At 63.2% G+C, this 115,343-nt stretch carries 92 protein-coding genes, 3 tRNA genes, 1 other RNA gene and 2 pseudogenes (1 of these 98 running past the window's edge); 76 read left to right on the top strand and 22 right to left on the bottom strand.

What is annotated here, in order from left to right; all coding sequences use genetic code 11:
• Positions 1-762 carry the 3' portion of an aldo/keto reductase gene (locus tag H3U89_RS00485; protein ID WP_198179156.1) on the top strand. The gene continues 78 nt to the left of window position 1, outside the view, so only the last 762 of its 840 coding nucleotides appear in the window; the start codon falls outside the window, past its left edge; it ends in the stop codon at positions 760-762.
• Positions 763-882: 120 nt separating this feature from the next.
• Here the strand turns inward: H3U89_RS00485 and H3U89_RS00480 are convergent, their stop codons facing one another.
• The gene (locus H3U89_RS00480) at positions 883-1,593 is read right to left on the bottom strand and encodes a GTP pyrophosphokinase (protein ID WP_045924161.1); all 711 of its coding nucleotides are present in this window, start codon (positions 1,591-1,593) and stop codon (positions 883-885) included.
• Positions 1,594-1,726: 133 nt separating this feature from the next.
• On the opposite strand from H3U89_RS00480, the gene miaB reads away from it, so the two are divergent.
• The 3 genes from miaB to H3U89_RS00465 are packed head-to-tail and all read left to right on the top strand — an operon-like array spanning position 1,727 to position 4,692.
• Positions 1,727-3,145, top strand: a complete 1,419-nt coding sequence (gene miaB, locus H3U89_RS00475; RefSeq protein ID WP_232345382.1) for a tRNA (N6-isopentenyl adenosine(37)-C2)-methylthiotransferase MiaB — start codon at positions 1,727-1,729, stop codon at positions 3,143-3,145.
• Positions 3,132-4,136, top strand: a complete 1,005-nt coding sequence (gene miaA / locus H3U89_RS00470; RefSeq protein ID WP_198179160.1) for a tRNA (adenosine(37)-N6)-dimethylallyltransferase MiaA — start codon at positions 3,132-3,134, stop codon at positions 4,134-4,136. Before miaB ends, miaA begins: the two co-directional genes overlap by 14 nt.
• 34 nt (positions 4,137-4,170) lie before the next feature.
• A complete protein-coding gene (locus H3U89_RS00465) occupies positions 4,171-4,692 on the top strand; it encodes a MerR family transcriptional regulator (protein WP_198179162.1) in 522 nt (173 codons plus the stop codon).
• A 24-nt stretch (positions 4,693-4,716) separates the two neighbouring features.
• On the opposite strand, the gene H3U89_RS00460 is transcribed toward H3U89_RS00465, so the two are convergent.
• On the bottom strand, positions 4,717-5,427 hold the full coding sequence (locus H3U89_RS00460; protein WP_198179176.1) for a Fic family protein: 711 nt from the start codon (positions 5,425-5,427) through the stop codon (positions 4,717-4,719).
• Between the two features lie 100 nt (positions 5,428-5,527).
• Between H3U89_RS00460 and H3U89_RS00455 the strand changes: the two genes are divergently transcribed.
• From H3U89_RS00455 to H3U89_RS00415, 9 genes are all read left to right on the top strand, one after another.
• Positions 5,528-8,251, top strand: a complete 2,724-nt coding sequence (locus tag H3U89_RS00455; RefSeq protein ID WP_198179178.1) for an FtsK/SpoIIIE family DNA translocase — start codon at positions 5,528-5,530, stop codon at positions 8,249-8,251.
• Positions 8,252-8,358: 107 nt separating this feature from the next.
• Positions 8,359-8,964: a CDP-diacylglycerol--glycerol-3-phosphate 3-phosphatidyltransferase gene (pgsA, locus tag H3U89_RS00450; protein ID WP_198176588.1), complete on the top strand. Its 606-nt coding sequence runs from the start codon at positions 8,359-8,361 to the stop codon at positions 8,962-8,964.
• Positions 8,961-9,530 carry a CinA family protein gene (locus tag H3U89_RS00445; RefSeq protein ID WP_198176587.1) on the top strand — a complete coding sequence of 190 codons (570 nt, stop codon included), beginning with the start codon at positions 8,961-8,963 and terminating at the stop codon, positions 9,528-9,530. The genes pgsA and H3U89_RS00445 overlap by 4 nt, the downstream gene beginning before the upstream one ends.
• A 165-nt stretch (positions 9,531-9,695) precedes the next feature.
• Positions 9,696-10,214 (top strand): helix-turn-helix domain-containing protein, encoded by a 519-nt coding sequence (locus H3U89_RS00440; RefSeq protein WP_372338668.1) that lies wholly within the window; start codon positions 9,696-9,698, stop codon positions 10,212-10,214.
• 145 nt (positions 10,215-10,359) lie between these two features.
• Positions 10,360-10,593 (top strand): DUF3046 domain-containing protein, encoded by a 234-nt coding sequence (locus H3U89_RS00435; protein WP_024627845.1) that lies wholly within the window; start codon positions 10,360-10,362, stop codon positions 10,591-10,593.
• A 228-nt stretch (positions 10,594-10,821) separates the two neighbouring features.
• Complete coding sequence (recA, locus tag H3U89_RS00430) at positions 10,822-11,976, top strand: recombinase RecA (RefSeq protein ID WP_198179180.1); 1,155 nt, start codon at positions 10,822-10,824, stop codon at positions 11,974-11,976.
• A gap of 304 nt (positions 11,977-12,280) precedes the next feature.
• The gene (locus H3U89_RS00425; protein ID WP_198179182.1) at positions 12,281-12,985 is read left to right on the top strand and encodes a regulatory protein RecX; all 705 of its coding nucleotides are present in this window, start codon (positions 12,281-12,283) and stop codon (positions 12,983-12,985) included.
• Between the two features lie 229 nt (positions 12,986-13,214).
• Positions 13,215-14,267: a DNA-processing protein DprA gene (locus tag H3U89_RS00420; RefSeq protein ID WP_198179184.1), complete on the top strand. Its 1,053-nt coding sequence runs from the start codon at positions 13,215-13,217 to the stop codon at positions 14,265-14,267.
• A gap of 5 nt (positions 14,268-14,272) precedes the next feature.
• A complete protein-coding gene (locus H3U89_RS00415; protein ID WP_198179186.1) occupies positions 14,273-15,088 on the top strand; it encodes a hypothetical protein in 816 nt (271 codons plus the stop codon).
• A gap of 91 nt (positions 15,089-15,179) precedes the next feature.
• Here H3U89_RS00415 and rnpB read toward each other — a convergent pair.
• An RNA gene (gene rnpB, locus H3U89_RS00410) (RNase P RNA component class A) lies at positions 15,180-15,557 on the bottom strand.
• Positions 15,558-15,734: 177 nt separating this feature from the next.
• Here rnpB and hpf point away from each other — a divergent pair.
• From hpf to trpD, 4 genes and pseudogenes are all read left to right on the top strand, one after another.
• Positions 15,735-16,409 carry a ribosome hibernation-promoting factor, HPF/YfiA family gene (gene hpf, locus H3U89_RS00405; protein WP_198179188.1) on the top strand — a complete coding sequence of 225 codons (675 nt, stop codon included), beginning with the start codon at positions 15,735-15,737 and terminating at the stop codon, positions 16,407-16,409.
• Between the two features lie 225 nt (positions 16,410-16,634).
• Positions 16,635-19,143: pseudogene (gene secA / locus H3U89_RS00400) on the top strand (preprotein translocase subunit SecA); the annotation flags it as partial.
• 230 nt (positions 19,144-19,373) lie between these two features.
• Positions 19,374-19,559 (top strand): annotated as a pseudogene (locus tag H3U89_RS08505) (SEC-C metal-binding domain-containing protein); the annotation flags it as partial.
• A 248-nt stretch (positions 19,560-19,807) separates the two neighbouring features.
• Positions 19,808-20,908 (top strand): anthranilate phosphoribosyltransferase, encoded by a 1,101-nt coding sequence (gene trpD, locus H3U89_RS00395; protein ID WP_198179197.1) that lies wholly within the window; start codon positions 19,808-19,810, stop codon positions 20,906-20,908.
• Between the two features lie 96 nt (positions 20,909-21,004).
• Here trpD and H3U89_RS00390 read toward each other — a convergent pair whose 3' ends face one another.
• Positions 21,005-21,550 (bottom strand): hypothetical protein, encoded by a 546-nt coding sequence (locus H3U89_RS00390; RefSeq protein WP_198179199.1) that lies wholly within the window; start codon positions 21,548-21,550, stop codon positions 21,005-21,007.
• A gap of 48 nt (positions 21,551-21,598) precedes the next feature.
• Here H3U89_RS00390 and H3U89_RS00385 point away from each other — a divergent pair, with 48 nt between their 5' ends.
• The gene (locus H3U89_RS00385) at positions 21,599-22,294 is read left to right on the top strand and encodes a lysophospholipid acyltransferase family protein (RefSeq protein ID WP_198179201.1); all 696 of its coding nucleotides are present in this window, start codon (positions 21,599-21,601) and stop codon (positions 22,292-22,294) included.
• 17 nt (positions 22,295-22,311) lie between these two features.
• Here H3U89_RS00385 and H3U89_RS00380 read toward each other — a convergent pair whose 3' ends face one another.
• Both H3U89_RS00380 and H3U89_RS00375 read right to left on the bottom strand, forming a co-directional pair.
• Entirely contained in the window at positions 22,312-24,543 is a 2,232-nt protein-coding gene (locus H3U89_RS00380; protein ID WP_198179203.1) for a Stk1 family PASTA domain-containing Ser/Thr kinase, read from the bottom strand.
• On the bottom strand, positions 24,536-25,771 hold the full coding sequence (locus H3U89_RS00375) for a polyprenyl synthetase family protein (RefSeq protein WP_198179205.1): 1,236 nt from the start codon (positions 25,769-25,771) through the stop codon (positions 24,536-24,538). Before H3U89_RS00375 ends, H3U89_RS00380 begins: the two co-directional genes overlap by 8 nt.
• 176 nt (positions 25,772-25,947) lie before the next feature.
• Between H3U89_RS00375 and H3U89_RS00370 the strand changes: the two genes are divergently transcribed.
• The 4 genes from H3U89_RS00370 (at position 25,948) to H3U89_RS00355 (ending at position 35,597) form a co-directional block, all read left to right on the top strand.
• The gene (locus tag H3U89_RS00370; protein ID WP_198179212.1) at positions 25,948-26,556 is read left to right on the top strand and encodes a DUF4192 family protein; all 609 of its coding nucleotides are present in this window, start codon (positions 25,948-25,950) and stop codon (positions 26,554-26,556) included.
• 113 nt (positions 26,557-26,669) lie between these two features.
• Entirely contained in the window at positions 26,670-28,124 is a 1,455-nt protein-coding gene (locus H3U89_RS00365) for an RNA polymerase sigma factor (RefSeq protein WP_415873545.1), read from the top strand.
• Positions 28,125-28,253: 129 nt separating this feature from the next.
• Complete coding sequence (locus H3U89_RS00360; RefSeq protein WP_198179229.1) at positions 28,254-30,611, top strand: DNA gyrase/topoisomerase IV subunit B; 2,358 nt, start codon at positions 28,254-28,256, stop codon at positions 30,609-30,611.
• A 48-nt stretch (positions 30,612-30,659) separates the two neighbouring features.
• Entirely contained in the window at positions 30,660-35,597 is a 4,938-nt protein-coding gene (locus H3U89_RS00355) for an ATP-dependent helicase (protein ID WP_198179231.1), read from the top strand.
• 19 nt (positions 35,598-35,616) lie between these two features.
• Here H3U89_RS00355 and H3U89_RS00350 read toward each other — a convergent pair whose 3' ends face one another.
• Positions 35,617-38,250: a DNA gyrase/topoisomerase IV subunit A gene (locus H3U89_RS00350; RefSeq protein ID WP_198179233.1), complete on the bottom strand. Its 2,634-nt coding sequence runs from the start codon at positions 38,248-38,250 to the stop codon at positions 35,617-35,619.
• 114 nt (positions 38,251-38,364) lie between these two features.
• Between H3U89_RS00350 and H3U89_RS00345 the strand changes: the two genes are divergently transcribed.
• Complete coding sequence (locus H3U89_RS00345; RefSeq protein ID WP_198179235.1) at positions 38,365-39,588, top strand: alkaline phosphatase family protein; 1,224 nt, start codon at positions 38,365-38,367, stop codon at positions 39,586-39,588.
• Here the strand turns inward: H3U89_RS00345 and sepH are convergent, their stop codons facing one another.
• A complete protein-coding gene (gene sepH, locus H3U89_RS00340) occupies positions 39,589-40,647 on the bottom strand; it encodes a septation protein SepH (protein WP_198179237.1) in 1,059 nt (352 codons plus the stop codon).
• Positions 40,648-40,814: 167 nt separating this feature from the next.
• On the opposite strand from sepH, the gene H3U89_RS00335 reads away from it, so the two are divergent.
• The 3 genes from H3U89_RS00335 (at position 40,815) to H3U89_RS00325 (ending at position 44,016) form a co-directional block, all read left to right on the top strand.
• A complete protein-coding gene (locus H3U89_RS00335) occupies positions 40,815-41,108 on the top strand; it encodes a DUF4193 domain-containing protein (RefSeq protein WP_198179239.1) in 294 nt (97 codons plus the stop codon).
• Positions 41,108-41,572, top strand: a complete 465-nt coding sequence (gene dut / locus H3U89_RS00330; protein WP_198179241.1) for a dUTP diphosphatase — start codon at positions 41,108-41,110, stop codon at positions 41,570-41,572. The genes H3U89_RS00335 and dut overlap by 1 nt, the downstream gene beginning before the upstream one ends.
• A gap of 83 nt (positions 41,573-41,655) precedes the next feature.
• Entirely contained in the window at positions 41,656-44,016 is a 2,361-nt protein-coding gene (locus H3U89_RS00325) for a RelA/SpoT family protein (protein ID WP_232340549.1), read from the top strand.
• Between the two features lie 178 nt (positions 44,017-44,194).
• Here H3U89_RS00325 and H3U89_RS00320 read toward each other — a convergent pair whose 3' ends face one another.
• A complete protein-coding gene (locus tag H3U89_RS00320) occupies positions 44,195-45,718 on the bottom strand; it encodes a DUF349 domain-containing protein (RefSeq protein ID WP_198179243.1) in 1,524 nt (507 codons plus the stop codon).
• 84 nt (positions 45,719-45,802) lie between these two features.
• Between H3U89_RS00320 and hisS the strand changes: the two genes are divergently transcribed.
• From hisS to H3U89_RS00285, 7 genes are all read left to right on the top strand, one after another.
• Positions 45,803-47,188, top strand: coding sequence for a histidine--tRNA ligase (hisS, locus tag H3U89_RS00315; RefSeq protein WP_198179245.1), 1,386 nt, complete (start codon positions 45,803-45,805; stop codon positions 47,186-47,188).
• 39 nt (positions 47,189-47,227) lie between these two features.
• Positions 47,228-49,030 (top strand): aspartate--tRNA ligase, encoded by a 1,803-nt coding sequence (gene aspS / locus H3U89_RS00310; RefSeq protein WP_198179519.1) that lies wholly within the window; start codon positions 47,228-47,230, stop codon positions 49,028-49,030.
• A gap of 185 nt (positions 49,031-49,215) precedes the next feature.
• A complete protein-coding gene (locus H3U89_RS00305; protein WP_269748679.1) occupies positions 49,216-50,031 on the top strand; it encodes an amino acid ABC transporter ATP-binding protein in 816 nt (271 codons plus the stop codon).
• A gap of 43 nt (positions 50,032-50,074) precedes the next feature.
• Positions 50,075-50,905, top strand: a complete 831-nt coding sequence (locus H3U89_RS00300; protein WP_198177547.1) for a glutamate ABC transporter substrate-binding protein — start codon at positions 50,075-50,077, stop codon at positions 50,903-50,905.
• Position 50,906: 1 nt separating this feature from the next.
• Positions 50,907-51,584 (top strand): amino acid ABC transporter permease, encoded by a 678-nt coding sequence (locus H3U89_RS00295; RefSeq protein WP_024627819.1) that lies wholly within the window; start codon positions 50,907-50,909, stop codon positions 51,582-51,584.
• 6 nt (positions 51,585-51,590) lie between these two features.
• Positions 51,591-52,781, top strand: a complete 1,191-nt coding sequence (locus H3U89_RS00290; RefSeq protein ID WP_198179247.1) for an amino acid ABC transporter permease — start codon at positions 51,591-51,593, stop codon at positions 52,779-52,781.
• A 118-nt stretch (positions 52,782-52,899) separates the two neighbouring features.
• Positions 52,900-55,503 (top strand): DEAD/DEAH box helicase, encoded by a 2,604-nt coding sequence (locus H3U89_RS00285; RefSeq protein WP_232345378.1) that lies wholly within the window; start codon positions 52,900-52,902, stop codon positions 55,501-55,503.
• A gap of 10 nt (positions 55,504-55,513) precedes the next feature.
• Here the strand turns inward: H3U89_RS00285 and H3U89_RS00280 are convergent, their stop codons facing one another.
• Both H3U89_RS00280 and H3U89_RS00275 read right to left on the bottom strand, forming a co-directional pair.
• Positions 55,514-56,239: an amino acid ABC transporter ATP-binding protein gene (locus tag H3U89_RS00280; protein ID WP_045936082.1), complete on the bottom strand. Its 726-nt coding sequence runs from the start codon at positions 56,237-56,239 to the stop codon at positions 55,514-55,516.
• 86 nt (positions 56,240-56,325) lie between these two features.
• A complete protein-coding gene (locus H3U89_RS00275) occupies positions 56,326-57,840 on the bottom strand; it encodes an amino acid ABC transporter substrate-binding protein/permease (RefSeq protein ID WP_176694642.1) in 1,515 nt (504 codons plus the stop codon).
• Between the two features lie 271 nt (positions 57,841-58,111).
• On the opposite strand from H3U89_RS00275, the gene H3U89_RS00270 reads away from it, so the two are divergent.
• Together H3U89_RS00270 and H3U89_RS00265 are read left to right on the top strand one after the other, a co-directional pair.
• Positions 58,112-59,506: a replication-associated recombination protein A gene (locus H3U89_RS00270; RefSeq protein WP_198179249.1), complete on the top strand. Its 1,395-nt coding sequence runs from the start codon at positions 58,112-58,114 to the stop codon at positions 59,504-59,506.
• 242 nt (positions 59,507-59,748) lie between these two features.
• Positions 59,749-61,089, top strand: a complete 1,341-nt coding sequence (locus tag H3U89_RS00265; RefSeq protein WP_232345376.1) for an MFS transporter — start codon at positions 59,749-59,751, stop codon at positions 61,087-61,089.
• 113 nt (positions 61,090-61,202) lie between these two features.
• Here H3U89_RS00265 and H3U89_RS00260 read toward each other — a convergent pair whose 3' ends face one another.
• On the bottom strand, positions 61,203-61,643 hold the full coding sequence (locus H3U89_RS00260) for a MarR family winged helix-turn-helix transcriptional regulator (protein WP_198179253.1): 441 nt from the start codon (positions 61,641-61,643) through the stop codon (positions 61,203-61,205).
• Positions 61,644-62,050: 407 nt separating this feature from the next.
• Here H3U89_RS00260 and H3U89_RS00255 point away from each other — a divergent pair, with 407 nt between their 5' ends.
• Complete coding sequence (locus H3U89_RS00255) at positions 62,051-62,629, top strand: haloacid dehalogenase-like hydrolase (protein ID WP_198179255.1); 579 nt, start codon at positions 62,051-62,053, stop codon at positions 62,627-62,629.
• 34 nt (positions 62,630-62,663) lie between these two features.
• Here the strand turns inward: H3U89_RS00255 and H3U89_RS00250 are convergent, their stop codons facing one another.
• Genes H3U89_RS00250 through H3U89_RS00230 form a run of 5 tightly spaced genes read right to left on the bottom strand, consistent with a single transcriptional unit; the run spans position 62,664 to position 65,814 of the window.
• Positions 62,664-63,722, bottom strand: a complete 1,059-nt coding sequence (locus H3U89_RS00250; RefSeq protein ID WP_045935275.1) for a Gfo/Idh/MocA family protein — start codon at positions 63,720-63,722, stop codon at positions 62,664-62,666.
• Positions 63,688-64,179 (bottom strand): very short patch repair endonuclease, encoded by a 492-nt coding sequence (locus H3U89_RS00245; RefSeq protein WP_198179257.1) that lies wholly within the window; start codon positions 64,177-64,179, stop codon positions 63,688-63,690. The genes H3U89_RS00250 and H3U89_RS00245 overlap by 35 nt, the downstream gene beginning before the upstream one ends.
• A gap of 12 nt (positions 64,180-64,191) precedes the next feature.
• Positions 64,192-64,731, bottom strand: coding sequence for a peptidylprolyl isomerase (locus H3U89_RS00240; RefSeq protein ID WP_198179259.1), 540 nt, complete (start codon positions 64,729-64,731; stop codon positions 64,192-64,194).
• A 13-nt stretch (positions 64,732-64,744) separates the two neighbouring features.
• On the bottom strand, positions 64,745-65,116 hold the full coding sequence (locus H3U89_RS00235; protein WP_045935278.1) for a YccF domain-containing protein: 372 nt from the start codon (positions 65,114-65,116) through the stop codon (positions 64,745-64,747).
• Positions 65,107-65,814, bottom strand: a complete 708-nt coding sequence (locus H3U89_RS00230; protein ID WP_198179261.1) for a TetR/AcrR family transcriptional regulator — start codon at positions 65,812-65,814, stop codon at positions 65,107-65,109. Before H3U89_RS00230 ends, H3U89_RS00235 begins: the two co-directional genes overlap by 10 nt.
• Positions 65,815-66,021: 207 nt before the next feature.
• On the opposite strand from H3U89_RS00230, the gene H3U89_RS00225 reads away from it, so the two are divergent.
• From H3U89_RS00225 to H3U89_RS00155, 15 genes are all read left to right on the top strand, one after another.
• Positions 66,022-67,716 carry an MFS transporter gene (locus tag H3U89_RS00225; protein WP_198179263.1) on the top strand — a complete coding sequence of 565 codons (1,695 nt, stop codon included), beginning with the start codon at positions 66,022-66,024 and terminating at the stop codon, positions 67,714-67,716.
• An 83-nt stretch (positions 67,717-67,799) separates the two neighbouring features.
• Positions 67,800-69,479 (top strand): NAD+ synthase, encoded by a 1,680-nt coding sequence (locus H3U89_RS00220; protein ID WP_415873546.1) that lies wholly within the window; start codon positions 67,800-67,802, stop codon positions 69,477-69,479.
• Between the two features lie 5 nt (positions 69,480-69,484).
• Positions 69,485-69,721 (top strand): hypothetical protein, encoded by a 237-nt coding sequence (locus H3U89_RS00215; RefSeq protein WP_198179266.1) that lies wholly within the window; start codon positions 69,485-69,487, stop codon positions 69,719-69,721.
• A 242-nt stretch (positions 69,722-69,963) separates the two neighbouring features.
• A complete protein-coding gene (gene pflB, locus H3U89_RS00210) occupies positions 69,964-72,339 on the top strand; it encodes a formate C-acetyltransferase (protein WP_198176556.1) in 2,376 nt (791 codons plus the stop codon).
• Positions 72,340-72,437: 98 nt separating this feature from the next.
• Complete coding sequence (pflA, locus tag H3U89_RS00205) at positions 72,438-73,319, top strand: pyruvate formate-lyase-activating protein (protein ID WP_198176555.1); 882 nt, start codon at positions 72,438-72,440, stop codon at positions 73,317-73,319.
• Between the two features lie 331 nt (positions 73,320-73,650).
• On the top strand, positions 73,651-74,937 hold the full coding sequence (locus tag H3U89_RS00200; protein WP_198179273.1) for an HRDC domain-containing protein: 1,287 nt from the start codon (positions 73,651-73,653) through the stop codon (positions 74,935-74,937).
• Between the two features lie 49 nt (positions 74,938-74,986).
• A complete protein-coding gene (tig, locus tag H3U89_RS00195) occupies positions 74,987-76,363 on the top strand; it encodes a trigger factor (protein WP_198179275.1) in 1,377 nt (458 codons plus the stop codon).
• A 181-nt stretch (positions 76,364-76,544) separates the two neighbouring features.
• Positions 76,545-77,132 (top strand): ATP-dependent Clp protease proteolytic subunit, encoded by a 588-nt coding sequence (locus tag H3U89_RS00190; protein WP_029678947.1) that lies wholly within the window; start codon positions 76,545-76,547, stop codon positions 77,130-77,132.
• A 9-nt stretch (positions 77,133-77,141) separates the two neighbouring features.
• Entirely contained in the window at positions 77,142-77,810 is a 669-nt protein-coding gene (locus H3U89_RS00185) for an ATP-dependent Clp protease proteolytic subunit (protein WP_198179277.1), read from the top strand.
• 144 nt (positions 77,811-77,954) lie between these two features.
• Complete coding sequence (clpX, locus tag H3U89_RS00180; protein ID WP_198179279.1) at positions 77,955-79,268, top strand: ATP-dependent Clp protease ATP-binding subunit ClpX; 1,314 nt, start codon at positions 77,955-77,957, stop codon at positions 79,266-79,268.
• Positions 79,269-79,338: 70 nt separating this feature from the next.
• On the top strand, positions 79,339-80,277 hold the full coding sequence (locus tag H3U89_RS00175; protein ID WP_198179281.1) for an NAD kinase: 939 nt from the start codon (positions 79,339-79,341) through the stop codon (positions 80,275-80,277).
• On the top strand, positions 80,277-82,049 hold the full coding sequence (locus tag H3U89_RS00170) for a DNA repair protein RecN (protein ID WP_198179283.1): 1,773 nt from the start codon (positions 80,277-80,279) through the stop codon (positions 82,047-82,049). Before H3U89_RS00175 ends, H3U89_RS00170 begins: the two co-directional genes overlap by 1 nt.
• 459 nt (positions 82,050-82,508) lie before the next feature.
• The gene (locus H3U89_RS00165) at positions 82,509-82,916 is read left to right on the top strand and encodes a GntR family transcriptional regulator (protein WP_198179285.1); all 408 of its coding nucleotides are present in this window, start codon (positions 82,509-82,511) and stop codon (positions 82,914-82,916) included.
• 22 nt (positions 82,917-82,938) lie between these two features.
• Positions 82,939-83,895, top strand: coding sequence for an ABC transporter ATP-binding protein (locus H3U89_RS00160; protein ID WP_415873557.1), 957 nt, complete (start codon positions 82,939-82,941; stop codon positions 83,893-83,895).
• Positions 83,892-84,608 (top strand): ABC-2 transporter permease, encoded by a 717-nt coding sequence (locus tag H3U89_RS00155; RefSeq protein WP_198179289.1) that lies wholly within the window; start codon positions 83,892-83,894, stop codon positions 84,606-84,608. The genes H3U89_RS00160 and H3U89_RS00155 overlap by 4 nt, the downstream gene beginning before the upstream one ends.
• A 17-nt stretch (positions 84,609-84,625) precedes the next feature.
• On the opposite strand, the gene thrC is transcribed toward H3U89_RS00155, so the two are convergent.
• Positions 84,626-86,107, bottom strand: coding sequence for a threonine synthase (thrC, locus tag H3U89_RS00150; RefSeq protein WP_198179291.1), 1,482 nt, complete (start codon positions 86,105-86,107; stop codon positions 84,626-84,628).
• Positions 86,108-86,310: 203 nt separating this feature from the next.
• On the opposite strand from thrC, the gene glyA reads away from it, so the two are divergent.
• The 12 genes from glyA to H3U89_RS00090 all read left to right on the top strand — a co-directional run bounded on the left by glyA (position 86,311) and on the right by H3U89_RS00090 (position 97,307).
• Complete coding sequence (gene glyA / locus H3U89_RS00145; protein ID WP_029678938.1) at positions 86,311-87,618, top strand: serine hydroxymethyltransferase; 1,308 nt, start codon at positions 86,311-86,313, stop codon at positions 87,616-87,618.
• Between the two features lie 128 nt (positions 87,619-87,746).
• Positions 87,747-89,051 (top strand): glutamate-5-semialdehyde dehydrogenase, encoded by a 1,305-nt coding sequence (locus tag H3U89_RS00140; protein WP_198179293.1) that lies wholly within the window; start codon positions 87,747-87,749, stop codon positions 89,049-89,051.
• A complete protein-coding gene (locus H3U89_RS00135; protein ID WP_034525012.1) occupies positions 89,048-89,605 on the top strand; it encodes a hypothetical protein in 558 nt (185 codons plus the stop codon). Before H3U89_RS00140 ends, H3U89_RS00135 begins: the two co-directional genes overlap by 4 nt.
• Positions 89,606-89,610: 5 nt before the next feature.
• A complete protein-coding gene (gene nadD / locus H3U89_RS00130; RefSeq protein WP_198179295.1) occupies positions 89,611-90,291 on the top strand; it encodes a nicotinate-nucleotide adenylyltransferase in 681 nt (226 codons plus the stop codon).
• 103 nt (positions 90,292-90,394) lie between these two features.
• Positions 90,395-91,411 carry a ribose-phosphate diphosphokinase gene (locus tag H3U89_RS00125; RefSeq protein WP_045935295.1) on the top strand — a complete coding sequence of 339 codons (1,017 nt, stop codon included), beginning with the start codon at positions 90,395-90,397 and terminating at the stop codon, positions 91,409-91,411.
• 82 nt (positions 91,412-91,493) lie between these two features.
• Positions 91,494-91,564 (top strand) — tRNA-Gln (locus H3U89_RS00120).
• A 67-nt stretch (positions 91,565-91,631) separates the two neighbouring features.
• Positions 91,632-92,429, top strand: coding sequence for an HAD-IIA family hydrolase (locus H3U89_RS00115; RefSeq protein WP_082069369.1), 798 nt, complete (start codon positions 91,632-91,634; stop codon positions 92,427-92,429).
• Positions 92,430-92,443: 14 nt separating this feature from the next.
• Positions 92,444-93,820, top strand: coding sequence for a bifunctional UDP-N-acetylglucosamine diphosphorylase/glucosamine-1-phosphate N-acetyltransferase GlmU (glmU, locus tag H3U89_RS00110; RefSeq protein WP_269748840.1), 1,377 nt, complete (start codon positions 92,444-92,446; stop codon positions 93,818-93,820).
• A 41-nt stretch (positions 93,821-93,861) separates the two neighbouring features.
• Entirely contained in the window at positions 93,862-94,338 is a 477-nt protein-coding gene (gene rsfS, locus H3U89_RS00105) for a ribosome silencing factor (RefSeq protein ID WP_198179305.1), read from the top strand.
• Positions 94,331-95,071: a histidine phosphatase family protein gene (locus tag H3U89_RS00100; protein ID WP_198179307.1), complete on the top strand. Its 741-nt coding sequence runs from the start codon at positions 94,331-94,333 to the stop codon at positions 95,069-95,071. Before rsfS ends, H3U89_RS00100 begins: the two co-directional genes overlap by 8 nt.
• A 95-nt stretch (positions 95,072-95,166) precedes the next feature.
• Positions 95,167-96,093 (top strand): hypothetical protein, encoded by a 927-nt coding sequence (locus H3U89_RS00095; protein ID WP_198179309.1) that lies wholly within the window; start codon positions 95,167-95,169, stop codon positions 96,091-96,093.
• Positions 96,094-96,221: 128 nt separating this feature from the next.
• A complete protein-coding gene (locus H3U89_RS00090) occupies positions 96,222-97,307 on the top strand; it encodes a glycerol dehydrogenase (protein ID WP_198179311.1) in 1,086 nt (361 codons plus the stop codon).
• Positions 97,308-97,395: 88 nt separating this feature from the next.
• Here H3U89_RS00090 and H3U89_RS00085 read toward each other — a convergent pair whose 3' ends face one another.
• The 4 genes from H3U89_RS00085 to H3U89_RS00070 all read right to left on the bottom strand — a co-directional run bounded on the left by H3U89_RS00085 (position 97,396) and on the right by H3U89_RS00070 (position 101,347).
• Positions 97,396-98,364, bottom strand: a complete 969-nt coding sequence (locus tag H3U89_RS00085) for a PfkB family carbohydrate kinase (RefSeq protein ID WP_198179313.1) — start codon at positions 98,362-98,364, stop codon at positions 97,396-97,398.
• The gene (locus H3U89_RS00080) at positions 98,357-99,823 is read right to left on the bottom strand and encodes a purine-cytosine permease family protein (protein WP_198179315.1); all 1,467 of its coding nucleotides are present in this window, start codon (positions 99,821-99,823) and stop codon (positions 98,357-98,359) included. The genes H3U89_RS00085 and H3U89_RS00080 overlap by 8 nt, the downstream gene beginning before the upstream one ends.
• A gap of 102 nt (positions 99,824-99,925) precedes the next feature.
• Positions 99,926-100,924, bottom strand: a complete 999-nt coding sequence (locus H3U89_RS00075; protein ID WP_198179317.1) for an ADP-ribosylglycohydrolase family protein — start codon at positions 100,922-100,924, stop codon at positions 99,926-99,928.
• Positions 100,925-101,274: 350 nt separating this feature from the next.
• Positions 101,275-101,347 (bottom strand) — tRNA-Ala (locus tag H3U89_RS00070).
• A gap of 213 nt (positions 101,348-101,560) precedes the next feature.
• Between H3U89_RS00070 and H3U89_RS00065 the strand changes: the two genes are divergently transcribed.
• The 13 genes from H3U89_RS00065 (at position 101,561) to H3U89_RS00005 (ending at position 115,116) form a co-directional block, all read left to right on the top strand.
• Positions 101,561-102,586, top strand: coding sequence for a D-2-hydroxyacid dehydrogenase (locus H3U89_RS00065; RefSeq protein ID WP_232345374.1), 1,026 nt, complete (start codon positions 101,561-101,563; stop codon positions 102,584-102,586).
• A gap of 5 nt (positions 102,587-102,591) precedes the next feature.
• Positions 102,592-103,404, top strand: a complete 813-nt coding sequence (locus H3U89_RS00060) for a DUF1287 domain-containing protein (protein ID WP_198179319.1) — start codon at positions 102,592-102,594, stop codon at positions 103,402-103,404.
• Positions 103,405-103,510: 106 nt separating this feature from the next.
• The gene (locus tag H3U89_RS00055; protein WP_024627661.1) at positions 103,511-104,461 is read left to right on the top strand and encodes a magnesium transporter CorA family protein; all 951 of its coding nucleotides are present in this window, start codon (positions 103,511-103,513) and stop codon (positions 104,459-104,461) included.
• A gap of 9 nt (positions 104,462-104,470) precedes the next feature.
• Positions 104,471-105,301, top strand: coding sequence for a glutamate ABC transporter substrate-binding protein (locus H3U89_RS00050; protein ID WP_198179321.1), 831 nt, complete (start codon positions 104,471-104,473; stop codon positions 105,299-105,301).
• Between the two features lie 75 nt (positions 105,302-105,376).
• Positions 105,377-108,346 (top strand): leucine--tRNA ligase, encoded by a 2,970-nt coding sequence (gene leuS, locus H3U89_RS00045; protein ID WP_198179330.1) that lies wholly within the window; start codon positions 105,377-105,379, stop codon positions 108,344-108,346.
• Between the two features lie 105 nt (positions 108,347-108,451).
• Positions 108,452-109,120, top strand: coding sequence for a ComEA family DNA-binding protein (locus H3U89_RS00040; RefSeq protein WP_198179332.1), 669 nt, complete (start codon positions 108,452-108,454; stop codon positions 109,118-109,120).
• On the top strand, positions 109,120-111,030 hold the full coding sequence (locus H3U89_RS00035) for a ComEC/Rec2 family competence protein (RefSeq protein ID WP_198179345.1): 1,911 nt from the start codon (positions 109,120-109,122) through the stop codon (positions 111,028-111,030). The genes H3U89_RS00040 and H3U89_RS00035 overlap by 1 nt, the downstream gene beginning before the upstream one ends.
• A 28-nt stretch (positions 111,031-111,058) precedes the next feature.
• Positions 111,059-112,036: a DNA polymerase III subunit delta gene (holA, locus tag H3U89_RS00030; protein ID WP_198179347.1), complete on the top strand. Its 978-nt coding sequence runs from the start codon at positions 111,059-111,061 to the stop codon at positions 112,034-112,036.
• Positions 112,033-112,635: a tRNA (adenosine(37)-N6)-threonylcarbamoyltransferase complex ATPase subunit type 1 TsaE gene (gene tsaE, locus H3U89_RS00025; protein ID WP_198179353.1), complete on the top strand. Its 603-nt coding sequence runs from the start codon at positions 112,033-112,035 to the stop codon at positions 112,633-112,635. The genes holA and tsaE overlap by 4 nt, the downstream gene beginning before the upstream one ends.
• On the top strand, positions 112,632-113,420 hold the full coding sequence (gene tsaB / locus H3U89_RS00020; protein ID WP_198179361.1) for a tRNA (adenosine(37)-N6)-threonylcarbamoyltransferase complex dimerization subunit type 1 TsaB: 789 nt from the start codon (positions 112,632-112,634) through the stop codon (positions 113,418-113,420). Before tsaE ends, tsaB begins: the two co-directional genes overlap by 4 nt.
• Complete coding sequence (gene rimI, locus H3U89_RS00015; RefSeq protein ID WP_198179368.1) at positions 113,417-113,929, top strand: ribosomal protein S18-alanine N-acetyltransferase; 513 nt, start codon at positions 113,417-113,419, stop codon at positions 113,927-113,929. Before tsaB ends, rimI begins: the two co-directional genes overlap by 4 nt.
• Positions 113,922-114,965 carry a tRNA (adenosine(37)-N6)-threonylcarbamoyltransferase complex transferase subunit TsaD gene (gene tsaD / locus H3U89_RS00010; RefSeq protein ID WP_198179371.1) on the top strand — a complete coding sequence of 348 codons (1,044 nt, stop codon included), beginning with the start codon at positions 113,922-113,924 and terminating at the stop codon, positions 114,963-114,965. Before rimI ends, tsaD begins: the two co-directional genes overlap by 8 nt.
• A 78-nt stretch (positions 114,966-115,043) precedes the next feature.
• Positions 115,044-115,116, top strand: a tRNA-Asn gene (locus tag H3U89_RS00005).
• Positions 115,117-115,343: the final 227 nt, after the last annotated feature.

Genomic DNA, 115,343 nt, shown 5'->3' with positions numbered 1-115,343 from the left:
CAAACACCTGATGGCGAGGCCACCAGCCAGGCCGTCACCTGGGCCCTGCAGGCGGGCTATCGCCATATCGACACCGCCATGATCTACGGCAACGAGCAGTCCGTGGGGGAGGGTCTGCGCCGCTCCGGGGTTGACCGGCGGGATGTTTTCCTGACCACCAAGCTCTGGAATGACGACATCCGTGCGGGGCGGACCAAGGAGGCCTTCAAGGAGAGCCTGGACCGGCTGGGCGTGGACTACCTGGACCTCTACCTGATCCACTGGCCCGCCCAGGGCTGGCAGCAGGCCTGGGAGGACATGGAGGAGCTCTACACCCAGCGACGGGTGCGGGCCATCGGGGTCTGCAACTTCCAGAAGCACCACCTGGACGAGCTGCACACCATCAGCGGCACCAAGCCGGCCGTTGACCAGATCGAGTCCTCGCCCCAGTTCGTCAACGACGACCTGATCGACTACTGCCACGGCACCCTGCGTGTGGACGTGGAGGCTTACAGCCCCTTGGGCGGCACCGGCGGCAACCTGCTGGCCGACCCCAGGCTCAAGGCCATGGCCGAGCATTATGACCGCTCCCCGGCGCAGATCGTGCTGCGCTGGCACCTGCAGCGCGGGGTCATCGTCATCCCCAAGTCCACCCACAAGGAGCGGATCGAGCAGAACGCGCAGGTCTTCGACTTCGAGCTGAGCGATGAGGATATGAAGGCCATCACCGCCATGAACAGGGACGAGCGCACCGGTGCGGATCCCGACAACTTCGACTTCTAAGGGATGGTGGTACAGGAGGAGACCCGACCTTGAAGGCGAAGCCTCCTCCTGGGACCCGGCGGAAGCCCCAACCCTTCCACCTGGCCTGGCTTCTATGGTAAAGGATTTGTGATGATTCAGCTAATCGGCATTGCCGCTGATGGCTTCGTCGTCGGCCTCCTGCTCCTGGGGCGAACCTGAGATGTCGCGGTGGATGGACTGCATCTGCACCTCGATGTTCTGCAGGGAGCGGGCGCAGTCCAGCAGGGTCTGCGAATGCTCGGCCAGGCGGGCGTCGGGCAGGTCGGACTTGTAGCGCAGCTGGTGCTCCAGGGAGGCCCAGTAGTCCATGGCGATGGTGCGGAACTGCACCTCGACCGGCGTGTAGTGGGGGCCCGAGGTCAGGAAGACCGGCACGGCGTAGATGACGTGCAGGCTGCGGTAGCCGTTCATCTTGGGGTTGCGGATGTAGTCCTTGACCCTCAGCACCTGGATGTCCGACTGGTCTGAGAGGTAGCGGGAGACCGAATAGACGTCGTCCCGGTAGTTGCAGATGACGCGCACGCCGGCCACGTCGAAGATGTGATCGCGCACCGAGGGAATGGTGACGGGCAGGTTCTTGCGGTGCAGCTTGCCGATCAGGGAGTCCACGCTCTTGAGCCGGCGCTCCATGTGGTGGATGGGGTTGTGGCTGAACCGGACCTGGAATTCCGTGTCCAGCACGTCCAGCTTGGTCGAAATCTCGTACATGGCCCCCTCGTAGGTCTGCATGAGATTGACGAATTCCGTTATCTCGTCGATGTCCAGCTTGGGACGGTCCTTTTCGTCCAGGTCGGACAGTCGCTGCTTCATTTCGGATGCGCTCATGGCACTGTTACGGTCGAGTATCACATGAACCTCCCATGCCGCCGTTCGTAACCATGACTCATGGTACGCACAGGCCCCGATGGCCGCGGGACCCGACCTGCGCATACAATCAGGGTTTATGGAAGCAGGCGAGGGCATGAGCGTGACCGCTCAGCGTAAGGACAGCAGGGGTGTCTACTATGTGCGGACCCTGGGCTGCCAGATGAACGAGCACGATTCCGAGCGGATCGCCGGGGTGCTCCGGGCCCAGGGCTACCAGCAGGCCACGCCCGAGCAGGTCCGCGCGCGCGAGGTGGACGTGATGGTGCTCAACACCTGCGCCGTGCGCGACAACGCCACCCAGCGCATGTACGGGACCATCGGGCGCTGGCACAGGTTCAAGCAGCACAAGCCCGACACGCGCATCGCCGTGGGCGGCTGCATGGCCCAGAAGGACCGGGAGTGGATCGTGAAGGCGGCACCCTGGGTGGATGCGGTCTTCGGCACCAGGGACATCGGCTCGCTGCCCGGGCTTTTGGACAAGGCCCGCAAGGACGGGCGGCCCCAGGTGGGGGTTACGCAGGAGCTTCGGGATCTGCCCGGGCGGCTGCCGGCGGTCAGGGCCTCGCGCTCGCAGGCCTGGGTATCCATATCGGTCGGCTGCAACAACACCTGCACCTTCTGCATCGTGCCCTCGGTGCGCGGGCGGGAGCGGGACCGGTCCATGGACGACATCCTGCAGGAGGTTGAGGACTGCGTGCGATCCGGGGCCCGCCAGGTGACCCTGCTGGGGCAGAACGTCAACTCCTACGGCTGGTCCACGGGTGACCGCTACGCCTTCGCCCGGCTCCTGCGCGCCTGCGGACGGGTGCCTGGGCTGGAGCGGATCCGCTTCACCTCGCCCCATCCGGCGGCCTTCACCGACGATGTGATCGCCGCCATGGCCGAGACGCCCACGGTCATGCACCAGCTGCACATGCCCCTGCAGTCGGGCTCCGACCGGATTCTGCGGGCCATGCGGCGCTCCTACCGGTCCCAGCGCTTTCTGCAGATCCTGGACAAGGTGCGGGTTGCCATGCCCGATGCCCTGATCACCACCGACATCATCGTGGGATTCCCCGGGGAGACCGAGGAGGACTTCCAGGCCACCATGGATGTGGTGCGTCGGGCGCGCTTCTCGTCGGCCTTCATCTTTGAGTATTCTCCCAGGCCCGGCACGCCGGCCGCCCGCATGCCCCAGCTGCCCAAGGCCGTGGTCCAGGACCGGTTCGAGCGGCTGCAGGCCCTGCAGGAGTCCATCACCATGGAGCATATGCAGGACTTCCTGGGCAAAGAGGTGGAGGTGCTGATCGGCGACGGGCACGGCCGGCACGACGGCAGCACCCACCGGGTGACCGGGCATGAGCGCACCGGTGTACTGGTCCACGTCGGGGTCCCCCAGGGAATGCCTGCGCCAAAGCCCGGGGACCTGGTCACCTGCACCGTCACCCAGGCCGGGCCCCACTATTTGATTGCCGATCCGGATCCCCGGGCGGGGCAGGTCTATGACATCCGCTGAACCCCGCATCGTCTCCATCGTGGGTCCCACAGCCTCGGGCAAGACCGCCCTGGGCGTGGCCCTGGCACAGGCGCTCCAGGCGCGCGGGCAGGAGGCTCATATCGTCAATGCCGATGCCTACCAGATGTACCGGGGGATGGATGTGGGCACGGCCAAGCCTTCGGCAGGGGAGCGGCAGGCGGTGGTCCACCACCTGATCGACATCATCGAGCCGGAGGAGGCCATGAGCGTGGCCCGCTTCCAGGCCATGGCCCGGTCCCTGATAGCCGACCTGCGGGCGCAGGGAATCCGGCCCATTCTCGTCGGCGGCTCCGGGCTCTATACCCGGGCGGTCATCGACGATCTGTCCTTCCCCGGCACCGACCCGGCGGTCAGGGCCAGGCTGGAGGAGCGGGCCCAAGAGGAAGGCCCCGGGCTGCTTTTCCGCCAGCTGCAGGAGCGGGACCCGGAGGCTGCGGCCCGGATGGATCCCCGGAATGTGCGGCGGACCGTGCGGGCTCTGGAGGTCATGGAGATCACCGGACGGCCCTATTCGGCCAGCCTGCCCCGATACCGCTACCTGCTGCCCGCCCTGCAGCTGGGGCTGGATCTGCCCCGGGAGGAGCTGGATCGCAGAATCGACCAGCGCACCCAGGCCATGCGCGACCAGGGGCTGGTCGATGAGGTGAGCGGGTTGCGCAACCGCCTGGGGACCACGGCCTCACGCGCCCTGGGCTATCAGCAGATTCTGGATTATCTGGACGGTCGCACCGACCTGGATGCCGCCTTCGAGCTGATAGCGCAGAAGACCAAGCGCCTGGCCCGCAAGCAGATGGGCTGGTTCGGCCGCGATCCGCGCATCCACTGGCTGAATGCCCTGGCCCCGGACCTGGCCCGGCAGGCCTTGGATCTGGTGGACCAGGCCGACCAAGGCTGCTTCAACCAGGCGGATGCCCAGGCCGACCAGTCGGACCAGGGGAGGGTGACCAGACACCATCTGGGCGCGCTTTGACTTCAAGTACTTGAAGTTCCTAGGCTGGACGGGTATGACCACCATCACGCAGCCCCAGGCTGAAACCCAGACCGCCCAAACCCAGCCCGACCAGGAATCAGGGCCCTGGTACACCATCCGCCAGGCCTCGCTCATGTCGGGGATGCCGGAGACCACCCTGCGCTATTACGAGACCATCGGCATCATTCCGCCCATCGCCAGGGATCCCTCGAGCGGCCACCGCTGCTACAACCAGGAGGATCTGGACCTGCTGGAGACCATCTCCTGCCTGAGCGCCACGGGCATGTCCCTGGAACACATGCGGGAGTATCTGAGCAACCGCGCTGGGGGAGCCGAGGCCGCCGGACGGCAGATCGAACTCCTGGACGAACAGGGGCGGCGGCTGGACCAGCGGATGGCCGACCTGCAGGCGCGGAAGCGCTACGTGCAGCTCAAAATACAATACTGGGGTCACGTCCGCGACCACGACCAGGCCGGGGCGACAGAACTGATCAACCAGAGTGCCCGGATCATCGAGGCCGCCAAGCGCAGCGGCAACGAGCGGCTGCCGGGCTGAGGCTGCCGGGCTGAGGGTGTCGACTCAGTGGGCTGGGCCCTGGTCCCATCCAGCGATCAGAAATATCCTGGTTGGGTTGACCGGGCGGACCATGCCCGCGATCAGGGTCTGCAGGCCGTCGGTGTTGCCCCGAAGCGCTTGCTGGAGGGCCCGGCGGTGGGCGGTCGGATCAGCCCGTCCCCAGTCCAGGTCCCAGCCGGCATCGTGGGACAGGCGTGAGAGGAAGATGCGCAGGGTCATGCCGTCGCAGTCGGCGAAGGGATGCAGGTAGGAGAGCTCATCATAGTAATGGGCCAGACGCTCCACGAAGACCGGACGGTCCAGGCTGGCCAGGTTGCGTTCGGCCGCCAGCTCCTGGCCGATGGCTGCCGCTCCCTGCTCCAGCATGGCCGCCGGGTACAGGTTGGTGTTGTCGTTTGGTTGAGGTCGGCGGAGCGCTCGCTCTTCCGGCAGGCCGGGCAGCAGCCGGCGGTGGATGGCCCGCAGCTCTGCAAGATCGCCCTCGGTCGCCCAAGGCCGCTGACAGACCAGGATGGTCCGCAGAAAGAGGGCATCCGTCAGGGCTTCCGCCTTGGCCTCCAAATGTCGGGCCTGGTCGGCCAGTGCCTCGGCCTGCCTTCTGCCTGTCATAAAGTCGCTGGCCGCCTGCAGGGCCGAAGGACTGGGCTGACGGTCATCCAGAAGCAGGTTGCGCAGGGCGAAGGCCACGGCGCTCTGACGTTCGGCTGGTGTCATGCCAACGATGCTAGCCCTGCCGGCCCCCGTCTGAAAGAGTTGTGCACACTGACCCGTCGGGCCTGATGCAGACCGGGGTTCTGGGTAGGCTGAAAGGGTTATGACACGTAAGCAGCAAGCAGACGCACGCGGTCGCGGCCGGACCACATCCAAGGAAAGCCAGGACCCGGAACCCTTCTGGCACAAGGCCTTGCTGGCCCTGCCCCGGGGCTTTGGATCCCTGGTACGTGCCGTGGCCGGCAAAAACGGTGACACTTCCGCCTACCGCAAGGACGGGCTCTGCTTCGTACTGGTCATTCTGGCCGTGCTTTTCTGCGCCAGTGAATGGTTCCGCGTGAACGGCTTCCTGGGACGGGGGCTGCACGCCCTGGCTGCGGGCGTTCTGGGGCTGTGCAGCATCATCCTGCCGGTGGTCCTGCTCTTCGCGGCCTTCCGGCTGGTCTGCTACACCGGGCGCGAGGCGGGCAACCTGCCTGTGGTGGGCGGCCTCATGGTGGTGCTCTGGTCGGTCTGCTCCATTCTTGACGTGCTCAAGGCCTCGGATTATCGCGGCTTCGACATGAGGGCCATCAGCGACTCTGGCGGGCTTCTGGGGTTCTTCCTGGGTTCGCCCCTGGCCTGGGGGCTGTCCAAGGTCTTCGCCGTCATCATCTTCGTCCTCGTGGCCATTTTCGGCCTCTTCATCACCTTCAGATTCCATATGAGCGACCTGGTTGCCTTGCTGCGCGGCAAGAGGACCCATGCCTCCGACTCGGCTCCGGAGCAGACCGCTCCCAACGAGGTCAGGCTGGGGGATGACACCCTGCCTCTGGAGCCCGGCGTGCCAACCCACCAGGAGACGGATCAGGAGGATGCCAAGGACTCCGGCAGGGGCGGCGTGGCCGGCTGGTTCAGTCGCTTGCTGCATGGCCGCATCGGCAAGGACACGGACACCCATCTTGAGCGTTACGAGGCTGACGAGCCCTTCTCCCAGGCGGCCTCCCTTGAAGGGGCTGACCAGGGTGGTCAGTCGACGCAGGGTCCCGAAACCGACCAGGTGTCCACGCAGAACATGCCTGCGGTGGAGGCCCCGGCCACGGCTGCCCTCCTGGATGCCAGGGAGCAGGCGCACCCCAAGGTGGATCCGGCCGCCCTGTCCGGCGTGGGGGCCTCGGATCCCTGGGCCGCTGCCGCCGCTGCGGCCGACACCGTGCAGATGGATGCCCAGCCCGCTCAGGCCTCAGGGAACCAGGCTGCCAGAACCCAGGGTGCGGGAGCTCAGGCTGCAGAAGCGTCAGGTTCCTCCGATGACCGCCAGGTGGACGAGAGCCGGCCCTATGTGCTGCCCAGCACGGACCTGCTGGTCAAGGGCAAGCCCCACGCGGTCAGGACCTCGGCCAACGACGCGGTCATCAAGGCCCTGCAATCGACCTTCCAGCAGTTCGACGTGGATGCCAAGGTGGTCGGCTTCCTGCGCGGCCCCTCCGTCACCCAATACGAGGTGGAGCTGGGACCGGGCGTCAAGGTGGAGAAGGTCACCAACCTTCAGCGCAACATCGCCTACGCGGTGGCCAGCTCGGACGTGCGCATCCTGTCGCCCATTCCCGGCAAGTCGGCCATCGGCATCGAGATTCCCAACGTGGACCGCGAGATCGTCCACCTGGGCGACGTACTGCGCTCCGACAAGGCCCAGCAGGACGACAACCCCATGATGACCGCCGTGGGCAAGGACGTGGAAGGCCACTATGTGACCGCCGACCTGACCAAGATGCCCCACCTGCTGGTGGCCGGCGCCACAGGTTCGGGCAAGTCCAGCTTCATCAACTCCATGCTGGTTTCGCTGATCATGCGGGCCACGCCGGAACAGGTCCGCCTGATCATGGTGGACCCCAAGCGTGTGGAGCTGAGCGCCTACGCCGGCATTCCCCACCTGCTCACGCCCATCATCACCGAACCCAAGAAGGCCGCCCAGGCCCTGGAATGGGTGGTCAAGGAGATGGACTCCCGCTACGACGACCTGCAGTTCTTCGGATTCCGGCACATCAAAGACTTCAACAAGGCTGTCCGCGAGGGCAAGGTCCACGCCCCCGCCGGCTCCAACCGCAAGGTGGCCCCGTACCCCTACCTGGTCGTGGTGGTCGACGAGATGGCCGACCTGATGATGGTGGCCAAGAACGACGTGGAGAGCTCCATTCAGCGGATCACCCAGCTGGCGCGTGCCGCCGGCGTCCACCTGGTCCTGGCCACCCAGCGACCCTCGGTGGATGTGGTCACCGGCCTGATCAAGGCCAATATTCCCTCCAGGCTGGCCTTCGCCACATCCTCCTCGACGGATTCCCGGGTCATTCTGGATGCCACCGGAGCCGAGACCCTGATCGGCCAGGGCGACGCCCTCTTCCTGCCCATGGGCCAGGCCAAACCCACCCGCGTCCAGGGCGCCTGGGTCTCCGAGTCCGAGATCCGCAAGGCCGTGGATTATGTGCGCACCCAGCGCAAGCCCCACTACCGTGAGGACATCGAGCAGATGGCCGACAAGGCCGACCACAAGAACGAGATCCAGGAGGAGATCGGCGACGACATGGACGAGCTGCTCCAGGCGGCCGAGCTGGTGGTGACCACCCAGTTCGGATCCACCTCCATGCTCCAGCGCAAGCTGCGTGTGGGCTTCGCCAGGGCAGGGAGGCTGATGGACCTGCTGGAGTCGAGGGGAATTGTGGGGCCGTCGGAGGGTTCCAAGGCCCGCGAGGTGCTCATCCAGCCGCCGCAGCTGCAGCAGGCCCTGGCCTTCATCCGAGGCGACGCCACCTCCATGGATCCCGCCCCGGATGAGCAAGCGCAGGGCTGAACATCGGCCCAAAAAGCTGGGCCTGGTCTACCGTTATGATGAAACTGCCGCCCGGCATCTCTTGTTGGACGGCCCGAGCGCACGAGTATCGCGTATAAGGAGTGGCAATGCAGGAGCATGCCGAGTCAGAGACCGGTCGTGAGAGGCGCAGACTTCTCGAAGGATGGAATTCACCCCCAAACCTGGTCACCTACACCCGTATCCTCCTGGTCCTGGTCTTCATCGCCCTGGATCTGATGGCCGGTCCCTGGGGCGAACGCAGGCCTGGCATGCGTTGGACCGCCGCCGTGCTCTTCGTCCTCGCCGCCTCGACCGATAAGCTGGACGGGTGGCTGGCCCGCCGGTACAACCAGGTGACCGAGCTGGGCAAACTCATGGACCCCATCGCCGACAAGCTGTTGATCTGTTCGGCGCTGATTGTGGCCTCCGTCTTCGGCGAGCTCTGGTGGTGGGTCACTGTGCTCTTCCTGGTGCGGGAACTTGGCATCACCCTGCTGCGGGTCCTGGTCATCAACAAGCAGGGCCGGGTCATCGCCGCCTCCCAGGCTGGCAAGTACAAGACCTTGTTTGAGTGCATCGGCCTGGGCATGCTCATGGTGCCTTTGTCGACGGTCTGGCCCTGGTACCTGGTGGCCACCCGCGTGGTCATCCTGGTGGCCCTGGCCCTCTGCCTCTACTCGGGAGCGGAATACGTGATGGGGATGCGGCGATGATCGGCAAGAGCGTGCAGGGCCGTTGCGACGACCTGGCTGGACGGATCATCGACACCTGCCGTGATTCGGGCCTGTTCCTGGCCGCCGCCGAATCGCTGACCGGGGGGCTGTTGGCCGATGCCTTCGTCAGGATCCCCGGGGCCTCAGACGTCTTTCTTGGATCGGCCGTCACCTACGACATCGCTGCCAAGGCCGCCATCCTCAAGGTGGACCAGGACCTGCTGGCCACCCAGGGCGCGGTCCATCCACGGGTCGCCCAGGAGATGGCCGAGGGCACGGCCAGGCTCTACACCAGGCCGGGGCACGAGGACACGGTCATCGGCATGGCCACTACCGGTGTGGCCGGTCCGGGCCCTGACGGGGACGATCCTGCCGGGCTGGTCTACATCGGTCTGGCCCTGCCTGTTCGTGTGCTGGGTCGACGTATAGAGACCGGCCTTCAGTCCCATGCCTACCGCACCTATGCCTATGAGCTGCATCTGGACGGCGATCGCGAACAGGTGCGCCGGGGTACGGTCATGCGGATTCTGGACCAGCTGGATCGGGCCCTGCACTCGCTCGGCTGACGGCCTGATGCGGTGAGTCGCTTCTACTAACCGCTGTCGGCCTTGCGCATACGTGACCTTGGTCACAAAGCAGGCCTTTCGGGTTCCTCCCCTGGAATAATCCAGCGGCCTGTCTGTTGGTCACTGTGTAAGAAGTTGAACACGATAATGGCGAAAGGGGCTGCTATGGCCAGCACCGAGACCGTGATGACTCGAACCAACGATACCTATGATGTCAAGCCGGCCGCACCCGGAGTGGAGCGCAACGCGCGGGTTCGTGATCTGACTCCCGCCCAGCGTCGTGCCGTCGTCTTCGCCCAGCAGCAGGTGATCCGTGCCAAGGCCGCCAAGAAGGCCAAGGAGGAGCGCCAGGCCAACCTGAACAAGATGTGGATGGAGGAGGACGGCATGGAAGCCAGCCGTCAGCGGGCAGCCTCCAACAACGACGGCCGGGCCGTCACCCATACCGTCTCCCTGCGCGAGGCCCTGGGCCACGTGCTGCGCGAGCTGAGGACCAACGATCACAAGACCCTGCGTGAGGTCAGCGAGAAGGCCGGTGTGTCCCTGGGCTACCTGTCCGAGGTGGAACGCGGCCAGAAGGAGGCCAGCTCCGAACTGCTGAGCTCCATCGCCGACGCGCTGGGCCTGGGTGTGCCGCAGACCCTGCGGATGGTGGCGGACTACCTGGAGTCCACTCAGGAGTAAGTATGTCAGGTTCCGCCGGTTGAATCGGCGGACCGTTCTTGAGGGCGTCCGGTTCTAAGGAACCAGGCGCCCTCTTCTGCTGACTGTCGGTTGCTACCGTAGAAGGGGTGTGACAGGGTGGGTCTTGGACGAAAGGTGATGTCGGGTGCGTGAACGGGAATTCTGGCAGCTGCTGGAGGAGGTCTTCGGCCGGGTCTACGGACGCAGTCTGGCCCGTGACCAGAGGCTGACCGCCCTGGATGCCATGACCGTAATAGAGGCCCTGGATGCGGGTGTGGAGCCGCGCGTGGTCTGGAATGTGCTCTGCGATCAGATGGAGATTCCCGACTCCCGGCGCTGGGGGAAGGACCACAATGCGCCGCCCCTGCCGGCAGCCTGATCGGCGGGTTTTATTCTCCGCGAATTTATTGCCCATTCCAGGTGATTTTCGAACATTTGTTCGCATAGTCGGGTATACTGATACCCATGGTCCGGTGACCATCGGCACGTTCGACCACATCGGGCGCCGAGACCGTAGACGGGTTCCGACGGCGGATAGGCTGTCAATCGTGAGGTCGTCAATCAGGATGTCGTCATCGTGAGGTCGGTTACTAAGAAGGAGAGCCATATGGCACGTCAGAGCAACAGTGGCAAGGCAAAGAAGGAAGAGGAGGGCGGGATCGACCCCCGTCGCCAGGCAGCCTTGAACACGGCCCTCGCGCAGGTGGAGAAGAGCTTCGGCAAGGGTTCGGCCATGCGTCTGGGTGACAAGCCCGCCCAGGACGTGGAGGTCATTCCCACCGGTTCCCTGGCCTTGGACATGGCCCTGGGCATCGGCGGACTGCCCCGCGGCCGCATCGTCGAGATCTACGGTCCCGAATCCTCGGGCAAGACCACCCTGGCCCTGCATGCGGTGGCCAATGCACAGGCCGGTGGTGGAGTGGCTGCCTTCATCGATGCTGAGCACGCTCTGGATCCCGAGTACGCCAAGAAACTGGGCGTGGACACGGACTCCCTGATCGTCTCCCAGCCGGACAACGGCGAGCAGGCGCTGGAGATCGCCGATATGCTGATCAGGTCGGGTGCCCTGGATGTCATCGTCATCGACTCGGTGGCCGCCCTGGTGCCCAAGGCCGAGATCGAGGGTGACATGGGCGACAGCCACGTGGGTCTGCAGGCCCGTCTGATGAGCCAGGCCCTGCGCAAGATGACCGGTGCCCTGTCCCAGGCCAACACTACGGCCATCTTCATCAACCAGCTCAGGGAGAAGATCGGCGTCTTCTTCGGCAGCCCGGAGACCACCACCGGCGGCAAGGCCCTGAAATTCTACGCCTCGGTCCGCTTGGACATCCGCCGTATCCAGACCCTGAAGAACGGCGACGAGGCGGTGGGCAATCGCACCAAGGTCAAGGTGGTCAAGAACAAGATGGCTCCGCCCTTTAAGGTGGCCGAATTCGACATTCTCTACGGGGAGGGCATCTCCAAGGAGGGTTCGGTTCTGGACATGGCTCTGCAGACCAACATCGTCAAGAAGTCGGGCTCCTGGTTCACCTACGAGGGCGATCAGCTGGGTCAGGGCAGGGAGAACGTCCGTCAGTTCCTCAAGGACAACCCCGGCCTGACCAAGGAGATCGAGGACAAGGTCAAGGTTGCCTTCGGCCTTATTCCTGCTCCCTCCGAGGACGACAAGGCCGATCAGGCTGAAGCTGGCCAAGACAGCAAGGAAGACGACTCGGCTCCTGTAGATATCGACAGCACTGTGCCCACGGCCCAGGCTGCATGACCCGATGATCTCGGCCGAGGACTTCCTCAAGGAAAATCCGGTCCGACTGGCGCAGACCGAGGATCCTGCCGACTCCATCACAGAATCGGTCGATTCCCGGTCGGACCGGTTCCAGGCAGAACCTGCTGGTGCGTCTGCTCCAGCCAACTCGAGAGGGTCAGTGAGTATTGGAACGGCTTTTGATTCCGCTACTGATTCGCGGTCTGCCTCAGACTCTCCGCATACCTTAACCTCTCTGCCAACTACGGATGTTCGCCCAGCTGCTATCCAGAAGGATGGCAGCTACAAGGAAGACAGCCGCCCGGTGCAGGCCGCTGCCCTGGGTCTGGGACATGGCGCTCGGTTCGGAGGCAGTCTGGAAGATATTGACAGTCATGCCAATGCTGATATGGGTGAGGATTCCCTGGCAGGTTGCCATTCCCATGGTCGCCGTTCTGCCCGGGGTTCCGACAGAAGGACCCGCCGCCGTGGCCGTCGTCCACGTGCTGGCGGCTTTGGCGGAGGTTCCGCGCCTGCAGCCCCTCGAGCGGATGCGGATGATGCGGATGCTTGCCGGGAGGCTGCCCTGACCTTGCTGGATGCAGCGGCCCGTTCGAGTGGAGCCCTGGCCCGTCGTCTGGTCGACAAGGGGTTTGACACGAACGTGGTCGATCAGGTGATCGATCGGTTGTCCAAGCTGGGCCTGGTAGATGACCAGGCCTATGCCCAGGATCTGCTGCGTTCCTGCCTGCATCGCACCATGGGGGAGCGCGGCGTGCTCTCAGAGATGACCCGTAAGGGACTGGATCCGGGACTGGCTGCACAGGTAGTGGCCCAAGCCTCTCGTGAGGGACTCTTTGTCGACTCCGCCTACGAGCTCGGTCGCAAGGTGGCCCGGAAGACAGCCGGACTTGATCTCAAGGTGCGCAAACGGCGATTCTGGAGTGCTGGATCCCGCAAAGGCCATAGTCCAGGCCTCCTCAACCAGGTGGCAGCAGACCTTTTCGTCTCTGACGACCCTCTCGATTGAGGTATCTCGTGGATGTATTGGTTTTCACGATGAAAAAAGCACGGCAATATGCGGCTATGGCCATGTTACCGAACTGCTCTAGCTGGAGGTACGCACTATTCGGAGCACTCCAGTCGGCATAGGCGAACCATGAATCAAGACCTTTGGTCCCGCTTTCACATAGAGCGGCTAGTCTGGATGTAACGGGCTGCCGCGGTTGTTTAAGTCTGTCAGAAGGTGGAGGTGTCGGATGCTCGATAAGAGTGAACTTCTGCAGGAGAATGCAGCACTTGTCGCCCTGCTGAGAACCGTCGACAAATCGCATGACACCTGGAGCTCCATCGCTGAAAAGGTTGTACGCCAGGGTAGCGCTATTCAAGTCTTTGAACATGAGCTTGACCCGCAGCATCATCGGCTGGATGACCCCGATGAGGATGATGAGTATGATGACCGCACTCAGATGATGTTGTTGGGAGAGGATGACGTACCGGTTACCACGCAACGTCGTGTGCAGCTCTTGCAGGCCCACGAAGAGGCTGAAACTCTGGTTCGGAACTGGGAAAAGCAGGGTTTGGATATGGTGTCGGTCCTTGACGAACGGTATCCGTTGAGTCTGCGCGAGGTTGTCGATATGCCTCCGTTCCTGTTTTCCAAGGGTCGTTTCCTCAGCCCCGATCAACAGGATATGGGTGTCAGCGTGGTGGGTTCGCGCAATGCAGGACCGGAGGCTTTGCATTTCGCTTCTGATGTGGCAACGATGCTGGTGAGCAAAGGCCTGACCGTTATCGCCGGCTTGGCTTTGGGAGTAGATGCTGAAGCCCATCATCGTGCCCTGCAGGAGCATGGCCGTACGGTAGCTTTCATCGGTACGGGCATAGGGAAGTACTACCCCGCAAAAAATCGTCATCTTCAGGAGCTCATCGAACATAACGGCCAAGTGTTTTCGCAGTTCTGGCCCTGGCAGGGGCCCACGAAGTGGACCTTTCCTGCACGTAATGCCACTATGAGCGGCTACGGTATCGCTACCGTCATCGTTGAAGCGCATGAATATTCCGGCACCCGTGTTCAGGCTCGGCAGGCCCAGCATCATGGCCGGCCGATCATAATTCGTGACGCCGTGGTTGACCATACTGAATGGGGCAAGCGTCTGGTCGACAAGCCCAACGTCTACGTCGTATCCAATGTGGATGAGGTGGCTAGCGCCATCAACTCGATACAAGAGGTCAATAGTGACCTGCAAGACGCGATAAACAGCATAGTTGCCCAAGCCAGCGCTTATGCCAATAGTGGCGGTGTGGGGTGATTAACATGGATAACCAGAAAATCAGACTTGATCAATTGCTGCGGGGGAAAGCTGGCAGCTATTTAAAGCCTGTCGTTTACCATTCAAAACATGATAACGTATGTGCAACCTGCGGTGGTTTCAAACAAAGTCAATACGATAAGTGCTGGTCCTGCAATCAGACCTTGCATGAAGCACAAAGGCGAGGATGTCAGACTCAGTTAGCCGACTGCATAGCCTGTGGTTTTTATGCTGTTGAAGAATGGGGACAGACTTACAAAGTCATCCACGATTACAAAGAGCAATTGCCCTCTGCCGAGGAGCACCGAACAATCGTCGCGTCCATACTTGCTCTGCATATCCTTGGGCACTTTTCTTGCATAGGTGAGCAGGTGAACTCGCCGGTAACAGCGTGGGCTGTGATTCCATCGACGAAGAATTCAAAACGATATGGCCAGGAGCACCCCCTCCATCAGTTGGTGGCAGGGTTGATTCCTTTCATGCCTGAAGTGACGTTGCGGGCCAACAAGGCCAAGACCCGTAGTCTGGATGGAAAAGCCTTCTCGATTGCCAGCTTTGTAGAAGCAAGCTGCTTACGCCACGTGCTTCTGATTGATGACTCATGGGTGACGGGAAGCACAGCGCAATCAGCCAGTATTTGCCTCAAAGAGGCAGGCGCTTCTCGCATATCAATCTACTGCGTGACTCGCATTGCCAAAGCATCCTTCATCAATTCGCTTGATCCTGGTTTGCTTAGAGACTTCAGTAATGGCGATCACTATACAAAGGGATGGTGTCCGTGGAAGAGATGCGTTGAGTATCGACTTTCAAGTGATGCTTGATTGAAGATACCGCCTGAATTTTAGCTTCAAAACGGAATACTCGATAGCCGCTTTCCAATGATTGCAAGCATCAAAGCAGCTGAGGGGAAGAAAATGAGACCTCTCATATACCCCGGGTTCTGTCATCGACCGGATGAAAATCCGGAAGACGGATGGCCATCCATCTCGACCTGACGTCGCCGCCAGGCTCTAGCGGCCTACCCGAAGGCGGGACGAGCAGCCCCTGAATGCCTTCTGCTTGGCCTTGCTCCCGATGAGGCTTGCCATGCGGTCGGCGTTACCGTCGACCCGGTGGTCTCTTACACCGCCGTTTCACCCTTGCCCGCCTTTACCAGGCGAGCGGTCTGTTCTCTGTTGCGCTATCTCTCAGGTCGCCCTGGGCGGACGTTATCCGCCATCGTGCTCTGTGGAGCCCGGAAGTTCCTCAGCCCTTCCCAGGAGGAGGGACCGCGGCCATCCGAGAGGTCTCGGGGATACAGCATAGCGGAACTGAACGACCGAACCAGCGGTCATGATCCCGCTCTGGCCGCAAGCTCAATCAGTGAGTCAGCCCTGCTCTTCGGATACAATCGGAAGCACAGTCGATGGTGACCAAGTCCGCCATCGCACAAGCGGTTCATCCGCTCACGAGTGCAAGGAGATTCCCATGGAGATCGTCATTACCGGTCGACATACCCAAATCAAGCAGCGGTTCCGCGACGTTGTGGACAGCAAGATGAACAGGGTGACGGCCATCGCCCCCGATGCCCAGCGCATCCAGGTCGTTCTGACACATGAAGGCAATCCCCGCCAGGCTGACAGTGCCAAGAGGGTGGAGCTCACGGTCCAGGCCGGCAAGACCGTAATCCGCGCCGAGGCTTCCAGCGCCGACGAGTTCAGTGCACTGGATATGGCCTTGGACAAGTTGACCCAGCGTCTGCGCCGGGTCCGCGACCGCCGCAAGGACCACCGCCGTGGACTGGAGCATCCGCCCCTGCCCGCCGATTTGCCCGTGGATGAGCAGGCAGGCGATGAGGGCGATCAGGGCCAGGAGTCCAACCCGGACAACAGCGCCCAGAGCGCCGTGGCTTCGGACCTGGCACCGGGTCAGTCGGTCGAAGTGCAGGTGGGAGACACCCCCATCGTCATCCGCCGCAAGCTGCACATCGCAGAGCCCATGAGCATCGACGAGGCACTCTACGAGATGGAGCTGATCGGCCACGACTTCTTCCTCTTCGTCAACAAGGAGACCCAGCGGCCGTCGGTGGTCTACCGTCGGCACGGTTGGAGCTACGGCGTCTTCGAGATCGATACGCCTGAGCATGTGGGCCAGAAGAAGTAACAGTAAAACGGATATTGAACTGCGGGGCGATTCCCCGGCGGCAGGTTGGCCTGGCCTCCGGAGGATTGCCCTCTTCAATGCCCGGTCCGGCTGCCAAGGCCGCAGCCGGGTTTGCGGAACCATCGGTTTCGAGAAAATCGGTGCATTCGCGTAAGATAATCAAGGTCTGGGCCTACGTCAGCTGAGGGCGTGCTAGGGCCATAAAAGAACGGTAGGGAGCGCAACGTGGTAGCAGTCTTGGACAAGGTCCTCCGTATGGGCGAGGGTCGTCAGATTCGCAAGCTTCAGGGGGTGGCCAAGGCGACCAACGCCTTCGAGGATCAGATCTCGGCCATGAGCGACGAGGAACTCAAGGGTCAGACGCCTAAGTTCAAGCAGCGACTTGAGAACGGCGAATCTCTCGATTCCCTGATGCCAGAGGCCTTTGCCACGGTTCGCGAGGTTTCCAAGCGCACCCTGGGCCAGCGGCACTTTGACGTCCAGCTGATGGGCGGCGCGGCCCTGCACTGGGGCAACATCGCCGAGATGAAGACCGGCGAGGGCAAGACCCTGGTGGCCACCCTGCCCAGCTATCTGAATGCCCTGGAGGGCAAGGGCGTGCATGTGGTCACGGTCAACGACTACCTGGCCTCCTACCAGAGCGAGCTCATGGGGCGCATCTTCCGCTTCCTGGGCATGAGCGTGGGCTGCATCATTACCGACCAGCGCCCCGCCGAGCGCCGCAAGCAGTACCAGGCGGACATCACCTACGGCACCAACAACGAATTCGGCTTCGACTACCTGCGCGACAACATGGCCTGGGACAAGGACGAGCTGGTCCAGCGTGGCCACCACTTCGCCATCGTGGACGAGGTGGACTCCATCCTGATCGACGAGGCACGAACTCCTCTGATCATCTCCGGACCCGCCGAGGGCGACGTGACCCGATGGTACCGGCAGTTCGCCAAGCTGGTCCCCAGGCTCACCAGGGATGAGGACTATGAGGTCGACGAGAAGAAGAAGGTCGTTGGCATCCTGGACCCCGGCATCACCAAGGTGGAGGACTACCTGGGCATCGACAACCTCTACGAGCCCGCCAACACCGCCCTGATCGGATATCTGAACAACGCCATCAAGGCCAAGGAGCTCTTCCTGCGCGACCGCGACTATGTGGTCCAGAACGGTGAGGTCCTGATCGTGGACGAGCATACCGGCCGTCTGCTCAAGGGCCGCCGCTACAACGAGGGCCTTCACCAGGCCATCGAGGCCAAGGAGGGCGTGGAGGTCAAGGCCGAGAACCAGACCTTCGCCACCATCACCCTGCAGAATTACTTCCGCATGTATGACAAGCTGGCGGGAATGACCGGAACGGCCGAGACCGAGGCCGCCGAGTTCATGAACACCTACAAGTTGGGCGTGCTGCCCATTCCCACCAACAAGCCCATGATCCGCAAGGATCAGCCGGATCTGATCTACCGCACCAAGAAGGAGAAGCTGACCGCCATCGTCCGTGATGTGGCCAAGCGGCATGCCAAGGGCCAGCCCATCCTGCTGGGCACCGCCTCGGTGGAGTCCTCCGAGGTGGTCTCCTCCCTGCTGGACGTGGCCGGCATCGACCACCAGGTCCTCAACGCCAAGCAGCATGCGCGCGAGGCAGCGGTCGTGGCCGTGGCAGGGCGCAAGGGGGCCGTGACCGTGGCCACCAACATGGCAGGGCGTGGCACCGACATCATGCTGGGCGGGAACGTGGAGTTCCTTGCCGATCAGAAGCTCAAGGAGCAGGGTTACTCCTCCGACGACACCCCTGAGGAGTATGAGAAGCGCTGGCCCGAGATGCTGGACTCAGTCAAGGAGCAGGTCAAGGACGAGCACGAGGAGGTCGTCAAGCTGGGAGGCCTGTACGTACTGGGCACCGAGCGGCACGAATCCCGCCGTATCGACAACCAGTTGCGCGGCCGTTCAGGCCGTCAGGGCGATCCCGGCGAGTCCAGGTTCTACCTGAGCCTGGAGGACGACCTGATGCGTCTGTTCAATTCTCAGCTGGTGGCTCGGATGATGTCCTCCAAGAGCATGCCGGAGGGGGAGCCCATCGAGTCCAAGACCGTCACCAAGGGCGTGCGCAACGCACAGAAGTCCGTCGAATCCCGCAACTATGAGATTCGCAAGAACGTGTTGAAGTACGACGACGTGATGAACAAGCAGCGTCAGGTCATCTACGGTGAGCGTCAGGCGGTGCTCAAGGGCGAGGACATCCACAAGGACATCCTCCGCTTCATCAGCGAGACCATCACCTCATACATCCGTGGTGCGCAGAAGGGCTCGGACAAGCCCGAGGACTGGGATGCCGACGAACTCTGGAAGGCGCTGGCCTCCGTCTACCCGGTCAGTCTCGACCAGGATGAGACCATGGACTCCCTGGAGGGCTTGAAGGGCGACAAGGCCGTCAAGGCTCTGGCGGACAAGTTGGTGGAGGATGCCGATTCCATCTACCAGCAGCGTGAGGACGAGCTGGGCGAGAAGGGCTCCAGGCAGCTGGAGCGCCAGGTGGTCCTCTCCGTCCTGGACAGCAAGTGGCGTGAGCACCTCTACGAGATGGACTACCTGAAGGACGGCATCGGCCTGCGCGGCATGGGTCAGCGTGACCCCCTGGTCGAGTACCAGCGCGAGGGCTACCAGATGTACAACTCCATGATCGACGCCATCAAGGAGCAGACCGTGCAGCTGCTCTTCAACGTGGACCTCAAGCAGATCGCGGCCAGCCAGGAGAACGAGCGGCGCGCTCGCGAGGAGCGTAAGGAGAACGAGGAGAGCCAGTCCGAGCCGGTCAACTACCAGGCGCCTGAAGAGCCTGATGCCGAGGACGAGACCACCGACATCGACGAGACTGCCGAGGAGCATGACGAGGGTGCTCCGGCTGGCAGCATCCAGGAGGATTCAGAGGAGGATGCCTCTGAGGATGCCGCTGACGAGGGTGCTCCGGCCCCGGTCGGGCCTGCCCCTATCAGCCATGCCGAGGGCAAGGTCCCTGCCAACAAGAGGCCCAAGGCCGTAGAGGATCACTCGCCTTGGTCTGATGGCCGCACCTTCCCGGGCACGCCCCGCAACGCCCCCTGCCCCTGTGGTTCCGGACGCAAGTACAAGATGTGCCACGGCCAGAACGAGAAGAAATGACAGGTTCGCATAATCACTAGCGGCTTCTGCAGATAAGGTTGCCGATACATTTAGGGTTGCCGATCTGACTGACGGCCATCGCTCACAAGGGCGGTGGCCGTTTCCATATATTGGATTGCCTACTTTCATATATTGGTAGCAAAGTGACCAGAATATGGGATTGTCTTGTGCAAGGGAGGGGCAGGGCAGTAAACCTAGAGCAAACAGCGGGGCATCCAGCCCCGCTTCTTCAAAGGAAAAGAGTCATCATGCGGCCACTTAGCTGGAAATCCGTCCTGAACTCCTTGGTGTCCGGTCGGCACCTGAGCGCGGATGAGGCCGAGTGGTGCATGAATGATTTGATGGACGGGCATGCCGACCCTGTCCAGGTGGGAGCCGCCCTGTCCATGCAGTCCGCCCTGGGACTGACCAGCCCGGAGGTCGAGGGGGCTGCCAAGGCCATGGTGGGCCATGCGGTGCCGCTGAAGGTCAGCGGCGACGTGACCGACATCGTCGGCACCGGCGGCGATGGGGCAGCGACGGTCAACCTGTCTACCATGGGTGCCATCGTGGCTGCGGCTGCGGGGGTCAGGATCGTCAAGCACGGCAACCGGGCCGCATCCAGCAAGAGCGGCACTGCCGACTGTCTGGAACAGCTGGGTCTTCCCCTGGATCTGCCGCCCAAGGAGGTGGCTGCCATGGAGGATCGCTACGGCATCACCTTCGTCTTCGCCAAGACCTTCCACCCCGCCATGCGGTTTGCAGGTCCTGTCCGCTCGTCGCTGGGCATTCCGACCGTCTTCAACCTGCTGGGACCTCTGACCAACCCGGTCAACCCGCGCTATGTGGCCATAGGATGCGCCCAGCGCCAACTGAGCCCCATGATGGCCCAGGTCTATGCCTCTCGCGGTCAGGAGGGCATGGTCTACACCTCGGTCGAAGGCCTTGACGAGATGGCCCCGACCGGCCCGGTCTCCATCTGGGAGATCCACCAGGGCAAGGTGGAGGAGCGAACCTTCGACCCGACTAGCGAACTGGGGCTCGACCCGGTCAATCCGGAAGACCTACGCGGTGGCGATCCCGCCTTCAACGCCAGCGTCGTCAGGGACTTCCTGGCCGGCAAGTCGGTTCCTTCGCGTTCCACGGCCCTGCTCAATGCGGCCTCGGCCATCGTGGCCGACGGCACACAGATCGATGCCGGTCCCGAGGCCGACCTGAGCGTGCGGTTTGCCCAGGCCTACCAACTGGCTACCCAGGTTGTGGACCAGGGGAGGGCGGCCGACCTGCTGGCAGCCTGGATCCACGGAGCCCAGGAAGCGCAGTCCCGCTGCCGGCAAGAGGAACGGACACGCCGTCCTGTCCTGGTCTAGGTTCGCGGCTGCACAACCTGTTCGGACCCCGCTGGCTGATGTTTCTGCCAGTGGGGTCCGAACGTATTGGCGGCCTGGATATGGCGGCACTCGGCATTATCGCCGGTAGTGCCGTTCGTCGTCATCGAAGAGCCCGCTTGAATCGTCGCGGAAGTTCTTCCGGTCGATGATCAGTCCTGCGATGCCTATCAGCAGGAGCAGTCCCGCCAGCAGGCCGGTCAAGCCGGACCAGCGGGGGATCAATATGGTCAGGAAGAAGCAGATCAGGCCCAGCACCGTCATGATCATGAAGGCCGCATGCCTTCTGCCCAGGTTGCTCAGATCGGGGTTGGGTGGCACAAAGTTCGACGACTGGTCCATGACCTCGTCGGTGTCCAGCCAGCTGCTGCCTTGGAAATCGCGTGGTCCGGAGCCGCCGACGAAGGAGTCGCGCTTCAGGTCCTCGGCCCTCAGCGCCGCCTTCTTCTCGGACTTTCGGGCCTTCTTTTCGAACTCCTTGGCCGTCCTGGACGATTCCAGGGAACCCAGCTCGTCAGCGTGCGAATTCAGGAAGTCCGCCCACTCCTCGTCCCCCTGTGAGGGCCCGGTTCCCGCCTCGCTGTTATACTGATTCCCGGCGTCGTTATGCTTGTGCTCGGTCATAGAACCATCGTAACCTCGGCCGCACGCATTCGCTACCAAGGAGTCTCTGTGCTGTACTGGTTCTTCGTCAAACTGCTCGGTCCGTTGGCGCGTACCTGGTTCAAACCGACCGTTGAAGGCACGGGGAACATTCCCAAGCAGGGGGCTGCCATCATCGCCTCCAACCATCTGGCCGTCATCGACGACGCCCTCCTGCCCATCACCTGCCCCAGGATGATCCACTTCATGGGCAAGGCCGAATACTTCAACGGCAAGGGGATAAAGGGCAAGTTCAAGAAGTGGTGGTTCAGCTCGGTCGGAGTCTTCCCCGTCGACAGGTCGGGCGGCTCCAAGTCGCTGGGAGCCATGGAAACGGCACGTTCCATCCTTGAACACGGGCATATCTTCGGCATCCATCCGGAGGGTACGCGCAGCCCGGACGGCAGACTTTACCGTGGACACACCGGGGCGGCGCGGCTGGCCTTCGAGACCGGAACGACAGTGGTGCCCACCGCCATCATCGGCACCCGGCAGCTTCAGGAGCCCGGCCATGTGCTTCCGCATAAGGGCAGGACCAAGGTCATCTTCGGCAAGCCCATCAACGTGCCCTACGTGCCGGTCAACAGCCTCACCCACGAGGAGATCCGCAACCTGACCGACCGCATCATGCAGGAGATTCAGGAGATGAGCGGACAGCGCTACGTGGATGTGTATGCCCAGGTCATCAAGGCGCATGAAAACAAGGAAGAGCTGGCTGACGACTGACCGCAGAGACAGGGTGGTCAGACCACAGTCAGGGTCACGACGGCCGGCGAACCGTCATCATTGACCACCTTGACCTGGGTGCCGGGGTTGGGGTCCTGGATTCGCACCGTGTGGGTCAGATTGCCCAGTGGCGCGGAGATGTTGACCTTGAGCCCGTATCCCTGCAGGATCTGTGTGGCCTCATCCTGGCTCTTGCCTTTCACGTCGGGCATGCTGATGAATTGCGGCCCCTTGGAGACCACCACGTTGACCGCATCGCCCCAGTGCAGCTGTTCCTGGGCCTGGTGGGAGGCGGAGATCACCTGGTTGCGGGGCACCGTGTCTGACCAGTCCTCGCTGTAGTTGACCTTGAGCCGGAGGGCTTCCAAGGCCGCCTTGGCATCATCCCTGGCCTTGCCGATGATGTCGGGCATGGCCACCGGCATCCGCCCCTTGGACAGGACCAGACTGACCTTGGTATCATGCCGGGTCCTGGTTCCCGGGGCCGGTTCCACCGAAATCGCCGCTCCCTCGGGAATATCCATGGAGTACTGGTCCTTGGAGGAGTCATGGTCGATCTTGTCGAACCCGGCCGCCTTCAGGGCTTGCAGGGGGTCCTTGCCGTTGGAGGTGTCCGGCATGAGGATGTCCTTGGGCACCGTGGCCTGGCGAATCCCCTTGGAGACGGTCAGGTTGAGACTGCCGCCCCGCTTGCTGATATGGGCTCCGACGGTATCGGGATCCGCGGCCATGATGGCCCCTTTGGGCACCTGGTCGCTGAAGTCGTAGTCGGTGTCGACATCGATGCCTGCGACCTTGAGTGTGCTGGCGTACCTGGCGTAGTCGGCGCCGATGACCTTGCACTCCTGATTCTCGGGGCAGGAGATGTCGTCCGGCTTGGGAAGGGCGACATAGCTGCCCGGACCCAGGTAGTACCACCAGGCGCCACCGCCGCCTCCTGCCAGGGCCAGCACCAGCAGAACCACCAGCGCGATGATCAGGCCCCTATGCCGGTGCTTGGGTTTGGCCGTTTCGGCACCTTGCTGCATGGTCTGGACGGAAGCCGGAACGAGGCCTGTATCGGCGGGGGATGCTGTCGGGTCCTGAGGCTGCAGGACGGTTGTGGTTTCTGCCCGTGAGGGGGTGTCCACGTCGTTGAGCCGATAGCGCCTGGTCGCTGCGTCCGCATCATCGGTTTCGGGCGGGGCGGGCACATTCAGGACCGTGTCCGAATCCTCCGGTTCGGTTGCTGCAGCGATGGTCTGTGTGGCTGCGTCTTCGGCATCGTCGCTGGGTGCCGTGGCTGCCTGCCTTGGCGGTTCGGTCATCTCAGGGTTGGCGGACCCGGGCTGTCCGCTGGCTGCGGCTGCCGCGGTCGCTGTGGCTGTTGCAGGCAGCACGTAGTCCATGGCCTGCCGGTCCAGTCCCCTGACCACCTTCCTCAGGCTCTCCAGGGCCTTGCCTGCGTCGTCCGGGCGGTTTTCCGGTGAGCGGTCGGTCAGCCCGGTGACCAATGCGGCCACGGATGGGTCGATTCCCGGGCAGGCCTGGGCCAGGGAGGGGACGTCCTCGTGGACGTGCTTGAAGACGATGGTCACCGGGTTGTCGCTGGCGAAGGGGACCGTGCCGGTCAGCATCTCGTAGGCGATGATGCCCACGGCATAGAGGTCGCTCTGGGGTGAGGCCTCATTGTTCTCGATGGTTTCGGGGGCCAGGTAGGCGGCCGTGCCCATAAGCATGCCCGTGGAGGACAGGGTGGCCTGGGCGGCGGCGCGGGCCAGGCCGAAGTCGGTTATCTCCACATGGCCGCGGTCGTTGATGAGGATGTTTTCCGGCTTGATGTCGCGGTGGATGACGCCGGCTCGGTGGGCGGAGGCCAGGCCGTCCAGTATTTCGCCCACGATCCGCAGGGTCTCCTTCAGGGGATAGACGCCCTGCCGGGCCATGTCCCGCCGCAGGCTGATGCCGTGGACATACTCCATGACCAGGTAGTCCAGCCCCTGATCGACGCCGGTGTCGTAGACCTGGACGATGTGGGGGTTGGCGATGGCGGCCGCCGACCTGGCCTCCCGGCGGAAACGCTCCTCGAACTGGGCCCTGTGCGGGCCCTGGGCCAGCATGGTGTGCATGATCTTGACCGCCACATGCCTGGACAGCCGCAGATCCAGAGCCTCGTAGACCGTGGCCATGCCACCTTGCGCAATCTCGCGCAGAATGCGGTAGCGCCCGTCTATGATCCGGTCGCTGGTCCTCTCGTCCGCTTCACTCATGCTCGTCTTGTCCGGCCCTCTGCACCTCGGAGGCCTGACCGGCCTCGGCATCAATGGAAGATACACGTTCATGATACCCGGCGGTGGTGGCAAGCGGCAGGAAGCGTCTGCAGGCCTTGAGGAAGATGGCTCGGCCCTCTGTCGACAGCTGCAGACCATCGGCCAGGGCCTGGGCTCGGGCCTGGGCTCGGGAGGACAGACCGGCAATGCGTCGACGACTGGCTTCCACGGCCCCGCAGGAGCGCATCAGGTCACGGACCATATCCACCTGGGCATCCTTGCGGCGTTCGGTCGGGGAACCGTAGAGTCGGCGGACCTCCTTGGCCTGACTAGGGCCGGCCATGGCCAGGGTGTCGGCCAGGAGGACGGTCCGCTTGCCCTCACGGATGTCGCCTCCCACAGGTTTGCCGGTGTGGCGGTCGTCGCCTGCCACATCCAGCAGATCGTCCTCCAGCTGGAAGGCCAGACCCAGATCCAGGCCCAGGGCGCGTACCGAATCTTTGTGCCCTTCCAGGTCCGTTCCGGCAGCCAGCAGGCCCAGGGCCAGGGGGGCCATGGTGGTGTAGGAGGCGGTCTTCCAGGCCATGGTGTGCAGGGCCTGACTGCGCAGGCGTTTCGGATCGTCCAGTGGAGCCTCTTCCATACCCATGTCCAGGATCTGGCCGGTGACCACGGCCGTCTGCATGGCTTGAAAGGCTCTGCCGATGGCCGATTCCTGAGGCAGGCCGGCAGCCGCCTGGAGGGCCATGGTTGTGCTCAGTGATGCCAGCAGGTCGCCAAGGAGGATGCCCAGGCCGGTGCCACGGGCATCGGGGCCTGCGGGGAGACGGTCGCTTGGATCGTTTCCGGCGGCCGACCGGCTCAGGGCCAGATGGGCGGCAGGACGGCCCCGACGACGGGGGGAGCCGTCGATGATGTCGTCGTGGACCAGGGCGCTGGTCTGATAGACCTCCAAGGCGCAGGCAAGGTCCACTGCCGCCTGTTCACGGTCCGGATTCTGCTCGGATTCCAGAGCCCGCCAGACATCGCAGAGCAGGAGGGCGCGCAGTCGTTTGCCGCCACGGCCTGCCTCGATTGCCTGGTGGATGACCTCCTGCAAAGCCCCCTGTGAGGGGTTCTGATCCAGGGGATGGTCAGGTCCGGGCTCTGGAGCAGTCAGGTGGTCGCATTGACTCCGGAGCAGTTCCTCCATGCGTTGTTCGACCCGTGCTGCAGTCACGCTCTTCATGTCTTAGAGCCTATCCGCATATCTGCCCAGCAGGCAGGCTGCAAGGCCCCTGGTGGATGGGTGACCCCACTTGACCACATGATCGGCTGTGGCCTTCCTAACGGTTCCAGCTGGTTCAGGATGGTGCCCAGGCTCCCCGGACCACAGACCGGGAGCGGATGGGAGGCGATGACGGCATGAACGATTCATATGAACACGGCATGACAAAACTGGTGGAGAACTATCGAGAGGGTCGACGACGATGGGGCGTGGAAGATGCTGACAGGCGATGGCTCCAGCAACCCTTGACAGACTGGACTGTCGGCTTGAGGGGTCGGCAGCAGGCTCACCCGCCTCTGGACTCCGACTCGGCGGACCGTCTGGCTGTGGCCATCAAGGAAACCCTGGCCATACGCGACGGGCTGATTCTGTCAATCCTGGCGCCTGAGCCTGGTCTGCACGCTGACCGGCTGCTGGACCTGTGTGTGCGTCCCAACGATGCGTCCAATGTGACGGTGCTCTGCAACATTCTGGATGCGGTCTTCAAGGACCCTGCCACGCGGCCGGACCATCCGCGTTGCCGGGCCGGGCTGGCCATGCTTGAAGCCATAGCTGATCAGGTTCCGCCGGGGTTTCGGTCCCAGCCCCTGGCGGTCGCGGCCTACGTCGACTGGTGGAGTGGGGGATCCCGGGCATCCGGGTTCGCCGAGGAAGCTCTTTCCGACGACCGCTCATGCAGTCTGGCCGCCATCGTCCTGGCTTTGATCGGCCGCGGCATCGAACCGGCCTGGAGGCAATCGGGCTGAATCGGGAATAATCGTCCCCCTGGGGTGGTTCACTTAGTGAGTCTAAGATTTGACCTTGCCATAGCTGTGCCTTGAAAGCAGTGTCGGCGGGTGGGATGATCCAGGAGGAGAATTTGGCCACGAAGGACACCAAGTCAGCCAAGACAGCCGCAGTGGATACCGGGAAGGGCCGGACCAGTTCAACCGCCGGCAAGACCAAGACCGCCACCAGGTCCAAGACCAGCAGCAGCAAGGCGTCCCGCAAGACCGCAGCCCGCAAGACCGCAGCCCGCAAGACCGCAGCCCGCAAGACCGCCACTGCCAGCACTTCGACGGCCAAGACCAACCGTCGCCCGGCCTCCAAGACCAAGAAGAAGGTCGAAGAGGAGCCCATCCTGCAGCCGGAGGAGCAGGAGCCCGACGAGGACCTGCTCAAGGACCAGGAGGACGACGACCAGCTGGACAAGAGCGAGGATCAGCTGGAGGACGAGCCCGACGAGGATGATCAGGAGGAGGACGAGGCCCACCAGGTCGAGGATGAGGCCGAGGAGGACCGCAAGGCCGCCCATGCCCTCGCCGCCAAGGTCAAGGGCGCCTTCGTCGTCGACGATTCCGATGACGATGAGAATGTCACTCCCTCAGGCAACCCCAAGCGTCGTGTGGTCACCGCCGGCGCCACTGCCGATCCCGTCAAGGACTACCTCAAGCAGATCGGCCGCGTCAGCCTGCTGAACGCCGAACAGGAGGTGGACCTCTCAGAGCGTATCGAGGCCGGCCTCTATGCCCAGCATCTGCTGGACACCGAAGGCGAGGGCATGGACTTCAAGCGCCGCCGCGAGCTCAAGTGGGCCGCCAACGACGGGAAGAAGGCCAAGGACCATCTGCTGGAGGCCAACCTGCGACTGGTGGTCTCCCTGGCCAAGCGATACACCGGCAGAGGCATGCTCTTCCTGGACCTGATCCAGGAAGGTAACCTGGGTCTGATCCGTGCGGTGGAGAAGTTCGACTACACCAAGGGCTACAAGTTCTCCACCTACGCCACCTGGTGGATTCGTCAGGCCATCACCCGTGCCATGGCCGACCAGGCCCGCACCATCCGTGTGCCCGTTCACATGGTCGAGGTCATCAACAAGCTCTCCCGCGTCCAGCGTCAGATGCTGCAGGACCTGGGTCGCGAGCCCACCCCCGACGAGCTGGCCCGTGAGCTGGACATGCCCGTCGAGAAGGTCCAGGAGGTCCAGAAGTACGGGCGCGAGCCCATTTCCCTGCATACCCCTCTGGGCGAGGACGGTGACTCGGAGTTCGGCGATCTGATCGAGGACACCGACGCCATCGCCCCCTCGGATGCTGTGGCCTTCTCCCTGCTGCAGGAGCAGTTCCAGCAGGTGCTTGAGACCCTGAGCCCCCGCGAGGCCGGCGTCATCAAGATGCGTTACGGCCTGGAGGATGGGCAGCCCAAGACCCTGGACGACATCGGCCGCGTATACGGGGTCACCCGTGAGCGCATCCGCCAGATCGAGTCCAAGACCATGTCCAAGCTGCGGCATCCTTCGCGCTCGCAGACCCTGCGTGACTTCCTGGATCAGTGACCTCTGCGCCCGGCGGGGAGGTCCGGATGCTGTCGAGGCCTCCTTGCTAGAAATGGTCATCGGTGCGTAAGCGACCGCCCATGCGAGGACCCGTGTCCCCTGGGCGCCAAGAGGTGAACGGCGAGGAAAATGGTGGCGAAAAAGCCTGAAAAGGGAAAGTCCTATGGTGCCGGCAGTCTGACGGTCCTGGATGGCCTGGACGCAGTGCGCAAACGTCCAGGCATGTACATCGGGACCACGGACAGCCAGGGGCTCATGCACTGCCTTTGGGAGATCATCGACAACGCCGTGGACGAGGCCCTAGCCGGCCAGTGCGACCACATCAAGGTCATTCTGCACAAGGACGGCTCCATCGAGGTGGACGACAACGGCCGAGGCATCCCCGTCGATATTGAGCCTCGAACCGGGCTGACCGGCGTGGAGGTGGTCCTGACCAAGCTTCACGCGGGCGCCAAGTTCGGCAACTCCTCCTACACGGCCGTGGGCGGCCTGCACGGCGTGGGCTCTTCGGTGGTCAACGCCTTGAGCTCCCGACTGGACGTGGAGGTGGACAGGGATGGCAAGACCCACCGGATGCGCTTCCACCAGGGTCATCCCGGCACCTACCAGGACCCAGATCCGGAGCGGCCCTCGCCTGACTCGCCCTTCAAGCGCACCAGGAAAAACCGGCCTACACCCCTGGAAGTAGTGGGCAGCGTGCCCAAGTCCCGGACCGGGACCAGGGTGCGCTACTGGGCCGACCCAGAAATCTTCAACCCCACGGCCCGGTTCAGCTACGCCCAGCTGATCGACCGGGTGCGCCAGACCAGTTTCCTGGTGCCCGGCCTCAAGATCACCGTGATTGACGACCGCATCCCCGCCACAGGAAGCGCCGAACAGGACCTGCGCCTGGAGGTTGACGGCGAATCCGCTGCGGAGCCGGACAACCAGAACGTTCAGGACGATCAGGAAAACCTTCATGGATCTTCCAACAGCGACGATCTCTCTGAAGAAGGCACCGAAGGCGAACGTGCCGAGGACGCGCAGCCGGATGATGCCGACCTTTCGGCCACCGAGCGGGCCGACCGGGCCATGCTGCAGCCGGAGGACGAGTCCGGCCATCAGCGCGTGGAGGAGTTCCTGCACACCGGCGGGGTGACGGACTTCGTGGACTTCCTGTCCAAGGGCGAGCCGGTCAGCGACATCTGGCGGATCAGCGGCCAGGACACCTACCAGGAGGAGACCCAGCGGGTGGGCTCGGACGGTGAGTTGCACGCCGAGCAGGTGGAACGCGTCTGCGGGGTGGATATCGCCCTGCGCTGGGTCAACGATTACGATTCAGTCGTTCGCAGCTTTGTCAATGTGGTGGAGACGCCCGGCGGAGGCATGCATGTGGACGGGTTCATGAACGCCATGACCCGCCAGGTGCGCAAGGCCGTGGAGGCCAACGCCCGCCGCCTCAAGGTCAACCTCAAGGATTCCCACACCAAGGTGGAGCGAGACGATGTCCTGGCCGGGCTGGTGGCCGTGGTCACCGTGCGTATCGCCGAGCCGCAGTTCCAGGGCCAGACCAAGGACGTGTTGGGTACGGCCCAGGTCAAGCCCATCGTCACCCGGATGACCGACGACCAGTTCGGCCAGATGATCAGCGGCTCCAAGCGTGGCTTCAAGGAGCAGTCCGGTCAGGTGCTGGAGAAGATTGTCGGCGAGATGCACGCCCGCGTCCAGGCACGCAAGACCAAGGAGGTCACCAGGCGCAAGAACGCCCTGGAGTCGGCCTCCATGCCCTCCAAGCTCTCGGATTCCATGCCCGGCAACGACGACATCGCCGAGCTGTTCATCGTCGAGGGCGACTCCGCCCTGGGTACGGCCAAGGCAGCCCGAAACTCCATGTTCCAGGCCCTGCTGCCCATCCGTGGCAAGATCCTCAACGTGCAGAAGGCTTCCCTGTCCCAGATGCTGACCAACAAGGAGTGCGCCTCCATCATCCAGGTGGTCGGCGCCGGCTCGGGGGCCAGCTTCGACATCGACCAGGCCCGCTACAACAAGGTCATCATGATGACCGATGCCGACGTGGACGGTGCCCACATCCGCATCCTGCTGCTGACCCTCTTCTACCGCTACATGCGGCCCTTGATCGAGAATGGGCGGGTCTACGCTGCCGTGCCGCCCCTGCATCGAATCGCGCTTGCAGGCAAGAACAAGGGGAAGTTCATCTACACCTATTCGGACGATGAGCTGGAGGGCAAGCTGGCCGACCTGCGGGCCAAGCACATCGACTACAATCCCGATGTGCAGCGCTACAAGGGTCTGGGCGAGATGGACGCCGACCAGCTGGCCGACACCACCATGGATCCCCGGACCCGCATGTTGCGCCGCATCCGCATGGAGGATGCCGCTCAGGCGGCCGGCATCTTCCCCCTGCTCATGGGCGACGACGTGCCGCCCCGCAAGCAGTTCATCGTGGACAATGCCGACGACTTCGACCGGAGCAAGATCGACACCTGATCGACCTTCAGCAAGGCCCAAAGGGACGGGGAGAGGAGTGTGACGCATATGGACGATCCCTTGGATAATTTCTCCCCGCAGACGGCCGGCTGGTTCCGCCAGGCCTTTCCCGACGGGCCCACGCCGACCCAGATGCAGGCCTGGCCGGCCATCCGCTCAGGCGGTGATGCACTGATCATTTCGCCCACCGGGTCAGGCAAGACCCTGGCTGCCTTTCTTTGGGCCATCGACGAGCTCATGACCATGCCTCGGCGCTCCCGGAAGCCTGGGGTCGCCGTGCTTTACATTTCGCCCATGAAGGCCCTGGGGACGGATGTGGCCCGCAACCTGCAGGCTCCGCTGGACGGTATGGCCGAGCGATTCGAACAGCAGGGACGCAAAGCGCCCAAGGTCAGGACGGGCATCCGCACCGGGGACACCGACGCCCGCGGCCGCAGGGCCCTGGCCGCCCATCCCCCGGATATTCTGGTCACCACCCCTGAATCCCTCTATCTGATGCTGACCTCCAAGGCAGCCAGCACGTTGAAGAATGTACAGACCGTTATTGTGGACGAAATCCACGTTCTGGCGGGCAACAAGCGCGGGGCTCATCTGGCCCTGAGCCTGGAGCGGCTGGACGATCTGGTTGGACAGCCCGTGCAGCGGATCGGCCTGTCGGCCACGGTACGGCCGCCCGAACAGGTGGCACGTTTTCTGGGCGGCAGCCGTCCGGTCAGTCTGATCCAGCCCAAGTCGTCCACGGCCATGGACCTGCGGCTGATCGAGCCCCTGGAGGACATGGGCGATCTGACAGTGCCACCCGGCGAATCCGGCGAAGAGGGTCAGGGGGGCGACCAAAGAAGCGGGTCCATCTGGCCTGCCGTCGAGCGGGCCATTCTGGACCAGGTCCTGTCCCACCAAACCACCCTGGTCTTCGTCAACTCACGAGGTCTTGCCGAGCGTCTGACCGCCCGGTTGAACGACCTGCACCAGTCCGATCTGCAAGCGTCCGACCACCGTGGCCGAGGCAGCAGTGGGCAGGACCGTCCAGGTTTACGCCCAGAAACAGACCAGCCCACGGGCAGGGTTTCGCAGGCCAGGGAGCCCGCCCACTACGATTCGGCCACCGGGTCCACCTCCGAGAGAACATCCGGCCAGCCTGTCGACCAACCCATTGCCATGGCCCACCATGGTTCGGTGTCCAAGGAGCGCCGCCGCCAGGTGGAGGACGACCTCAAGGCCGGCAGACTGCGGTGCGTGGTGGCCACCTCCAGCCTTGAGCTGGGCATCGATATGGGCTCGGTCGATCTGGTCATCCAGGTCAACGCCCCGCTGTCGACCGCCTCGGGGCTGCAGCGGGTGGGCCGGGCCGACCACCAAGTGGGCCGGGTATCGCAGGCCAGGCTTTTTCCCCTGACCCGCGAGCAGATCCTGGAATGCACCGCCAGCATGGAAAGCATGGTCCAGGGTGATATCGAACCCACCGTCATGCCCAGCAGTCCCTTGGATGTTCTGGCCCAGCAGACTGTGGCCGCGGCCGCCATGGGACCGCTCAAGGAGCAGGATTGGCTGGCCACGGTCAGACGGGCCGCGCCCTTCGCCCACCTGGACCAGCAGGTCTACCGGGCGGTGCTGGGCATGCTCAGCGGCGCCTACACCTCGCAGGACTTCACCGCCTTCCGCCCCATCCTGGTCTGGGACCAACAGACAGGCACGCTGACGGCCCGCCCCGGCGCGCAGCGACTTGCGGTGACCTCCGGAGGCACCATTCCCGACCGTGGCTCCTATAGTGTGGTTATGCCCTCCGAGGCCGCCGGCGGCAAGCCCCGCCGAGTGGGGGAGCTGGACGAGGAGATGGTCTACGAGTCCCGCAAGGGGGATGTGATCACCCTGGGCACCACCTCCTGGAGGATTCAGCAGATCACCCGCGACCGTGTGGTGGTGGTGCCCGCTCCGGGACGCTCAGCCAGACTGCCCTTCTGGCACGGGGAGGGCACCGGCCGTGACCCCGCCTTCGGCCGTCGTCTGGGCAGGCTTGCCAGGGAGTTGTCACAGGGCCTGATACCGGCGGTCCAAACTGCCTCCGGTCGGCCGGGCTTCACTCAATCCGTCTGTTCTCGTCTGTTGGAGGACGGCCTGGACCGTCCTGCCATCAACAATCTGGCCGCCTTTCTGGCCGAGCAGCAGGCCTCCACCGGCCGGGTGCCCGACGATCGACACCTGGTGGTCGAGCGTTGTCCCAACGAGGAGGGCGACCTGAGACTGATCCTCCATTCGCCATACGGCCGCAGGGTCAACGAGCCCTGGGCCCTGGCCATCGCCGCCCGGCTCTCCCGCGAGCGCGGCTATGACGGTTCCGTCTGGGCTGGGGAGGATGGCATCGTCGTGCAGATCCCGGGCACCGATGCCTTCCTGGATGATCAGCGAATATTCGGATTCAGCCCCGATCAGGTGGAGCGCGAGGTCCGACGGCATCTGGTTGGCTCTGCGCTCTTCCAGGCCCGCTTCCGCCAGTGCGCAGCCCGCTCGCTCTATATGCCCAGGATGGAGCCGGGCCGCAGGGTTCCGCTTTGGCAGCAGCGTCTGCGGGCCTCCCGTCTGCTGGACGCGGCCCTGAAGGAGAATGACTTCCCCCTGGTTCTGGAGACCATGCGTGAGTGCCTGCAGGACGTCTACGACATGCCTGCCCTGTGCGAGCTCATGGCCGACCTGGAGCAGGGGAGCGTCCGTCTGGTCCCGGCCTCCACCAAGACTCCCTCGCCCATGGCCTCAGGGATGCTCTTCGGCTACCTGGGGACCTTCATGTACCAGTACGACATGCCCAAGGCCGAGCGCGACGCCGCCATGCTGGCCATCGATTCCGACCTGCTGGAGCAGATGGTCGGGCAGGTGGACATGGCTGACCTTCTGGATCAGGAGACCGTCGACCAGGTGACCGCTGACCTGCAGCGGCTTTCGCCCAGGACCCGGGCCAAGGGGGCCGAAGGACTGGCCGACCTGCTGCGCACCCTGGGCCCCATGGATCTGGCCGGGATTCTTCGGCGCATGCGCGGTCAGGAGGACCAGCCGGTGACCCAGGCACAGGTCAGGGCCATGCTCAAGCAGCTGCAGGCCCAGTCCAGGGTGGTCCAGGTCAGACTGGGCACCCGCGACTGCTGGGTATGGGCCGGTCAGGCGGGGCGGCTGACGGCGGTCCTGGGGCCCGGCATCATCCATCCATCCTCCCGGCCGACAAAGCAATCGGAATCGGACAGCGAGGCCTTCGACCAGCTGGTCAGGCAATACGCCGCAGTCCATGGGCCGTTCACCACCGAGGACCTGGCCGGTCACCTGGGCCTGGGCAGTGCTCTCTTGGAGGACAGGCTGCGTTCCCTGGTCGCACGCGAGCTGCTCATGACCGGGGTCTTCCCCCGTCCCGACCTGACAGTCTATGACGAGCCCGGATGGGAGGGAGGCGAACCCCGCCGAGGATGGCTGGATCCCGAGGTCTTCCGTCGGCTGCGCTCGCGGTCCCTGGCCAAGGCCAGCAAGGCCGCCAGGCCGGTCCCCGGTCATGTCTACAGTGACTTTCTTCTTCACCGGCAGGGTCTGGCACCCCTGGGCCAGGAGCCTTTGATGGGCACCGAGGGACTGCTGGAGGTCGTTGCGCAGCTGGAAGGGCTGGCTCTGCCGTCCGAACTCTGGGAGTCGGCTATCTTCCCGGCCAGGGTGCGTGATTACGGTCCGGCATTGATGGACGATCTGCTGGCCTCGGGTCAGGTGGTCTGGGTGGGGTCCGACCAGGGGGAGGGCCCGCTGGGCGCCATGACTTTTTATCTGGCAGAGGATTTGGATCAGGAGCTTCCAGCACGGTCCGCCGATTCCCCGTCGGCCACGGATGAGATCGGCAAGTCGGGCAACCTGGACAACCCGGGCGATAGGGAAGAGGCCCTGCTGGATGTTTTGGCCGATGGGGGAGCCTACCGCTTCGATCGGCTTCTGCGCGCCTGTGCCGGCCGGAGTGGGGATGACCTTGAGCCCCCTGTTTCTGAGGCCCCCGACCAGGAGGCCATGGCCCGGTCGCTCTGGGGCCTGGTCAGGCGTGGACTGGTCACCAACGCCTCCCTAGCTCCGGTTCGGCGCCTGGTCCGAGGATCAGGCTCACAGACTTCGGGTAGGACGCGCCGTTTGCCCCATGGTCTGCGTGGACGCGGCAGGCCCTTGGGTCGCGCGGCCTTGACACGGACGGCCGGCTCATCAGCGCTGTCAGCGGCGACGGAGGGATTCTGGACCCTGGTTGCGGATGAGCGCGGAGCATCGGGGATTGGCATGGCCGATTCAAGCGACAAGCTCAGAAGCAGCCAGGACGATGACCGGCAGCGGACCGTCCGCCTGGTCCACCAGGGGCAGGCCATCCTGGACCGTTATGGGCTTCTGGCCCCGGTCCTGCCCGAAGTGCGATCCCTGCCCGGCGGATTCTCGGCCCTCTATCAGGTTTGCAGACGCATGGAGGAGGCCGGCCAGTTCACGCGTGGGGTCATCGTGGACGGTTTCGGCGGTGCCCAGTTCGCCCCCCGGGAGGTGATCGACCAGCTCAGGGACTTCCAAGAAGGTGAGCGCAATGATGATGGTGAAGGTGGATCGAAGCAGCGGCCGCCCGAACCCGTGGTCATGGATGTGACCGATCCCGCCAACCTCTATGGCACGGCCCTTGCCTGGCCGACCACATCAGGGGATGCCGGCGGTCGTCCCATTCGGCGGATGGGGAACCTCCTGGTGCAGAATCGAGGCCGCGCCCTGGTTTATGCGGCGCCCAAGGGGCATCATCTGCTGGTCTTCGGTGAGCCCGAGCGTGGATTGCTGGAGGCCGCCTTCGCCCAGCTGGCCTCATGGCTGAGGCGGGGCGGGCAGGGGCGCATCCTCTTCAGTAATGCCAATGGCCGGCCCCTGACCATGCGCGAACCGGTGGGCATGGCCCTGGCCGCCGCCGGATTCACGGCCGGGCCGGGCGGCATGGCCCTCTACTGAGTCTTTTTGCTGAGCGCCCTCAGGCCACGAAGGCGATGGGCGCTGCCAGCTCCTGGCCGGAGGCATCCCGACGCATGTCCACATCAGGCAGTTCGACCGGGGAACCGGCAGCGGTGCTGGCGTGCAGGGGCCAGGCGCCCACCCGGGCCAGCAGCAGGGTGTCCTGTCCCTTCAGGAAGCGTTGGGAGCGCACGCCTTTCGTTCCGCGGCCCTTGACCGGATACATCTCCAGCGGGGTCAGCTTGGCCGAGCCGTTCTCGGTGCCTGGAAGGGCCTCGGAGTCGCCGGCCACGGTCAGGACCACGGCCCCGGCCTGGGTGCTCATACCATCCTCGCCGGTCTCCTGGTAGGTCCAACCGATCTCCCCGGCCGGCACGACCGCGAAGGTGGCGACCTGGCAGCCCTGGGCCAGACGGATGCCCGCCATGCCGGCGGCATTGCGGCCCTGAGGGCGAACCTTGTCCCCGGTGAAGGTCAATAGGCTGGAATCCGAGGAGATGAGCACCATGCGGTCCCCGTCCTGGCAGGGGGCCGCGAAGACCACCTGGTCGCCGTCCTTCAGGTCGATGACCGACCAGGAGTCCATGGTGGTCGGCGACTCGCGGTTCCAGCGCTTGACCGTGCCCAGGCGTGTGCCCAGGGCCAGAGGTCGGGAGTCGGCCATGTCGATGACGGTGACGGCGTGCTCGTCGGCCTGGGGTTCGGTGCTGGCGGTTCCGCCAAGGAGCTCGTCAGCCACGATGCCCCCGCCCAGGTTGGGGTTGGCGGTGGCCGGGATCAGCGGCAGGTCGGCCACAGGTGCGGTGATCAGCCGTCCAGCCGTGGTGACCAGGCCGTAGGTGGCCAGGGTGGTGGTGGCGAATATGGCGATGATCTGGTCGTCGTGCCCACGGTCCTGGTTGCGCGGGCGGGACCGCCAGGCATCCAGGGCGCCCGGGGTGCTGCGTGCCAGCAGGCCGGTGGCGCTCATCATGACCGTGCAGGGCTTGTCCTCCATGTGCAGGTCGCCGCCGTCGCCACCGCTGCCGCTTCCTCCGCCGGCCAGCAGCGCAGCCTGGGAGCCAGCACCCACTTTGCCTGAGGTTTGCTGAGTGGTCTGTTGATCGCCGGCCGCCGACTGCACGGGGGCCAGGTCACCGGAGGGCTCCTTGTCCAGGATGACCGTGCGCCTGGGCGTGCCCCACTGGGCCACCGCCTGATCCATCTCCTGGATGACCACCCGGTCCAGCTCGGACGAGGAGCCCAGAATCCGCTCCAGTTCCTCCAGCTGCTTGTTCAGGTCGTCGCGCTCGCCCTCCAGCTCGATCCGGCTCATCTTGGTCAGCCGCCGCAGCCGCAGGTCAAGAATGTACTGGGCCTGGGTCTGATCCAGGTCGAAGACCGCCATCAGCCTGGTCTTGGCCGCATCCGCGTCGTCCGAGCTGCGGATGACCTGGATGACCTCGTCGATGTCGACCAGGGCCAGCAGGAGCCCCTCGACCAGGTGCAAACGCTCCAGGGCCTTCTTGCGGCGGAACTCGCTGCGCCGATGGATGACCGTGCGCCGGTGCTCCACCCAGACCTCCAGCAGCTCCTTGAGCCCCATGGTTCTGGGCCGTCCGTGGACCAGGGCCACGTTGTTGATGGTGAAGGAGTCCTCCAGGGGCGTGTACTTGAAGAGCTTGCCCAGGACCTTAGCCGGGTCGAATCCCGTCTTGATCTCGATGACCAGGCGGGTCCCGTTGTGCCGATCGGTCAGGTCGATGGCGCTGGAGATGCCCTCCAGCTTGTGGTTGCGCACCCCATCCGAGATGCGTTCCAGAACCCGCTCTGGGCCCACCATGAAGGGCAGCTCGGTGACCACGATGGCCTTCTTGCGGGCGGTCACGTTCTCCAGGTGGGTGACGGACCTGGTCACGAAGGCACCCCGGCCGTGCTCGTAGGCCTTGCGGATGCCGTCCCGTCCCACTATGATTCCGCCGCCGGGCAGATCCGGACCGGGTACGTAGCGCATGAGCTCGTCCAGGCTTGCGTCCGGGTGGGCCATCAGATACTTGGCGGCGGCCACCACTTCGCCCAGGTTGTGGGTGATCATGTTGGTGGCCATGCCAACGGCGATGCCCGAGGCCCCGTTGACCAGCAGGTTGGGGATGGCCGAGGGCAGGACCTGGGGCTCCTTGAGCTTGTTGTCGTAGTTGGGGGAGAAGTCCACCGTGTCCTGGTCGATGTCGGCGTTCATGCCCAGAGCGGCCGGGGCCAGCCTGGCCTCGGTGTAGCGGGAGGCCGCCGGTCCGTCGTCCAGGGATCCGAAGTTGCCGTGGCCGTCGACCAGGGGCAGGCGCATGGCGAAGGGCTGGGCCAGGCGGACCATGGCCTCGTAGATGGATGAGTCGCCATGGGGGTGCAGCTTGCCCATGACCTCGCCCACGGCCCTGGCGGACTTCATGTAGGGGCGGTCGGGGTTGAGGTTCATCTGACCCATCTGGTAGATGATCCGCCGCTGGACCGGCTTGAGTCCGTCACGGGCGTCGGGCAGGGCCCTGGCGTAGATGACCGAGTAGGCGTATTCCAGGAAGGACTTGCTCATCTCCTCGTTCAGAGGGGTTTCGACGATGTGCTCCTTGACCTGCCTGGGGTCGTACCCCGCCGCCTTGCTCCTGCGATGAGTTGCCATGCTCCAGCTCCTGCTCCTTCACGTTCCGCCTTATGATAACCGGACGGTCCGCCAAAGCATTCACAGCAGGGATGCAGTGTCGGCCTGGGGTCTGACCGTGCTTGAATGGAAGGCATGGGTCTGGATACACCTGACATGAAGGAACTGCTGCAGCCGAGTCCGCCTATCCGATACGGGGACCGGGCGGGGGACAGGCAGGTTGGCGGGGCCAGGCATCTGTCCGCCGTCCTGCCCGCTCTGAGCGCCTGTCTGGGAACGCCCGTGTCCACTGACATCCATCCGTCTGCCAAGACCCTCCAGGAGGCTCTGGGACTGCCGGAAGCCCGGTCGGTGGTCGTCGTCCTGGTGGACGGCCTGGGATTCTGGAACCTGGTCAGCCGCCAGGGCCATGTGCCCTACCTGCGCTCGCTGCTGTCCGAGCCCATCAACCAGCGTCCCCTCTACACCAGCCTGCCCTCGACGACCGTGGCGGCCATGGGGGTCTTCGGCACCGGAACCAGCCCTGGACTGACCGGCATGACCGGCTACACCCAGCTCAATCCGGACACCGGCCAGCTGGGTCAGATGATCCAGTTCAGGGGGGCTCAGGATCCCGAGCGTCTGCAGCGCCGCCCCACGGTCTTCGAGACCCTCCAGGCGCAGGGTGTCCGGGTGACCTCGTCGGGTATGCCGCGTTTTCGTAACTCCGCCCTGACACGGGCTGCTCTGCGCGGCGGGGAGTATCTGGCCCACAACCACTCCCGTCAGCGTCTCCTGGCCGCCTGCGAGGCTGCCCGCAAGCCGGGGCTGACTTACCTCTATATCCGCGATGTGGACAAGGTGGGCCACCACAGCGGTTGGGAGGGCGAGGAATGGGTGGCCGCCCTCGAAGTGACCGATGCACAGCTGGCCGAGCTTCATCACCGCCTGCCCGCCGGGACGCTGACGGTGATCGTGGCCGATCACGGCATGGTCGAGGCTGATCCGGACCAGCGCATCGACATCGCCCAGGACCCTGAGCTGAACCGGGATGTGCGACTGGTGGGCGGTGAGCCCAGGGCGGTCATGCTCTATCTGGACCAGGGGGCGGATCCCCAGGTGGTGGCTGCACGCTGGCACCAGCGTCTGGGGGAGCGGGCCTGGGTGCTGACCCGGGATCAAGCCATCCAAGGGGGCATCTTCGGCCCTGTGGACACCCGGGTTCGACCCATGATCGGCGACCTTCTGGTTCTGGCCGGCGACCGGGTCACCCTGGTGAATTCTGCAGATCAGACTGATGCCGCGACCAGACTACCTGGTGTGCATGGCTCATGGACCCGTCTGGAGACGCAGATCCCCTGCCTGATCGATCTGGTCTGACTACTTGCCGAAGAGGATCTCGTCCCAGCTGGGTACGGCCGACCGCCCGGAGTGCTTTTTGGCCCGCTTGCTGCGGCGGCCCTCCCTGGGCTCGTCCTCCTGCTCGTCCTGACCGGCATCATCGTCTTGTTCCGGCTGCTGGCTCTGCCCATGGTTCTGTACGGGCAGGACCATGGTGGATTCATTGTCTCGGATGGGAGGATGCTCGGCCGTGTCGGGGTCCTCGGTCAGTTCCGCACTGGGGTGGCTGGGCTTTCGCTCGGCTGTCCGCTCCTGGCCTTCCTTGGGCTTGCCATAGAGCCAGGCTGTGAGTGCCGCTTGGCGCTCGCCGTCCTCCTGGTCGTCCGAGCTACGGTCCTCTTCCTCGATTCGGGCAAGGGCATCCTCCTGGTTTGGAGGTCGCCTGTCGGTCTGGTCGTCGATCTCTTCGGCGGGACCCTGGTCCCAGCCGGGACGCTCCTGGCCATGGTCGTCTTCGGAATCGTCCAGCAGCATCCTGGCCGCCCCGTTCATGCAGGTCACGGTGTTGTCATGCATGTTCCAGGCCCAGCGGGCGTTGAAGATCCGCTTGTCCAGCGTAAACACGCCGTTGATGTTCCAGGGTTCGTACCCTCGTCTGGTGGCCTGCCAGGAAACCTGTGACAGGCTGACCCCGGCACGGGCCAGCACCTTGCCGATCAGTTCCTGGTAGTTTCGCCCGCCCGACCCCTTGGGCGCCGGCATGGTCAGGAACTGCTCGATGGCGTACTTCTTTTCGGTCTCCACAGGGGCCGCGAAACGCCGTACCAGCGCTTCGTTGACAGCGTATTGCTGAGCCACCTGCTCTGGGCGGGCGCCGGCGCGCACAGCAGCCTGAATGGCTGATACAGGCAGTGGCTTGGACTTGCCGGTCTGGGGGTCCACGTCCTCTTCCTCCTTGACCTGCTTGGCCTCAAGAATGGCGCGATCAAGCGCATCGTCGACCCTTACGGCGAAGTGCCGGTGGTCACAGACGAAGACCAGATCGCCCCTGTCGTCGACATGGTCAAAGCTGGCCACCCTGGTCCCATTCTCAGACATGCACGCCCCTATCCTCTTACGGTTCCTTTACACGGCCTTAGGTATTTCCATTGTGCCCTACGGTTGGTATTTTACGTGCTTTTGAAATCGTGTATCCTATGCGCAGTACATATCGTGTGAAATGACCGGCATACGAGGTGGCTGGTCGAACAAGGAAAGGGTACACGATGGCACAGGATTACGATACCCCGCGCGACAAGGACGAAGACGAGGAATCCCTGCAGGAGCTTGGCAAAAACGGCCAGGATTCCGGGGCTGACCTTGACGACGACGAGAACGCCATCGCCGAGGACTACGAGCTGCCTGGCGCCGACCTGAGCAATGAGGACTCTTCGGTGACCGTCATCCCCATGCAGGGCGATGAATTCATCTGCTCCAACTGCTTCCTGGTCAAGCACCGGAGCCAGCTGGCCTACACCACCCCCGACGGCAAGCCCGTCTGCAAGGAGTGCGCCGCCTGATGGCCTATGACGAGTCCTACAACGAGCCTGAAACGGTCGAGGTCCTGTTCCAGTCCCTGGATGGGGCCGAGGTGCCGGAATACGCCATGCCCGGCGATGCGGGGGCCGATCTGCGAGCCAGTGTGGCTGTGGATCTGGCCCCCTTCCAGCGGGCCTTGGTGCCCACGGGAGTGGCACTGGCCCTGCCCAACGGCTACGTCGGCCTGGTTCATCCACGCTCGGGGCTGGCGGTCAAAATGGGGGTGACCGTGCTCAACGCGCCCGGGACCATTGATGCCGGCTACCGGGGCGAAATCAAGGTGCCGCTGATCAACCTGGATCCGCATGAGTCGGTCCACTTCGAGCCCGGGGAGCGCATCGCACAGCTGGTCATCCAGCGCTACGTGCAGGCCCGTTTCGTGTCTGCCGAACGCCTGCCCGGCTCGGTGCGTTCGGATGGCGGATTCGGCTCGACCGGCCGCTGAGGCACCCTTCGGACACGGGCGGCCTGAATGGGCCAGACGCAAGTGTAGGATTGGTGCATTATATCAGGACATTGGAGGCTTGAATGGTCACTCAGGAGGGCAGCGTCTGTAGCAATGATGTCGGCGATCAGGCCCCTTCCGGCCTGTCCTCCAGAGCCTTGGGCTGCGAGGTCAGCGACGACCCGCTCAACCCCCTGATGCCCATCTGGGAGATTTGCTCCGCTCATCATCCCGATGAAGATCTGTCCATGCTTCAGCGCGCCTATGACCGGGCCGTGGTTCAGCATGCCGACCAGAGGCGCAAGTCCGGCGAGCCCTACATCATCCATCCACTGGCTGTGGCCCAGATTCTGGCAGACCTGGGCATGGGGCCCACAGTGGTTTCGGCCGGTCTGTTGCACGACACCGTGGAGGACACCGACTACACCCTGGAGCAGTGCAGGGACGAGTTCGGCGACACGGTGGCCGGTCTGGTGGACGGGGTCACCAAAATATCCAAGATGGACTACGGCGATTCGGCTCAGGCCGAGACCATCCGCAAGATGATCGTGGCCATGAGCCGGGATGTGCGCGTTCTGGTGGTCAAGCTGGCCGACCGGGTCCACAACGCACGCACCTGGCGCTATGTCAAGGCTTCATCGGCACAGCGCAAGGCCCGCGAGACCCTGGATGTCTATGCGCCCCTTGCCAACCGGCTGGGTATGAACGCCATCAAGACCGAGCTGGAAGAGCTCAGCTTCAAGACCCTCTATCCCAAGATCTACAACGAGATCGTGGTCCTGGTCTCCCGCAGGGCCGGCCAGCGCGAGGTCTACCTGAAGCAGATCCTGGACGAGATTCACGAGGATCTGGACGCCCAGGGCATCAAGGCCCAGGTGACGGGTCGGCCCAAAGACTACTTCAGCATCTACCAGAAGATGATTGTGCGCGGGCACGATTTCGCCAACATCTACGACCTGGTCGGCGTGCGCATCATCGTGGACACCATCCGCGACTGCTATGCGGCCCTGGGCGCCGTCCATGCCCGCTGGAGCCCGGTGCCGGGGCGGTTCAAGGACTACATAGCCATGCCCAAGACCAACCGCTACCAGTCCCTGCACACCACGGTGGTGGGTCCGGGCGGCAAGCCGGTGGAGATTCAGATCCGCACCTGGCAGATGCACCGTCGCGCCGAGTTCGGCATCGCCGCCCACTGGAAGTACAAGGAGAATGGTTCCGCTGGCCGCGAGCTCTCCCAGCCTGACAAGTCCGATGTCAAGCGTGAGCGCCAGGAGGGGGAGCTGAGCCAGGAGGACAACCTGACCTGGATCCAGCAGCTGGCCGACTGGACCAGCGAGACCCCGGACTCCAATGAATTCCTGGGCTCCTTGAAGGACGATCTGGGCTCGGCCGAGGTCTACGTGTTCACGCCCAAGGGCAAGATCATCTCCCTGCCCGCCGATTCCACGCCGGTAGACTTCGCCTATGCCGTCCACACCGAGGTCGGCCACAGAACCATGGGTGCGCGTGTCAACGGCCGTCTGGTCCCCCTGGATACCAAGCTGCGCAACGGGGACACGGTTGAGATTCTGACCAGCAAGTCGGATACCGATGGGCCCTCGCGCGACTGGCTCAGCTTTGCCAAGAGCCCCCGTGCCCGCAGCAAGATCCGTCAGTGGTTCAGTAAGGAGCGCCGTTCGGAGACCATCGAGGAGGGCAAGGACGAGCTGATCCGCGCCATGCGCAAGCGGAACCTGCCCGTGGCCACCCTGCTGACTCCCGAAGCCATGGTGGGGGCCGCCGACGAGCTCAACTATCCCAATGAGAATGCCGTCTACGCCGCCATCGGCGACGGACAGGTCTCCACCCAGAACGTGATCTCCCGGCTGGTCCATGACGCAGGCCGGTCAGCCCTTGAGGACGAGGTGGAGCAGGAGGCCATTCCCCTGCAACGGGTCGCCAAGTCCAGTCGGCCGGAGACCTCCCAGGGGATCTCGGTCAAGGGTGTGGACGATGTCTGGGTCAAGCTGGCACGCTGCTGCACCCCAGTGCCGGGAGACCCCATCACCGGATTCATCACACGCAACCAGGGTGTCTCGGTCCACCGGTCCGACTGCCAGAACCTCTTGGACCTGCGCAAGAAGCAGCCCGAACGGATCATCGAGGTCTCCTGGACGGGCAAGCAGGGCACCTTCATGGTCCAGATTCAGGTGGAGGCCCTGGACCGGCCCCATCTGCTCTCGGACATCACCCAGGTGCTGTCCGACCATGGCGTCAATATCCTGTCGGGCAGCCAGTCCACAGGCCGGGACCGGGTGGCGGTCAGCCAGTTCGTCTTCGAGATGGGCGACCCCCAGCATCTGAACACCCTCCTGTCGGCTGTCAGGAAGATTGACGGGGTCTTCGATGCCTACCGGCTGACCGGAGCCAAGGGTTCGGCCAGCCCCCATATGCGGGCCATCTGACCTTCCCCTGCAGCCAACCACAGCTATATACTGCTTTCCTCTACACTCTTGCGACAGCATCCTTGGTAGCTCGGAAATTTGTCTGGCCAAAGTCCGAAAGATGGTTATCAACGGAGGTTACAGAAGGACCCCCGGTGGTCAATGACCAGGCCGGGGGTCCTAGCGGAAACGGCTGTGGTCAGCGCACGGCGTTCATCCACTGCTCCTTGGTGGCCTTCTCGGCCTCCAGCTCCTGCTTCTTGGCCGGATCCTGCTCGGCGGCGATGCGACGATCCAGATCCTCAAGCTGGGCGGCCAGCTGCTGCTCGAAGCTGGAAACTCGGGCATCGGCCTCTGGGTCGGACTGGTTCCAAGCCGCATCCTCCACGGCCTTGATCTGCCGGTCGACGGCATCCATCCTGCCCTCGATCCTGCGCACGTCGTCACGGGGGACGAAACCGATGGCGTCCCATTCCTCCTGGATCTTGGCCAGTTCCTGCCGGGCCTGTTTGGCGGCCTTGGTGTCCTTGACGGGTAGCAGGGCCTCGGCCTTGGCCACCAGGGCCTCCTTCTTGGTCAGGTTCTCGCGCTCGTTGACGGAGGTCTTGTCACGGTCGGCCTGACGGGCGTTGAAGAAGACATCCGCGGCCTGACGGAACCGAGCCCAGAGGGCATCGTCATCCTGACGGCCCGCCCGTCCGGCCTGCTTCCAACGGTCCATGAGCTCGTTGAACTGGCGGGAGGTGGGTCCCCAGTCGGTGGAGTCCTTGATCTGGTCGGCCTCAGCGATGATCTCCTCCTTGATCCGCTTGGTCTCGGACCGCTGGGCGTCACGCTGCTGGGCCCACTTGCGGCGGGCCTGGTTGAAGGTGGTGCGGGCGGAGGAGAAGCGCTTCCAGAGCGCGTCCGCGTCGGCCTTGTCGATGCGGATGGTGGTGCGCTGGTGGTGCTGCCACTGCTCGAAAAGTGAACCGAACTTGTCCGCTGTGGAACGCCAGTTGGTGGAGTCGCCCAGGGAGGCGGCCAGTCCCTCGGCCTTCTCCACGATGGCGGTCCGCTCCTTGATGGCCTTGGCCATGGCGTCCTTGCGGGCCTGCGCCAGCTCGGCCTTACGGGCCTGGCCCTGTTCGGCCAGCTGGTCCAGCTGCGTGCGCAGGGCGGCCAAGTCGCCGACGGCCTCGGGCTGGCTGGTCTCCTCCTTGAGCGAGGCTATGGACTCGTCGATTTCGTGGGCCTTGATCTTGGGGCTGCGCAGCCGGGATGCGAAGAGGTTGAGCTTCTCCTTGAGGTCCAGGTATCGGCGGGCGTAGAGGTTCAGGGCCTCCTTGGCATCGGCGTTGGGGAACTGACCCACCTGGCGCTCCTGGTCGCCCTCGCGGACGAAGACGTTGCCCTGCTCGTCCACCCGGCCGAAGGATTCAGCCTTGTCGATCTCCTCCTGGCTGTATGTGGGGGCGGCTGGAGCGGCTTTGACGTGAGGGGCCTTGTGGGCCAGAGCAGCAGGGGAGGGAACCGCCTTGGGCTTGGGTGCAGCAGGCGCTTCGGCAGTTGCAGGCTTCGTCTCAGCCGGAACCGGTGCGCTCTGGGTCGCCGCATCCTCAGTAGAAGCGGTCTGTCCGGCTTCGGGCGTCGTCGCAGCGGCGACCTGGCCCTCCGCGTCCGCGGTGTGCTCCTCCTGCGGTGTCGAGGTGTTCTCGGGTGTGATGGCGGTGTTGTCGGCCATGGCCAGCTCCTTAGGCTTGTGTGTTGGAGAGATCGCAAAATATGGCAATACCATTTTCCTTGACCTCCTATAGTATAGGTTCTTATGGCAAAAGGCACATCTCTATCCGGTTTCCCTGAATGGCTTCCTTCACAAAGAGTGGTGGAGCAGCGCATCATTGACACGCTTCGCAAGGTCTTTGAATTGAACGGCTACATCGGCATTGAGACCAGGGCTGTGGAAGAGGGCTCCAGCCTGCTCAAGAAGGGGGAGACCAGCAAGGAGATCTACCTGCTCTCCCGACTGCAGGACCTGGGTCAGGAGAAGGATGTACCGGTGGAGCGCAGGCTGGGCCTGCATTTTGATCTGACCGTGCCGCTGAGCCGCTATGTGGTGGAGAATAGCAACGACTTGACCTTCCCCTTCAAGCGCTGGCAGATTCAGAAGGTCTGGCGGGGGGAGCGCCCCCAGGAGGGACGGTTCAGGGAGTTCGTCCAGGCCGATATTGATGTGATCGGCAACGGGGAACTGCCCGACCACTACGAGGTCGAGGTGCCCCTGGTCATGCTGAGCGCCCTGGAGGAGCTGCGGGCCTTCGGACTGCCCAAGCCCACCGTGCACGCCAACAACCGCAAGCTCTCCGAGGGATTCTACCGGGGTTTGGGTTTGGAGGATGTCGAGGGCGTTCTGCGCGAGATCGACAAGCTGGACAAGATCGGCCCTGACGAAGTGGCCAACCTGTTGGTCAGTGAGTGCGGCGCCAACCAGGACCAGGCCAGGGCCTGCCTGGATCTGGCCGAGCTGACCGCCGATGATGGCAAGCAGCTGCGCCAGCGGTTCGATGCCCTGGTCGACAAGGTCGGCATCGACAAGCAGTCTCCTTCTTATTCTCTGGCCATTGAGGGGCTGGAGACGCTGGCTATGATCATCGACGAGGCAGCCCGCATCCGGCCGGGCTCGGTCATCGCCGATCTGAAGATCGCCCGTGGTCTGGACTACTACACCGGTTCGGTCTACGAGACCTTCCTGGAGGGGGCGCAGTCCCTGGGTTCCATCTGCTCCGGCGGTCGTTACGACAACCTGGCCAGCCAGGGCAACCGCACCTACCCGGGTGTGGGGCTGTCCATCGGGCTTTCACGGCTGCTCTCCTACCTGCTGGCCCAGGGGGTCCAGGCCTCCCGTGTCTCCCCGGCTGCGGTCATGGTCGCTGTCTGGGACGAGGAGGATCGCACCGCCAGCAACCACATCGCCCAGGACCTGAGGGCCAGGGGGATCGCTGCCGATGTGGCTCCCACCGCAGCCAAGATCGGCAAGCAGATTCGCTATGCCGACCACCTGGGCATCCCCTATGTCTGGTTCCCGGCCAAGGAGGGCCAGCAGGAGGGCGACCAGGTCAAGAACATCATTACCGGCGAACAGGTTCCGGCTGACCTGGTGTCGTGGACGCCGGATAGCCTGTATGCCCGGCAGAGTGTGGAATACCAGGTCTGACGCAGGGGCAGGCCGAGCATTATGGAGGTACAGGAAAGCATGGGCCAGTCGGCTTACAGAACGAGCTACGCCACGGATGTCACGCAGGATATGGTCGGTCGCCAGGTGACGGTGGCCGGATGGGTGGATCGCCGCCGGGATCACGGAGGCGTGGCCTTCATTGATTTGCGTGACCGCTCCGGTCTGGTCCAGATTGTCATCTACGACGAGGAAGAGGCCCGCCCCCTGCGCAGCGAGTACGTGATTCAGGTCACCGGCAAGGTTCGCGAACGGCCCGAGGGCAATGACAACGAGCATCTGTCCACCGGGCACATCGAGATCGTGGCCGACAAGATCGAGGTGCTGGCCAAGTCGGCAGCCCTGCCCTTCCAGGTGTCCACTGCCCTGGAGAACGAAGCCGAGAACAAGCTGCCCGGCGAGGATGTGCGGCTGCGCTACCGTTATCTGGACCTGCGTCGCCCCTCCATGCAGCACAACATCCGTCTGAGGGCCGCCATGAATCGGGCCGCCCGTGCCGCCCTGGACAAGATGGACTTCTGCGAGATCGAGACACCGACCCTGATCAAGTCCACCCCCGAGGGTGCCCGCGACTTCCTGGTGCCGGCCCGCCTGGTGCCTGGGTCCTGGTATGCCCTGCCGCAGTCCCCCCAGCTGCTCAAGCAGCTGCTGATGGTGGGCGGCTTCGAGCGTTACTACCAGATCGCCCGCTGCTACCGCGACGAGGACTTCCGTGCCGACAGGCAGCCCGAGTTCACCCAGCTGGACATCGAGATGAGCTTCGCCTCCCAGGAGGATGTCATGGCCATGGCCGAGCAGGTCATCGCCGAGGTCTGGAAGGCTGCGGGATTCGAGGTCAGCCTGCCCATCCCCAGGATCAGCTGGCAGGAGGCCATGGACAAGTACGGCTCCGACAAGCCCGACCTGCGCTTCGGCAACCCCATCGTCGAGCTGACCGAGTACTTCAAGGACACCCCCTTCCGGGTCTTCCAGGCCCCCTACGTGGGTGCCGTGGTCTACCAAGGCGCGGCCAACCTGCCCCGCCGGCAGTTCGATGCCTGGCAGGAGTGGGCCCGCCAGCGGGGTGCCAAGGGTCTGGCATACGTCCAGTTCACCGGCGACGGCACCCTCAAGGGACCCGTGGCCAAGAACCTGTCCGATGCCGAGCGCCAGGGCCTCAAGGAGGCCGTGGGTGCCTCGGACGGGGATGCCGTCTTCTTCGCAGCCGGACCCCGCGAGGCCTCGCAGACCCTGCTGGGTGCGGCCCGTGTGGAGATAGCCCGCCGCCAGGGGCTGCTCAAACCCGACGAATTCGCCCTGACCTGGGTGGTGGACTTCCCCCTCTTCAAGCCCACCGACGACCCGGATGACGACGATGTGGCCGTGGGCCATTCCAAGTGGACCTCCATGCACCACCCCTTCACCATGCCCTCGGCCGACTGGATCGACCGCTTCGACAAGGATCCCGAGCACGCCATGAGCGACTCCTACGACATCGTCTGCAACGGCGAGGAGATGGGCGGCGGCTCGGTGCGTATCCACCGTGACGACATCCAGGACCGGATCTTCAAGGTGCTGGGCATCGGCCCCGAGGAGGCCCAGGAGAAGTTCGGCTTCCTGCTGGATGCCTTCAAGTACGGCGCTCCGCCCCACGCGGGCATCGCCTTCGGCTGGGACAGGACCGCACAGATTTTGACGGGGGCGGACTCCATCCGCGATGTCATCGCCTTCCCCAAGTCCGGCGGCGGCCAGGATCCCATGACCGGAGCCCCGGCTCCCATCTCCGACCAGCAACGCGCCGAGACCGGTGTGGATTGGGAGCCGGATCAGGAGGATGCCGACTGAGCGCATTCCGTCACTGAGGGACGAGAGACCACAAGGGCTGGAATCCTGCGGGGTTCCGGCCTTTATTGTTTGTGCCCTCTGATGTGCTGCAGACCGGCCGGCCGGGGGGTTGGCCATTGCATCCGCTTTCCAGGAGAACCGTTTCTATGGCCGTTCCGCAACAAAGGATGAGTAAACTGCCCAATATGAGCGAAACAACCAAACATCCGTCGGAGCGGATTCTGCCGGAGAAACCGGCCTCGGATCGCCCCGTCAAGGACAAGTCCGGGCCGCTGGTCGAACTGGCCCACGTCGAGAAGCATTTTGGCAGCCTGCACGTCCTCAAGGACATCAACCTGCAGGTCGACACCGGTGAGGTGCTGGTGGTGGTCGGACCCTCCGGCTCGGGCAAGTCCACCATGTGCCGGACCATCAATCGTTTGGAGTCCATCGACTCGGGTGTCATCAGGATCGAGGGGGAGCCCCTGCCCCAGGAGGGACGCGACCTTGCTCGACTCAGGGCCGAGGTGGGCATGGTCTTCCAGTCCTTCAACCTGTTCGCCAACAAGACCATCCTGGAGAACATGACCCTGGCGCCCATCAAGGTGCGCCACATGCCCAAGAAGGATGCCGAGGACCTGGCCATGGACCTCCTGGCCCGGGTGGGCGTGGAATCCCAGGCCTCCAAGATGCCGTCCCAGCTCTCAGGCGGCCAGCAGCAGCGTGTGGCCATCGCCCGAGCCTTGGCCATGCAGCCCAAGGTCATGCTCTTCGACGAGCCCACATCAGCCCTGGACCCGGAGATGGTCAACGAGGTGCTGGATGTCATGATCGAGCTGGCCCAGGAGGGCATGACCATGATCTGCGTGACCCATGAGATGGGCTTTGCCCGTCAGGCCGCCGATCATATCGTCTTCATGGCCGATGGGCGCATCCTGGAGAAGGACAACCCCGACGACTTCTTCGACCACCCCCAGACCCAGCGGGCCGCCGACTTCCTGTCCAAGATTCTGACACACTGAAGCAGGAGGGAAGCATATCCGCATGAATGCAAGCATGCATGGCATGGGCCGGCCGCTGAAACGGCTGGTCAGGAATCTGACCGCAATCCTGTGCGCTCTGGGTTGCCTGGTCTCCCTGGCGGCCTGCGGCTCCGACAAGGAGGCAGGCAAGATCCGGGTGGGCATCAAGTTCGACCAGCCCGGCCTGGGCTTCAAGAAGGCCGGGACCTATGTGGGCTTCGACGTGGACGTGGCCACATACATCGCCGGCAAGCTGGGCTACAGCGCCGACGACATCGTCTGGAAGGAGGCCCCCTCCAAACAGCGTGAGGCCATGCTCCAGAACGGCGACGTGGACATGATCCTGGCCTCATACTCAATAACTGACGAGCGCAAGCGGGCAGTCTCCTTCGCCGGACCCTACATCGTGGCCGGCCAGGACCTGCTGGTGCGCAAGGAGGACCATCATATCCGAGGCCCCGAGGACCTCAACGGCAAGCGGCTGTGCTCGGTGACCGGATCAACCTCGGCCGTCACCGTCAAGAAACGGTTCGCCAAGGAGGTCCAGCTGATGGAGCAGCCGGGCTACGCCGAATGCGCCACCGCCCTTTTCTCCGGCATCGTCGATGCGGTCACCACTGATGACATCATCCTGGCAGGTCTGGCCTCCGCCTCCCGTGGAAGGTTGCGGCTGGTGGGCAAGCCCTTCACCCAGGAGTATTACGGCGTGGGCATCAAGAAGGGCAATACCGAGCTGGCCCACAAGATCAACGCGGCCCTGGCCGACATGGAGGCCAACGGCTCCTGGCAGCGGGCACTGGAGAACAACACCCGGGGCACCCACTACAAACCCGACCCGCGCTACAACCCGCCCAAGCCCGTGGAAGGGGAGTGAGATGTCAACCATCATCGAACTGTTTTCCGACTACGACATTCCGGCGGCCTTCTGGGTCAACATCCAGCTGACCCTCTGGTCGGCCCTCTTCTCGCTGATCCTGGGAATCATCCTGGTCATCATGCGCATCTCGCCCATCTCCTCCCTGCGGGCCGTCGGTCGGGGGTACGTGGAGTTCTTCCAGAACATGCCTTTGACCATCATCATGGTCTTCATGGTCCTGGGGGCCTTTGCTCAGCTCAAGATCAGCTTCTCGCCGGAATTCTCCGTCAACTTCTTCTGGCTGGCGGTGACGGGCCTGTCCCTGTATACGGCGGCCTTCGTCTGCGAGTCCCTGCGCTCTGGCATCAACACGGTGCCTCTGGGCCAGGCCGAGGCGGCCCGTGCCCTGGGGTTGAGCTTCTTCCAGTCGGCCTCGCAGATCATTCTGCCCCAGGCCTTCCGTGGGTCGGTGGCGCCCTTGGGCAACACCTTCATCGCCCTGCTGAAGAACTCCACCGTGGCTGCAGCGGCCTCCGTGGCCTCGGAGAGCTCCTCCCTGATGAGCGAGATGATCGAGTTCCACGCCAACGCCATCGTGGCCATCTTCCTGATCTTCGCCCTGGGCTACGTGATCCTGGTGCTGCCCATTGGGGCGCTGACCACGTACCTGTCCAACAAGCTGGCAGTGAGGAGGTGAGCGGCCATGGCACAGGACAATGAGAGCTCGCTGCTCTTCGATCAGCCCGGTCCCAAGGGCCGGCGCACCATACGAATCGTCAACTGGATAGCCGCTGTCGTCTTCGCCATAGTGGTCATCCTGGTGCTGATGCGACTGCACAACCCCCCGGACGGTGAGAACCAGCTGAGCTGGGAGCTCTGGCGCCCGGCCCTGGACTATGAAGCCTGGTCGGACTTCTACCTGCCCGGGCTGTGGCTGACCATCAAGGCATCTGTGGTTGCTGTGATCGGCTCGGTCGTCTTTGGGTTCATCTTCGGCATAGGCCGTCTGTTGCCCAACGGGCTGGTCAGGGCGGTCTCAGGCGTCATCGTGGAGTTCTGCCGGGCCGTCCCGGTGCTGATGATGATGATCTTCTTCTGGCGCTGGTTCGCCTTTGCCGGAGTCAGTCAGGCCTCCTACTGGGCCGTCGTGCTGGGCCTGATCCTCTACAACGGCTCCGTGGTGGCCGAGCTGATACGTTCGGGCGTGGGCAACCTGCCCAACGGCCAGCGCGAGGCCTCCCTGGCCCTGGGACTGACCAGGACCCAATCGCTGATGCAGATCGAGGTTCCCCAGGCCGTCTACGCCATGTTGCCGGCGGCCGTGACCCAGCTGGTCGTGGTCCTCAAGGACACGGCCCTGGGCTCCATCATCATGTACACGGATCTGCTGCAGGAGTCCCGTCGTCTGGGCTCCATGTACTTCAACATCCTGCAGACCCTGGTGGTGGCCTCGGTGGTCTACTTCTTCGTCTGCTTCCTGCTGTCCCACTTCGCCCGCTGGCTGCCCAAGAAGATGCAGGAGCGCACCGCCGCCCCCGCCGACTTCGTGGAGCCGGCTGCGCCCGTGGCCATCATGGATCCCTCCAATGTCAACCAGATAGCCGTGGCCAAGGAGGTGGACGAGGACCGGTACGGCGGCGCGCCATTGCAGTACCACGCCCACCATCGTGGATCCAACGCCTCCATCCAACACTGGAGGAAGACCCGCTACATCCAGGGCTATGACCGGACCCAGCCCGACACGCTGGTCGATCCGCACAAGGCGAGCCTGGAGATTCCGGACTTCCTCAAGCCCGGCCGTGGCAGCCGCTCCGCTGGCGATCAGAAGGCCGAGGGCAAGACCAGGAAGGATAAGAAAGGCGGCAGCGACAAAGACGGCAAGAACAGGAGCTGACAAAGATCTCCCGGTTGCTTTGTTGCCTGGTCGCTTGTCCGTTTTATGGACTTAGGCGTCAGGTGACGGAGCCGGCCTCCGGCCGGACTTGTGTGCCTGGCCGGATAGACTGGTGGACATGGTCCAAGAACATGCTGATTCCTCAACCGCCTCAACCGACCGGCCTCCCTCCCTGGGCGACTTGGTCCCCGAGGCGGGAGGCCCCCGCAACCTGACCGAGGATCAGATTTACGACCGCTTCTTCTCTTGGGTGGCTTCCCGGGGCATCACCCCCTGGCCGCACCAGGAGGAGGCTGTCCTCTCCCTGGTTTCAGGCGACCATGTGATCCTGTCGACCCCGACCGGTTCGGGCAAGTCCATGGTGGCCCTGGCCATGCATTTCATCGCCCTGTGCACAGGGCGGCGCTCCTATTACACGGCTCCCATCAAGGCCCTGGTCTCCGAGAAGTTCTTCGACCTGGTTTCGGTTCTGGGTCGCGACCGTGTTGGCATGATCACCGGCGACACCCACATCAACACGGATGCCCCGGTCATCTGTTGCACGGCCGAGATCCTGGCCAACCAGGCGCTCAGGGAGGGTCGCCATGCCGACATCGGCTGCGTGGCCATGGATGAGTTCCACTATTACGGGGATCCGGACCGCGGCTGGGCCTGGCAGGTGCCCCTGCTGACCCTGCCCGATGTGCAGTTCCTGCTCATGTCGGCCACCCTGGGCGACGTGGATCAGATCGCCCAGGACCTGGAGCGCAAAACCGGGGTGGGTGTGGACATCGTCGCCGACGCCCCACGACCGGTGCCTCTGGACTACCGTTATGTGGACACCCCCTTGCCCAACACCGTGGAGTCCTTGCTGGCCGATGGGGATTCGCCGGTCTACATCGTCCACTTCTCCCAGGATGCCGCCCTGGAGACGGCCCAGGCCCTGTCCAGCACGGGGGTCTCCGACCGGGGCCAGCGGGACCGGATCAAGGAGGCCATGGCCGGCACCCGCTTCACCACGGCCTTCGGCAGGATTCTGCAGCGGCTGCTGCGCACCGGGGTCGGGGTCCACCATGCGGGCATGCTGCCCCGGTACCGGCGTCTGGTGGAGCAGCTGGCCCAGGATGGTCTTCTGCCGGTCATCTGTGGCACGGACACCCTGGGGGTCGGCATCAATGTGCCCATCCACACGGTCCTGCTGACCGGACTGACCAAGTTCGACGGCTACAGGATGCGTCGCCTGCGGGCCCGGGAATTCCACCAGATCGCAGGCAGGGCCGGGCGCATGGGTTTCGATACCAGCGGGCTGGTCGTGGCCGAGGCCCCCGAATACGAGATAGAGAACGCCAGGGCCGTGGCCAAGGCCGGCAACGACCCCAAGAAGCTCAAGCGGATCAAACGCAAGAAGCCCCAGGAGGGGTTCGTCACCTGGGGCAAGGGAACCTTCGACAAACTGATCGAGGCCCGTCCCGAGACCCTGACGCCGCACCTGAAGATCTCCCATGCCATGGTGCTCAACGAGGTCGACCAGGGCGGGGATGCCAGGAGACGGGTCGAGGACCTGATCGAGGACTCCCGTCAGACCCCGCAGCAGAAGGAGCATCTGCAGGACCGGGCCGACGAGATCTTCCAGACCCTGACCGACACGGGGGTCATCGAGACCGAACGGAACCCCGACGGCGGCCTGGACTACTTCACGACCGTGGACCTGCCCGAGGATTTCGCCCTGGACCAGCCCCTCTCGCCCTTCCTGCTGGCCGCCCTGGAGCTGCTGGATCCCGAGGACCCTGACTACGACATGAATCTGCTCTCCATGGTCGAGGCCACCCTGGAGGATCCCCGGCAGATTCTCAAGGCCCAGCAGCGGCAGGCCCGTGACGCGGCCATCCAGCAGATGAAGGAGGATGGCCTGGAGTACGAGGAACGGATGGAACGTCTGCAGGAGGTGACCTGGCCCAAGCCCCTGGAGGAGCTGCTGGGGGAGGCCTTCGACCGCTACCGTCGGGATGTTCCCTGGGCCAACGACTATGAGATCCGCCCCAAGTCCGTTCTGCGGGACATGATCGAGACGGCCTCGGACTTCAACGGCTACATCGCCCGCTACGGAATATCCCGGTCTGAGGGGACCCTGCTGCGATACCTGTCCGATGCCTATCGGGCGCTCAGCAGGACGGTCCCCGAAGAGTTCATGGATGAGCGGCTGGAGGACATCCTGGCCTGGTTGGGACTGATTGTGCGCTCGGTGGACTCCAGCCTGGTGGATGAGTGGGAGGCTGCGGGCAGGGCTGAAAATGGCGAAGTCGCAAGCGGCCTGGATGCTGCCCCGCCCAAGGTGGAGAACCAGGTGGTGACGGACCGGCGGGGACTGACCCTGCTGGTGCGCAACGCCATGTTCCAGCGGGTGGAGCTGGTGGCCGCCGACCGTCCGGAGGCCCTGGCCGACCTGGATGCGGACTGGGGCTATGGCCTGCGGGCCTGGAGCGACGCGCTGGATGACCTCTACGAGGACCATGAGCGGATTCTGACCGATGCCCAGGCCAGGTCCTCGGACTTCTTCAGCCTGGATGACCGTGACGAGCGCCAGGGGCACACCTGGCGGGTCCGGCAGATCTTCGACGATGTGGAGGGGGAGCGCGACTGGGGCATCGCCGGCATCGTGGACCTGGATGCCACCCAGGAGAGCGGTCAGGTGGTCTTCAAGGAATACCGGGTGGGTCCCATCGAGGAGCTGATGGACCTCTAGACCCGGGGCATTACAGGACCTTGGAGAGGAAGGACTGCAGACGAGGGCTCTGCGGATGGCCGAAGATCTGCTCGGGCGTGCCCTCCTCCTCGATGATCCCGGCGTCGGTGAAGATCACCCTGGAGGAGACCTCCCGGGCGAAGGCCATCTCGTGGGTGACCAGAATCATGGTCATGCCGCCCTCTGCCAGGGAGCGGATGACTTCAAGCACGTCGCCCACCATCTCCGGATCCAGGGCCGAGGTGGCCTCGTCGAAGAGCATGATGTCCGGGTGCATGGCCAGTGCGCGGGCGATGGCCACACGCTGCTGCTGCCCGCCTGACAGGTCCGTGGGCCGTGCGTCAGCCTTCTCCTGAAGCCCTACGGTCTCCAGCAGGTCCAGGGCCTGTTGACGTGCATCCTCCTTGGGTGTCTTGTGCAACATGTGGGGGGCCAGCATGATGTTGTCGGCCACGCTCATGTTGGGGAAGAGGTTGAAGTGCTGGAAGACCATGCCCACATGCTCGCGGAGCTTGTCGATGTTGGTCTTCGGGTCGGAGATGTCGATTCCATAGACGCTGATGGTGCCCGAGGTCGGCATCTCCAGGGCGTTGATGCAGCGCAGCAGGGTGGACTTGCCCGCGCCGGAGGGGCCGATGATGGAGATGACCTCGCCCGGCTTGACCTCCATGTCGATCCCCTTGAGGACCTCGGTGTCGCCGTAGCGCTTGTGCAGGTCGCGGATGGATACGGCCATCTGGGACTCTCCCTGGTTGCGGCGACTTTGGTTCTGGCGGATGCGACGGGTCAGTCGTCCGGTGTCCATGTCCGGGTCCTCGAAGTTCATCGATGCAGCCTCCTATCGAGCATATTGGCCATCCAGGTCAGGGCGCTGATGGCGACGAAGTAGATGACGCCCACCATGAACAGGGTTTCGGTCACGCGGAAGTTGGCCGCGTAGATCTGCTGTGCCTGGTAGAGCAGTTCGCCGAAGCCGATGGCCAGCAGCAGGGAGGAATCCTTGAGCATGATGACCAGCTGGTTGATGATGGAGGGCGTGGCGAACCTGACGGCCTGGGGCAGGATGACCCGGCGCAGGGCCATGCGACGTGTCAGGCCCAGACTGCGGGCTCCCTCCATCTGCCCGACGTCCACCGAGTCGATGGCCCCGCGCACGATTTCGACCAGGTAGGCTCCGGAGTTCAGGGACAGTGTCAGCGCGCCGGCCAGCCAGATGCTGATGCGGTGGCCGATCAGCTGGGGGACACCCAGGTAGAAGAAGAAGGCCCAGACCAGAACGGGTGTGCCTCTGAAGACCGCCACGTAGATGCGGGCGATCCAGGACAGGATCCGGTTGGGGCTGATCCTCCACAGTCCCAGGATGACACCGATGGCCAGGGCGATGACGAAGGATATTGCCGTGATGGCCAGGGTGTTGCGCAGGCCCAGCATCAGGGAGGGGAAGGCCTGGCGGACCAGTTCGAAGAATCCGGGCCGTGATGCGGGCGCGCTCTTGCTGGAGTGGCCGCTGCCTACGTAGGAATCGACCAGCTTCTTATAGCTGCCGTCAGCCTTCATCCTGGCCAGACCCTCATTGAAGGCGGCCACGAACTCCTTGTTCTCGCCCTTGCGGACGGCTGCCCCGTAGGAGGCGCCAGGCTCCTTCTTGGTCACGGTCTTCAGCCCGTTGCCCTGGGCGATGCCGTAAGCCAGGACCGGGTAGTCGTCGATGACCGCCTGGGCATTGCCGGACTTGACCATCTCATACATGGTGGAGGACTGGTCCACCGCCTTGACCGTGAAACCGTACTGGGCCGCACGCTGCTTGGCGAAGGCCTCGCCCTCGCTGCCCGTCTTGACGGCCACCACGCTGCCTTGCAGATCCTTGTAGCTGTGGATCTGGTCGTTGTCCTTGGCGATGGCCATCTGCACGCCGGAGTCGAAATAGGGGTCGGTGAAGTCGTAGACCTGCTTGCGCTGGTCGGTGATGGTCATACCGGCTATGACCACATCGGCCTGCTGGGAGTTCAAGGCTTGAAGGGCGGCGTTGAAGCCCAGGGACTGGATCTGCACCGAGAACCCCTCGATGTCGGCGATCTTGCGGATCAGATCCATATCGATGCCGACCAGCTTGCCGGAGGAGTCCCTGAATTCAAAGGGGGCGAAGGTGGTGTCGGTGGCGACACGGAAGGTGCGTCCTTGGACCGCTTGGGCGGCGGGAGAGTCCTCGGCCGCCTGCGCCGGCGTGGCCAGGGGGGCGACGATCAGGGCTGAGAGCCCCAGGACCAGGGCGAGCAGGCCGATGGCCCACCTGCCTGGACCCGATGTCCATCCCTGGCGAACATGCTTGGCGATCACTGGCGATTCTCCTTATTGTTCCGACTGTGCCGGTCCCGGGTTTTTCAGGCGGCAGGCCTTGCTGCCGTCCATGGGCCAACCTGAAGATATATTCAGGCGGATGACCAGTAAACTGTACACACACCGTGTTTCCGGGACCCAACTACGCGCTGGGCGATACGGCCATATAGGTTCCCAGTCTAGCGCGTTCGTCCTGCTGTTTGTGGCAGGCACAGGCCTATGCTGGTGAGGGCGGGGAGCCACAGGGGCCCCGAGGAATGAGGTAGTGCATATGGTTGATGATCTCTTCCAGGCGGCGGATCCCCCCGAGGAGCACACCCTGCCTCTGGCGGTCAGGATGCGGCCCAGGAGCCTGGACGAGGTGGTCGGCCAGGACAAGGTCACGGCTGCTGGAACCCCCTTGGAGCGGCTGGCCCGCTCGGATCCGAACAACCGTCTGACCGCTCCCAGTTCGGTCATTCTTTTCGGTCCTCCCGGGGTGGGCAAGACCACCCTGGCCTATATTGTGGCCCGACAGTCCGGGCGGCATTTCGAGGAGCTTTCGGCCGTCACCTCGGGGGTCAAGGAGGTGCGGCAGGTCCTCGCCCAGGCCCGGGAGCGGCTGGTCAGCCAGGGGCGGGAGACGGTCCTCTTTATCGATGAGGTCCACCGCTTCTCCAAGTCCCAGCAGGATGCCCTGTTGCCCAGCGTGGAGAACCGGGATGTGACGTTTATCGCAGCCACCACGGAGAATCCCAGCTTTTCGGTCATCTCGCCCCTGCTTTCGCGCTCGGTGGTGGTCAAGCTGGAGGCCCTGGACGACCAGGACCTGGCCAAGCTGGTCCGCAGGGCCGTCAAGGACCAGCGTGGGCTCAAGGACCAGGTGCGGCTGGCTCCAGAGGCCCTGGAACAAATTGTGCGCTTTGCCGGAGGTGACGCCCGTCGGGCCCTGACCATTCTGGAGGCTGCGGCCGGGGCGGTTACCGAGGACGGGTCTCGCGCCAAGGGTGCGCGTCGCCCGCTGATCAACGCCAAGGTGGTCTCCTCGGTCATGGACGTGGCCACCGTCCGCTATGACAAGAAGGGCGACGATCACTATGATGTGGCATCGGCCTTCATCAAATCCATGCGGGGGTCCGACGTGGATGCGGCCCTGCACTACCTGGCTCGGATGATCCGGGCCGGCGAGGATCCGCGCTTCATCGCCCGACGCATCATGATCGCCTCCGCCGAGGAGGTGGGCATGGCCTCTCCTGAGGTGCTGGAGATCACGGTCGCGGCTGCCCAGGCCGTGGCCATGGTGGGCATGCCTGAGGCCCGTCTGATTCTGGCCGAGGCGGTGATTGCCGTGGCCACCGCACCCAAGTCCAACGCGTCTTACCTGGCCATCAACCAGGCCCTGGAGGACGTGGACGCCGGGCATATCGGCCAGGTTCCCCTTCATCTACGCAACGCTCCCACCAAGCTGATGAAGGCCTGGGGCAACCACGAGGGCTATCAGTATGCCCACGATGCGCCGGATGCAGTGGCGCCCCAGCAGTACATGCCGGACGAACTGGTCGGACGGCGCTACTATCACCCCAATGATCGGGGCTATGAGCGTCAGCTGGGCCCACGTCTGGAGGCGATCAGGGCCATCCTGGACAGGGCCGTCGGGCCGGAGGGAAACGCCGGGTCTGGGCAATGACCGTCCGGACTCCTATACTGGTCACCCAATAGACGTTGAGTAGCCACACAATGACCGAAACGCCGCAGGGTCCAGGCCTTCCATATTGACGGTCGCCATGCTCCCAGAAGGAGCCTGTCGCCGTCGGCAGGTCTGGCATGGACGCATGGGGCATGCCTGCCTCATGCACGGGCGCGAGGGTGACGATGTCGACAGCGGTCATTGACAATGCAGACATATCCGAACAATCCAAGAATCTCGGCATGGCCGAGGACGACTTGGCGGTCCGCGAGATTACCCGGCGAGTAGATAATGCTCGTGAATCGGCTACTTTTTATAAGATCGTGGCCCTGGTGGCCGCGGGAATGCTCATGGACAGCATCGATGTCTATGTAGGCAGCGCAGTAGCCAGTTCGGCATTGAGCACGGGATGGTCCACGGTCGCCCAGAATTCCCTCTTCCTGTCGGCCGGTTTCCTGGGGCTCCTGGTGGGCTCGCTGCTGGCCGGTTTCATCGGAGACCTGCGGGGGCGCAAGACCGCCTATCAGATCAACCTGCTGCTCTTCGGAGGCTTTACCCTGCTGGGCGCTCTGGCGCCGAACATGGCTGTCCTTTCAGTCTGCCGGCTGGGGGCCGGCCTGGGGCTGGGCGCCGAGATTGTCACCGGATTCTCCATGGTCAACGAATTCGCTCCCATCAGGCACCGCGGCCGCTGGAGCGCCATCGTCTCACTGGTGGCCAACACCGGAGTGCCTCTGGCCATGCTCCTGTGCGCCTGGATCATTCCGCGCTGGTCCTGGCGGCCGCTCTTTGTCGGCATTGGCCTGGCGGCGGCGCTGATCTGGTATCTGCGGCGTGACATCCCCGAGTCCCCTCGCTGGCTGGCCCTGCATGGGCGGATGGACGAGGCCATCCAGGTGGTTGAGCTTCTGGAGGCCGGCAATGGTCGAGGAGGGTCAAGCTCCGATTCTGTCAGCGGTTCCGCACTTGCTGGCAAGGATGAGGGCCTTGAGGCACCCGCCAAGGCATCGGGTAGCGTGGTTCGCGGACTGATTGTGGCCACCGTGGCGGTCTCGGCCACCAACGTCTGCTCCTACGCCTTCACCTCCTGGGTGCCCACCATCCTGCTCAAGCGGGGCATAAATCTGAGCGGATCCCTGTGGATCAGCACCCTGATGATGCTGGGCGCCCCACTGGGCTGCCTGATCGGATCCTTGCTCCTGGACCGGATCGGCCGCAAGCGGATCATCGTCACGGCCTTCCTACTGACGGCGGTCTTCGGCCTGCTCTACGCTGCGCAGACCAGCCAGGTCACGGCCATTCTGGTGGGCATCCTGCTCATGGCCAGCCTCTATGTCCTCATGTCTTCGGTGGTGGCCGTCTACGCCCCCGAGCTCTTCCCGACCACGGTCCGCTTCCGCTGCGTGGGCATCGCCAATGCCGTCGCCAAGCTCTGCAACGTGCTCATGCCAGTGTTGATTGGTGCCATGCTCAGCGTATGGGGGAGCACTTCGATCTTCGTCACCATCAGCCTGGTGGCCCTGGCCTCCATGCTGGTCGTGGGCCTGATGGGCTGGGAGACCTCCGGTCGTTCGGTGGGCTGATAGAGGCCGGTCCAAGGTCGCAAGGAATCTGAAGATCAAGGGGGCTGGCCTGAGCCTGGAGCCGTCCAAGGGCGGCGAAAGGTTCGGCCAGGCCACTTGATCTGTAAGAGATATCAGAGCTGGTTGGCCAGCAGTCGGTTGTAGACGCAGCGCAGTTCGCTCTGGAAGGTCTCGGGGTCAATATCGGGATTCTGCTTGAACAGATCGATCCACCAGTTGTTGACCGACCTGATTCTCCTGCGGGCTATGTCCGCGCCCGGCCTGGTCAGGGCGATGATGTTGACCCGGTGATCGGCGGGGTTCTGTTCACGGCTGACCAGACCCTGGGCCTTCAAAGCCTTGAGATCCCGGGCCAGCAGACTGGGGTCTACGCATAGGTCCCGGGCTATCTGGCGCTGGCTGAGGCCGGGATGGTCATAGAGGTATATAATCAGATCACCCTGGGTGCCTCGTAAGGTGGTTTCGCCTATGTACCGGCTGGCATCGTTGCGTGCATGCCGGTAGATTCCGGCTATACAGCTGCTCAGGTTGTGGTAGTGGCTCTTCTTCAACATCGCTGCTGCCCCCTAGCTGGTAAGGAAGATCAAAGAGTTCGGCGGGCATGATTGACCGCATGGACCCCTTCGGCGCCGTTCCCCTTCCAGGCCTGTTTCCGGCAACTCCCTAGCCTTGGCCCGGCACGGACGACGCATTTTTCATCATATCAATACCGTCGACACCATGGGTATCGTCCACGATCCAGACATGGGCCGGGCAAGCCATGATTTCTGGTGCCGATTCGGCTCGAAGCCTTTCATCGTCGATTGTGCAGGGATTTTCTGCCTACTTCAGGCCTGTGCTCAGGCTTATGGGCTTAAGGGAATTGCCTTGTTGTCCTGCCAAGGTCGCGGACTATCACCGTCATTGCTCCACGGTATGCTAAGATGTTCCCTTTTCGTGACGGGACCTGGAAAGGATTGGCATGCGGGTACTGGACTTCGACGGCACCATCTACGATGGCGAGAGCCTGCTTGACTTCTACCTGTTCACTGTCCGCAAGGATCCGCGGGTGCTGCACTACCTGCCGGTTGCCCTCTTCTATGCCGTTCGCTACCGTCTGGGCCGGGTCACCCTGGAGCAGCTGGATTCGGCCATGCGTCGGGTGGGCTCGCGCTACCTGCGTCGACTGACCTCGCGTCCCGGCTTTGACATGGATCGTCTGGTCAGCCAATTCTGGGATGCCAACATGCACAAGATCATGGATTGGTACACCCCCCAGGCCGACGACGTGGTGGTGACCGCCTCCTTCGATCTGGTGGCGGGGGAGGCCTGCCGACGACTGGGCATCACCCGCTGCATCGGCTCCACCCTGGATTTGGAGTCCCTGACTGTGGGCTACCTCAACTTCGGACCCGACAAGCCCCTGCATTTTCAGCGGATCCTGGGCCGGGAGACGGCCATCGACGCCTTCTACACCGATTCGGCCTTCGACCTGCCCATGATCGATCTTGCCCGGCGGGCCTACCTGGTCGAGCATGGCAGGGTCCGCCGCATCAAATAGGCAGGGCGGTCACCATGGCTTTTATCTACAGCTTTTATCTGCTGGTTCTCGATTCGAAGGGAAAGACCAACCCCCACTGGCGGCGCAGGGAGTCCATGAGCTCCATGATGCGCATGGTGTCCTTGTGGGGCATCTGGGCGCACTCGGTCTTGCCGTCCAGGATGGCCTGTGCGGCGCTGGCCACCTCGTACTCATAACCGGTCAGCTGGTCGGGGATGGGGTAGCTCTTCCTCAATTTATGGTCCCCGTCGTACAGGTCTATGGACTCCACGTTGTTGATATTGATGCACTGCAGGTAACCCTGGTCTCCCCAGATGCTGCCGGTCCGGTCGCTGTCCGAAACCATGGAGCTGGTCGCTTCCCCCACGGATCCATCCTTGTAGAAAATGGCTGTGGAGTTCTGGCTGTCCACGCCCTCCGGGCTACGGACCCAATCCGTGCAGACCCGTTCAATGGGCTTGGGTCCCATGACCATGTCGATGAAGTTGAGAGGGTAGACGCCCACGTCGAGCAGGGCGCCGCCGGCCAGGGCCGGGTCGGTCATCCTGGCCTTGCCCACGGTTACATATCCCAGGTTGGCGGTCACGGTCCTGACGGTGCCGATTGCCCCCGAGGAGATGATGCCGTCGATGATGGAACGCGAGGGCATGTACCTGGTCCAGATGGCCTCGGTGCAGAGCAGGCCGGTGTTCTCGGATGTCTCCATGACCTGCCTGGCCTGATCGGCGTTGGCGGCGAAGGACTTCTCGACCAGCACGTTCTTTCCGGCCTTCATGCAGGCGATGGCCTGCTCGGCGTGGAGGCTGTGAGGCGTGGCGATGTAGACCAGATCCACTTGCGGATCATCCAGGAGCTCCTGGTAGGAGCCATAGGAATGTGCGAACCCATATTTTTCGGCGAAGGCGGCTGCACGTTCCCCGTCCCTGGCGGCCACGGCGTAGGGGGCAATCAGATGGCTGTACTGCGGGTCCTGGGCCATCATGACCACCGTCTTGGCCAGGGCGTTGGCTATCCTTCCGGCACCGAGAATGGCGAAGTTGACCCGCATGCCCTTCTGCTCAGCCTCTTGTCGTTTGCCGTTCAATCTGCTCATCCTTGACTCCTCTGTTCGAATCGCCATCTGCTGTGATGGCCTCATACAATTTCTGCAGGGTTTCCTGGGCGTGGCGGGCATCCAGCTGACACTCCCAGACTGTGAAGACCCGCCAGCCCATGGCTTTCAGCTTTTCCCCCTGCTCCTGATCCCGCAGACGGTTCCTTGTCAGCTTTGTGGTCCAAAACTCCACATTGGATTTGGGAAGGGAGAATTTGGCACAGCCCTGATGCATGTGCCAGAAACAGCCGTTGACGAATACCATGGCCCGCCACTTGGGCAGAACCACATCAGGATGGCCCGGATACCTCTTGTCATTTTTGCGAAAACGCAGACCTCGCGAAAAGAGGTAGGACCGGACCTGGCGTTCTATTGATGTTTCCGTGCCCCTGATCCGGGACATGGTGTAGCTGCGTGTGCCGGGCTGGAATCTGCTGGATGTCTTTTTCGAAACCATCCCCGGCACGGCTCAGAGGACTTCGATGCTGTTGATGAAGACCGGCTCAAGGGGACGGTCGCCCGAGTCGGTGGCCACGGCATCCAGCTTGTCGACCACCTTCCGGGAATCCTCATCGGCAACTTGGCCGAAGATGGTGTGGTGCCCGTTCAACCAAGGGGTGGGCACAGCGGTGATGAAGAACTGTGATCCGTTGGTGCCGTGGGTCTTCCCGGTGGCGGGGTCGCGGCGCAGCCCTGCATTGGCCATGGCCAGCTTGTAGGGTTCCTCGAAGGTCAGGGAGGGGTCGATCTCATCATCGAACTCGTAGCCGGGGCCGCCTGTGCCGGTGCCCAGCGGGCAGCCGCCCTGGATCATGAAGTCCTTGATGATCCGGTGGAAGGTCAGCCCGTCATAGAAAGGATCCTGTCGCTTCTGGCCCGTCTCGGGATCGGTCCAGTCCTTGCGGCCGGCGGCCAGGTCCAGGAAGTTGGCCACGGTTTCGGGGGCCTTGTCGTCAAAGAGGTCCAGGCGAATGTCGCCTTCTGAGGTATGCATGATGACTGTGCTCATGTCCCCAATCCTTTCATAAGACGGCGACGCGCACCGAGGATCCGAAGGGCATCAGGGCCAGGCGGGCCATCTTGAAGGCCTGCAGACCGAAGGGTATGCCCACCACGGTCAGCATGGTGACCAGTCCGGCCGCCAGATAGGCCAGAGCCAGCCACCAGCCGCCCAGGATGATCCAGAGCAGGTTGGCCAGCCAGGAACCCAGTCCGCCTCCGTAGATGACCTGCCTGCCGAAGGGGGTCAGGGTCAGTCTTGCCATCTTGAGGGCCTGGACGCCCAGGGGTATGCCCACCACGGTCAGGCAGAGCACGATGCCCACCAGGGTCCAGGCCAGGGCGATGGCCAGTCCCCCCAGCAGCAGCCAGCAGATGTTGCCAATCAGGCGCATGTGGGTCCTTCCGTCAGTGTGGCGGTGACGGCCTTGGCACAGGCGGTCACTTTCTCGATGATGATGGTCAGTCGTTGCTGTCGTTGTTCGGGGGCAAGCCCCTGGTCCAGGGCATCGATCAGTCGCATGCCGGATTGGACGATGCCCCGCGTCACCTCCACGCCCATGGCCGGATCTGCTGGCCGCAGGGCTGTCCAGGCCTGGATCAGCGGTTGGTTGACCTGCCGGTGGAAGTCCAGCAGGGCTTGGATCTGCCGGTCTGTGGACCGATCGCTCCCTGGGGCGGGCTCGTGGGGATTCGAAGGACTGCCGTAGATCAGGGCCTGGCGTAACTGCTCGTCGTGCTGCTTGGCGTAGAGGTTCATCAGCCAGCCGTGTCCGTGCAGTCCGGCCTGCTCCAGATTGGTGCGGGTCCAGACCTCGATCGTCCGGCTCGGGTCGTCTGTCGTACCCAGGGCCTGGGCCAGGGCCTGACCCCAGTCGGGCAGGTGTCGCTCCATGACCATATCGCAGAGCTGGTCGGCATCCCGGGCGTAGCGGTAGAGGGAGTTCCGGGCCAGATTGGTGCGTCGGGCCACCTCGGCCATGGTCAGCTGGTTGCGTCCGCCGGTGCGCAGGATGGCCTCGGCGGCGGCGATGATCTGGTCCAGGGTTTTGGCGCGGTGCTCCTGGAGCGTGGATTCGCGGATCCTGGGCATGGTCCTCCTTGGTCCGGCCGCCTAAGTGCAGCCCTGGTGAATCGAGCCCGACCGGTCATGGGGCATATGATATGGCCTATTCGCAGCAGAGCCAAGCCGCGAGGGCCTCTTCAGCCCGCGGCTTGTCCGCGCAGAGTGAACTTGCCTGACGGGTTTTCGCGACGTATAGTCGCAAAAAATTCGCAGACCAGGGTGAGGGGGAATCCGATGACCGGATCGACAAGTATGGATGTGAAGAAGGGCAGCCAGACAGGCAGCCAGGGGTCTCAGGAGGCTGCGCCGCCCTGGCGTGCCCTCTGGGTGCTGGCCCTGGGTCTGGCCATGATTGTGCTGGATTCGTCCATCGTCAACGTCTCCATACCCTCCATCATCGCTGCCATCCATATCAACCTGGCTCAAGCCCAGTGGGTGACCGCCCTCTACAGCATCGTCCTGGCGGCTCTGCTCCTGCCCTCCGGCCGTCTGGGGGACATGATCGGACGCAAGCGGATTCTGCAGGTGGGCACGGTCATCTTTGTGCTGGGTTCCGTCTTTGCCGCATCGGCCTCCTCCGGCACACTGCTGCTTCTGGCCCGGCTTGTTCAGGGAATCGGCGGCTCCCTGGTCATGCCATCCACCCTGTCCACCGTGTCCGCCACCTTCCGGGGCCGTCACCGGGCCACTGCATTCGGCATCTGGGGGGCCGTCATGTCGTCCGCTGCGGCGGTCGGCCCCTTCCTGGGCGGGGTTTTCACCAGCACCATCGGATGGCGCTGGATCTTCCTGGTCAATCTGCCCCTGGGATTGATCGTCCTTGTGGCCAGTGCGGTCTTTGTGCCCGAGACCAAGTCAGCGCCCCGGCAGACAGGTGATAGGTGGGGGATGCTTGCCGACTGGAAGGGCATACTCCTTTCGGCCCTGGGTTCGGCCCTGGTGGTCTTTGCGCTGATCGAGGGGCAGACCTACGGCTGGTGGCATCCCCGCGCCACACTTGAACTAGGCCCACTGCACTGGTCTGCATCGGCGCCCCTGTCACCGGTCCCGGTCAGTCTGATTCTGGGACTGGCCCTGCTGGCCGTCTTTGCGCTGACCGAGCTGGTCAGGGCGCGCAGGGGCAGGATGGTCATCCTGGACGTGTCCATGTTCGCCATCGGCACCTTCGGATGGGGCAACCTCACGGCCGCCATCGTCAACGCCGGTCAGTTCGCGGTCATGTTCATCCTGCCTCTCTATCTGATCAACGCCAGAGGCCTGAGTCCCCTTGGGGCCGGATCCATCCTGGGCGTCATGGCACTGGGATCGGTCGTGTCCGGCGGTTTGGCCCGGGTGGTTTCAGCCCGTCTGGGGGCCGGCGGCACGGTGCAGACGGGTCTCTTGATGGAGATTGTCGGCGTGGCCCTGTCCATTCTGCTCATGCGTGGGTCGGTGCCGGTCTGGCCCATGACCCTGACTCTGATTATTTACGGTGCTGGTCTGGGCTTTGCCTCGGCACAGCTGACCAGTCTGGTGCTCTCCGGTGTCCCGGTGGCACAGTCCGGCCAGGCTTCGGCCACCCAGTCCACCATCCGTCAGTGGGGGACCGCCCTGGGCGCCGCAGTCTCCGGTTCCGTCCTCTCCCTTGCTCTGAGCCTGGTGCTGCCAAGACATCTGACGGCCCTCAAGGGGATCTCGGCGCGGATGGCCGATGGCCTGGTCAGATCGGTTCAGTCCTCTGCCGGAAACGCCATAGTCGGTCTGCGTGCTGAGGGTACCCGAGGTCGGCTGGGAGCACTGGGTCCTCAGGTGACCAAGGCCCTGACTGCGGGATTCACCCAAGGCGCCCAGTGGGCCATGGGTTTCGCGGTTCTGCTACTCCTCCTGGGTCTGGTCGCCTCGGTGCTGGTACGCCGGGCCGCCCGCAAGGCTGGTGCTGATAAGGTCTGAGGCATCCGCAATCCAGTCTTCTCTGTAGCGGTCCCCGCTCGGGACTGTCTGCCCGTCGGACGACCCTGGCACGGTTTAGAATCATGGGTATGGGCATACAAGAGGAACAGCCGCGGCGGGATGGCGATCTGCTGGTGGCTCTGGCTCAGATCGACACCTGTGTGGGCGATCTTGACGGCAACGCCGACATCATTATGGACTACTCCCGAAAGGCGGCTGAGCAGGGGGCGACCCTGGTGGTCTTTCCCGAGATGAGCCTGACCGGTTACCCAATCGAGGACCTGGCATTTCGTGCCAGCTTCCGTCGGGCCGCCTGGTCTCGGGCCGACAGTCTGGCCGGGGAGCTTGAGGAGCAGGGTCTGGGCCATCTCTATGTAATCGTGGGGACCGTTGGCACCGATACGGATCAGGACCGGCCCCGCAACCGGCTGGTGGTCCTGCACCAGGGTCGGGTCGAGGCCGGCTACGACAAGCACTTCCTGCCCAACTACGGTGTCTTTGACGAGTACAGGATTTTCACCCCGGGCGATAGGACCGTGGTCCTGGAGGTGCAGGGGCACCGGATTGGGCTGGCCATCTGCGAGGACATCTGGCAGGAGGGCGATCCCATCAGCGACCTGGCTGGACGGGACATCGACCTCCTGGTGACCATCAATGGCTCACCCTTCGAGGAGGGCAAGGGGCATGTCCGTTACGAGCTGGCGGCTCGCCGGGCCAAGCAGGTCGGCGCGCCTCTGCTCTATCTGAACCAGGTGGGCGGTCAAGACGATCTGGTCTTTGACGGAGGCAGTTTCGTGGTGGACCAGGATGGCACCCTGCTGGAGCGCTCGCCAAGGTTTGTCCAAGATCTGTCCACTTGGACCCTGCCTGCACGAGGGGAGCGCCCACTGCCCAGCCAGTCCTGCATGGCGGAAGAGATGCCTGGGGATGAGGAGGTCTATCGGGCCTGTGTGCTGGGTCTAAAGGACTATATGGCCAAGAATCATTTCACCGGCGTCTGCCTGGGGCTCTCAGGCGGAATCGACTCGGCCCTGGTGGCGACCATGGCCGCCGATGCCTGCGGAGGGGAGCATGTGCGGGGCATCTCCATGCCCAGTCGCTACTCCTCGGAGGGCTCCCGGGACGATGCCGCCGATCTGGCCCAGCGTCTGGGCGTGCGTTACGTGGTGCAAGCCATAGGCCCCGAATTCGACGCCTTCCAAGGGCAGTTGCATCTGGAAGGGGTGGCTGAAGAGAATCTGCAGGCCCGAATCCGCGGCGTCATCGTTATGGCCTACGCCAATGCCGAGGGGCTTCTGGCCCTGGCCACAGGCAACAAGTCCGAGCTGGCCTGCGGTTATTCAACTATCTATGGCGATGCGGTTGGCGGCTATGCGCCCATCAAGGATCTGCTTAAGACCCGGGTCTGGCAACTGGCCCGCTGGCGCAATGCCCAGGCCCAGGCACGGGGTGAACGTGAGCCCATCCCGGTCAATTCCATTGTCAAGCCACCCTCGGCCGAGCTCCGTGAAGGGCAGAAGGACTCCGATTCCCTGCCAGACTACAGCCTGCTCGACAAGGTCCTTGAGGCATACATCGAGCATGCCCACGGTCGGGCCGACCTCCTGGACGACGGTTTCGATCCCGACACGGTCGACACGGTCATGCGGCTGGTGGATAGGGCCGAGTGGAAGCGGCGTCAGTATCCGTTGGGGCCCAAGGTCACCTCCCTGGCCTTCGGCCGGGATCGCCGGCTGCCCGTCACCAACGCCTTCAGGGAGTGATCGCCATGGGTGCCGAACAGGAGCGGACGGCCTGGTACTTCAACACGGTCACCGGCAGACCCGAGCAGGGCAAGCTGTCTCCCCAGGACAGGCGGATGGGCCCCTACCGCAGCAGGCAGGAAGCCCTCGATGCCTGGAAGATCGCCAAGCGCAGGAACAAGGAATGGGATGAGGAAGACCGTCGTTGGCGGCAGGCCTGGGAGGGAGATCCTGAGCAGGGACAGTCGTCAGCTGACAGATGAAGCTCGCGCTGGATCGTCCGCCGGCGTTGGCGACCAGTCGGCCAGGCAATCAGAACGGATCAGGACACAGGCGGTGTGCCAGGCGAGCTCGCAAGATATGGGCGTGGCGCCCATTGCGAGTCTTCGTGCAGTGTGATATAGCTCACGTCGCGATTCGGTTTCCCGTGGTAACGCGCCCCCTATACTTGAAAGTGACAGTGGTGTGAGGAAGCGCCATTGACCATATCAACAAGGAGTTGACTATGACAGCAGTTGAGACCAATACCGTCTCTCCCGCAGAGCTGCAAGCCAAGGCTTGGAAGGGCTTCAAGGGCGAGGACTGGAAGAAAGACATCGACGTTCGCGACTTCATTCAAAAGAACTACACTCCCTACACTGGTGACGAATCCTTCCTGGCACCGGCCACGGAGAAGACCAAGTTCCTGTGGAACTACCTGGACGATAATTTCCTTGCCGTAGAGCGTAAGCAGCGCGTCTACGACGTGGATACCCACACTCCGGCGGGCATTGACGCCTTCCCGGCCGGATACATCGACGGCAAGCCTGCCGGCGAAACCCAAGATGACGTGATTGTCGGCATTCAGACCGATGTGCCCTGCAAGCGCGCGATGATGCCCTACGGCGGCTGGCGCATGGTTGAGCAGGCCCTCAAGGAGGCAGGCAAGGAGCCCGATCCCGAGGTCAAGAAGATCTTCACCCGGTATCGCAAGACCCACAACGATGGGGTCTTCGACGTCTACACCAAGAGGATCAAGCTGGCCCGCCACAACAAGATTCTGACCGGTCTGCCCGATGCTTACGGCCGCGGCCGCATCATTGGCGACTATCGTCGTGTGGCCCTGTACGGCATCGACGAGCTGATTGCCCGCAAGAAGGCCGACAAGGATTCGATTCCTTACCGCAACGATTTCACCGAGGAAGAGATCGAGCACTGGATTCGCTTCCGCGAGGAGCACGCCGAGCAGATCAAGGCTCTGAAGCAGCTGTTGAACCTGGGCAAGGAGTACGGCCTGGATCTGAGCCGTCCTGCCATGAACGCCAAGGAAGCCGTCCAGTGGACCTACATGGCCTACCTGGCCTCGGTCAAGAGCCAGGACGGCGCCGCCATGTCCATCGGCCGTCTGTCCGCCTTCTTCGACGTCTACTTCGAGCGTGATTTGGCCGCTGGCCTGATCGACGAGACCGACGCCCAGGAGATCATCGACAACATCGTGATGAAGCTGCGCATCGTGCGCTTCCTGCGGACCAAGGACTACGACAACATCTTCTCGGGCGACCCCTACTGGGCCACCTGGTCCGACGCCGGCTTCGGCGACGACGGCAGGCCCATGGTCACCAAGACCTCCTTCCGTCTGCTGGCAACCCTGACCCTGGAGCACCTTGGACCCGGCCCCGAGCCCAACATCACCATTTTCTGGGATCCAAAGCTGCCCGAGGGCTACAAGCGCTTCTGCGCCCGTATCTCCATCGACACCTCCGCCATCCAGTACGAGTCCGACAAGGACATTCGCGCCCACTGGGGCGATGACGCCGCCATCGCATGCTGCGTGTCCCCCATGAGGGTCGGCAAGCAGATGCAGTTCTTCGGCGCTCGTGTCAACTCCGCCAAGGCCCTGCTCTACGCCATGAACGGCGGCCGTGACGAGATGACCGGCATGCAGGTCATCGACAAGGACGTAATCAAGCCTGTCACCCCCAAGGAAGACGGTTCTCTGGACTTCCAGGAGGTCAAGGACAACTACGAGAAGGCCCTGCAGTGGCTGAGCGAGACCTACGTCGAGGCTCTGAACATCATCCACTACATGCACGATAAGTACGACTACGAGTCCATCGAGATGGCCCTGCACGACAAGGAGGTCTACCGCACCCTGGGTTGCGGCATGTCCGGCCTGTCCATCGCCGCTGACTCCCTGTCGGCTATCAAGTACGCCAAGGTCTACCCGATCTACAACAAGGATGCCAAGGGCACCCCTGAGTATGTCGAGGGCGCTGACGACGACCTGATCGTCAACTACAAGACCGTCGGTGAGTTCCCGATCTACGGCAACGACGATGATCGCGCCGACGATCTGGCCAAGTGGACCGTGTCCACCGTCATGGGCCAGATCAAGCGCCTGCCTGTCTACCGTGGCGCTGTGCCGACCCAGTCCATTCTGACCATCACCTCCAACGTGGAGTATGGCAAGAACACCGGGTCCTTCCCCTCCGGCCACAAGAAGGGCACCCCGTACGCTCCCGGCGCCAACCCCGAGAACGGCATGGATTCGCACGGCATGCTGCCCTCCATGTTCTCCGTGGGCAAGATTGATTACAACGACGCCCTGGATGGCATCTCGCTGACCAACACAATCACCCCTGACGGCCTGGGCCGCGACGAGGATGAGCGTATCAACAACCTGGTGGGCATCCTGGATGCCGGCAACGGCCACGGGCTCTACCACGCCAACATCAACGTCCTGCGCAAGGAGCAACTGGAGGATGCTGTCGAGCACCCCGAGAAGTACCCGCACCTGACCGTGCGCGTCTCGGGCTACGCCGTCAACTTCGTCAAGCTGACCCGCGAGCAGCAGCTCGACGTTATCTCCCGCACCTTCCACCAGGGCGCGGTGACCGACTGATCGCCCTTGTGCGATAGTCAACCGTTGATGAGACGGTGAATCATGGGGCGGGGCGCACCAAGGCCCTGCCCCCTTTTCGTCTTTTTCAGGAGGATCCGATGACGGAGACCACCACCTTCCATACCACACACCCGCACATGCTCAAGGAATCCAAGGTCTACCAGAGCCAGACGCTGATGGGCGGCCTTTCGGGGTTTGAATCGCCCATTGGACTGGACCGGCACGACCGCATGAATGCCCTGCGCACGGGCGACATCGGATTTGTTCACTCCTGGGACATCAACACTTCGGTGGACGGGCCGGGTACAAGGATGACCGTCTTCATGAGCGGATGCCCCCTGCGTTGCCAGTACTGCCAGAATCCTGACACCTGGAAGATGCGCGATGGCCAGCCCGTATACCTGCAGGCCATGATCGACAAGGTGGCCCGCTACCAGGACCTCTTCAAGAGTACGGGCGGAGGAATCACTTTCAGCGGCGGCGAGTCCATGATGCAGGCAGCCTTTGTCTCACGTGTCTTTCGAGCCGCCAAGGAAATGGGCGTCCACACCTGCCTGGACACCTCGGGCTTCCTCAATCGCAACTACACCGATGCCATGATTGACGATATCGACCTGTGCCTGCTGGATGTCAAGTCCGGCGACGAGGCCACCTACAAGAAGGTGACCGGCGGCACGCTGGCCCCCACAATCGAATTCGGCAAGCGTCTGGCTGCCCGTGGCAGCAAGATCTGGGTTCGCTTTGTGCTGGTGCCAGGGCTGACCGACTCCGAGGAGAACGTCGAGAATGTCGCTCGGGTATGCGAACAGTTCAAGGATGCCATCGAGCACATTGATGTGCTGCCCTTCCATCAGCTTGGACGGCCCAAGTGGCATGAGCTGCGCATTCCTTACCCGCTGGAGGATGCCAAAGGCCCCTCTGCGGCTCTGAAGGATCGTGTCAAGAAGCAACTGGAGGCCCATGGCTTCGTGGTCTACTGAGCCTCGGAATCCAATCCGGTTCTGGGCGGACCTAGGAGAAATCCGAATATCTTGTGTCACTCCCCATGGCGGATGTCCTGGGGAGTTTTGTTTGCTCGGGCGAAGGCCAGCAGCCCAATCAGCAAATGATCCACTTACTGAATGACCGGCACGCTGAATGACCGGCTTCGTGAATGGCAGATCCTGTGAATCAATAAACTGTCGACGAAGCCTGCTCAGTAAGAATTATCAGCGGGTTGAGGCCATGGACTATGCTTTCAGGCGTGTGTTTTCCGGGCCGGTCGGTCCGGTGGCGTGATGGAATACAAACTAAAAAAGAGGTTGAGCGCAGGTGACCACGGAACCTAAGACGCAGCTGCTTTCAGAGCCCGCCCAGGGTGTGCCGTCGGTCATCGACGATATGGCCGGATATCGCCGGGCCTGTCGAATGCTGTCCCGGGGGAGCGGTGCGTTGGCCGCCGACGCTGAACGGGCCTCTGGTTTCCGCTATGGCCACGACGACTACCTGGTCCAGTTCAAGCGCCAGGGGGCGGGGATATTCCTGCTGGATCCACCGGCTTTGACGCAGGCGGGCTGTGACTGGTCGGAATTCAATAAGGCTGTTGATGGGGCCCAGTGGATCATTCATGACTCCCCTCAGGATCTGCCTGGCTTCCATGCATTGGGCATGAGGCCCTCATCGCTCTTCGATACTGAGCTTGCAGCCAGGATGCTCAACCTGGGCCATTACGGCCTGTCTGCAGTGACCGCGCATTACCTGGGGCTGACGCTGGCCAAGGAGCACTCTGCCGCAGACTGGTCCTACCGCCCACTGCCGCGTGATTGGCGCAATTACGCCGCCTTGGACGTGGAGCTGCTGGATCAGGTGCGGTCGCGCGAGCTGGAGGACCTGCGCCGTCACGGCAAGGATGAATGGGCCAGGCAGGAATTCGCCTGGCTGCTGGAGCAGGGCAAAATCCCCAAGCCGGAGCCTGAACAGCCCTGGCGGCATATCTCGCATATCAACGCCCTGCACAATGACCGTCGAGGCCTGGCTGTGGCCCGCTCGCTGTGGACCGCTCGAGACCAGCTGGCCCGCCGCAATGACATCGCTCCGACGCTCCTCCTGCCTGACAAGGCCATCATTGAGGCCGGCAGGCTCAAGCCGCACAACAACGCTCAGTTCCGGGCCATCCGGTCCTTGAACGAGCGGGTCAGGATTCACACCGGCGGCGAGCAGGACCGCATGTTCGAGCGCTACGCGCCCATTCAGCGCCGGGTGAGGCCCTCGGTCTGGAAACAGGCCATTCTGGAGGCACTGAGTCTGCCTGCCGAAGAGTTGCCGGTGCCTCCCAAGCCGCGGTGTGAGGAGACCAACGCCCCCAAGTCCATGCAGGTCTGGCGGCACCGCCACCCGGACCGGTTCGCAAGGCTGGAGGCAGCACGCAAGGCGGTGGCCGAAGTGGGACGCCGGACCAACACCCCCGACGAGATTCTGATCAAGCCCCGTTACCTGCGCAACCTGTGCTGGACCGACGAACCGGAGAAGCGGGATGTGGCCGACTTCCTGCGTCAGGAGGGCGCCCGCCCCTGGCAGGTTTCACTCCTGTCAGAGTCCCTGACTCGCGCTATCATGTAACGGTTGCCTTACTGGCAGATCAAACGGTTTGGATGAATTGGAGCGCAGCGTGAAAATCAGCGTCAGAAACCTCGAGCCCACCAAGGTCAGGCTCACCATCACCGTCGATCCCGATGAGCTGAACCCCTACCTGGATCAGGCCCGTAAGGAGATCGGCAAGCAGGTGACCATCCCCGGCTTCCGCAAGGGCCATGTCCCTGGACCCATCATCGATCAGCGCGTGGGCTTTGCCAGCGTGGCGGGCGAGGCCGTCAACGCCGGCGTGCCCGAGCTCTACTCCAAGGCCCTGGAGGAGAAGCAGCTGCACGCCATGGCGCAGCCGCAGATCGATGTCAAGGACATTCCTTCCTCGGCCAAGGACGAAACCAAGCTCAAGTTCACCGCAGAGGTGGAGATTCGTCCCAAGTTCGAGCTGCCCGACATCGAGGGCATGGAAATCGAGGTCCCCAAGCCCGCCGTCACCGACGAGGACGTGGACAAGCGTCTGGACAACCTGCGTCAGCGTTTTGGCACCCTGGTCAGCGTGGATCGCCCCGCATCCAAGGGTGACTATGCCAACATCGACCTGGATGCCGTCATCGACGGCGAGTCCGTGGACTCCCAGCAGGGGGTCAGCTACGAGCTGGGCTCCAACACCATGCTGGACGGCCTGGATGAGGCCCTTGACGGGCTGTCCGCCGGGGAAGAGACCACCTTCGAGGGCACCCTGGAGGCCGGCGAGCACCAGGGCGAGAAGGCCCAGATCAAGGTCAAGGTGAACTCGGTCAAGGCCGAGGAGCTGCCTGACCTGGACGACGAGTTCGCCAAGGAGGCCTCGGAGTTCGAGACCCTGAAGGAGCTGCGCGAGGACGTGCGCAAGCAGTGCCAGGTGGATGCCGAGGGTCGGCAGGCCACTGACGCCCGCGACGCCTTCATCGCCAAGCTCCAGGACGGCCTGGACATCCCGGTGCCCAAGGGCATCAAGCAGTCCATGGTGACCGATCAACTTAAGAACACCGGCAAGGACCCGGACAAGGCCAGCAAGGACGAGAAGGCCGAGGCCGAGGAGAGCGTGGAGAAGGAACTGCGCGACCAGATGACCCTGGACGCCCTGGCTGAGAAGCTGGGCATCACGGTCAGCCAGGCCGATGTGACCAACTTCCTGGCCTCCATCGCCCAGCAGTACGGCATGGATCCCAGCGCCTTCATCAACGGTATCGTTCGCAACGGCCAGCTGGGTTCGGCTGTGCAGGAGGTTGGCCGCTCCAAGGGCATGCTGGCCGGCATGCGGGCCGTCACCTTCAAGGATCCCGATGGCCAGGAGGTGGACCTGAGCCGCTTCCTGGGCGAGGATGAGCCCGAGGCCCAGGAGGAGCAGGACGAGAGCGTCCAGGCTGCCTCCGCCGCTGCTGAAGTGGCCGACCAGCTCTCCCAGGATCAGGAGTAGCTCACAAGTCGCAACGAACAGGGCCGCACCCAGTGGCGAAACAGCCTGGGTGCGGCCCTGTCGTAGCGGTTGCGCAAAGAGCGGAAAGACCACGGCCGCGTCGATTGCGGGGGCTACTCTCAATACAGATACGTTTATCGAAGGAGACAGGGTGAACAACTCATTGGCAACCAGTCCTGTGATGGAGGAGGGGGAGGCCCCTACGCCGACCGATCCCATCTTCAACCGACTGCTCAAGGACAGGATCATCTGGCTGGGGGACGAGGTCAAGGACGCCAACGCCAACGTCATCTGCGCACAGATGCTGATGCTGGCGGCCGAGGATCCCAAGAAGGATATCTGGCTCTACATCAATTCGCCTGGTGGCTCCATCACGGCGGGCATGGCAATCTACGACACCATGCAGCTGATCGAGCCCGACGTGGCTACGGTCGCAGTCGGTATGGCTGCCTCCATGGGCCAGTTCCTGCTCTCCAGCGGGGCCAAGGGCAAGCGCTTCGTCACCTCCCATGCTCGGGTGCTCATGCATCAGCCCTCGGGTGGCGTCGGAGGCACGGCCACTGATGTCAGGATCAACGCCGAACTGATCATGGACATGAAGCGCACGCTCTCCCAGCTGACGGCCGAGCAGACCGGCCACACCTTGGAAGAGATCTACCGGGACAACGAATACGATCATTGGTTCACGGCCCAGCAGGCCCTGGAGTACGGCTTTGTCGACCGGATCGTGACCACCCACGGCACTATGACCGCGGATCAAGGGAAGTGAGCACTCCACATGGCATCTGAAGAAGCGCAATTTGTAGCACGGGCCCGTCGACTGGCCGGCCCTCGCGGTTTGGCCGCCATGCCCGCCGATCGCTATGTGCTGCCGCAGTTCGAGGAGCGCACCCCCTACGGCTACAAGCGCCAGGACCCTTACACCAGGCTCTTCGACGACAGGATCATCTTCATGGGCGTCCAGGTGGATGACACCTCCTCGGATGACATCATGGCCCAGCTCCTGGTTCTGGAGAGCCAGGATCCCAACCGCGACGTGATCATCTACATCAACTCGCCGGGGGGATCCATGACGGCCATGACCGCCATCTACGACACCATGCAGTACATCAAGCCCGATGTGCAGACTGTCTGCCTGGGCCAGGCTGCCTCGGCTGCTGCCGTTCTGCTGGCCGCCGGCACCAAGGGCAAGCGCCTGATCCTGCCCAATGCCCGTGTGCTCATTCACCAGCCGGCCATGGAGCAGGACTTCGGCAAGGCCACCGAGATCGAGATCCAGGCCAGGGAGATGCTGCGCATGCGCACCTGGCTGGAGGAGACACTGGCCAAGCACACCGGCCAGGATGTGGAAAAGATCCGCAAGGATATCGAGGTGGACACCATTCTGACCGCCCAGCAGGCCAAGGGTTACGGGATGGTGGACGAGGTCCTGGAGCACCGCGATTAGCTCCGGTGACTGCGCACATGATTGATCGTCCGGATGGCGGCGGGCCCCTGGGGTCCACGGCCTCCGGACGTTTTTGGCATCATGGACGATGCCGCTCACATATGATTTCGGCGATTCTTGCGGATTCTCCGGGAAGGGAGAGCCATGGGCCGTGTGGTCAGCTACAATGACGGACTGAATCGCTGCGAGTTCTGCGGCAAGGACGAGCATCAGGTGCGTCGTCTGGTCAAGGGACCTTCCTGCGCAATCTGCGATGAATGCATACGCCTATGCGCACAGATCATCCAGGAGGATATGGCCAAGGATGCCGCCGATCAGCGGGTGTCCCTGCCTGCGCCCTCGAAGATATTCGCCTATCTAAACCGGTACGTCATCGGCCAGGAGGCCGCCAAGCGCACACTGTCGGTGGCTGTCTACAACCACTACAAGCGCGTAAACATGGATCTGGGCGACCGTGGCCGTGTTGCTGACACTGCGTTAGAGAGAAAGAATGCTGCCCCACGCGTCCAGGTGGACAAGTCCAACATCCTGCTCATGGGTCCCACCGGCGTAGGCAAGACCTACCTGGCACGAACCTTGGCAACCATCATGAACGTCCCTTTCGTCATTGTGGATGCCACCAGCCTGACCGAGGCGGGTTATGTGGGCGAGGACGTGGAGTCCGTCCTGCAGGGGCTGCTCCAGGCCGCCGACGGCAATATGGACCTGGCCCAGCGTGGGATCATCTACATCGACGAGATCGACAAGATCGCCAGAAAATCCGGGGAGAACACCTCCATCACCCGTGACGTGTCCGGCGAGGGGGTCCAGCAGGCCCTGCTCAAGATCATCGAGGGCACCCAGGCCCGTGTGCCGGTACAGGGTTCGCGGCGGCACGGCGATGTCCGCACGGTCGTCATGGACACGGCCAACATCCTCTTCATCTGCGGCGGCGCCTTCGTCGGTCTGGAGGAGATCGTCCGTCGGCGGCTGGGCCTGCGGGAGAGCGGATTCTCGGCTACTCAGGGCAGCGATAGGGTGCCCGACGACCGGGTCATGAGTCAGGTCAGGTCCGAGGACCTGGAACAGTTTGGCCTGCTTCCCGAGTTCGTGGGGCGGTTGCCGGTCATCTCAACCCTGGAGCCGCTGGGCGCCGATGAGTTGCGGCGGGTGCTGACCGAACCAGACAATGCCCTGGTCGACCAGTACCGGCGCATGTTCCTGGATGACGGGGCCGATCTGGTCTTCACCGATGCCGCCCTGGACCGTGTTGCCGCCATCGCCCTGGAGCGCAAGGTCGGCGCCCGAGGGCTGCGTGGAATCATCGAGCACACCTTGGAGGCGACCATGTTCGAGCTGCCCGACAGGACGGATGTCTCCCGTGTTGTGGTTGATGCCGATGCCGTGGAAGGGACCGGATCGCCCCGGTATGAGACCGGGCGAGGCATGTCAGAGGCTGCTGGTCGTCGTTTGGCCTGACCCCGCCGCGATGAGCGCCGCTGTTGGCCGGGCCCGATAGGATGATCATTGTTGCCGGAAGGGAGGCCCCATGGGTGCTCGTAGCGCTGTCGTGGTCACGCACAGCCGGGTCCGGGCAAGCGGCCACCTGGTTGACGAGGTTGAGGAGCAGCTGCGCCGGGACGGATTTCGCGTCTCGATTGTCGACAACATCGCCGCCCCGGAATTCGGCAGTCCCAGCCAGAAGGTGGCTGACGACACCGAGATCGTCATCGTCCTGGGCGGCGACGGGACCATTCTGCGGGCTGCAGAGCTGGTCAAGGGCACCCAGGTGCCCATCCTGGGGGTCAATCTGGGTCACGTGGGGTTCCTGGCCGAGTTCGAGAGCTTCCAGATAGGGGAGGCCATCCGCCGGGTGGCCGATCATGACTATTCCATCGACGAGCGGATGGTGGCCCATGTGGACCTGTGGATACCCGGAGCCGATCGACCACTGAGCGACTGGGCCCTTAATGACATGACCCTGGAACGATATGATCGGGGCAAGATGATCGAGGTATCGGTCCGAGTGGACGATGTGGAGATGAGCTCCTTCGGTTGCGACGGCATGATCGTGGCCACCCCGACCGGATCGACGGCCTATGCCTTTTCGGTGGGCGGGCCCATCGTCTGGCCGGATGCACAGTCGCTGCAGATGGTGCCCATAGCTGCCCACGCCCTCTTTGCCAGGTCCCTGATCATCGGCCCCAAGTCGCAGTTCACCCTGGATATTCTGGGTGATTCCCAATCGGCCGGCTGGATCTGCAACGATGGGCGCCGTCAACGGCCTGTGCCCAAGCGGTCCCGCATTGTGGTGCGACAGTCACACGACATCCTGCGTTTGGCCAGGCTGTCGGGAGTGCCCTTCACCAGACGGCTGGTCTCCAAGTTCGACCTGCCGGTGGTCGGCTGGAGGGAGCAGCATCGTCCCTCGGCGGCTGCGAACGGGCAGGACCAGGGGGAGCCGCCGGAGTCGAACAAGGAGCACTGATGCTGGAAGAGCTGGAAGTACGAGACCTGGGTCCCATCCACCATGCCCTGCTGTGCCCTGCTGCTGGCATGACGGCCATCACCGGGGAGACCGGGGCTGGCAAGTCCATGCTGCTCAACGCCATCAGGCTGATTTCAGGGTCCACCGCCCGTCCGCAACTCGTGTCGCCTGGAGCACACGAGTCCTGGGTCCAGGGGATTTTCGACGCCGGAAGGGCAGGAGCCGAGAATCCAGTGACCGCTGCCATAAGTGAGGCTGGCCTGCCCTCGGAGGATGAGGGGCAGATCTTCCTGGCGAGGACCATGCCTGTCAAGGGGCGTTCCCGTGCCGCCCTGAACGGCAGGACAGCACCTCGGGGCCTGCTGGAGGAGGTGGCTGGGATGCTGGTCACCGTCCATGGACAGGCGGATCAGATGCGTATGGCCAGTCCGGCCCGGCAGCGTGAATTTCTGGATGCCTATGCCGGTGACGGTCCGCAGCTGGAGGCTTTTTCCAAGGCCTTCAGGCAGTACCGACAGGCCCAGGACCATCTTGAGGAGCTGCGCAACCAGCAGTCCGGCGCTATGGCCCAGGCTGATTATCTCCGTGAATCCATCGCACGGATAGACCGGGTCGATCCCCATTCCGGCGAGGATCGTGAGCTCAAGGCCCAGCGGGACAGGATCGAGCACGCAGCTCAGATCAGTCAGGGAGTCATGGCCGCATTGTCCGCCCTGGACTCCGGCCAGATCGACCCGGATGCCGATGCACCTTCGGCTACGGCCTTGGTGGAACGGGCCATTGCCGCCCTGGAGGGCATCGGTGTGGAGGGGGTCTTTCAGGAGTCGGCCCAGCGGTTGCGGTCGCTGAATGCTGACCTGTCCGATCTGGTTTTCACCCTGAGCAGCCAGCTGGACGACGAGGGCCAGGAGGGCGACCTGGACAAGATCAACGCCCGCATTCACGATCTGGATGAGCTGACCCGACGCTGGGGGCCGGACATCGACGACGTTCTGGCCTGGCGCAAGAAGGCTGCATTTGAACTTGAGGACATGGATGCCTCACCCGAGAAGCTTGAGGAGCTTGAAGGTCAGGTTGAGCAACTTCGCGGAAGCGCTTTGAAGGCCGCTCGGAATCTGTCTGTGTCACGGGGCAAGGCTGCACGAAGGCTGAGCGAACTTGTCGACGGTGAATTGCGCTCCCTGGCCATGGCGGGTGCCGGGCTGGAGATCCGCGTCAGACCACGCCAGGACCAGGACATGGACGGGCATGGTCTGGATCAGATCGACTTTCTCTTCAGGCCGTATCCGGGTTCGGACCTGCTGCCCATGGGCAAGAGCGCCTCTGGCGGCGAACTCAGCCGACTCATGCTGGCCCTGGAGCTTGTGGCCGCCGAAGGCCGGACATCATCGCGGCCTGACGGGTCTGGCCATGGACATGCTGGCCGTGATTCCCAGGTCGGCGACCCGACGATGACCTTCATCTTCGACGAGGTGGATGCGGGCGTCGGCGGTCGGGCAGCTGTAGAACTAGGTCGGCGTCTGGCCCGGCTGGCGGTCACCGCCCAGGTGATCGTGGTCACCCACCTGCCGCAGGTGGCTTCCTGGGCCGATAGACAGTTCGTCGTGGCCAAAGGGCGTGAAGGCGGCGATGCCGTAGAGACCCTGGTTCGCCAGGTGGAGGGCGAGGACAGGGAGCGGGAGATCGCCCGGATGCTGGCCGGCAGCGAGTCCACGACCTCCCTGAAGCATGCCCGAGAGCTTCTGTCCTCCAGCAGGCTCCAGGTCCGATAGGTCTGGTTGTAGCCTCAACCTTGCCATGCCAAAGTTCCTCGATTCAGCGACTTTGAGAAGGTTTGCCGACTTTGTTGCGGGCGACTTTGCTGCCTTTGTGGCCGTGCCGCTGCTTGATTGACATCTGTCATTCTGTTGCTTTTTCATTCTGTTGCCTTGACAGCAGGCAATCGGCTGTAGATGACCGTGTGGTAACACCCGTGCTTGATTTTCGTTGATGACACCGTATCCGCCCTTGGCATGTGCAATGCGGCAACGACCTGGTCAACATGGATTTTGTCCGAAGCCCTGATTGGTCGGGATTTCAGCACTGCAGCGCCGTTTCTATGGAATCTGTGAATCACGTCCTGAGAAGATCGGCGGCAAAGTTTGTCTTCATGATCAAACTGTTATAGTGTATACATGAACACCGGTACAGCTCAGCCAGGGTCGTGCCGACCATCAATGAAAGGGGCTTGGATGAAACTGATCATCTCATCCCTGTCCGGACAGCCGATTTATCGGCAGATCGAGGACCAGATACGTTCGGCTATCCTGACCGGAGACCTGAAAGCAGGGGAGGGGCTGCCTTCCCTGCGACATCTCTCGCGAGAGCTCAGGGTCTCCGTGCTGACCGTGACCCGCGCCTATACCGAACTCGCCCAAGAGGGCTTGGTGGAGAACATCCAGGGCAAGGGGACCTTCGTGGCCGACAGTGGCGACCAGGTCATGCGGCGGCATCTGGAGGACCGCGTGCAGTCCCTGCTGGGCGAGGCGGTCGATACGGCTCGTCGGGCTGGCATGGAGCCGGATCGGATTCGCGGCCTGCTCGACGGCCTGCTGGGGGACAAGGGTTCCGCGCCCGCGTCCGAAGAAGGAAAGGAATAGCAGCATGTGTGCATCACCGCCGATGACGACTTCTGTTGAAGGGATCGACTATGCCCTGCGCGTCAGTGACCTTGGGAAAAGCTACGTCAAGGCTGACGGTACGGGTTTCCGTCTGCACCAGGTCACCATGGACCTGCCCATGGGCTACATCATGGGATTGATAGGCCCCAACGGCGCAGGCAAATCCACCCTGATTCGGCTCTTGCTGAATATGACCCGTCGAGACAGCGGAGAAATCAGCATTCTGGGCCGTGATCCCCTGAAACAGGAGGAGGAGGTCAAAGCAGACCTGGGTGTGGTCTTCGATTCCATTTATTTCCTGGAGACATGGAGGGTCAAGGCTGTCGAGCCAGTGATGGCACCCATGTATCCCTCTTGGAACAGTGATTGCTATCAGGACTATCTGCGTCGGTTCGGTCTGCAGGAAAACCGCAAAATCGGCAAACTCTCCCGCGGCATGCAGATGAAACTGATGCTGGCCGTCGCCCTCAGCCACGATGCAAGGCTCTTGATTCTGGATGAGCCCACCAGTGGTCTGGATGTCCTGGCCAGGGACGAGCTCATGGATATTCTGCTGGACTACATCGGGGACGGTCGTCACTCAGTGCTTTTCTCCACGCACATCACTGCGGATCTTGAACGGGTGGCTGACTTCGTCACCTACATCAATCGAGGATCTGTCTTCTACACCGGCCCCAAGGACGAGTTGATGGAGGCTTTTCAGATAGTGAGAGGAGGACCGGACGATCTGGCTAGAGCACAAATGCCGCATCTGATGGGCTTGCAGCGTTCCGCCACAGGTTTCGAGGCTTTGGTGCCCACTGAACACTTGAAGGATTTTCTGGCATCGGCTTCCCCTGCCGCCGTGGAGCCTTCGGATGGCCGCTACCTGGTGGAGCGGGCCGACTTTGACAACATCATCAGACTGACCGCGGGCTCACCTGCCGCGACCGACAGGAATAAGGAGGTGGAGTCATGAAGGCGATAGCCAAGCAGATCAGGTTGGACATGCAACGTTTCTCAGGAGCAGGGAGAACCTGGGTCGGTGTGATAATTTTCATGTCCGTTCCTCTCATCGGAATCCTGCTGAACCTGGTCATGGCCCTGACAGGCAATGACGGGGAAGATGCACGGACTGCGTTGACGGGAGCAGTAACCAGCATGGGAATCGGACTGCTTGTAGGCCTGGTATTCGGTATGTTCGTCGATTTCAGCAATACGGCAATTCGTTTGAACGGTCTGCTGCCCATAACACGTGATCACCAGGTATTCGGACGCTATGCTGCTGTGATTCTGCTGGTTCTGGTTCAGTCTTGCGGCTATGCAATATTCTTCTTCTACGCTACTGATTCATTTTTGCATGGTCAGGACCATTGGCGCGACACTGTCTTGTTTGCTTCGGGGTTGTTCCTGTTGGAGTCTTTGCTCTTTGCGGTAGCTACACCCTTGTTTTATTGGCTGGAGCCAGTTAAGGCAATGATAGTCTTCCTGGCGCTTCTTGGTTTGGTGCCAATCGCGGCCCTCATCGGCAGTTTGCTGCCCTTGGACTGGGGGACCTTCTGGAATTCAATCATGCGATTTTTGACTTCCGACCTGTGGCGGCCGATGTTCCTCGGGCTGGCGGTGATTCTGGCGGCTGATATGGTTTCGATAGCCATATCTCGCAAGGTCTATGCCAGGAAGGAGATCTGAGTCAATTCGCTCAGGCTTCAGGACTGCATGACCGCGTGGCGGACGTAGTCGGACATGTCCCCTGGATCGATGCAGTCCTGGAAGCGTACAGGTGCGTTTTCCAGGGTGCGCAGAGCCTTGGGGGGCCTGGTGTTGGTGGACTCGGCCAGGATGTCCATGCAGTCGAAGTCGCTGTCCGGGGTCTCCAGGCCCAGGGATTGGCAGACCACCCGGGGGAACTTGTAGGGGCTGGCTGTGGACAGCAGCACCCGGGGCACGGCAGGATCCCTGTCGGTCTGCCCGGTCATGACCTGGTAACCGCAGGCCGTGTGCGGATCGATCAGGTATCCACGGTCCTCCCAGCAGCCGCTGATGGCTGAGGCCACCTGGTCCTCGTCGGCCCAGCCGCAGGAGAAGAGCCCGCGGATTCTGGTCAGCAGGGCCTCAGGCACCTGGTAGCGTCCTGTGGACTCCAGGTCGGCCATAAGCGAGGCGATCAGTTCGGTGTCGCCGCCGGCCATGTAGTAGAGCATCCGCTCCAGGTTGGAGGAGATCAGGATGTCCATGCTGGGGGAGGTGGTGGTGTAGAAGGGGCGGTTGCGATCATAGACGCCGCTGGTCAGGAAGTCGTTGAGGACCCGGTTGCGGTCCGAGGCCACGGTCAGGCGGGCCACCGGAAGGCCCATCATCTTGGCATAGTATCCGGCCAACACATCGCCGAAGTTGCCGGTGGGCACGCAGAATTCGACCGGATCCCCGGGTCTGATCACCCCCCGTTCCATCAGGGACCCGTAGGCCCGGAAGTAGTAGACGACCTGCGGAGCCAGGCGGCCCACGTTGATGGAGTTGGCCGATGAGAGAACGGTCGAGGCTTTCTCCTCCAGTTCACCAGCCAGATCGGTGTCGGCAAAGATGGACTTGACTGCGGACTGGGCATCGTCGAAATTGCCCCGAACCGCACAGACCTGGAGATTGCCGCCCTCCTGGGTGACCATCTGCAGGCGCTGGATCTGGCTGACCTTGCCCTGCGGGTAGAAGACGGTGATGCCCGTGCCCGGCGCGTCTGCGAATCCGGCCAGTGCCGCCTTGCCCGTGTCTCCGGAGGTGGCCGTAAGCACCATGATCCGTTCGCCATCCTCCCCGGCCAGGGCCATCAGTCTCGGCAGAAGCTGCAAGGCCACATCCTTGAAGGCCGAGGTGGGCCCGCGGAAGAGCTCCAGTACGAAGTCGTTGCCGCCCAGGTCCACCAGAGGGGTTATTGCCGGATCGGACCACTGTTCTCCGTAGGCTGCGTCCAGGCAGGAGTCCAGCTGAGCGGAAGAGTAATCGCTCAGCAGTCCCGAAAGGACCAGTTTGGCCGTGCCCTTGTAGTCCAGGCCGGCAACCGTGGCAGGGTCGATGGTCAGTGCGTCCAGTCCATCGCTGACGTAGAGTCCGCCGTCAGGGGCCAGGCCTCGTCTGATGGCCTGCTTGGACTGCAGCTGCTCCTTGCCGCCTCGGGTGCTGTGGTATGTGCTCATGGTTGCCTGCCCCTCCGCCATGTCGCCGAACTGATCATTACCAGGGCATTCTACCCCGTGCAGGGGTCCGAACCATGGCCTTGCTCGGCTCGCGGAGGAAACTGTCTGTGGACGCCAGGGCCTGCCAGGGGTCGGCATGGCGTACAGTGTTGCCCACCAGCCCCTGTATCCGAGGCTGTACGTTACAGACAAAGGAGCGACCCATGGTCGAAGAGAACCCGGTACAGCAATCCTACGATGTCCTGAACTCTTCGATCTCGCAGGTGGATCCGGAGATCGCTGCATTGTTGGATGGCGAGTTGGAGCGTCAGCGGGGCGGTCTGGAGATGATCGCCTCGGAGAACTTCGTGCCCAAGGCCGTCCTGCAGGCCCAGGGATCCGTGCTGACCAACAAGTACGCCGAGGGCTATCCCGGCAGACGCTACTACGGCGGATGCGAGTGGGTGGACCAGGTCGAGAACCTGGCCCGGGACCGTGCCAAGGCCCTGTTCGGCGCCGAATATGCCAACGTCCAGCCGCATTCGGGTGCCCAGGCCAACGCCGCCGTCTACCAGGCCCTGATCAAGCCCGGCGACACCGTGCTGGGCCTGGCCCTGGACCACGGTGGCCACCTGACCCACGGTATGAAGATCAACTTCTCCGGACGTTTTTACCACGCTGAGTCCTACGGGGTCGATCCGGACACCTTCCGCATCGAGCCCGAGATCATCCGTCAGCGGGCCCTGGAAACTCATCCGGCTTTGATCATCGGCGGATGGAGCGCCTACCCGCGCATTGAGGACTTTGCAGCCATGAAGGAGATCGCCGACGAGGTGGGAGCCAAGTTCTGGGTGGATATGGCCCACTTCGCGGGTATGGTGGCAGCCGGTCTGCATCCCAGTCCGGTGCCCTATGCCGATGTGGTCTCCTCCACGGCCCACAAGACCCTGGGCGGACCCCGCTCCGGGTTCATCCTGGCCCGTCAGGAGTATGCCAAGAAGCTCAACTCCTCGGTCTTCCCCGGCAACCAGGGCGGCCCGCTCATGCATGTGATCGCCGCCAAGGCTGTGGCCTTCAAGCTGGCCGGTACGCCTGAATTCAAGGAGCGGATGGAGCGCACCCTGGAGGGCGCCAAGATTCTTGCTGAGCGTCTGATGGCCAAGGATGTGGCTGACAACGGCATCACCGTGCTCACTGGAGGGACGGACGTCCACCTGGTCATGGTGGATCTGCGCAACAGCGAGATGGACGGCCGTCAGGGGGAGGACCTGCTGGCCAAGATCGGCATCACCGTCAACCGCAATACGGTGCCCTTCGATCCGCGCCCGGCATCTGTGGCCTCTGGTCTGCGCATCGGAACCTCCGCCCTGGCCACACGCGGCTTCGGCCCGGCCCAGTACGAGGAGGTGGCCGACGTGATCGGCACTGCGCTGGCCCAGGGTCCCCAGGCGGATCTGGATGCCCTCAAGGCCCGGGTGGATCGGCTGGTCGAGGCCTTCCCGCTCTATCCTGAGCTGGATCAGACCCACTGATCGGCCCTTGAAGGAGGGAGGCGCAGCAATGCCCTCCCTCCTCCTGTCGTCATTGCCCTCGCTGAGGGTTACAATCGGTACAGAATATGGGTCTGGCGGACCCGCGATGGCGAAAGGATCTGACGAACATGAGTGAAAACGAGAACTCCGATCGTCAGGATGTGTTCGATCGGGTTTGCGCCATGGCCGATGCGGCGGCCGCTGCACAGGCAGGTCTGGCGGGCATGACCGGCCAGGCCAGGAACGCTCTGCTGCTGGCCTTGGCTGATGCGCTGATCGATCAGGCCGATCAGATTACCGCAGTCAATGAGCAGGATTGCACCCAGGCTTTTGAAGAAGGAATGAGCGCCGGTCTGATCGACCGTCTGCGCCTGGACAAGGTTCGTATCGCGGACGCCGCCCGGGGCGTGCGCATGGTGGCGGGGCTGACCGATCCCCTGGGCGAGGTGGTTCGCGGCCATGACATGCCCAACGGCATGCGGCTCAATCAGGTGCGTGTCCCCCTGGGCGTGGTGGCCATGATCTACGAGGCCCGGCCCAATGTGACCATCGATGTGGTGGCCCTCTGCCTCAAGTCCGGCAATGCGGCCCTCCTGCGAGGGGGTCACGCGGCCCAGCGCACCAACCGCGCCCTGGTGGAACTGATAGGCGGGGTGCTTCGTGAGCAGGGGTTGGATCCGGCTCTGGTGGCTTCCGTGGACCGATACGGTCGCGATGGGGCCCAGGCCCTGATGAAGGCACGCGGTCATATCGATTTGCTGGTGCCCAGGGGTGGCCGAGGGCTGATCCGCAGCGTAATTGAGCAGGCCACCGTGCCCACCATCGAGACCGGGGCTGGCAATGTCCATATTTACGTGGACCGATCGGTGGACATAGATCAGGCCATCCCCATCATCGTCAACGCCAAGACCCAGCGGGTGGGCGTCTGCAACGCCGCTGAGAAGCTGATCGTCCACAGGGATGTGGCCGCTGAATTCCTGCCCCGCGTGGCCCAAGCGCTGACGCAGGCCCAAGTTGAGCTGCACCTGGATGCGGTCTCCATGGACATCCTCGCCGGGCATGGTTTGCCTGAAGAACTGCTGGTTCGCGCTGAGGAAGCCGACTGGGACCGTGAGTATCTGGATCTGAAGATGGGGGTGCGTGTGGTCGACTCCCTGGATCAAGCCATCGATCACATCAACCGTCACTCCACCGGTCACACCGAGGCCATCCTGGCTCGGGACTACGAGGCCGTGGAGGAGTTCTCCCGTCGGGTGGATTCGGCCGTGATCATGGTCAATGCTTCGACCAGATTCACCGACGGCGGCATGTTCGGCATGGGCGCTGAGCTGGGCATCTCCACCCAGAAGCTGCATGCTCGAGGACCCATGGGCTTGCAGGAGCTGACCACTACCAAATGGATCGGTTACGGCAGGGGGCAGGTGCGGCCGTGAACGAGAAGATCGAAGAGCTCTTCCAGCGCGAGCATGACAATCCGCGCATCTGGCTGAGGGTGGCTTCAGAGCGGCTGAGCCTGCTGCGGTACGTCTTTCTGGTGCAAATCGAGGATGGCATCCCGGATGCAGACCAGCGCTCCTGCCTTGAGTACGCCGACGCTGTCCTGATTGGCTGGCCTGACGAGCATGCCGATGATGTGTACGACCTTGACCAGGACCAGCTCAATCAGGTCAGGCACAACATCACCGTCATGGAGGAGCGGGTGCCGGTCTTCCGCAAGCAGGAGCAGGAGGGGCGCATCGCTGACCTGTCCGATTCATTGGTAGCTGTCACCGGATGCGTGGCTCAGGTTCGTCGGGCCTACCAGCCGGGCTTCCCCCTGCCCACCTACTCCGAGATCCGCCGCGTGGTTCAGGAGGAGTGGAATGCCGACATGGAGCGGATCGATCCTGACCGGGTCAACCCCAGCGCCGAGCAGATGCGCCAGGAGGCCAAGTCAGAGAACGAGGAGAACGCCTCGGAAGCCAGACGGGAGGGCGAGCAGGGGTGAACCGGATGATGTCTGAACTGTCCAAGGAGGAGGAATCCGGGCAGGAGCCATCAGATATTGACGGATCCTGTAGGCCTTCTCACCATAACCGCCGACCCCGGGTGGGGATCATGGGCGGCACCTTCGACCCCATTCACAACGGCCACTTGGTGGCTGCCTCGGAGGTGGCATGGGTCTACGACCTGGATGAGGTCATTTTTGTGCCCACCGGCCGTCCGGCCTTCAAGCTGAACAAGACGGTGACCAATGCTGAGGACCGCTATCTGATGACCGTGATCGCCACGGCCTCCAACCCCAAGTTCACCGTCTCCCGGGTGGACATTGAGCGTCCTGGCATCACCTACACCGTGGACACCTTGCGCGACATCAAGCGGATGCGTCCCGACAGCGACCTCTTCTTCATCACCGGGGCGGACGCTGTGGCCGAGATCATGCGTTGGAAGGATGCCAACCGGATGTGGGATCTGGCCAAGTTCGTCGCCGTCTCCAGGCCCGGCTACTCCTCCAGCCTGGACGACCTTCAGGTGCCTGCCCAGCGGGTGGATACCCTGGAGATTCCGGCCCTGTCCATCTCGTCCACAGATGTGCGCCGTCGTTCGGCCAGGGGCATGCCGGTCTGGTACCTGGTTCCGGACGGGGTGGTGCAGTACATCAACAAACACGGGCTCTACCGCTCGGCTTCCTGAGCTTCGCATGCTGTCGGACTTGCCAACACGGACAGCCCGGCTGTGTCAGCGCGCGCCATTATTATGGAGGCTGTCCGCTTCAGCGAAAACAACGTTTGGAGATATGGTGAGCGCGATACTCAAAGGCAGACCAGGAAAAAATCTCATACTTGTCACAGGCCGGGCCCATCCCAGACTCGCGGCGGACGTGGCCGATCAACTCGGCATCGACGTCCTGGAGACGACAGCCTACGACTTTGCCAACGGCGAGATGTATGTGCGTTATACGGAGTCGGTGCGCGGTGCGGATGTCTTCGTCCTACAGACCCACTCAGACCCGGTCAACAAGTCCATCATGGAACAGCTGATCATGATCGACGCCCTCAAGAGGGCCTCGGCGCGATCCATCACCGCAGTCTGCCCGCTCCTGGGCTACTCCCGTCAGGACAAGAAGCACCTGGGGCGCGAGCCCATCTCCTGCCGGCTCATGTTCGACCTGCTCAAGACGGCTGGCGCGGACCGGATCATGTCGGTTGACCTGCACGCCGCCCAGTCCCAGGGCTTCTTCGATGGGCCAGTGGACCATCTGATCGCCATGCCTGTGTTGGTGGATTATGTGCGCGACCGTATGGACCTGTCCAAGGTGGCCGTGGTCTCGCCAGATGCCGGCCGCATCCGGGTGGCCGAACAGTGGGCCCAGCGCCTGGGAGGCGTGCCGCTGGCCTTCATCCACAAGACCCGTGACATCACCCAGCCCAACAAGGCCGTGGCCCACCGGGTGGTGGGCGACGTGCGCGGCCTGGACTGCGTACTGGTGGACGACCTGATCGACACCGGCGGCACCATTGCCGAGGCCTGCAATGTGCTGGATGAGGCCGGCGCCAACTCCATCACTATCGTGGCCACCCATGGCGTCATGTCCGGGCCTGCCGTGGAACGGCTCAAGTCCTGCAAGGCCAAGGAGGTCATCCTGACCGACACGGTCCCCATCCCCCAGGAGAAGCGTTGGGATGGCCTGACCGTGCTATCCATCGCACCCCTGCTGGCCTCGGCCATCAAGGCGGTCTTCGAGGACGGCTCGGTGGCCCGGCTCTTCGACACCTATCCTGCCCATCACGGCCAGGGCTTCCTCTTCGCTTGACGCCCTGCCTGCGCGGCATGGCGTGGCGTAATCGTCCGGCTGTGGCATAATGAACCTGGCGGTGCCTGAAGGGTTCCGCCTTTCCCCCATGGTGTAAAGGCAGCACACGGGTCTTTGGAACCCTTAGTCTTGGTTCGAATCCAGGTGGGGGAGCTTACGCTCGCCGATTCCGGTCGGAGACGGCCTCCTTGGGGTCGGTGACCAACCGAAAGGAACTGTCTTGGCAGTCAAGAAGATCGAAACCTGGCTCACCGACATGGACGGCGTGCTGGTGCACGAGAACACGGCCCTGCCCGGAGCTGCCGAATTCATCGACACCCTCAAGCGCAACAACCGCCAGTATCTGGTACTGACCAACAATCCGATCTACACCCCTCGTGACCTTTCGGCCCGCCTTGGCCGTTCGGGCATCGACGTGCCCGAGGATCGGATCTGGACCTCTGCGCTGGCCACTGCCGACTTCGTATCCCGGACCATGCCCCGGGGATCGGCCTATGTGATCGGCGAGGCCGGACTGACCACGGCCCTGCACGAGGCCGGCTTCATTCTTTCCGACATCAAACCGGACTATGTGATCCTGGGCGAGACCCGGACCTACTCCTTTGAGTCCATCACCACAGCCATCCGCCTGATTCTGGGCGGCGCCCGCTTCATCTGCACCAACCCGGACGCCACAGGCCCCAGCGAGAACGGCGTCCTGCCGGCAGCCGGCGCTGTGGCGGCCCTGGTGACCAAGGCCACCAACCGGGAGCCCTACTTTGTGGGCAAGCCCAATCCGATCATGTTCCGCACGGCCCTGAACAGGGTGGGCGGCCACTCCGAGACCACGGCCATGATCGGCGACCGGATGGACACCGACGTGGTGGCCGGAGTCGAGGCCGGCCTGAACACTTTCCTGGTGCTGACCGGCATCACCACACGATCCGAGGTGGAGACCTTCCCCTACCGCCCGGACCAGGTGGTGAACTCCATTCAGGATCTGATCGACATCGCCGAGAGCGGGGTGGTGGAGTTTTGAGCGGCGGGCAGACACTGACCGCTGGCATCATCCTGGCCGCAGGCGAGGGTACCCGCATGCACTCTGCCCATCCCAAGGTTCTGCACACCCTGGCCGGCAAGACCTTCCTGCAGAGGGTCATGACTTCGGTGACCGCCCTCAATCCCGAGCTGACGGCCGTGGTGGTTCACCATCAGGCCGACCTGGTGGCGCAGGCTGCCCGCTCCTACGATTCCCAGGTGCGCATCGTGCGTCAGGACAGCCGACCGGGAACGGGGCGTGCGGTCCAGTGCGCCGTGGACCAGCTGGATGGTGAGCTCCGGCATGACGGCCAGGTGCTGATCGTCGCTTCGGACATGCCCCTGCTTGACGCGGACACGCTGCACAGCCTGCTCGACTACCATGTCAGTTCCGGCGACGGGGCCACCGTGCTGACCGTCAATTTGGACGACCCCACCGGATATGGCCGCATCATTCGCGACCAGGATGGACGGGTACTGCGCATCGTCGAACAGCGGGACGCCACCGGTACCGAGTTGGCCGTCAAGGAGGTCAACACCTCCGTCTACGTCTTCGAGACTGATCTGCTGCGACAGGCGGTCCGCGGTCTGGACGACAGCAACGCCCAGGGGGAGTTCTATCTGACCGATGCCCTGGAGACGGCCCGCCGTCTGGGTAGGGTGGGGGCCTTCGCCGCGCCTGATCCGCTCAAGGTCGAAGGCATCAACGACAGGATTCAGTTGGCTGATCTGGCCAAGGCCCACAACCTGAGGGTCTGCCAGGAGTTCATGCGCCAGGGCGTGACCATCCTGGACCCGGCCACCACCTGGATCGAGGACGACGTGGTCATCCAGCAGGATGCCGTCATTCTGCCCGGATGCTTCCTGCAGGGTCATACCGAGATCGCCTCGGACGCGGTCATCGGCCCCTATACCACCCTGATTGACGCCATCGTCGAGCCGCAGGCCAAGGTGGAGCGTTCCCGCGTGCAGGAGACCCGAATCGGGGCCAGGGCCAACATCGGTCCCTGGACCTACCTGAGGGCTGGCAACATCCTTGCCGAGGACACCAAGGCCGGGGCCTTCGTGGAGATGAAGAAGGCCACCATCGACCATGGGACCAAGGTGCCCCATCTTTCCTATGTGGGGGATGCCCATATAGGCCACGACAGCAACGTGGGAGGCGGGTCCATCACGGCCAACTATGACGGCGTGCACAAGAACCGCACCGAGATCGGCTCGGAAGTGCATGTGGGCGCAGGGAACCTCTTCGTGGCACCCGTCCAGGTGGGCGACGGGGTTACGACCGGAGCAGGATCGGTCATCCGCCATCCGGTCGAGGACGGGGCCATGGTCTATTCCACCAACGACCAGCATGAGGTTCCGGACTGGAAGCCCGCCTGGGAGCGGTAACCTTGACAGCATCTGCTTCACAACAAGGAAAGGCGTGACAAGTGCCAGCATTGCAGGAATCCATCGACGCGGTCCGGGTGGCCGCTCGGGCCGCCAACGATGTCAAGGCCATGGACGTAGTGGCCTTCGACGTCTCCCAGCCCATTGCCATCACCGACATCTTCATGGTGGCCACGGGCAGCAACGAACGCCAGGTCCTGGCCATAGCCGAGGAGGTGGAGAAGCAGCTCCATCTGCAGAAAAACCTGGATCCGCGCTCGCGGGAGGGCGTCCAGGAGGCCCAGTGGGTTCTGCTGGACTACGGTGACTTCGTCATCCACATCATGCACAAGCAGGCCCGGGCCTACTACGACCTGGAACGGCTTTGGAAGGACTGCCCCCAGATCGACCTGCAGCTGGAGCACCCCTTCACCCTTAAGGATGATGACCCGGACGGCCAGCTGGCCTCCAAGGCGGACGATCTGAATGGGGATGATCTGCGCAGCCGTTTCGTTGACCCACAGGAAAACCATGACTGACTCGGATACAGCCGTGCAGGATGGACGGCATGTGCGCTCCATGACCGTGGTCCGCCATGGGCAGACCTCATACAACGCAGGGCACCGGATGCAGGGTCAGATCGACATCCCCCTGAACAGCGTTGGCCGCTGGCAGGTGGAGAGGACAGCCGAAGAGCTCCGCGCTGAGTATGTGGACGGCGCACCCCAAGACCGTCACCTGCTGGTGGTCTCCTCCGACCTGGGCCGGGCCGCAGCTACCGCTCATGCCTTCGCCGACCCCTTGGGCCAGACGGTCCATCTTGATCCCGGGCTGCGTGAACGCGGCTTCGGCGAGTGGGAGGGAGCCAGCGCCGAGGAGGTTCGTCAACGTTGGCCTGAGGATTACGAATCCTGGTCCCGGGGCGCCGGGGGAGAGCTGCTCCACGGTGCCGAGACCAAGGCCCAGGTGGGCAAACGAGGCCTGGAAGCCCTGAACCGGTGGATCCACCGTGCTGGCCCGGACACGGATCTCATGGTCTTCACCCATGGGTCCTTCATTGCTGAGGCTCTCCAGGCCTTGCTGGGCATGGCCAACGCATATCCTGAATATCTGGGCCTGGTCACCATGCGCAACGCCCACTGGGCGCGATTGATGCCACGGGATCTGCCGGACGGCGGTCTGCGCTGGTCCATGATTGATTACAATCGCGGTCCGGCCATCGCCATGCGGGGGGACTGGAACAATCCCCGGGGGCTGGTCCAGACCGACTGAGGTCCTTGGGCGGTCGGACGACCATCACAGTATCGCCATGACCACCAGCTACCATAAGAGCGCAGCAACCAGCCGTTGGATCAAAAGGGGTCGGAGTGAAGCAGTTCTTTCATGACATTTCCTGGGCGCAGATCATCGCCGGCGCTCTTGCAGCCATGACCTCCTTCTGGCTTGCCGCCAAGATCGGCGTGGCGGGATCCATCATCGGCGTGGCCATCGGTTCCATCGTCTCTGCCGTGGCCTCGCAGATCTACAAGAATGTTCTGGAAGCCTCTGGCCAGAAGCTGCAGGAGTCCGTGGTCGGCGGTGCTGACCAGGACGATGACGACTCCAGGGCTGACTCGGATGCCGATTCGGGCGCCGATGGGCAGACCACCACCTTGCCTGCCCAGGGTAAGGGTCATTCGGACAAATCCAGCGATGCTGCCGACGGATCCACCCAGGTCATGGCCCCGGTGGATGGGTCCACCCAGGTCATGCCCCCTGTCAATGACGAAAAGTCGGCAGCCAAGACCGGCAGGACCGTTTCGTCCAGCAATGGTCCACGGACGCATGCGGCCTCCATGACGGCAAACAGCAGGAAGAAGCTGGATCAGCGCCGACGCAATGTCATCATTGTCTCCGTGGTCAGCGCCCTGGTGGCCGTACTGCTTTCCGCTCTGGCCATCAATGCCCTGACCAAGGGCGAAGGCACCGACAAGGTGGTTCGCAACGTGGTCAGCCCGCCGACCAGCCAGACGGTAACCCCCAGCGAGGAGGAGACCCCCTCCAAGCCAGCGCGGCGCACAGAGGAGCCTGAATATCAGACGACCCCGAGTGCCCCTCAGAACCAGCCCTCTGGCTCGAATCAGAACCAAGGCAGCGAACAGGGATCCGGGCAGAGTCAACCGCAGGGAGGGAACCCCACGAGCTCGCCTTCGCCGTCTGCCGACGCGACCAGCTCCACGCCAAGTCCCTCAAGCACGGCTCCTACGCCACAGTCGTCACCGACGAGCACGACCAGTCCATCTCCTCGTAACTGACCTGTCAGTCGGCGCGGCACACCCATCCCACCATGTAATGTGACTAGGGTCACTTTCGGGCGGTCCAAGAGGCCCGTCCCTAAGGATCTGGTCCCGAAGGCGGGATCAGCGATGAGAAAGGTGTGTATATGCGTAAGGTTCTGTGCTCTCCAGGCTCCTATGTTCAGCAGGAGGGCGCCATGGGAAAGCTGGCCGGAGAATACGCGGCTCTGGGCACCAAGGGCGCCCATCTGATCGTCGATCCGGTCATCGACGGGCTCTACCACGACGACATCGTCGCCTCCTTTGAGCACGATGGGATCCCCTACGAACTGATGAAATTCGGCGGCGAGTGCTCCATGGAGGAGATCGACCGTCATCGTGACCATTTGGGCGGCAGTGACGCGGTTATCGGCATCGGCGGCGGCAAGACCCTGGATACCGCCAAGGCCGTGGCCCACTTCGCCCACCTGCCGGTTATGATTGTGCCCACGGCGGCCTCCTCGGATGCGCCTTGCTCAAGGCTGTCCGTACTCTACACGCCTGAGGGTGTCTTCGACCGTTACCTGCCCCTGCCCGCCAATCCCAACGTGGTCCTTATGGATACCGACGTGATCGCCAAGGCTCCGGTGCGCTTCCTGGTATCAGGGCTGGGCGATGCCTTCGCCACCTACTACGAGGCAGCCGCCTGCGTCCAGTCGAACGCGGTGACCATGACCGGGGGGCACGCCACCATGGCCGCCTTCGCCCTGGCCCGTCTCTGCCGCGACACCCTGCTGGAGGATGGGGTCAAGGCCGTGGCCGCTGCCAAGGCCGGTGTGCGCACAGCCGCCCTGGAGAAGATCATCGAGGCCAACACACTGCTGAGCGGTCTGGGCTTCGAGAGCTCCGGCCTGGCTGCAGCCCACGCCATTCATGACGGAATGACCGCCCTGGAGGGCACTCACTCCATGTTGCACGGCGAAAAGGTGGCCTTCGGTACCCTGGCCCAGCTGGTCCTTGAGGATCGGCCCCTGGAGGAGACCCGCAAGGTCTACGACTTCTTCCGGAGCGTGGGTCTGCCCACCTCCCTGGAGCAGATCGGCATCGGACAGGCCAGCGAGGAGGATTTGCTCAAGGTCGGCGAGCACGCCTGCGGCCCTGACGAGACCATGGGCAATATGCCCTTCGAGGTGACCCCCACCGACGTGGCTCACGCTCTGCGTGCAGCCGATCAGCTCGGCAAGCAGCTCTGAGTTCTCTTGCTCTGATCCATCTGTAAAGGCCAGGCGGCCACCGGCATGAAGTCGGCGGCCGCCTGGCCTTTGACTGGTTTTGCGCTGGTCACCTTTGCAGGGAGGCGGCAGCCTTTCGTATGGCTTCCTCATCAGGGCAGGTAGCTGGACCGGGCTGTGTAGTGGAAAGGGCCCCTGCGCAGTTGGCCAGTGTCAGCGCCTCCTCGATGGGCAGGCCTTGGAGGATGCCCGCGCAGAGGACGCCCGAGTGGGCATCGCCTGCACCGTTGGTGTCTATGGCATGGACCTGCGGGGTCGGAATGTATTGGCTCTGCCTTGCATCCTTGGGTTGGCAGTACCAGGCACCACGGGCGCCGGCCCTGAGAACCACCGGACTGTCCAGTTTCAGCGAGAGCGAACGGCAGACGGATTCCGGCTCGGTTGCATTGCCGGTTTCGGATCGGCACTCCAGACGCTGAGCCAGGATTGGTCCCTCGCGTTCATTCAGCGACCAGATCGGATGCAGTCCGTTGACAGTATCAAGCACATCCAGTGCAATATCGGCCACCATGGGTCCCAGGTCGAAGAGCACAGGGAACCCTTCGCCCTGGTGTAAGTGTGCGAATCCGACCAGGCTCCGGGTGTTGTCCTTGTGGCAGAAGGAATACCCGCTCAGGTAGATGACATCACCGGAAACCAGGTTCATGCCTTCGTAGGTGCCCTCCGGCACCTGGGTCTCTGCGCCCCTTGCCGACACAAAGGTGCGTTCGCCCGAGGGCTCGATCATGGCTACCGAGTATCCGGTATCACAGTCATCCAGCACAGGCCCTTGGGCGGGAACCTGCAGGGCGGCAAGGGCTCCACGGGCCATGTCCGCCATCGGACCTGTGCCGATCGCCCCCATGTAGGCTATCGGCGCCCCCATCTGCCTGGCTGCGCGAATCACGTTGTATCCACCGCCGACTTTGATGGCGCTTCGTCTGGCGAAAATATCCCCTCCGCGTTCCGGGAGGTGGTCGATGTCCATGCTCAGGTCCACCACCACCTGACCGAGATGGAGGATCCTCGGCTCAGTCATGGCTCTTGCCCCTCATCGCCAGGGAATCCTTGGAGAGGAGGTGCAAAATGGCGTAGAGAATCCCTCCCAGGAGGAGGGATACCAGCCATGCCAGGCCGTTCCTGCCCAGGAAACTGCCGGCCAGGGGTCCCGAGAACCAGACCTCGTCCTTGGAGACCTGGGCCGTCACGAACAGGAAGCCGACGACTATTCCGACCAACCAGCCGATGATGGCTGGGAGGTTGACGCCGTGCCAGTACCAGTAGGGGGAATCGGCTTGAAGGTTCAGAAGACCGTCCGAATCGTAGCGCTTGCGGAAGATCATATCTGACAGGAAGATGCCTGCCCAGGTGCTCAGCGGCACTGCCAGCAGGGAGATGAAGGTGACAAAGGGGCCGTAGAACCCGTCGGAACCCAGCGTGAAGTACAGGGCTCCGCAGGTGGTTACCACCACGTCGACCACGACCGCGTAGACGCGGGGAATTCTGATGCCCAGGGTGATGGTGGTCAGGCCAGCAGAATATACGGAAAGGTTGTTGGACATGAGCAGCCCGGCGAATGCGGCAATCAGATAGGGGATTGAGACCCAGGCGGGCAGAGCGCTTCGAACCGCGGCGACCGGATCGGCGGCGGAGGCAATGGTGGAGTTGCCGGCTGTCAGGACCGATCCCAGACCGATGACGACCACCAGGGGGATGCCGGCGCCCGCCGCTGCGGTCAGGACCAGAGAGCCGGATTTCACCGAGGTCTTCTGGTAGCGGGCCATGTCTGCGCCTGAGTTGACCCAGCCGATGCCCGTCCCCGCGGCTATGGTGTCGACACCAATCAGGAATGTACCGGCTGAGCCGGGGGCATTGCCGATGAAGGAGGACCAGTCGACGGTCGTGGCCAGATAGATGGCCACCAGCAGGGTGAGGGCTCCAAATATCCAGGTGGCCCACTTCTGCACGGTGAGAATGAAGGCATGGCCGGCGGCCGAGACCACCACGGTCAGGGCTACGAAGACGGCGATGCAGGCAAAGGTCAGGAAGGGGGAGCGCTTGGCATCGGCCGAGGTGCCGAAGATGATGGCGATCAGGGAGAGCAGTGCAAAGGCACCGGTCATCGTGTTCACCGTCTCCCAGCCCAGTCTGGACAGCAGGGCCACCAGGGTGGGGCCTGCATTGCCTCTGACGCCGAAAATGGCCCTGGACAGGGTCAGCGTAGGGGCGCCGCCCCTTCTGCCGGCTATGGAGATGATGCCGACCAGGGCGAAGGATCCGAAGGCTCCGATGGTCGTGGCGAGCACGGCCTGCCAGAGGTTGAGGCCCTGGGCAATCAGGGTAGCTCCCAGAGGGATCCCCAGAATCGAGATGTTGGCGGCGAACCAGACCCAGAAGAGCTGGCCGGGCGACCCGTTCCTCTGGTCCTCGGGCACGGGCTCGATGCCCCTTTGCTCCACCCTGGAGAGGATGGTGCCCTCTTTTGGCGCAGTTGACATGGATTGTCTCCTTTGACTCAAGATGTACCGAATGTAGTGGTGGATTGCCTGGATTCTACATTTTTGCATTACCGACTGGTTCGGTCTTATCGGTTTTACGCTTTACTGCCTTAGGGCAATCAGGCCTCGAGCTGTATGCTGCAGGTCGAGGTGGGATACCGAAGCCACCTGGGAGCAGAGTGCAGGGTCGAAGACCTCGGGGCCGCTGCATGCGCCGGTCATTGCTCCGGTCATGGCAGCGATCGTGTCCGTATCGCCGCCAAGGTTGACTGCGGCCAACAAAGCCGATTGCGGATCGTCGGCAAACCTCCAGGCCAGGGCAAAGGCGGCTGCCACAGACTCATTGGCCTCGACCGAGGTACCACAGTCCTCAATGAGGTGGTGTTCGAAATCGTCCTCATTCTTGAATTCTTCAGACAGCTGTATTGCCTGCCGGGCGCGTGCGGGAACCGACGCCTTAGGAGTCCAGGCTCCGGCGGTTCCCATGGCGGGCACCAGGCGCAGGGACTCCTTCAACGCCTGGCGAACGGTCATTCCTTCAAGTCCTAGACTGACTGTCGTAGCGATCAGCGCGGCACTTTGGAAGCCTGCGACTGTGTCGTGGGTGACCTGGCAGGACTCGTAGATGCGATTGGCCAGCCGCTTGGTGTCTTCGGGTTTGTTGGCTATGCCTACCGGAGTGACTCGCATGGCGGCCCCGTTGGTGGTGCCTGTCCTTCCGGTGATTATGATGTCTGCGCCGCAGCGAACCTGTTCCAGAGCCAGCTTGGTGGAGGGCCCGAGCAGGTCGAGCGATCCGCGCGACTTCATGTCGTCCTCCCAGGCCAGAAGACGCTTGGCGAATTCCTTCGGATCAATGTGTCCCTTGCCCTCGATGATCAGTTCCGCCACGATCAGTGCCTGCTCGGTGTCGTCGGTCACAGACCCCGCAGGCATACCGGGGGCTATGGGCTGTTCCGCGATGGCATCACGAAGGGTGTCAACCCTGCCGTAGGCCTCATAAATGGCTGCTGGACTCATGCTTTGCGTGGGCATGCCCAGCGCGTCCCCCAAGGACAGTCCAGTAAGCGCGCCCAGTGCGCCCCTTTCGGTTCTGGTCATTGTTGTGCAAGCCTCCGGAGTCGTTGCGATGGGTCCATCAATCTGTCTGTAGATGGATTGCGAAATTTTTGATCAGAATCATTGTATGCCCTTGGAACATTGTCGGCACAGGCGGTGAAAGATGCATAACTTGCAACGGAGAATGAGAATCTGATTGAGTTCCACCTCTGTGAAGTGGGAGATAAAAACAGTGCAGGCATATCAAGGTTACAGACTTGATCAAGGTATGGGTTCTATAGAGCGTGACGACAATTGGCTGAGTTTGCCGCTGTGTCTTAGTCCAGACCCTCGCGGCTGCAGAGGTTCTGGATATAAAAAAGAATCCCGAGGTGACCTCGGGATTCTACCTGTGGAGCTAGGGGGATTCGAACCCCCGACCTTCTCCATGCCATGGAGACGCGCTACCAGCTGCGCCATAGCCCCGTGCTTGCCTTGCTTGGTGAAGCCTTGCTTATAGTACACCGGGATTGGCGAATGGAGCAACTCAGTGTGTTGCCCCGGAATTGCAGGGATTGTGAGCTAATTGATGGATTTTATCCTCGAATGGTCTTGGGTCGTTCCTGAGCTTGCAAGTGCGCTAGCATGATGAACAAGGGGCGACCAAGGGGGTCGGCAGCAACGGAAAGGCGGCGGACCATGACCGGCAAAAACGATGCCGAAGTACGGGCTGAAAAGCGGAAGGGGAACCATCCTGGGGACCAGCTCATCATCAACTGCCTGCCCTTGGACCAGAGCGAACGACAGGAATTCCTCCAGGCGGCTCCAGGCGTTCGTCAGGAGTTCATTGTCGACACGGACATGCGGCAGAGCATGCATTGGCTCATCGATGTCCCTCAATCCCTCCGATCGGAGGCCACGATCATTTTGGGTAATCCGCCGGCCGAGCAGGTGGTTGCCTGCAGTAACCTGGTCTGGCTGCAGACCAGCAGCGCGGGTGTGGATGCCTACATGAAACCGGGGATTCTGCCTCCGGACGCCATATTGACCAGTGCCTCAGGCGCTTATGGGCAGTCGGTCTCCGAGCACATGTTCGCCATGATGTGGGCCCTGATGAAGGACCTTCCTGGTTACCGGGACAATCAACGCATGGGCCGTTGGGAACTTCGCGGGGCTGTCCTTTCACCGCGCGGTTGCCAGGTTCTGGTGTTGGGCACGGGGGATATCGGAGCCTCCTTCGCTCGTCTGGCCAAGGCTGTAGGCGCTCGGACCATCGGTATCAGGCGGCATCCCGACCAGCCGGTGGAGGGGTTCGACCGTCTGGCTGGTTTTGACGATCTGGATGCCCTGCTGCCTGAGATGGATGTAGTGGCTCTGGCCCTGCCTTCAACGCCGCAGACCAGACATATCATCGACGGCCATCGTCTTGCATTGATGAAGTCCACCGCCGTGCTGGTCAATGCGGGCAGGGGAGATGCCGTGGACTGCATGGCTCTGGCCCAAGCCCTGGATAAGGATGGCATTTTCGGTGCAGGGCTGGATGTGACCGAACCGGAACCTCTGCCTGAAGACCACCCACTCTGGAGGCAACCACGCTGCCTGCTCACTCCGCATGTAGCCGGGGGAGCTCATCTACCCTCCAACATGGACAAGGTTCGGGCAATTTGCCTGGATAATCTTCGTCGGTTCATGGATGGCAGACCCCTTCGCAACCGGATGAGGTGACCGCCGTGCCGACAGAGCAAAGCCGTAGCGGCAACAGTCGTGGGCGGACGACTGTTCTGCGGTGGGTGGCCGTTCTGCTGGCGCTTGCTTTGATTGTGGCGGGCTCCTTGGCCTTGGCTGGCAGGTTGATGGGTGTCGGATCTGCTCGCCATGATAATCAAAGTTCCTCTGCAAACGGCCGCAAGACCGCTTCCCATAGCCCTCCCGGGTATTCTCCTGAGCAGACTGCGGCCCATTCGCCTCTGATCTCGCCTGTGGACTACAACCACGACGGTGTGGACGATTACACGGCTATGGTGCGTGGAGCCCATCAGGAGGCACGCATCCATCCACGATATGACAGCGGCTACTATCAGGGCGGCTATCCCCCCGATGACCGGGGTGCCTGTACCGATGAGATCTGGAGGGCCTTCCGACAGGCCGGCTACGATCTCAAAGCCATGGTCGACGCTGACATCGCCTCGTCTCCTGGGGCCTATGCCGGAGTCATCAGCAGGCCCGATCCGAACATCGACTTCAGACGCACCAATGTCCTCGGCGTATTCCTGTCCCGGCACGCCCAGCGTCTGACCAACGACACGGCGGCCACCGACCAGTGGCAGCAGGGCGACATCGTCATCTTCGACACCTCCTGGCACATCGGCATGGCCTCCGATAGAAGGGACGGTCGGGGCATTCCCCTGCTTCTGCACAACATGGGCCAGCGCGACAGGGAGAACGACTACCTGGGTTTGCCGGGCCATCGTCCCATCACCGGGCATTTTCGCTTCGACGCCTCCAAGATCCAACCCGCCGTCCTGCGGCCATGGCGGGGATGACCGGGGACTACCCTGCGGAATTGAACACGGCAGTAACTGGTTATCTGCTACTATCGGTTCGGCCAGAAACGTCGGCCAGGTTCGAGCACGAGAGGCGGTGATGGCGATGATGAGAGTATTCAGCACCATGAACGGGCAGATCGAGCAGATCGGCAAGGCTTCCAAGGGCTCATGGATATGCTTATCTGCGCCCACCGATGTGGAGCTGGCCAACGTCTCGCAGACCACGGGCATAGACCTTGCTGACCTGCGTGCCCCCCTGGACGATGAGGAGCGCTCGCGTGTGGACGTGGAGGACGAGTACACCATGGTCATCGTCGACATTCCCCGGGCCGAAGAGCGCGACGGCCGGGACTACTACGAGACCATCCCCCTGTCCATTATCGTCACCGAGGATCTGATCGTCACCGTCTGCATGCAGGACACCGTCCTGCTCCATCCCTTCATGGAGGGCACCATCCGGGGGTTCAACACCTTCATGAAGTCACGCTTCATCCTGCAGATCCTCTACCGCAACGCCACCCTCTACCTGCGCTATCTGCGCATCATCGACCGCGAGTCGGACCGGCTGGAGCTCAAGCTGCGCCATTCCATGCAGAACCGGGAGATCCTCATGCTGCTGGAGCTCAACAAGACCTTGGTCTACTTCGCCACCAGCCTCAAGTCCAACGAGATCGTCCTGGAGAAGCTGACCGGCCTGGAGCGGATCAAGCGCTATCCGGACGACGAGGACCTACTGGGCGATGTGATCACCGAGAACAAGCAGGCCATCGAGATGGCCAACATCTACTCAAGCGTTCTTTCGAACATGACCGACGCCTTCGCCTCCATCGTCTCCAACAACGTCAACAACGTCATGAGGATCTTCACCATCATCTCCATCAGCCTGTCGGTGCCCACGCTGATCTTCTCCATGTATGGCATGAACTTCAACCAGGGCATGTTCGGCATGCCTTTCACCGACAAGCCCTGGGGCTTCGCGGTCGTGGTGATTCTGTCAGGCCTGGTGACCGCCCTGGTGACCTGGTTCCTGACGCGTTCGAGAATGTTCAAGTAGGGGCCGATCATGTTTGCACGCAGGATTGCGGCGGCTCTGCTGGCACTGGTTCTGGCGGTGCCCCTGAGCGGGTGCGGCCGCCAGGAGGATCGCTACCGGGCGGGTTCCATCGGGCCCAAGATCAGCGTGGGCATCTCCTTCGACCAACCCGGGCTTGGATTCGCCCAGTCCGGCCAGTACCGGGGTCTGGATGTGGATGTGGCCCAGTACGTGGTCCACGAGCTGGGATACGCCGAGTCGCAGATCGTCTTCCGCCAGGTGAAGCCTGCGGATCGCGAGCGCATGCTCGAACAGGGCCAGGTGGACATGGTCGTGGCCGGCTACTCCATCACCCGGAATCGGCAGAAGCTGGTGGATTTCGCCGGACCCTACCTGGCTGTGGGGCAGGACCTGCTGGTTCGCCGCTCTCAGAACGACATCGCCGGGGTGGAGGATCTGGCCCAAAAGCGGGTCTGCGTGGCAGCTGGGTCCACCTCCGGGGCACTGGTGCGCTCGCTGGCCCCCCAGGCCCAGGTCCAGGAGCGGGATGAGTTTCCCGAGTGCATCACGGCCCTGCTCAGCGGGGATGCGGATGCTGCCAGCGGCGACGACTTCGCCCTGGCCGGCCTGGCGCATGTTCGCGGCGGCGGCCAGCTGCGCCTGGTTGGCAACCCCTTCTCCCATGAACGGTACGGCATCGGCGTGCCCCACGGGGATCCGGAGCTGGTGGATGTCGTCGACCAGGCCCTGAAGAGGATGATGCGGGACGGGTCCTTCAAGTCCGCCCTGGGTCGGGCTTCCCGGTCAATCGGCTTTTCCGTCGATGCCGCCGCCCGCACCCTGCAGCCCGGCGACCACTGAGTACGGCTCATGCCAGGACGACGGATGCTGGACATCGGCCCGGCCGTGTCCATGTGAATGGCGATAATTCACCATATGAACGCGAATGAAGACAGTGATCATCAGCAGACCCAGGAATCCGATCAGCCCCAATTCCGCTACGATGCCGCCATGGCTCAGACCATCGAGGAGCACTGGCAGCAGCGCTGGGAAAAGGAGGGCACCTTCTGGGCCGCCAACACCAAGGGTGATTTGACGGATGCCCATGGGGAGCACGCTGGGGGCCGCAGTCCCTACTTCGTCATCGACATGTTCCCCTATCCTTCGGGCAAGGGCCTGCATGTGGGTCACCCCCTGGGCTACATCGCCACCGACGTGGTCAGCCGCTACCACCGGATGAAGGGCGAGAACGTCCTGCACGCCATGGGCTACGACGCCTTCGGCCTGCCCGCCGAGCAGTATGCGGTCCAGACCGGCCAGCACCCACGGGTCACCACCGAGCAGAACATCGCCAACATGCGCTGGCAGCTGCATCGGCTGGGACTCAGCTTCGACGACCGCCGCTCCTTCGCCACCATCGATACCGACTACGTGCGCTGGACCCAGTGGATCTTCTCGCGCATCTACGAGTCCTGGTACGACCCTGACTATCGCCGTGCCGACGGGGGGACGGGTTCTGCCAGGCCCATCAGCGAGCTTGTCGAGGCCTTCAAGTCCGGAAGCAGGCCCATCCCCGGCCATGCCGACGCCTCCTGGGAGGACCTGGACGAGGCCGAGCGCTCCGAGGTGCTCAACGACTTCCGCCTGGCCTACATCTCGCGTTCGCCGGTCAACTGGTGCCCTGGACTGGGCACGGTCCTGGCCAACGAGGAGGTGACCGCCGAAGGACGCTCCGAGCGTGGCAACTACCCGGTCTACCAGCGTGAGCTCAAGCAGTGGTCCATGCGCATCACCGCCTACGGCCACCGGCTTCTGGAGGATCTGGACATCCTGGATTGGCCCGAAAAGGTCAAGCTCATGCAGCGCAACTGGATCGGGGAGTCGCACGGGGCCTCGGTGGACTTCACCGTGCCCGGCCCCGACGGGGACCAGACCATGGAGGTCTACACCACCCGTCCCGACACGCTTTTCGGTGCCACCTTCGCCGTGGTTTCCCCCGAGCATGACCTGCTCCAGCACCTGCCCCAGGAGTGGCCTGAGGATGTGCCTGATCAGTGGAAGGGCGGCTATGCCAATCCTGCGGAGGGTGTGCAGGCCTATCGCAGGGCCGCCGAGGCCAAGACCGCCAAGGATCGCGTGGATGAAGGCGGGGCCAAGACCGGCCTGTTTACCGGGCTGTACGCTCTCAACCCCATCACCGGGACCAAGCTGCCCATCTTCACCGCCGACTATGTGCTGATGGACTACGGCACCGGAGCCATCATGGCTGTGCCTGGCGGTGATCAGCGCGATTACGACTTCGCCGTCAAGTATGGCCTGCCCATCGTCTACACGGTCAGCCCTCTGCCTGAGTCCGGGCAGACATTGGACGACTACCGGGGCAAGGCGCCTTTTGTCTCCCACGACGGCATTGTGGTCAACTCTTCGGTCCAGGCCACCCAGGCCGCTGGCGATCCTCTCAGCCTGGACGGCCTGCGGGTTGACCAGGCCATCGAGAAGGTCACTGCCTGGCTGGAGTCGGCCGGGGTGGGCCATGGGACGGTCTCCTACCGGCTGCGCGACTGGCTCTTCTCCCGTCAGCGTTACTGGGGCGAGCCTTTCCCGGTGGTCTATGACGACCAGGGCCTGCCCCACCTGCTGCCCGACGACCAGCTGCCGGTGGCCCTGCCGGACGTGCCCGACTACTCGCCCAAGACCTTCGACCCCGAGGATGCCCAGTCCAGCCCCGAGGCACCGCTGAGCCGCAACCAGGATTGGGTGAACGTGACCCTGGACCTGGGCGACGGCCCTAAGGTCTACCACAGGGACACCAACACCATGCCCAACTGGGCCGGCTCCTGCTGGTACTACATGCGCTACATCGACCCCAAGGACGACCGGCATATGGTCGATCCGGAGGAATACGACTACTGGCTTGGGCCCAGGCACAACGCCACGGCCGGGGAGTCAGGCGGTGTCGATCTCTACGTGGGTGGCGTGGAGCATGCGGTGCTGCACCTGCTCTATGCCCGCTTCTGGCACAAGGTCCTCTACGATCTGGGATACGTCTCGTCCAAGGAGCCCTTCCACAAGCTTTTCAACCAGGGGATGATCCAGGCCTACGCCTACACGGACCAGCGCGGTCAGTACGTGCCTGCCGCCGAGGTGGAGGAGCATGAGGAGGGCGGCAAGGTCAACTACACCTGGCAGGGGCAGTCGGTCAACCGCGAGTTCGGCAAGATGGGCAAGAGCCTCAAGAACATCATCACCCCGGACGATATGTACCGCACCTATGGGGCCGACACCTTCCGCCTCTACGAGATGAGCATGGGTCCCCTGGACGAGTCCAGGCCCTGGAACACGCGCAACGTGGTGGGTGGCATGCGCTTCCTGCAGCGGCTCTGGCGCAACGTGGTGGACGAGCAGACCGGCGAGGTGGTCCTGGACGAGGGCGAACCCGACCAGAAGACCCTGAAGCTGCTCAACACCACCATCCATGACGTGACGGTGGAGATGGAGGCCATGCGGCCCAACACGGCCATCGCCAGGATGATCGTGCTCAACAACCATCTGACCGGGCTGAACCCGACGCCCAGGGCAGCCATCGAGCCCTTGGTGCTCATGCTCTCGCCCATCGCCCCCCACATCTGCGAGGAGCTCTGGAGCCGTCTGGGTCACAAGGAATCCCTGGCGCATGCCCAGTGGCCGACCTGGGATGATCGCTATCTTGGCGAGGACACGGTCACCGCCGTGGTCCAGGTCAAGGGCAAGGTCCGCGGCAAGCTGCAGGTCAGCCCCGACATCGCGCCCGACCAGCTTAAGGCCATGGCTCTGGCACTGCCTGCCGTCCAGGAGCGGCTGGGCGGCAAGGAGCCGCGGAAGGTCATTGTCAAGGCGCCTAAGATCGTATCGGTCGTGCCGGCCTGACCCTGCACTGTCCACAGCCAGGCCAGGCTGTGGACAGGCGATGAGCTTCGACCACATAGCCCCCCGGCCTCATACCGGGGGGCTTTTTCATGCCAGGCTGGACCCATGAGCATCAACATCACCCAGCCGCCGGCGCCGCCCCTCCAGGCTCTGGCCCTGAATCAATCGATTCGGTCGGAGCCGTCATCTGAAGGCAAGGCCGACTCCCAGGTTCGACGGGATAGGCCCGTTTGGTGGTTTACGCCGCTTCAGGCCTTGACAGCCATCCTCATTCTGGTGGCGGCCCTTGCCTTAAGTCTGACCCTGCTGGCCCAGCAGGGACGGGCCCTGGCCAGAGGGGTGGCTGTTGACGGATCCGGGACCAGCTCATCGGCTCCTACGAACAATAATGTGAACAGTGCTGCACACCGAGGCGAGCAGGCCTCGGAAAACGATCACAGCCGTGGTACCCATGGTGAAGCGAGCAGCGGGCAGGCCGATCCTCCGGTCTCTGGCTCCTCCCAACCTGCCGAAAAGGCCGACAATGCCCCTCCTGCTCCGGTCTCCAGCGCCTCCTCGGGGTCAGCCGATCAGGCGGGGCGCGTGAATCTGAACAGCGCCAGCCAGCAGGATCTGGAAAACGTCAAGGGGATCGGTCCGGTCAAGGCTGCAAAAATATTGGAACATCGACGAGCCATCGGCGGCCGCTACACTTCGGTAGACCAGCTCCTGGATGTCCCCGGCATCGGTGCCAAGACCCTGGCCCGATTACGCCCATATTTGGTGGCGCAATGATGACCGGTCGTTCAAGAGTCCACAATGGGGCTCACGATGGGGTTGATCGGGAGAACGGCAGCCGCAATCTTCGGATGCTCCCCGCTGCTTGTCTGGCCTGGGCGGTTGCCCTGCTGGTCCCCTGGCTTCTGGACCTGAGCATGGGCGGATCGGCGGCAGGATCAGCCAAGCGCGGTGACTGGCCCAAGTCGGTGGGGGAATCCAGAGGCGGCATGGCCGGTGGAGGTACGGCCAGCGGAGGCATGGGTATGACGGTCTGGATGATGCCGCTTGTCCTAGCGCTTCCATTACTCCTTGCAATGGTCCTGCTTGCCGTCAAGCTCGTCTGCTTGGTCGCCAGAGAGGTCCCCAATCGCAGGAGTCAGTTTTTTCGTCGGCCCCATCGCTTGGTGTCCACTTGGTTTGATTCTCGTAGGCTGCCGACGCTGGCCGTCCTGGCTGCCGTGGCTCTGACTGCAGCATTGGCTGCTGCGGTAGGTCATGAGTCGGTGCGCAGCGGGCCGGCAGCACGTCAGATCCGTCAGGGAAAGGCGATGGCCGAGGTGCGTGGTCGGGCTGTAGGACCTATGAGCGCATCCTCTCGGCGAGGATGGGACTGTCAGGTGGAATTAAGGCTGCACCGGGTGACTGTGGCCGGTGTGCGCATGCCTTCCGCTGAACGGATTGTGCTCTTCGCCCGTGGCCGGTCATGCCTGCTGCAGCAGGGCGGACTGTATCGTGCGCGTGGCCTCTTGGGACCCTCCGTTTACGGCCGTCCCATGCCCTGGCTGACCGTGGAGGATGGCTTGAAACAAGTCAGGCCGCCAGGACCTGGTAGACGCTTGATAGTTCGTATGCAAAATGCCTTTCTCGAACAGACCGGCAAGCTGGACGACCAGGGGCGGATCCTGGTGCCGGGATTGACCATGGGTATCCTGGGCAACCAGGCCCTGCCCGGTTCGGGCGGGTCCCTTGGCAGACCGGCAGTGGAGCCCGCCTATGCCACCCGTCTGACCCAGGATTTCCGTGCATCGGGCATCCTTCATCTGATGGCTGTCTCTGGTGGGCACTTCATGATCCTGGCTTCGCTGCTGGTTTCAATCATGCGGGCCCTGCGCTCGCCGCCCCTGCTGATGGCCCTGGTTTTGTCCGCCGCCTATCTGGGCTTGGGCATGCTGATGGTCCCAGGGGATTCGGTCTTGCGAGCCCAGGCCATGGGGCTTCTTTCAGCTTTGGCTCTGGCTGCCTGCCGGCCTGCCCAGTCCTTGAATTCCCTGTCCTGGTGTGTGCTGTTGGTCCTGATTCTGCGGCCTTCCATGGCCGCAAGCTTCGGCTTCGCGCTCTCCTGTGGTGCTGTGCTTGGCATAGGTCTGGGAAACCGGCGGTTGACGGTCCTCCTTGAAGACCATCTTCCGGCATTTCTGGCACGTCCATTGGCCACGACCCTGTGTGCTCAGGCTGGCACGCTGCCCGTGCAGGTGCTGATGAGTCCCGGACTGCCTCTGCTGGCACCGTTGGCCAATCTGCTGGTCACTCCTGTGGTCGACGTTGCCACCGTGACCGGCCTGCTGGCCCTGCTCACCTCCTGGCTCTGGCCGCCATTGGGGCTCTTGCTGGCCCGGTTGACCTCCCTGGGTACTGCAGTCATGGCTTTCGCCGCCACATGGCTGGGCGAGGCGGCTGCTCCGGCGGCCTGGCCTTCGGGGCCAGTCGGCAGCGCCTGTCTGCTTGGTCTGGGTCTCATGGTCGTGATCGATCATCGGCTGGTTCGACTCATCCGTACCCGGAAGTGGGACCGTTCATGGTCAGCCGTGGCAGACGAGGATTCAGGGGTTCCCTTTCGGCCATCGGCTTGGGGGTCAATCAAGGTCTGGCTACGGCAGACCTATGGCCTTCTTGCACAGTTGGTCTTCAAAAAACGACCGGGGTAATGTCCAGTGATAAAGGGAGATTTGAGGCATGACCAAAGCTCAGCAGGAGAACCCTTCCGTCCATCTGGTGGTCGGCGGCGATCCCTTCCTCAACGGTCAGCGCGTTAAGGACCTGTGCGCACAGGCATGTGCCGCCCACCCGGACAGCGAATACATAGAGATGGATGCGGCAGACTGCGACGCTTACGCCTTTCAGGAGGCGGTCGGACCCTCCCTGCTCAGTCAGACGGCCGTGGTCCTTCTGGATGATCTGCAGGCGGCCGATGAGGCCTTGACTCAGGCCCTGGTGGATTTCTGCCGCGAACCAACAGAATCCGAAACCAGCATTGTCATCGCGCGTCATGACGGTGGCAACAGGGGCCGCAGGCTTCTGGACCAGATGGAACGTGCCGGAGCAGTCATGGAGCGTATGCCGGATCTGAAGAAGTTCGATGACAAGGTTGATTTCGTCTATGGGCAATTCAAGGCCCATCAGCGTCGCATCCAGCCGAGGGCGGCTCAGCGTCTGGTGGATGTCCTGGGTGAGCGCACTCCGGAACTTGCCGCCATGTGCTCCCAGCTCTGCTTCGATTTTGACCAGGATCCCATGACCTTGGAGATCGTCAACCGATATTTGACCGATAACCCGGCTGTGTCGGGATTCGCCGTGGCGGACAGGGCCCTTGCCGGCAGGCCGGCCCAAGCCGTCGTCGCCCTACGTTCAGCTCTGGAACAGGGCAACGAGCCAGTATCACTTATCGGAGTACTGGCCCTGAAGCTGCGGACGCTGGGTAAGGAGGCGGCCATCGAATCGGGATCCATCACGACAGCCGAGGCCAAGGCCGCCTACTGGCAGTTGCGTGAGGCAAAGCGACAGCTGCATGGATGGACCTCCTCCGGTCTGGCGGCCTGCATCGAGGCCTTGGCACACGCTGATGAGGTCAGCAAGACCAGCAGCGGCGACGCCCGCTATGCTCTGGAACGGGCAGTGGAGCTGATCGCCGCCAAGGGAAGGACGTTGGCATGAGCCTGCAGGACAGTGCCGGGCAAAAGGATGGATTTGAGCTGGCCGTGCCAACGGGCGAGGACATGCGGCGCCTGGGCAGAAACCTGGCTTCATGTTTGCAAGGCGGGGATGTGATCCTCCTGTCCGGACCTCTGGGGGCGGGCAAGACCACGCTGGCCCAGGGGCTGGGCAGCGGACTTGGAGTGGACGGTCCTGTGGTCTCGCCCACGTTCACCATTGCAAGAGAGCTGCATGGCCATCTGTCCGACGGCTCGCCGGTCACCCTGATCCATGTGGATGCCTATAGGCTGGGCGGACAGGACTATCTGCCTGGCGAAGATGCCGTGGATCGGCTCCTGGACGAGCTGGAGTCCCTCGGTCTGGACGAGGAGTTGGAGGATCCGGGCCAAAGCACCATCATCCTGATGGAATGGGGTGAGCAGATGGCCTCGGCACTGGCCGATCAACGTCTGGAAGTGAGCATTGCCCGACCCGTGGATCCTCGGGAAGATCCTGACGCGCCACCCAGCTCCCAGGGTCAGCGTATGGTACGTCTGCGTGGAGTGGGTCCTTGGTGGGCCACCAGACTGGAGCAGTTGAGAAAGGCGATGACGGCATGAGCGGGAGCGATACGCCCCTTTTGGTGATCGATACCTCATATGGCTCGACTGTGGGATTGCCGGGGCGGGAGCCTTGCATCGAGACCGACTCGCGCTCGCATGTGGAACGCCTCCAGGTCAACATCGCCAAGGTCATGGACCAGGCCGGGCTGTCTGCAGACGATCTGAGGACCATCGTGGTGGGACTGGGCCCTGCACCTTTCACCGGTCTGCGGGCAGGCATCGTAACCGCCAAAGCCCTGGCCTTTGCCACCGGTGCCCGTCTGCTGGGACAGGACATCCTGGAACCACAGGCCCGCTATGCCTACAGCCGGTTCAAGCAGCAGGGCCAAGGCCATACCCGGTTGCTGGTTCTGGCTGTCAATGATGCTCGACGTCGGCAGCTCTATTACCGTCTCTTCGGCGACTTTGGAGACGTGGAAGCCCCGGCCCGGCCGCTGACCGAAATGAGCATCGACTATCCAGCAGCCATCTGTGAGAGAGTCGCAGCCATTGTGAAAAAGTGTGGGTCTGCGGATCAGGGCCCTGTCACGCTGGTCATTAGCGGCCACGGAGCCGGTCGCTACGCTGACCAGTGGGAGCGTCTGGATGAGCATCCGGATATACGGGTGATACTGGACGAAGGATCCTTCCTGGAGGATCGGACCCAGGGGACAGCTCTGATGGCAGCTTGTGCATGCAGACGTGCCCGGCAGGGGCTGATCGACCCGGTGGAACCGCTTTACCTTCGTCGGCCGGACGTTTCGGTGCCCAATCCGCTCAAGCACGTGGCTGTCCAGTCATGATTCGCAGGGCGGCCTTGGGGGACCTGGACCAACTTGTCGACTTGGAGGCGAACATCTTCGGCGACCAGGCCTGGAGCCGGCAGGAGCTGCGGTTTGAGTTGTCTGCGCCCTCCCGCACCTACCTGGTATGGGAGGACCAGGGAACCGTCCTGGGCTACGGAGGTTATTGGTCGGGCGAAAGGGATGCCGAGCTGATGACCATCGGGGTGCTGCCGGAAGCCCGGCATCGCGGTATTGCAGGATCCCTGCTGGCCAGGCTTATTGCCGGAGCAGATCATGAAGGTCTGCAAGGCATGAACCTGAAAGTGCGCATAGACAACCCGGCGGCCATTGGCCTCTACAAAAAATTCGGTTTCTCAAGGACGGGTCTATCCAAGGGCTACTATCAGCCTCAAGACGTGGATGCCTGGACTATGACCAGACCTTTGAGCTCGGTCGGGCCGGGTCCGGTGGGATTTGTCGGCAGCAAGTTTTTAGAAGGACAGGAAAGGATCATCGACTATGAGTGAGCCTCTGGTGCTTGGCATCGAATCCACCTGCGACGAGACCGCGGCCGCCCTGGTGCAGGGCAACCGGCTGCTGTCCAACGTGGTGGCCTCCTCCATGAACGAGCACGCCCGCTATGGGGGCGTCATCCCTGAGATCGCCTCGCGGGCACACGCTGAGTCCTTTGTACCGGTCGTCTCCAAGGCCCTGAATGATGCGGATATGGACCTGTCCCAAGTGGATGCCATAGCGGTCTCGGCTGGTCCCGGACTGGCTGGTTGCCTGGCCGTAGGCGTTTCCGGTGCCAAGGCGCTGGCCTGGGCAGCGAAAAAGCCTCTATATGGCATCAACCATGTCATCGGCCATATAGCGGTCACCCAGCTCCAATTCGGACCTTTCCCTGAAAATGCCCTGGCCCTGATCGTCTCCGGCGGCCACACCTCATTGCTGCATGTGGATGATCTGGCGAAATCGGTTCAGGTGGTGGGCACCACCCTGGATGACGCGGCGGGGGAGTGCTTCGACAAGATCGCACGTCTGCTGGGCTTCCCCTATCCCGGCGGCCCCCACATCGACCGCCACGCCCGGGTGGGCGACCCTCACGCCATCGCCGTGCCCCAGGGGCTGACCAAGGGCCGGGCCGGAGCAGAGCATCCCTATGATTTCAGCTTTTCCGGGGTCAAGACCGCCGTGGCTCGATGGGTCGAGCGCAGACAGCAGGCCGGGCTCGACATTCCCGTGGATGATGTCTGCGCCTCCCTGGCTGATTCCGTGGCCACCGTCCTCTCCCGCAAGGCCATGGCCGCCTGCCACAGATTCGACACGGGTACCCTGATTGTCGGCGGCGGGTTCTCGGCCAACTCGCAGCTGCGCGGCAAGCTTGAAGAGTTCGGCGAGCAGGATGGCGTCAAGGTTCGCATTCCGAAAATCAACCTGTGCACGGACAACGGCGCCATGGTGGCCATGCTGGGCGTCAATCTGGTCCAGGCGGGACGGGCTCCCTCTGCTCCCGACTTCTCCATTGATTCGGCCATGCCCCTGGACAGGATCCTCATGTAATCGACACGCCAAGTTGTCGGATACGAGAGTTCTGACTATAGTATGGTAATTGTGTTCAGCGAGAGTTGAACAGGACATTCCCGCATAGCTCAGTTGGCAGAGCGTTCGACTGTTAATCGAAATGTCGCTGGTTCAAGCCCAGCTGCGGGAGCTCTCAACCGCCGGTCCTCCGGCGGTTTTCTTTATCTGCCAGGTTTGGCCTATAGGGCCTATAGGAACTAAACGCGTTGTTTTAGGTTCTGTGTGTGGGTTTGGTTGTGTGTTGGTCAGAGTGTGGTGTTGGGGTATCTGGCCTATAGGAACTAAACGCGTTGTTTTAGGTTCTGTGTGTGGGTTTGGTTGTGTGTTGGTCAGAGTGTGGTGTTGGGGTATCTGAAT

Source organism: Bifidobacterium sp. W8104, assembly GCF_016100735.1.
GTDB classification, from domain to species: domain Bacteria; phylum Actinomycetota; class Actinomycetes; order Actinomycetales; family Bifidobacteriaceae; genus Bombiscardovia; species Bombiscardovia choladohabitans.
The sequence above is the reverse complement of the archived record's forward strand: the minus strand, read 5'-3'. Positions and strand labels throughout refer to the sequence as shown.

Excerpts from the sequence above, each read along its gene's own strand:
- H3U89_RS00480 (WP_045924161.1), bottom strand. The coding sequence starts at position 1,593 with ATGAAGCAGCGACTGTCCGACCTGGACGAAAAGGACCGTCCCAAGCTG.
- miaB (WP_232345382.1), top strand. The coding sequence starts at position 1,727 with ATGGAAGCAGGCGAGGGCATGAGCGTGACCGCTCAGCGTAAGGACAGC.
- miaA (WP_198179160.1), top strand. The coding sequence starts at position 3,132 with ATGACATCCGCTGAACCCCGCATCGTCTCCATCGTGGGTCCCACAGCC.
- H3U89_RS00465 (WP_198179162.1), top strand. The coding sequence starts at position 4,171 with ATGACCACCATCACGCAGCCCCAGGCTGAAACCCAGACCGCCCAAACC.
- H3U89_RS00460 (WP_198179176.1), bottom strand. The coding sequence starts at position 5,427 with ATGACACCAGCCGAACGTCAGAGCGCCGTGGCCTTCGCCCTGCGCAAC.
- H3U89_RS00455 (WP_198179178.1), top strand. The coding sequence starts at position 5,528 with ATGACACGTAAGCAGCAAGCAGACGCACGCGGTCGCGGCCGGACCACA.
- pgsA (WP_198176588.1), top strand. The coding sequence starts at position 8,359 with ATGCAGGAGCATGCCGAGTCAGAGACCGGTCGTGAGAGGCGCAGACTT.
- H3U89_RS00445 (WP_198176587.1), top strand. The coding sequence starts at position 8,961 with ATGATCGGCAAGAGCGTGCAGGGCCGTTGCGACGACCTGGCTGGACGG.
- H3U89_RS00440 (WP_372338668.1), top strand. The coding sequence starts at position 9,696 with ATGGCCAGCACCGAGACCGTGATGACTCGAACCAACGATACCTATGAT.
- recA (WP_198179180.1), top strand. The coding sequence starts at position 10,822 with ATGGCACGTCAGAGCAACAGTGGCAAGGCAAAGAAGGAAGAGGAGGGC.
- H3U89_RS00420 (WP_198179184.1), top strand. The coding sequence starts at position 13,215 with ATGCTCGATAAGAGTGAACTTCTGCAGGAGAATGCAGCACTTGTCGCC.
- H3U89_RS00415 (WP_198179186.1), top strand. The coding sequence starts at position 14,273 with ATGGATAACCAGAAAATCAGACTTGATCAATTGCTGCGGGGGAAAGCT.
- hpf (WP_198179188.1), top strand. The coding sequence starts at position 15,735 with ATGGAGATCGTCATTACCGGTCGACATACCCAAATCAAGCAGCGGTTC.
- trpD (WP_198179197.1), top strand. The coding sequence starts at position 19,808 with ATGCGGCCACTTAGCTGGAAATCCGTCCTGAACTCCTTGGTGTCCGGT.
- H3U89_RS00390 (WP_198179199.1), bottom strand. The coding sequence starts at position 21,550 with ATGACCGAGCACAAGCATAACGACGCCGGGAATCAGTATAACAGCGAG.
- H3U89_RS00380 (WP_198179203.1), bottom strand. The coding sequence starts at position 24,543 with ATGAGTGAAGCGGACGAGAGGACCAGCGACCGGATCATAGACGGGCGC.
- H3U89_RS00375 (WP_198179205.1), bottom strand. The coding sequence starts at position 25,771 with ATGAAGAGCGTGACTGCAGCACGGGTCGAACAACGCATGGAGGAACTG.
- H3U89_RS00370 (WP_198179212.1), top strand. The coding sequence starts at position 25,948 with ATGAACGATTCATATGAACACGGCATGACAAAACTGGTGGAGAACTAT.
- H3U89_RS00360 (WP_198179229.1), top strand. The coding sequence starts at position 28,254 with ATGGTGGCGAAAAAGCCTGAAAAGGGAAAGTCCTATGGTGCCGGCAGT.
- H3U89_RS00355 (WP_198179231.1), top strand. The coding sequence starts at position 30,660 with ATGGACGATCCCTTGGATAATTTCTCCCCGCAGACGGCCGGCTGGTTC.
- H3U89_RS00350 (WP_198179233.1), bottom strand. The coding sequence starts at position 38,250 with ATGGCAACTCATCGCAGGAGCAAGGCGGCGGGGTACGACCCCAGGCAG.
- H3U89_RS00345 (WP_198179235.1), top strand. The coding sequence starts at position 38,365 with ATGGGTCTGGATACACCTGACATGAAGGAACTGCTGCAGCCGAGTCCG.
- sepH (WP_198179237.1), bottom strand. The coding sequence starts at position 40,647 with ATGTCTGAGAATGGGACCAGGGTGGCCAGCTTTGACCATGTCGACGAC.
- H3U89_RS00335 (WP_198179239.1), top strand. The coding sequence starts at position 40,815 with ATGGCACAGGATTACGATACCCCGCGCGACAAGGACGAAGACGAGGAA.
- dut (WP_198179241.1), top strand. The coding sequence starts at position 41,108 with ATGGCCTATGACGAGTCCTACAACGAGCCTGAAACGGTCGAGGTCCTG.
- H3U89_RS00325 (WP_232340549.1), top strand. The coding sequence starts at position 41,656 with ATGGTCACTCAGGAGGGCAGCGTCTGTAGCAATGATGTCGGCGATCAG.
- H3U89_RS00320 (WP_198179243.1), bottom strand. The coding sequence starts at position 45,718 with ATGGCCGACAACACCGCCATCACACCCGAGAACACCTCGACACCGCAG.
- hisS (WP_198179245.1), top strand. The coding sequence starts at position 45,803 with ATGGCAAAAGGCACATCTCTATCCGGTTTCCCTGAATGGCTTCCTTCA.
- aspS (WP_198179519.1), top strand. The coding sequence starts at position 47,228 with ATGGGCCAGTCGGCTTACAGAACGAGCTACGCCACGGATGTCACGCAG.
- H3U89_RS00305 (WP_269748679.1), top strand. The coding sequence starts at position 49,216 with ATGAGCGAAACAACCAAACATCCGTCGGAGCGGATTCTGCCGGAGAAA.
- H3U89_RS00300 (WP_198177547.1), top strand. The coding sequence starts at position 50,075 with ATGGGCCGGCCGCTGAAACGGCTGGTCAGGAATCTGACCGCAATCCTG.
- H3U89_RS00295 (WP_024627819.1), top strand. The coding sequence starts at position 50,907 with ATGTCAACCATCATCGAACTGTTTTCCGACTACGACATTCCGGCGGCC.
- H3U89_RS00290 (WP_198179247.1), top strand. The coding sequence starts at position 51,591 with ATGGCACAGGACAATGAGAGCTCGCTGCTCTTCGATCAGCCCGGTCCC.
- H3U89_RS00285 (WP_232345378.1), top strand. The coding sequence starts at position 52,900 with ATGGTCCAAGAACATGCTGATTCCTCAACCGCCTCAACCGACCGGCCT.
- H3U89_RS00280 (WP_045936082.1), bottom strand. The coding sequence starts at position 56,239 with ATGGCCGTATCCATCCGCGACCTGCACAAGCGCTACGGCGACACCGAG.
- H3U89_RS00270 (WP_198179249.1), top strand. The coding sequence starts at position 58,112 with ATGGTTGATGATCTCTTCCAGGCGGCGGATCCCCCCGAGGAGCACACC.
- H3U89_RS00265 (WP_232345376.1), top strand. The coding sequence starts at position 59,749 with ATGGCCGAGGACGACTTGGCGGTCCGCGAGATTACCCGGCGAGTAGAT.
- H3U89_RS00260 (WP_198179253.1), bottom strand. The coding sequence starts at position 61,643 with ATGTTGAAGAAGAGCCACTACCACAACCTGAGCAGCTGTATAGCCGGA.
- H3U89_RS00255 (WP_198179255.1), top strand. The coding sequence starts at position 62,051 with ATGCGGGTACTGGACTTCGACGGCACCATCTACGATGGCGAGAGCCTG.
- H3U89_RS00250 (WP_045935275.1), bottom strand. The coding sequence starts at position 63,722 with ATGAGCAGATTGAACGGCAAACGACAAGAGGCTGAGCAGAAGGGCATG.
- H3U89_RS00245 (WP_198179257.1), bottom strand. The coding sequence starts at position 64,179 with ATGGTTTCGAAAAAGACATCCAGCAGATTCCAGCCCGGCACACGCAGC.
- H3U89_RS00240 (WP_198179259.1), bottom strand. The coding sequence starts at position 64,731 with ATGAGCACAGTCATCATGCATACCTCAGAAGGCGACATTCGCCTGGAC.
- H3U89_RS00235 (WP_045935278.1), bottom strand. The coding sequence starts at position 65,116 with ATGCGCCTGATTGGCAACATCTGCTGGCTGCTGCTGGGGGGACTGGCC.
- H3U89_RS00230 (WP_198179261.1), bottom strand. The coding sequence starts at position 65,814 with ATGCCCAGGATCCGCGAATCCACGCTCCAGGAGCACCGCGCCAAAACC.
- H3U89_RS00225 (WP_198179263.1), top strand. The coding sequence starts at position 66,022 with ATGACCGGATCGACAAGTATGGATGTGAAGAAGGGCAGCCAGACAGGC.
- H3U89_RS00220 (WP_415873546.1), top strand. The coding sequence starts at position 67,800 with ATGGGTATGGGCATACAAGAGGAACAGCCGCGGCGGGATGGCGATCTG.
- H3U89_RS00215 (WP_198179266.1), top strand. The coding sequence starts at position 69,485 with ATGGGTGCCGAACAGGAGCGGACGGCCTGGTACTTCAACACGGTCACC.
- pflB (WP_198176556.1), top strand. The coding sequence starts at position 69,964 with ATGACAGCAGTTGAGACCAATACCGTCTCTCCCGCAGAGCTGCAAGCC.
- pflA (WP_198176555.1), top strand. The coding sequence starts at position 72,438 with ATGACGGAGACCACCACCTTCCATACCACACACCCGCACATGCTCAAG.
- H3U89_RS00190 (WP_029678947.1), top strand. The coding sequence starts at position 76,545 with ATGGAGGAGGGGGAGGCCCCTACGCCGACCGATCCCATCTTCAACCGA.
- H3U89_RS00185 (WP_198179277.1), top strand. The coding sequence starts at position 77,142 with ATGGCATCTGAAGAAGCGCAATTTGTAGCACGGGCCCGTCGACTGGCC.
- clpX (WP_198179279.1), top strand. The coding sequence starts at position 77,955 with ATGGGCCGTGTGGTCAGCTACAATGACGGACTGAATCGCTGCGAGTTC.
- H3U89_RS00175 (WP_198179281.1), top strand. The coding sequence starts at position 79,339 with ATGGGTGCTCGTAGCGCTGTCGTGGTCACGCACAGCCGGGTCCGGGCA.
- H3U89_RS00170 (WP_198179283.1), top strand. The coding sequence starts at position 80,277 with ATGCTGGAAGAGCTGGAAGTACGAGACCTGGGTCCCATCCACCATGCC.
- H3U89_RS00165 (WP_198179285.1), top strand. The coding sequence starts at position 82,509 with ATGAAACTGATCATCTCATCCCTGTCCGGACAGCCGATTTATCGGCAG.
- H3U89_RS00160 (WP_415873557.1), top strand. The coding sequence starts at position 82,939 with ATGACGACTTCTGTTGAAGGGATCGACTATGCCCTGCGCGTCAGTGAC.
- H3U89_RS00155 (WP_198179289.1), top strand. The coding sequence starts at position 83,892 with ATGAAGGCGATAGCCAAGCAGATCAGGTTGGACATGCAACGTTTCTCA.
- thrC (WP_198179291.1), bottom strand. The coding sequence starts at position 86,107 with ATGAGCACATACCACAGCACCCGAGGCGGCAAGGAGCAGCTGCAGTCC.
- glyA (WP_029678938.1), top strand. The coding sequence starts at position 86,311 with ATGGTCGAAGAGAACCCGGTACAGCAATCCTACGATGTCCTGAACTCT.
- H3U89_RS00140 (WP_198179293.1), top strand. The coding sequence starts at position 87,747 with ATGAGTGAAAACGAGAACTCCGATCGTCAGGATGTGTTCGATCGGGTT.
- nadD (WP_198179295.1), top strand. The coding sequence starts at position 89,611 with ATGATGTCTGAACTGTCCAAGGAGGAGGAATCCGGGCAGGAGCCATCA.
- H3U89_RS00125 (WP_045935295.1), top strand. The coding sequence starts at position 90,395 with ATGGTGAGCGCGATACTCAAAGGCAGACCAGGAAAAAATCTCATACTT.
- H3U89_RS00100 (WP_198179307.1), top strand. The coding sequence starts at position 94,331 with ATGACTGACTCGGATACAGCCGTGCAGGATGGACGGCATGTGCGCTCC.
- H3U89_RS00090 (WP_198179311.1), top strand. The coding sequence starts at position 96,222 with ATGCGTAAGGTTCTGTGCTCTCCAGGCTCCTATGTTCAGCAGGAGGGC.
- H3U89_RS00085 (WP_198179313.1), bottom strand. The coding sequence starts at position 98,364 with ATGACTGAGCCGAGGATCCTCCATCTCGGTCAGGTGGTGGTGGACCTG.
- H3U89_RS00080 (WP_198179315.1), bottom strand. The coding sequence starts at position 99,823 with ATGTCAACTGCGCCAAAAGAGGGCACCATCCTCTCCAGGGTGGAGCAA.
- H3U89_RS00075 (WP_198179317.1), bottom strand. The coding sequence starts at position 100,924 with ATGACCAGAACCGAAAGGGGCGCACTGGGCGCGCTTACTGGACTGTCC.
- H3U89_RS00065 (WP_232345374.1), top strand. The coding sequence starts at position 101,561 with ATGACCGGCAAAAACGATGCCGAAGTACGGGCTGAAAAGCGGAAGGGG.
- H3U89_RS00055 (WP_024627661.1), top strand. The coding sequence starts at position 103,511 with ATGATGAGAGTATTCAGCACCATGAACGGGCAGATCGAGCAGATCGGC.
- H3U89_RS00050 (WP_198179321.1), top strand. The coding sequence starts at position 104,471 with ATGTTTGCACGCAGGATTGCGGCGGCTCTGCTGGCACTGGTTCTGGCG.
- leuS (WP_198179330.1), top strand. The coding sequence starts at position 105,377 with ATGAACGCGAATGAAGACAGTGATCATCAGCAGACCCAGGAATCCGAT.
- H3U89_RS00040 (WP_198179332.1), top strand. The coding sequence starts at position 108,452 with ATGAGCATCAACATCACCCAGCCGCCGGCGCCGCCCCTCCAGGCTCTG.
- H3U89_RS00035 (WP_198179345.1), top strand. The coding sequence starts at position 109,120 with ATGACCGGTCGTTCAAGAGTCCACAATGGGGCTCACGATGGGGTTGAT.
- holA (WP_198179347.1), top strand. The coding sequence starts at position 111,059 with ATGACCAAAGCTCAGCAGGAGAACCCTTCCGTCCATCTGGTGGTCGGC.
- tsaE (WP_198179353.1), top strand. The coding sequence starts at position 112,033 with ATGAGCCTGCAGGACAGTGCCGGGCAAAAGGATGGATTTGAGCTGGCC.
- tsaB (WP_198179361.1), top strand. The coding sequence starts at position 112,632 with ATGAGCGGGAGCGATACGCCCCTTTTGGTGATCGATACCTCATATGGC.
- rimI (WP_198179368.1), top strand. The coding sequence starts at position 113,417 with ATGATTCGCAGGGCGGCCTTGGGGGACCTGGACCAACTTGTCGACTTG.
- tsaD (WP_198179371.1), top strand. The coding sequence starts at position 113,922 with ATGAGTGAGCCTCTGGTGCTTGGCATCGAATCCACCTGCGACGAGACC.